The organism is Paenibacillus sp. NPDC058367, assembly GCF_042723305.1.
Classification (GTDB): Bacteria; Bacillota; Bacilli; order Paenibacillales; family Paenibacillaceae; genus Paenibacillus_AQ.
Genome location: NZ_JBHXIZ010000005.1, coordinates 173,015 through 288,357, shown reverse-complemented (window position 1 = coordinate 288,357; position 115,343 = coordinate 173,015). Strand labels below are relative to the sequence as shown.

Annotated in this window: 100 protein-coding genes and 1 riboswitch (2 of these 101 running past the window's edge); of the genes, 28 read left to right on the top strand and 72 right to left on the bottom strand. The window is 44.4% G+C overall.

Annotated elements, in window-relative coordinates; genetic code table 11:
• Nucleotides 1–682, top strand: partial view of a LysR family transcriptional regulator gene (locus ACFWMP_RS24580; protein WP_379424919.1) — the 3' portion only. The gene continues 215 nt to the left of window position 1, outside the view; 682 of the gene's 897 nt are visible here — the last part of the coding sequence; its start codon lies off the left edge, out of view; the stop codon is at nucleotides 680–682.
• 442 nt (nucleotides 683–1,124) lie between these two features.
• Here ACFWMP_RS24580 and ACFWMP_RS24575 read toward each other — a convergent pair whose 3' ends face one another.
• Complete coding sequence (locus tag ACFWMP_RS24575; protein ID WP_379424974.1) at nucleotides 1,125–2,309, bottom strand: MFS transporter; 1,185 nt, start codon at nucleotides 2,307–2,309, stop codon at nucleotides 1,125–1,127.
• Nucleotides 2,310–2,552: 243 nt separating this feature from the next.
• Between ACFWMP_RS24575 and ACFWMP_RS24570 the strand changes: the two genes are divergently transcribed.
• On the top strand, nucleotides 2,553–3,128 hold the full coding sequence (locus tag ACFWMP_RS24570; protein WP_339244459.1) for a TetR/AcrR family transcriptional regulator: 576 nt from the start codon (nucleotides 2,553–2,555) through the stop codon (nucleotides 3,126–3,128).
• A 77-nt stretch (nucleotides 3,129–3,205) separates the two neighbouring features.
• Here ACFWMP_RS24570 and ACFWMP_RS24565 read toward each other — a convergent pair whose 3' ends face one another.
• The 3 genes from ACFWMP_RS24565 to ACFWMP_RS24555 all read right to left on the bottom strand — a co-directional run bounded on the left by ACFWMP_RS24565 (nucleotide 3,206) and on the right by ACFWMP_RS24555 (nucleotide 8,000).
• Nucleotides 3,206–3,688 carry an NUDIX hydrolase gene (locus tag ACFWMP_RS24565; RefSeq protein ID WP_379424918.1) on the bottom strand — a complete coding sequence of 161 codons (483 nt, stop codon included), beginning with the start codon at nucleotides 3,686–3,688 and terminating at the stop codon, nucleotides 3,206–3,208.
• Between the two features lie 33 nt (nucleotides 3,689–3,721).
• Nucleotides 3,722–5,437 carry an ABC transporter ATP-binding protein gene (locus ACFWMP_RS24560; protein ID WP_379424917.1) on the bottom strand — a complete coding sequence of 572 codons (1,716 nt, stop codon included), beginning with the start codon at nucleotides 5,435–5,437 and terminating at the stop codon, nucleotides 3,722–3,724.
• Between the two features lie 310 nt (nucleotides 5,438–5,747).
• A complete protein-coding gene (locus ACFWMP_RS24555) occupies nucleotides 5,748–8,000 on the bottom strand; it encodes a beta-L-arabinofuranosidase domain-containing protein (protein ID WP_379424916.1) in 2,253 nt (750 codons plus the stop codon).
• Between the two features lie 145 nt (nucleotides 8,001–8,145).
• Between ACFWMP_RS24555 and ACFWMP_RS24550 the strand changes: the two genes are divergently transcribed.
• Complete coding sequence (locus ACFWMP_RS24550) at nucleotides 8,146–9,039, top strand: helix-turn-helix transcriptional regulator (RefSeq protein ID WP_379424915.1); 894 nt, start codon at nucleotides 8,146–8,148, stop codon at nucleotides 9,037–9,039.
• A gap of 72 nt (nucleotides 9,040–9,111) precedes the next feature.
• On the opposite strand, the gene ACFWMP_RS24545 is transcribed toward ACFWMP_RS24550, so the two are convergent.
• From ACFWMP_RS24545 to ACFWMP_RS24535, 3 genes are all read right to left on the bottom strand, one after another.
• Nucleotides 9,112–10,668 (bottom strand): sigma-70 family RNA polymerase sigma factor, encoded by a 1,557-nt coding sequence (locus ACFWMP_RS24545; protein ID WP_379424914.1) that lies wholly within the window; start codon nucleotides 10,666–10,668, stop codon nucleotides 9,112–9,114.
• Nucleotides 10,669–10,754: 86 nt separating this feature from the next.
• Nucleotides 10,755–11,084 (bottom strand): carboxymuconolactone decarboxylase family protein, encoded by a 330-nt coding sequence (locus ACFWMP_RS24540; protein WP_379424913.1) that lies wholly within the window; start codon nucleotides 11,082–11,084, stop codon nucleotides 10,755–10,757.
• A gap of 1 nt (nucleotide 11,085) precedes the next feature.
• On the bottom strand, nucleotides 11,086–11,490 hold the full coding sequence (locus ACFWMP_RS24535; protein WP_379424912.1) for a tautomerase family protein: 405 nt from the start codon (nucleotides 11,488–11,490) through the stop codon (nucleotides 11,086–11,088).
• A gap of 110 nt (nucleotides 11,491–11,600) precedes the next feature.
• Here ACFWMP_RS24535 and ACFWMP_RS24530 point away from each other — a divergent pair, with 110 nt between their 5' ends.
• Both ACFWMP_RS24530 and infC read left to right on the top strand, forming a co-directional pair.
• The gene (locus ACFWMP_RS24530; RefSeq protein WP_379424911.1) at nucleotides 11,601–12,506 is read left to right on the top strand and encodes a LysR family transcriptional regulator; all 906 of its coding nucleotides are present in this window, start codon (nucleotides 11,601–11,603) and stop codon (nucleotides 12,504–12,506) included.
• Nucleotides 12,507–12,566: 60 nt separating this feature from the next.
• Nucleotides 12,567–13,085 (top strand): translation initiation factor IF-3, encoded by a 519-nt coding sequence (gene infC, locus ACFWMP_RS24525; protein WP_339244450.1) that lies wholly within the window; start codon nucleotides 12,567–12,569, stop codon nucleotides 13,083–13,085.
• 108 nt (nucleotides 13,086–13,193) lie between these two features.
• On the opposite strand, the gene ACFWMP_RS24520 is transcribed toward infC, so the two are convergent.
• The 9 genes from ACFWMP_RS24520 to ACFWMP_RS24480 all read right to left on the bottom strand — a co-directional run bounded on the left by ACFWMP_RS24520 (nucleotide 13,194) and on the right by ACFWMP_RS24480 (nucleotide 21,398).
• Nucleotides 13,194–13,895, bottom strand: a complete 702-nt coding sequence (locus tag ACFWMP_RS24520) for a histidine phosphatase family protein (protein ID WP_379424910.1) — start codon at nucleotides 13,893–13,895, stop codon at nucleotides 13,194–13,196.
• A gap of 18 nt (nucleotides 13,896–13,913) precedes the next feature.
• Complete coding sequence (locus ACFWMP_RS24515) at nucleotides 13,914–14,516, bottom strand: response regulator transcription factor (RefSeq protein WP_042184310.1); 603 nt, start codon at nucleotides 14,514–14,516, stop codon at nucleotides 13,914–13,916.
• Nucleotides 14,513–15,667, bottom strand: coding sequence for a sensor histidine kinase (locus ACFWMP_RS24510; RefSeq protein WP_379424909.1), 1,155 nt, complete (start codon nucleotides 15,665–15,667; stop codon nucleotides 14,513–14,515). Before ACFWMP_RS24510 ends, ACFWMP_RS24515 begins: the two co-directional genes overlap by 4 nt.
• Before the next feature lie 4 nt (nucleotides 15,668–15,671).
• Nucleotides 15,672–16,406, bottom strand: coding sequence for an ABC transporter permease (locus ACFWMP_RS24505; protein ID WP_379424908.1), 735 nt, complete (start codon nucleotides 16,404–16,406; stop codon nucleotides 15,672–15,674).
• 2 nt (nucleotides 16,407–16,408) lie between these two features.
• Nucleotides 16,409–17,317 carry an ABC transporter ATP-binding protein gene (locus ACFWMP_RS24500; protein ID WP_076285144.1) on the bottom strand — a complete coding sequence of 303 codons (909 nt, stop codon included), beginning with the start codon at nucleotides 17,315–17,317 and terminating at the stop codon, nucleotides 16,409–16,411.
• A 194-nt stretch (nucleotides 17,318–17,511) separates the two neighbouring features.
• Entirely contained in the window at nucleotides 17,512–18,264 is a 753-nt protein-coding gene (gene nfsA, locus ACFWMP_RS24495; RefSeq protein ID WP_379424907.1) for an oxygen-insensitive NADPH nitroreductase, read from the bottom strand.
• A 31-nt stretch (nucleotides 18,265–18,295) separates the two neighbouring features.
• On the bottom strand, nucleotides 18,296–20,758 hold the full coding sequence (locus tag ACFWMP_RS24490; protein ID WP_379424906.1) for a heavy metal translocating P-type ATPase: 2,463 nt from the start codon (nucleotides 20,756–20,758) through the stop codon (nucleotides 18,296–18,298).
• 113 nt (nucleotides 20,759–20,871) lie between these two features.
• Nucleotides 20,872–21,072: a copper chaperone CopZ gene (copZ, locus tag ACFWMP_RS24485; RefSeq protein ID WP_042184300.1), complete on the bottom strand. Its 201-nt coding sequence runs from the start codon at nucleotides 21,070–21,072 to the stop codon at nucleotides 20,872–20,874.
• Between the two features lie 53 nt (nucleotides 21,073–21,125).
• Nucleotides 21,126–21,398 (bottom strand): metal-sensitive transcriptional regulator, encoded by a 273-nt coding sequence (locus ACFWMP_RS24480; RefSeq protein WP_231573462.1) that lies wholly within the window; start codon nucleotides 21,396–21,398, stop codon nucleotides 21,126–21,128.
• Nucleotides 21,399–21,775: 377 nt separating this feature from the next.
• Here ACFWMP_RS24480 and ACFWMP_RS24475 point away from each other — a divergent pair, with 377 nt between their 5' ends.
• The 7 genes from ACFWMP_RS24475 (at nucleotide 21,776) to ACFWMP_RS24445 (ending at nucleotide 28,313) form a co-directional block, all read left to right on the top strand.
• Complete coding sequence (locus ACFWMP_RS24475) at nucleotides 21,776–23,296, top strand: MDR family MFS transporter (RefSeq protein WP_042184296.1); 1,521 nt, start codon at nucleotides 21,776–21,778, stop codon at nucleotides 23,294–23,296.
• A gap of 5 nt (nucleotides 23,297–23,301) precedes the next feature.
• The gene (locus ACFWMP_RS24470) at nucleotides 23,302–23,865 is read left to right on the top strand and encodes a PadR family transcriptional regulator (RefSeq protein WP_042184294.1); all 564 of its coding nucleotides are present in this window, start codon (nucleotides 23,302–23,304) and stop codon (nucleotides 23,863–23,865) included.
• A gap of 120 nt (nucleotides 23,866–23,985) precedes the next feature.
• The gene (locus tag ACFWMP_RS24465; RefSeq protein WP_379424905.1) at nucleotides 23,986–24,963 is read left to right on the top strand and encodes an aldo/keto reductase; all 978 of its coding nucleotides are present in this window, start codon (nucleotides 23,986–23,988) and stop codon (nucleotides 24,961–24,963) included.
• A gap of 379 nt (nucleotides 24,964–25,342) precedes the next feature.
• Nucleotides 25,343–26,527, top strand: coding sequence for a PspC-like choline-binding domain-containing protein (locus ACFWMP_RS24460; protein ID WP_379424904.1), 1,185 nt, complete (start codon nucleotides 25,343–25,345; stop codon nucleotides 26,525–26,527).
• Nucleotide 26,528: 1 nt separating this feature from the next.
• Nucleotides 26,529–27,116 (top strand): signal peptidase I SipW, encoded by a 588-nt coding sequence (sipW, locus tag ACFWMP_RS24455; protein WP_149646254.1) that lies wholly within the window; start codon nucleotides 26,529–26,531, stop codon nucleotides 27,114–27,116.
• A gap of 92 nt (nucleotides 27,117–27,208) precedes the next feature.
• The gene (locus ACFWMP_RS24450) at nucleotides 27,209–27,814 is read left to right on the top strand and encodes a TasA family protein (protein WP_042184288.1); all 606 of its coding nucleotides are present in this window, start codon (nucleotides 27,209–27,211) and stop codon (nucleotides 27,812–27,814) included.
• A 169-nt stretch (nucleotides 27,815–27,983) separates the two neighbouring features.
• Nucleotides 27,984–28,313, top strand: coding sequence for a helix-turn-helix domain-containing protein (locus ACFWMP_RS24445; RefSeq protein ID WP_042131791.1), 330 nt, complete (start codon nucleotides 27,984–27,986; stop codon nucleotides 28,311–28,313).
• Nucleotides 28,314–28,515: 202 nt separating this feature from the next.
• On the opposite strand, the gene ACFWMP_RS24440 is transcribed toward ACFWMP_RS24445, so the two are convergent.
• Nucleotides 28,516–28,671, bottom strand: coding sequence for an anti-repressor SinI family protein (locus ACFWMP_RS24440; RefSeq protein WP_231573373.1), 156 nt, complete (start codon nucleotides 28,669–28,671; stop codon nucleotides 28,516–28,518).
• Nucleotides 28,672–28,698: 27 nt separating this feature from the next.
• Nucleotides 28,699–28,783: riboswitch (cyclic di-GMP riboswitch) on the bottom strand.
• A 471-nt stretch (nucleotides 28,784–29,254) separates the two neighbouring features.
• Between ACFWMP_RS24440 and ACFWMP_RS24435 the strand changes: the two genes are divergently transcribed.
• The gene (locus tag ACFWMP_RS24435; RefSeq protein WP_042184285.1) at nucleotides 29,255–32,122 is read left to right on the top strand and encodes a 2-oxoglutarate dehydrogenase E1 component; all 2,868 of its coding nucleotides are present in this window, start codon (nucleotides 29,255–29,257) and stop codon (nucleotides 32,120–32,122) included.
• A gap of 52 nt (nucleotides 32,123–32,174) precedes the next feature.
• Nucleotides 32,175–33,449: a 2-oxoglutarate dehydrogenase complex dihydrolipoyllysine-residue succinyltransferase gene (gene odhB, locus ACFWMP_RS24430; RefSeq protein WP_042184283.1), complete on the top strand. Its 1,275-nt coding sequence runs from the start codon at nucleotides 32,175–32,177 to the stop codon at nucleotides 33,447–33,449.
• A gap of 403 nt (nucleotides 33,450–33,852) precedes the next feature.
• Here odhB and ACFWMP_RS24425 read toward each other — a convergent pair whose 3' ends face one another.
• From ACFWMP_RS24425 to ACFWMP_RS24415, 3 genes are all read right to left on the bottom strand, one after another.
• The gene (locus ACFWMP_RS24425; protein WP_379424903.1) at nucleotides 33,853–34,821 is read right to left on the bottom strand and encodes a hypothetical protein; all 969 of its coding nucleotides are present in this window, start codon (nucleotides 34,819–34,821) and stop codon (nucleotides 33,853–33,855) included.
• Nucleotides 34,782–35,390, bottom strand: a complete 609-nt coding sequence (locus ACFWMP_RS24420) for an RNA polymerase sigma factor (RefSeq protein WP_379424902.1) — start codon at nucleotides 35,388–35,390, stop codon at nucleotides 34,782–34,784. Before ACFWMP_RS24420 ends, ACFWMP_RS24425 begins: the two co-directional genes overlap by 40 nt.
• 160 nt (nucleotides 35,391–35,550) lie before the next feature.
• Nucleotides 35,551–36,207, bottom strand: coding sequence for a transmembrane-type terpene cyclase (locus ACFWMP_RS24415; RefSeq protein WP_379424901.1), 657 nt, complete (start codon nucleotides 36,205–36,207; stop codon nucleotides 35,551–35,553).
• 122 nt (nucleotides 36,208–36,329) lie between these two features.
• On the opposite strand from ACFWMP_RS24415, the gene ACFWMP_RS24410 reads away from it, so the two are divergent.
• Nucleotides 36,330–36,869: a TetR/AcrR family transcriptional regulator gene (locus ACFWMP_RS24410; protein WP_379424900.1), complete on the top strand. Its 540-nt coding sequence runs from the start codon at nucleotides 36,330–36,332 to the stop codon at nucleotides 36,867–36,869.
• 97 nt (nucleotides 36,870–36,966) lie between these two features.
• Here ACFWMP_RS24410 and ACFWMP_RS24405 read toward each other — a convergent pair whose 3' ends face one another.
• The 3 genes from ACFWMP_RS24405 to ACFWMP_RS24395 all read right to left on the bottom strand — a co-directional run bounded on the left by ACFWMP_RS24405 (nucleotide 36,967) and on the right by ACFWMP_RS24395 (nucleotide 40,673).
• Complete coding sequence (locus ACFWMP_RS24405; RefSeq protein WP_483874828.1) at nucleotides 36,967–38,205, bottom strand: L-lactate MFS transporter; 1,239 nt, start codon at nucleotides 38,203–38,205, stop codon at nucleotides 36,967–36,969.
• Between the two features lie 138 nt (nucleotides 38,206–38,343).
• Nucleotides 38,344–39,072 (bottom strand): LytR/AlgR family response regulator transcription factor, encoded by a 729-nt coding sequence (locus tag ACFWMP_RS24400; RefSeq protein ID WP_042184277.1) that lies wholly within the window; start codon nucleotides 39,070–39,072, stop codon nucleotides 38,344–38,346.
• Nucleotides 39,069–40,673, bottom strand: coding sequence for a sensor histidine kinase (locus ACFWMP_RS24395; RefSeq protein WP_269321837.1), 1,605 nt, complete (start codon nucleotides 40,671–40,673; stop codon nucleotides 39,069–39,071). Before ACFWMP_RS24395 ends, ACFWMP_RS24400 begins: the two co-directional genes overlap by 4 nt.
• 262 nt (nucleotides 40,674–40,935) lie before the next feature.
• Here ACFWMP_RS24395 and ACFWMP_RS24390 point away from each other — a divergent pair, with 262 nt between their 5' ends.
• Entirely contained in the window at nucleotides 40,936–41,451 is a 516-nt protein-coding gene (locus ACFWMP_RS24390) for a nucleotidyltransferase family protein (RefSeq protein WP_042193171.1), read from the top strand.
• A gap of 51 nt (nucleotides 41,452–41,502) precedes the next feature.
• Here the strand turns inward: ACFWMP_RS24390 and ACFWMP_RS24385 are convergent, their stop codons facing one another.
• Entirely contained in the window at nucleotides 41,503–43,020 is a 1,518-nt protein-coding gene (locus ACFWMP_RS24385; protein WP_379424898.1) for a methyl-accepting chemotaxis protein, read from the bottom strand.
• Between the two features lie 244 nt (nucleotides 43,021–43,264).
• Between ACFWMP_RS24385 and ACFWMP_RS24380 the strand changes: the two genes are divergently transcribed.
• A complete protein-coding gene (locus ACFWMP_RS24380) occupies nucleotides 43,265–44,359 on the top strand; it encodes a GGDEF domain-containing protein (RefSeq protein WP_076299893.1) in 1,095 nt (364 codons plus the stop codon).
• Nucleotides 44,360–44,530: 171 nt separating this feature from the next.
• On the opposite strand, the gene ACFWMP_RS24375 is transcribed toward ACFWMP_RS24380, so the two are convergent.
• Entirely contained in the window at nucleotides 44,531–47,653 is a 3,123-nt protein-coding gene (locus tag ACFWMP_RS24375; protein ID WP_379424897.1) for an EAL domain-containing protein, read from the bottom strand.
• 292 nt (nucleotides 47,654–47,945) lie between these two features.
• Here ACFWMP_RS24375 and ACFWMP_RS24370 point away from each other — a divergent pair, with 292 nt between their 5' ends.
• Together ACFWMP_RS24370 and ACFWMP_RS24365 are read left to right on the top strand one after the other, a co-directional pair.
• Entirely contained in the window at nucleotides 47,946–48,089 is a 144-nt protein-coding gene (locus ACFWMP_RS24370; RefSeq protein ID WP_167348483.1) for a hypothetical protein, read from the top strand.
• 171 nt (nucleotides 48,090–48,260) lie between these two features.
• Entirely contained in the window at nucleotides 48,261–50,588 is a 2,328-nt protein-coding gene (locus tag ACFWMP_RS24365) for a septation ring formation regulator EzrA (protein WP_339244432.1), read from the top strand.
• Between the two features lie 100 nt (nucleotides 50,589–50,688).
• Here ACFWMP_RS24365 and ACFWMP_RS24360 read toward each other — a convergent pair whose 3' ends face one another.
• From ACFWMP_RS24360 to ACFWMP_RS24255, 22 genes are all read right to left on the bottom strand, one after another.
• On the bottom strand, nucleotides 50,689–52,320 hold the full coding sequence (locus ACFWMP_RS24360; protein ID WP_339799872.1) for an ATP-binding protein: 1,632 nt from the start codon (nucleotides 52,318–52,320) through the stop codon (nucleotides 50,689–50,691).
• Between the two features lie 150 nt (nucleotides 52,321–52,470).
• Nucleotides 52,471–53,259, bottom strand: coding sequence for a formate/nitrite transporter family protein (locus ACFWMP_RS24355; RefSeq protein ID WP_042184273.1), 789 nt, complete (start codon nucleotides 53,257–53,259; stop codon nucleotides 52,471–52,473).
• Between the two features lie 361 nt (nucleotides 53,260–53,620).
• Entirely contained in the window at nucleotides 53,621–54,721 is a 1,101-nt protein-coding gene (locus ACFWMP_RS24350) for a toxic anion resistance protein (protein WP_042184271.1), read from the bottom strand.
• A gap of 11 nt (nucleotides 54,722–54,732) precedes the next feature.
• The gene (locus tag ACFWMP_RS24345; protein WP_042193161.1) at nucleotides 54,733–55,437 is read right to left on the bottom strand and encodes a hypothetical protein; all 705 of its coding nucleotides are present in this window, start codon (nucleotides 55,435–55,437) and stop codon (nucleotides 54,733–54,735) included.
• 34 nt (nucleotides 55,438–55,471) lie between these two features.
• A complete protein-coding gene (locus ACFWMP_RS24340; protein ID WP_341126407.1) occupies nucleotides 55,472–56,527 on the bottom strand; it encodes an ATP-grasp domain-containing protein in 1,056 nt (351 codons plus the stop codon).
• A complete protein-coding gene (locus ACFWMP_RS24335) occupies nucleotides 56,524–57,357 on the bottom strand; it encodes an HAD family hydrolase (protein ID WP_042184268.1) in 834 nt (277 codons plus the stop codon). Before ACFWMP_RS24335 ends, ACFWMP_RS24340 begins: the two co-directional genes overlap by 4 nt.
• Complete coding sequence (locus ACFWMP_RS24330; protein WP_339244422.1) at nucleotides 57,354–58,505, bottom strand: cysteine protease StiP family protein; 1,152 nt, start codon at nucleotides 58,503–58,505, stop codon at nucleotides 57,354–57,356. The genes ACFWMP_RS24335 and ACFWMP_RS24330 overlap by 4 nt, the downstream gene beginning before the upstream one ends.
• On the bottom strand, nucleotides 58,489–59,799 hold the full coding sequence (locus ACFWMP_RS24325) for a phosphoribosyltransferase family protein (RefSeq protein ID WP_379424973.1): 1,311 nt from the start codon (nucleotides 59,797–59,799) through the stop codon (nucleotides 58,489–58,491). Before ACFWMP_RS24325 ends, ACFWMP_RS24330 begins: the two co-directional genes overlap by 17 nt.
• A 76-nt stretch (nucleotides 59,800–59,875) precedes the next feature.
• The gene (locus ACFWMP_RS24320; RefSeq protein WP_231573371.1) at nucleotides 59,876–61,087 is read right to left on the bottom strand and encodes an HpcH/HpaI aldolase/citrate lyase family protein; all 1,212 of its coding nucleotides are present in this window, start codon (nucleotides 61,085–61,087) and stop codon (nucleotides 59,876–59,878) included.
• A 171-nt stretch (nucleotides 61,088–61,258) separates the two neighbouring features.
• A complete protein-coding gene (locus tag ACFWMP_RS24315; RefSeq protein ID WP_042123539.1) occupies nucleotides 61,259–61,999 on the bottom strand; it encodes a TerC family protein in 741 nt (246 codons plus the stop codon).
• Nucleotides 62,000–62,025: 26 nt separating this feature from the next.
• Entirely contained in the window at nucleotides 62,026–63,327 is a 1,302-nt protein-coding gene (locus ACFWMP_RS24310; RefSeq protein ID WP_149646266.1) for a TerD family protein, read from the bottom strand.
• 231 nt (nucleotides 63,328–63,558) lie between these two features.
• The gene (locus ACFWMP_RS24305) at nucleotides 63,559–64,140 is read right to left on the bottom strand and encodes a TerD family protein (protein ID WP_339244416.1); all 582 of its coding nucleotides are present in this window, start codon (nucleotides 64,138–64,140) and stop codon (nucleotides 63,559–63,561) included.
• Nucleotides 64,141–64,219: 79 nt separating this feature from the next.
• Entirely contained in the window at nucleotides 64,220–64,795 is a 576-nt protein-coding gene (locus ACFWMP_RS24300; protein WP_042184261.1) for a TerD family protein, read from the bottom strand.
• 29 nt (nucleotides 64,796–64,824) lie between these two features.
• On the bottom strand, nucleotides 64,825–65,421 hold the full coding sequence (locus ACFWMP_RS24295) for a TerD family protein (RefSeq protein WP_042184259.1): 597 nt from the start codon (nucleotides 65,419–65,421) through the stop codon (nucleotides 64,825–64,827).
• Between the two features lie 126 nt (nucleotides 65,422–65,547).
• Nucleotides 65,548–65,994 (bottom strand): tellurite resistance TerB family protein, encoded by a 447-nt coding sequence (locus ACFWMP_RS24290; protein ID WP_042184258.1) that lies wholly within the window; start codon nucleotides 65,992–65,994, stop codon nucleotides 65,548–65,550.
• Between the two features lie 327 nt (nucleotides 65,995–66,321).
• Nucleotides 66,322–67,197, bottom strand: coding sequence for an N-carbamoylputrescine amidase (aguB, locus tag ACFWMP_RS24285; protein ID WP_339244415.1), 876 nt, complete (start codon nucleotides 67,195–67,197; stop codon nucleotides 66,322–66,324).
• A 53-nt stretch (nucleotides 67,198–67,250) separates the two neighbouring features.
• On the bottom strand, nucleotides 67,251–68,279 hold the full coding sequence (locus tag ACFWMP_RS24280) for an agmatine deiminase family protein (protein ID WP_042184254.1): 1,029 nt from the start codon (nucleotides 68,277–68,279) through the stop codon (nucleotides 67,251–67,253).
• Between the two features lie 145 nt (nucleotides 68,280–68,424).
• Nucleotides 68,425–68,973 (bottom strand): phosphodiesterase, encoded by a 549-nt coding sequence (gene yfcE / locus ACFWMP_RS24275; protein WP_379424972.1) that lies wholly within the window; start codon nucleotides 68,971–68,973, stop codon nucleotides 68,425–68,427.
• A 126-nt stretch (nucleotides 68,974–69,099) separates the two neighbouring features.
• The gene (locus ACFWMP_RS24270) at nucleotides 69,100–70,587 is read right to left on the bottom strand and encodes a glutamate synthase subunit beta (protein ID WP_379424896.1); all 1,488 of its coding nucleotides are present in this window, start codon (nucleotides 70,585–70,587) and stop codon (nucleotides 69,100–69,102) included.
• A 293-nt stretch (nucleotides 70,588–70,880) separates the two neighbouring features.
• Entirely contained in the window at nucleotides 70,881–72,836 is a 1,956-nt protein-coding gene (pulA, locus tag ACFWMP_RS24265; protein WP_379424895.1) for a type I pullulanase, read from the bottom strand.
• 121 nt (nucleotides 72,837–72,957) lie between these two features.
• Nucleotides 72,958–73,581, bottom strand: a complete 624-nt coding sequence (locus ACFWMP_RS24260; protein WP_052404122.1) for a C39 family peptidase — start codon at nucleotides 73,579–73,581, stop codon at nucleotides 72,958–72,960.
• Nucleotides 73,581–75,782 (bottom strand): PAS domain-containing hybrid sensor histidine kinase/response regulator, encoded by a 2,202-nt coding sequence (locus ACFWMP_RS24255; RefSeq protein WP_052404121.1) that lies wholly within the window; start codon nucleotides 75,780–75,782, stop codon nucleotides 73,581–73,583. The genes ACFWMP_RS24260 and ACFWMP_RS24255 overlap by 1 nt, the downstream gene beginning before the upstream one ends.
• A 280-nt stretch (nucleotides 75,783–76,062) precedes the next feature.
• Here ACFWMP_RS24255 and ACFWMP_RS24250 point away from each other — a divergent pair, with 280 nt between their 5' ends.
• Nucleotides 76,063–76,878, top strand: coding sequence for a hypothetical protein (locus ACFWMP_RS24250; RefSeq protein ID WP_339244406.1), 816 nt, complete (start codon nucleotides 76,063–76,065; stop codon nucleotides 76,876–76,878).
• Here ACFWMP_RS24250 and ACFWMP_RS24245 read toward each other — a convergent pair.
• The gene (locus tag ACFWMP_RS24245) at nucleotides 76,871–77,647 is read right to left on the bottom strand and encodes a YheC/YheD family protein (RefSeq protein WP_231573370.1); all 777 of its coding nucleotides are present in this window, start codon (nucleotides 77,645–77,647) and stop codon (nucleotides 76,871–76,873) included. The two genes, ACFWMP_RS24250 and ACFWMP_RS24245, sit on opposite strands and share 8 nt — an antisense overlap.
• Before the next feature lie 182 nt (nucleotides 77,648–77,829).
• Here ACFWMP_RS24245 and ACFWMP_RS24240 point away from each other — a divergent pair, with 182 nt between their 5' ends.
• Entirely contained in the window at nucleotides 77,830–78,933 is a 1,104-nt protein-coding gene (locus ACFWMP_RS24240; RefSeq protein ID WP_379424894.1) for a glycosyltransferase family 4 protein, read from the top strand.
• A gap of 58 nt (nucleotides 78,934–78,991) precedes the next feature.
• Here ACFWMP_RS24240 and ACFWMP_RS24235 read toward each other — a convergent pair whose 3' ends face one another.
• Entirely contained in the window at nucleotides 78,992–80,233 is a 1,242-nt protein-coding gene (locus tag ACFWMP_RS24235; protein WP_042184242.1) for a DUF445 domain-containing protein, read from the bottom strand.
• 273 nt (nucleotides 80,234–80,506) lie between these two features.
• Here ACFWMP_RS24235 and ACFWMP_RS24230 point away from each other — a divergent pair, with 273 nt between their 5' ends.
• On the top strand, nucleotides 80,507–81,370 hold the full coding sequence (locus ACFWMP_RS24230) for a Cof-type HAD-IIB family hydrolase (RefSeq protein WP_379424893.1): 864 nt from the start codon (nucleotides 80,507–80,509) through the stop codon (nucleotides 81,368–81,370).
• 101 nt (nucleotides 81,371–81,471) lie between these two features.
• Here ACFWMP_RS24230 and ACFWMP_RS24225 read toward each other — a convergent pair whose 3' ends face one another.
• From ACFWMP_RS24225 to ACFWMP_RS24210, 4 genes are all read right to left on the bottom strand, one after another.
• Complete coding sequence (locus tag ACFWMP_RS24225) at nucleotides 81,472–83,700, bottom strand: amylo-alpha-1,6-glucosidase (RefSeq protein WP_379424892.1); 2,229 nt, start codon at nucleotides 83,698–83,700, stop codon at nucleotides 81,472–81,474.
• 64 nt (nucleotides 83,701–83,764) lie between these two features.
• Nucleotides 83,765–84,643 (bottom strand): carbohydrate ABC transporter permease, encoded by an 879-nt coding sequence (locus ACFWMP_RS24220; protein WP_042184238.1) that lies wholly within the window; start codon nucleotides 84,641–84,643, stop codon nucleotides 83,765–83,767.
• Nucleotides 84,644–84,661: 18 nt separating this feature from the next.
• Nucleotides 84,662–85,552 (bottom strand): ABC transporter permease, encoded by an 891-nt coding sequence (locus ACFWMP_RS24215; RefSeq protein WP_042184236.1) that lies wholly within the window; start codon nucleotides 85,550–85,552, stop codon nucleotides 84,662–84,664.
• Between the two features lie 22 nt (nucleotides 85,553–85,574).
• The gene (locus ACFWMP_RS24210) at nucleotides 85,575–87,287 is read right to left on the bottom strand and encodes a type 2 periplasmic-binding domain-containing protein (RefSeq protein ID WP_052404119.1); all 1,713 of its coding nucleotides are present in this window, start codon (nucleotides 87,285–87,287) and stop codon (nucleotides 85,575–85,577) included.
• Between the two features lie 252 nt (nucleotides 87,288–87,539).
• On the opposite strand from ACFWMP_RS24210, the gene ACFWMP_RS24205 reads away from it, so the two are divergent.
• Together ACFWMP_RS24205 and ACFWMP_RS24200 are read left to right on the top strand one after the other, a co-directional pair.
• The gene (locus ACFWMP_RS24205; RefSeq protein WP_042184233.1) at nucleotides 87,540–89,108 is read left to right on the top strand and encodes a response regulator; all 1,569 of its coding nucleotides are present in this window, start codon (nucleotides 87,540–87,542) and stop codon (nucleotides 89,106–89,108) included.
• Nucleotides 89,086–90,807, top strand: a complete 1,722-nt coding sequence (locus ACFWMP_RS24200) for a sensor histidine kinase (RefSeq protein WP_042184231.1) — start codon at nucleotides 89,086–89,088, stop codon at nucleotides 90,805–90,807. Before ACFWMP_RS24205 ends, ACFWMP_RS24200 begins: the two co-directional genes overlap by 23 nt.
• 103 nt (nucleotides 90,808–90,910) lie before the next feature.
• Here ACFWMP_RS24200 and ACFWMP_RS24195 read toward each other — a convergent pair whose 3' ends face one another.
• Entirely contained in the window at nucleotides 90,911–92,272 is a 1,362-nt protein-coding gene (locus ACFWMP_RS24195) for a sugar phosphate nucleotidyltransferase (protein ID WP_231573461.1), read from the bottom strand.
• 11 nt (nucleotides 92,273–92,283) lie between these two features.
• On the bottom strand, nucleotides 92,284–93,120 hold the full coding sequence (locus ACFWMP_RS24190; protein WP_340973795.1) for a DUF6492 family protein: 837 nt from the start codon (nucleotides 93,118–93,120) through the stop codon (nucleotides 92,284–92,286).
• Between the two features lie 530 nt (nucleotides 93,121–93,650).
• On the opposite strand from ACFWMP_RS24190, the gene ACFWMP_RS24185 reads away from it, so the two are divergent.
• Entirely contained in the window at nucleotides 93,651–95,948 is a 2,298-nt protein-coding gene (locus ACFWMP_RS24185) for a UvrD-helicase domain-containing protein (protein WP_379424891.1), read from the top strand.
• Between the two features lie 66 nt (nucleotides 95,949–96,014).
• Here ACFWMP_RS24185 and ACFWMP_RS24180 read toward each other — a convergent pair whose 3' ends face one another.
• The 14 genes from ACFWMP_RS24180 to ACFWMP_RS24115 form a co-directional block, all read right to left on the bottom strand.
• Entirely contained in the window at nucleotides 96,015–96,596 is a 582-nt protein-coding gene (locus ACFWMP_RS24180; protein ID WP_042184221.1) for a 50S ribosomal protein L25, read from the bottom strand.
• A gap of 172 nt (nucleotides 96,597–96,768) precedes the next feature.
• The gene (locus ACFWMP_RS24175; protein ID WP_262495646.1) at nucleotides 96,769–97,041 is read right to left on the bottom strand and encodes a helix-turn-helix domain-containing protein; all 273 of its coding nucleotides are present in this window, start codon (nucleotides 97,039–97,041) and stop codon (nucleotides 96,769–96,771) included.
• A gap of 15 nt (nucleotides 97,042–97,056) precedes the next feature.
• Nucleotides 97,057–97,293, bottom strand: coding sequence for a DUF6953 family protein (locus ACFWMP_RS24170; protein ID WP_042123499.1), 237 nt, complete (start codon nucleotides 97,291–97,293; stop codon nucleotides 97,057–97,059).
• Nucleotides 97,294–97,402: 109 nt separating this feature from the next.
• Complete coding sequence (locus ACFWMP_RS24165; RefSeq protein WP_042184217.1) at nucleotides 97,403–97,720, bottom strand: hypothetical protein; 318 nt, start codon at nucleotides 97,718–97,720, stop codon at nucleotides 97,403–97,405.
• A gap of 93 nt (nucleotides 97,721–97,813) precedes the next feature.
• Nucleotides 97,814–98,689: an alkaline phosphatase family protein gene (locus ACFWMP_RS24160; protein WP_379424890.1), complete on the bottom strand. Its 876-nt coding sequence runs from the start codon at nucleotides 98,687–98,689 to the stop codon at nucleotides 97,814–97,816.
• 5 nt (nucleotides 98,690–98,694) lie between these two features.
• Nucleotides 98,695–99,738 (bottom strand): ABC transporter ATP-binding protein, encoded by a 1,044-nt coding sequence (locus ACFWMP_RS24155; protein ID WP_379424889.1) that lies wholly within the window; start codon nucleotides 99,736–99,738, stop codon nucleotides 98,695–98,697.
• Nucleotides 99,735–100,538 (bottom strand): ABC transporter permease, encoded by an 804-nt coding sequence (locus ACFWMP_RS24150; protein ID WP_042184213.1) that lies wholly within the window; start codon nucleotides 100,536–100,538, stop codon nucleotides 99,735–99,737. Before ACFWMP_RS24150 ends, ACFWMP_RS24155 begins: the two co-directional genes overlap by 4 nt.
• Nucleotides 100,535–101,458, bottom strand: a complete 924-nt coding sequence (locus tag ACFWMP_RS24145) for an ABC transporter permease (protein WP_042184211.1) — start codon at nucleotides 101,456–101,458, stop codon at nucleotides 100,535–100,537. Before ACFWMP_RS24145 ends, ACFWMP_RS24150 begins: the two co-directional genes overlap by 4 nt.
• A gap of 92 nt (nucleotides 101,459–101,550) precedes the next feature.
• Entirely contained in the window at nucleotides 101,551–102,663 is a 1,113-nt protein-coding gene (locus ACFWMP_RS24140) for an ABC transporter substrate-binding protein (protein ID WP_042184209.1), read from the bottom strand.
• 194 nt (nucleotides 102,664–102,857) lie between these two features.
• Nucleotides 102,858–103,634 (bottom strand): ABC transporter permease, encoded by a 777-nt coding sequence (locus ACFWMP_RS24135; RefSeq protein ID WP_042184207.1) that lies wholly within the window; start codon nucleotides 103,632–103,634, stop codon nucleotides 102,858–102,860.
• Between the two features lie 18 nt (nucleotides 103,635–103,652).
• Nucleotides 103,653–104,429: an ABC transporter ATP-binding protein gene (locus ACFWMP_RS24130; protein ID WP_042184205.1), complete on the bottom strand. Its 777-nt coding sequence runs from the start codon at nucleotides 104,427–104,429 to the stop codon at nucleotides 103,653–103,655.
• An 11-nt stretch (nucleotides 104,430–104,440) separates the two neighbouring features.
• Nucleotides 104,441–105,472, bottom strand: coding sequence for an ABC transporter substrate-binding protein (locus tag ACFWMP_RS24125; protein WP_076285212.1), 1,032 nt, complete (start codon nucleotides 105,470–105,472; stop codon nucleotides 104,441–104,443).
• A gap of 22 nt (nucleotides 105,473–105,494) precedes the next feature.
• Nucleotides 105,495–106,949, bottom strand: a complete 1,455-nt coding sequence (locus tag ACFWMP_RS24120) for an aryl-sulfate sulfotransferase (RefSeq protein ID WP_042184203.1) — start codon at nucleotides 106,947–106,949, stop codon at nucleotides 105,495–105,497.
• A gap of 28 nt (nucleotides 106,950–106,977) precedes the next feature.
• Complete coding sequence (locus ACFWMP_RS24115) at nucleotides 106,978–107,523, bottom strand: MarR family winged helix-turn-helix transcriptional regulator (protein ID WP_042193136.1); 546 nt, start codon at nucleotides 107,521–107,523, stop codon at nucleotides 106,978–106,980.
• Nucleotides 107,524–107,929: 406 nt separating this feature from the next.
• Here ACFWMP_RS24115 and ACFWMP_RS24110 point away from each other — a divergent pair, with 406 nt between their 5' ends.
• From ACFWMP_RS24110 to ACFWMP_RS24100, 3 genes are read left to right on the top strand one after another with little or no spacing between them, the layout of a single operon-like run.
• The gene (locus tag ACFWMP_RS24110) at nucleotides 107,930–108,673 is read left to right on the top strand and encodes a metal ABC transporter ATP-binding protein (RefSeq protein WP_379424971.1); all 744 of its coding nucleotides are present in this window, start codon (nucleotides 107,930–107,932) and stop codon (nucleotides 108,671–108,673) included.
• On the top strand, nucleotides 108,666–109,508 hold the full coding sequence (locus tag ACFWMP_RS24105) for a metal ABC transporter permease (protein ID WP_042184200.1): 843 nt from the start codon (nucleotides 108,666–108,668) through the stop codon (nucleotides 109,506–109,508). The genes ACFWMP_RS24110 and ACFWMP_RS24105 overlap by 8 nt, the downstream gene beginning before the upstream one ends.
• On the top strand, nucleotides 109,505–110,425 hold the full coding sequence (locus tag ACFWMP_RS24100) for a metal ABC transporter substrate-binding protein (protein WP_339244380.1): 921 nt from the start codon (nucleotides 109,505–109,507) through the stop codon (nucleotides 110,423–110,425). The genes ACFWMP_RS24105 and ACFWMP_RS24100 overlap by 4 nt, the downstream gene beginning before the upstream one ends.
• A 54-nt stretch (nucleotides 110,426–110,479) precedes the next feature.
• Here the strand turns inward: ACFWMP_RS24100 and ACFWMP_RS24095 are convergent, their stop codons facing one another.
• The 3 genes in view from ACFWMP_RS24095 to ACFWMP_RS24085 are tightly spaced (at most 34 nt apart) and all read right to left on the bottom strand, a layout consistent with a single transcriptional unit that may run on beyond the window.
• Nucleotides 110,480–111,949, bottom strand: coding sequence for a stalk domain-containing protein (locus tag ACFWMP_RS24095; protein ID WP_379424888.1), 1,470 nt, complete (start codon nucleotides 111,947–111,949; stop codon nucleotides 110,480–110,482).
• 34 nt (nucleotides 111,950–111,983) lie between these two features.
• A complete protein-coding gene (locus ACFWMP_RS24090; protein ID WP_379424887.1) occupies nucleotides 111,984–113,705 on the bottom strand; it encodes a FecR family protein in 1,722 nt (573 codons plus the stop codon).
• Nucleotides 113,702–115,343, bottom strand: partial view of a CHASE2 domain-containing protein gene (locus tag ACFWMP_RS24085; protein ID WP_379424886.1) — the 3' portion only. Its footprint extends 119 nt past the window's final position; only the last 1,642 of its 1,761 coding nucleotides appear in the window; its start codon lies beyond the right edge, outside the window; the stop codon is at nucleotides 113,702–113,704. The genes ACFWMP_RS24090 and ACFWMP_RS24085 overlap by 4 nt, the downstream gene beginning before the upstream one ends.

Genomic DNA, 115,343 nt, shown 5'->3' with positions numbered 1-115,343 from the left:
CGCCGTTGAACAGCAGATCGAACAATTTGCTCAAGATTACGTAAACGGCACGAATGGAAGTATTCGTCTAGCCGCGACGTATTTGCCCGCTCATTTCCTTATCCCTACCTGGATCGCAAAGTTCAAGCAACAATATGAGCAAGTGGAAATGGTGATTACTACCACCAATTCAAGCGATGCCCTGAAGCAGCTGTTAAATGTAGACGTGGATATGGCGATTTACGGAGGGATTACCGAGGCCTATCCAGATACGATCCGGACAGAAGAGTTATTTCAGGATGAGTTATGGTTTGTGGTCGCACCCCATCACCCCTATGCACATCAGCGAATTTCTTTATCCGAAATGATGAAGGAGCCCTTTGTCATGCGTGAGGAAGGGAGTTCGACGAGAGAGAGATTATTATCGTTATGCCGTACATATAATACGCCAGCTCCCACGATCTCTTTGCAGTTTAATGGACTTCATGAAGCGATCCAAGCCGTTATCGCCGGGTATGGCGCTAACTTCGTCTCTTCACTCGTTGTTCGCGAATATGTTGAACGTGGAGAGTTATGCCGAGTTTATGTTGAAGGCATACATCTGAAGAACAGCATTGCGATCTGTACGCGAAAAAATGAACCGTTATCCGCCTCGGCGGCAAACCTTATTCAAATGATTCGCCAAAATCCTTATACGATGTAGCATTAATGTTTAGGGAGGCTTATCGGAATCGAGGCAGGAAGGAAGCATCCTGGAGCCTACTTTTCGCTGCATACCTCTCGCTGGATTAGTGAAAACCTGCAATAGTGCAGCTTTTTGTACAGGCATCCTCATCATGCAGACCAAAAACTGCAAATGTACAGGAAATATCCTCACAAACGGCTTGAAAGCTTCTTCTAGCGCAAAAATAACCGCAGATTCGCAGGAATAAGTGCTTCAGCTCTTCAAGTATTATAAAAAGATGTACTTTTGCAGGTTTATCCACCGATATAGTTACTAATTAGTCAATCATCACATTTTGAGCAACACTGTGATGATTATGTCCTCGAGCCATCCTATATTTACGTAAAAAAGACTGCTCTTTAGGCTGACTATATCCAGCCCGGAGAGCAGTCCTTGTAAGTACCGGCTTTATTGGAACGCCTTACGCTTGCTTCTTCTCCGTTAAATAGTACAAGAAGGCCAAGATCGGCAGCGCCAGACCAATCAAGCTGGTCAGACTCCAGCCTCCGTACGCATATGCCCAGCCGCCTAGTGAAGAGCCAACGGCTCCGCCTACAAAAAATATCGCCATAAATAATCCGTTTAAACGTCCTCTCGCCTCGTTGCCAAGGGAATAAATTGCCCTTTGTCCAAGCACCAGATTACCCGATACCCCCATATCCAGCATAATAGCTGCTGCAACCAGCAATCCGAGCGTCACTCTTGAATCATTCTGAAACAAGTAAGCAAGAAGAAAAGCCACAGCTGCCAGCACAAACGCAAGTCCGGTCAACGGCCGGGTCCAGCCCCGGTCAGCCAATCTCCCAGCGATGGGAGAAGCGATAGCCCCAGCCACTCCGGCCAGCGCAAACAAGGCAATGCCTTGCTGACTTAAATGATACGTATCGGCCAGATGCAAAGAGACCGTCGTCCAGAACAGGCTGAAAGCTCCAAACAGGCTAGCCTGATAAATCGCCCGGCGGCGTAACACTGGCGTACTCTTCAGTAAAGTACCTAGAGAACGGATCAATCCGCCATAATTCATTGTAGGCACAGGTTGGCGCTGCGGCAGCACACGGGACAATAGAAGTGTTAATAAGGTAATCACTACGGCGGATATGGCATAAATCGCATGCCAACCCCACAATCCAGAGACAAAGCTGGCCAGTGGCCGGGCGAACATAATACCGAGCAGCAGCCCACTCATTACATTACCGACCACCCGGCCGCGCTGCTCTTCAGCAGCCAGAAAAGACGCATACGGCACAAGAATCTGGGCAGCTACGGAACCGAGACCAATGAACAGGGATGCTCCCAAAAAGATCGCTGCATTCGGAGCTAGTGTGGCTGCTACCAGTGATACCACCACCACAGCCAGCGACACCACTGTCAGGCGGCGATTCTCAATAATATCGCTAAGCGGTACTACGAACAAAAGTCCAAGAACGTATCCTACCTGGGTCAAAGTTACAATCAGACCCGCTGCCCCAGAAGAAAGCTGCGTAGCTTGGGCGATCTGTCCGATCAGGGTTTGGGCGTAATACAGATTGGCCACAATTAGTCCGCAGGAGGCCGCTAAAAGAAATGTAATCCATCCAGGGATCGTCTTTCCTTCCGCATGCTCCATCGCTGAATTCACTGGACTTCCTGAACTTACAGGATTCATTCGTCTTCCTTGATTCATAAGATCTCCACCCTTCGATTATAAATACTGAACGTACCGTTCATTAATTAATTTAAATATATACTGAACGTTCAGTTTTGTAAATAGGCGATTGGCTACTTCACATAACCTTTTGTATAATGAACGTATAGTTTCTTTTTAGATCGCAAGTTAAATAAAGGATAGATTAATCGGGAGGGATCTCTGATGGATAAAAAAAGAGGACGGCCGCGCAATAGCGAAGCCGAGGCTTCTATTCTGGCAGCATCGTATGATCTATTGCTGGAGACCGGATTTGGGGCGGTGACCGTAGAGAAAATTGCCGAACGGGCTAAGGTAAGCAAAGCGACCATTTATAAATGGTGGCCCAACAAAGCAGCTGTGGTCATGGACGGCTACCTCTCTGCAGCATCCGCAAGATTGCCAGTGCCGGACACCGGTTCGGTCATGGACGATATTATGATGCATGCCACAAACCTGGCTAATTTTCTTCGCAGCCGAGAAGGAAAGATCATTACCGAGTTGATCGGCGAAGGTCAATTTGATGCCGGCCTTGCTGAGGCCTATCGTGCGAGGTTTTTCGCTCCCCGCCGCCAAGAGGCACGACAGTTGTTGGAGCGTGGAGTGACCCGGGGCCAATTAAAAGCGGATCTGGATATTGGGATCACGATTGATCTGCTCTATGGACCGATATTTTATCGGCTTTTGATCACAGGGGATGAGCTAGACGAAGCTTTTGTGAAATATATGATCACCTCTGCCTTTGAGGGCATCAAAGCATAAACGCCTTTGGCGCGTGAAACTTATACTTTTATATATTTTAAAAAGCCATCCTTTGCAGGATGGCCTATCACTTATATTTACACAGTTCGATCCAAATTAACTTCAAACGTGTCTCCAGTTACATAATCCATATACCTCGTATTCCCATCGTAATCCAAATAAGCTTGATAGCGGGTACGAATAGCCGGTTGTGTAATCCAATCAAGCACTTTCTCTTTTGCCACCCACATCACTTCAGAGGTTTCCTCCGAGGTACATAATTCCCCACCCACGGGCTTGCAGATAAAATCAAACATGACCTTAGTAGGAACATCGGTTACACCGTCATACCATTTATGAATGCCTGTATTGGAATACACACCAATCAATAGAGATACCGTGACATCTATTCCACTTTCCTCTTTAATCTCTCGAATTAATGCATCCACCAGGTTCTCTCCGACCTCTACTTGTCCACCAGGAAATACCCATCCACCATCATGCGTCTTTACTAAAAGGACATCTCCTTGTTCATTTTCTGCGAATCCACCTGCCGCTACAATATGTGTTGGCCAAGCCATAGACTGCACCTCTTTTTAAAAGAGGTTAACAATTTAATCAGCATTTGTAAACGATATTTTTCTATTCCATAACGCTTTAAAAGCTTCGCAATGCTCTATTAAATCATCAAACTTTCCTTCACCCACGACCGAGCCTTGGTCCACTACCAGTATCTTATCAACGTCTTTTATAAAATTTAGTCGGTGGGCAACAATAACGATGGTTTTATCCTTAAATTCCTGTAAAATCGTCTCCATGAGACTTTGCTCCGTGATATTATCAAGTGCAGAAACAGGTTCATCTAGAATTAGAATGTTTCTTTTCTGAGCAATGATTCTGGCAAAAGCTAATCGCTGTCTCTCCCCGCCTGATAATTTAACCCCTTTTTCACCTACCAAAGTATCTAAACGATCCGGTAATTGGCTTACCTTTTCCTGCAGATGAACCTTTTCCAAAATCTCATACAACTCTTCATCGGACAAGGAATGCTCATCAAATATAATATTGTCCCTAATCGTAGCGTCAAAAATCGGCGTGTCTTGTGATAAGTAAGAGATATGATCATAGTAGCTATCCAGATGGATCTCATCGATATCCTTACCATCCAATAAGAGTTCACCTTTGTCCTTTTTTAATAAGCCTACGATTAACTTAATCAGAGTTGATTTCCCGCCCCCACTTAATCCGACAATAGCAACGGACGTTCCTCGCCCAACGGAAAAACTCAGGTTGTTCAGAATTCCCACATTACCATAGTTAAAAGATACATCCCTAAATTCAATATTACCGTGGATCTCAGTGATAACTTCTCCTCGTTCTAGATTCTTATCTTCTGGGGCATGAATAAACTCTTCAAATCTCTTGTAGGTCACTCTATTCAGTCTGTAATCTACAAAGAGGACATTGAAGATAGCAATCGGCGAATAAATCTTATCAATAAACATAAACAAAGCGACCACAACACCAAGTGACGTCTCACCTGCGACAATGCTTTTCACACCGTAAATTAAAACAACGACTTTAATAATCGTGACAAACAACTCGAATATCGCGAAAAAAGCTTCATGGATCATTTGTAACTGAGCATTTTTTTGAATGATAGTGCGTGCAGTCTGGCTTAATTTATCGATCTCTTTCTCATATCTTTTGTTCGTTCGGAAGACGACTAATTCCATAAATCCACGGATAGAGAATCTGGACATCTTTTCTTGTTCCTGTAGAATGGCCGCCTTCCTCGCATACAGAAATTTCAACAGCAGATTCGTTATCAAAAAGACGACCACATAGCCAGCAGCAATCACTACCATGATCCTTAAATCATAGAAACTGATAAAGATAAGACTGAACAGAAGAGTGGGCAATAACTCATGTAATGTTTTGAGGAAAAAGGAGAAAATCATGCTGTTTCCAGCCGCTGCTCCATTCTCGATCACTTTAATCATCTGACCTGTGCCCATATCCTGATAGGCTTGATAGTCGATTTTGGATATTTTAGATAGTGCAAGTATCTTTAACCTCTCCGTTATACTGTTCGATAAATACACACTAGGGTATTCATCCACATAATTTAGGATCACCACCCCAGCCAGCAAAAGGCCGTACACCAAGATTAAATTAAATAGCTCACCAAAGCTGTTGATCACCGTGACCTTGTCTAATATTTTTTGAAACACTACAATGCCTAAACTACTCAGCAGTTGAATAGTAAAACCCAATAAAATATAACCGCATATCCACCATTTCAGGTGAGCTAGACTCTTTTTCAACATATCGTTAATCCCCTATCTTTTAATTGAATGCAAAAAAGCCAGGCAACCCCACCATCCAACTGTAAAAAACCATCCACAATTAAACGGTTCTCAAAGTTAAATAGGTTAAGTGCCTGGCTCTATACAAAAAGCTGCCTATGGCACCGTTCAAAGCTCTAGTTAATGTAATCAAAAGGGTAGACTCCCCCCTTGATAGCTGGTACGCGTTTGACCCAGCCCGATAACTAGTTACTTCGAACGATACGGAAAGACATCCATTTCACCCCAATTAAAAGAATTGTTCCTATTATAATTCTCTAATCCATATATTTCAAGAATTACGTTTGACGATACGTAGACCTGCCACTTGGCCCACCTTATGTCCTTCATGTGAAGCGAACTTGATCGTAACCGCTGATTTGCTCCTCGTGATCGTCTGCGGAAGCTCGTAACGAATGGTCTCCAGCTTGTTCATCTCTTCAGACTCAAGGACGCCTAGCCCAAGTTGTTCCCCATCTGCCGTAATATCGAAAGCCACCGAAGTATCGTTGGACTTCAAATACGTTACCACCAGATCCACTTGCTCCTCTGGCAAGACTTCCATCGTGAAGGAAAACCAGCCATTGATCCAGCTATCGCGATACTTGCGGTTGTAGATTTTGCCTAAGCCTACATACTCTCCTTCGAAGTTATGGTCACGTTCAGGTTGCATTTCAGCAGGTTGTACCGAATCGACGGTTAGCTGTTCAAGCAGCAAGTTATTCTCCACGGCTTCGCGATATTCAACTTCTATCAGCTTCCATTCCTCCGGCGTAAACAAATCCCAATACACAGAATAACGATGATCATGCATAGGGTAGAATGGACGAAGCTCATGGTCTCCTGCATATCCTAAACCTTTCATCCGGAACACATTTTTGCTAACGTTAGATTGAATCAGGCTGTCCGTTAGCGTCTCGCGATCTCCGATTAATACAGAAGCAAGGGCGCGATCACTGCCTAGCTCAGCATTTATAGGTCCAAAATCACCTGCAAGCACAAGCGGTCCATAGAGGAATGCAATTCGGTTTGGATTATCCGGCATGGACTCGATTCTTACCGACATCGGAATATCATATTCGACAACGTCTCCATCCTGCCATACTCTATCCAAAGCTAGGTAGCTGGATTTGCCCACATTCACTTGAATGTCTTCACCATTTACTTTAACGCTCATGCCTTGCTCTGCCCAGTAAGGGTATCTTAGCTTCAATGTGAATTTAGTTGGTTTCTCCGTGCTGATACATAAGGTGCCTTGTCCCTCCTCAGGGAACTTGGTCTCTTGCTTCAAACTAATACCTTGCTCTTTCCAAGTCACTGTTGAAGGTACGTACTGATTGACATATAGCTCATCTTCACTATGGAAGTATATTGCCGATCCGTACATAGAATGGCTTTCCATACCTGATCCTACACAGCATGTAAAGCTCTCAAACTGGGAGTTGAACGACTTATGCCCACCCATTTCGAGGGATACAAAGTAACACACACGTCCATCTACCGGCTCCTGTGAAGCAAGGATATGGTTATACATCGCACGTTCGTAGTAATCTGCATATGCGGCATAACCATCCCACTGGAACATATGCTTGGTCAGCTTCAGCATGTTGTAGGTGTTACACGTCTCACATGACCCCTCTCCCAATCGGTCGTTCAGCTTATCCGGTTCGCCAAAATGCTCATTATAGCTGTTGCCGCCAATCACGTAAGAATGATGATTCACAACCCGATCCCAGAAGAAGCGAGAGATACCTGCATAATGCTCCTGTCCCGTTACCTCATACTGTCTTGCCGCTCCAATAATCTTCGGAATCTGAGTATTGGCGTGTCTTCCTGCTAATGTGTCTTTTTCTTCGGCAAGATCATTAAGGACTTCTCCATGGTAAAAGCTTTCGGCTAAGGTGAGGAAACGGTCATCGCCAGAATCCTCTGCCAAATCTGTGAGGACTTCATTCATGCCGCCGAATTCACAACGCAGTACCTCTTGGATCTGATCTTTATTCAGTCGTGCAAAAATATCTTCAAGCCACAGCCCAAGCTTCGTTTCAATAACGAGCGCCTTCTGATTTCCGGCCAATCGATAAGCATCACGAAGACCCGCAAACAGCTTATGCATCGTGTACAGCGGTACCCAGCCACCGTTGAGGTCAAAGCCCTGTGAGCGAATGTCGCCTACCTTCACTTCCTCAAAGAGCTCTTTGCCACGAGGAATCCCGGAAATGAAGCCATTACCATGCGCATCCTGACAATCCTCCAATTCGTCTACTACATAATTCACGCGGGTGAGCAGCTCTCCATTCCCTGTCGAGGCATACATTAACGCACATCCAGAGATATAATGGCCTAGCGTATGGCCGCTAATGCCTTGAGATTCCCAGCCTTCATAGTGAGCAGCCTTAGGCTCTAAGCCAGCATATTGGCGAAAACGCGACAGAAGCCGATCTGCCTCAAGCTTGAGTAAATAATCCGTATTTAACTCCATCGCATGGAGAAGTGGACCTGAATCAATGCGTACATTCTGCAAATCAAAAGCTTGCGTCTTCAATGAAATCGCTCCCTCGCAATCTTGTCAGGGTGATATGACAAGTGTATATTTGTATCCATAAGATAACATCGGAACCTTGATTTGTCGGTAGATCAGCCATACAAATGGTGGACAAATCCGACTTATTAATTGCTAGGAGGACCGCATGACCTATTTGAAAATAAATGCAGATATACCTGTTCATTTTACTGCGGCAGGTGAATTCATCTCAGAAACGCCATGGAAGCATGTAGAACGTGCAATGGGCAATTATGAGCTAATCATAGGCGTGAATGAAACGGTTTATTTAAATGAGGAGACCAAAAGCTTCGAAGTAGGCCCTGATGAAGCTCTTTTGCTTATGCCTAATCGCACGCATGTCGGCTATAGAGAATCACGACCCGGGGTTAAGTTTTATTGGTTTCATTTCGAGCTGAAAAGCGAGGGGGTATTGCTGAGTGAGGAGGAAATGAAGCCTGAGGCGGAAAAAATCTTTTCGCGCACACAGCGCTTATGGTCCGTACATGATCTATATCTACCACAGTTCATAAAGATCGAGCACAGTGACCGGATTCATATTCTGGCGAATCAAATCCTCCATGTAGCCAACTCGGGATATTTGACCTATTCCAGTGTTAATTATTTGTTGACCTCACTCTTAATTGAGCTATCTGAGCATGCACTTCAGCCGTTCGCCAGTAAGCTAATCCGTGCGCAGCAAGATGTCACCTTTGTAAAAATAGCCGAGTGGACAAGAATACATGCAAGCGAACCTCTTACGGTGGCAATCATCGCGGAGAAATTCAATTACAACAAGGATTATTTAGCCCGGCTATTTAAACAGCATACCTCGATGGGACCCTTGGAGTATATTCATTCCGTACGTGTGACTAAAGCGAAGGAGCTGCTAACCAGAACCGCCCTCAGCGTGAGGGAAATCGCGACAGAGACGGGGTTCACCGACGATAAATATTTCATGCGCCTCTTCCGAAAATACGAAAACATGACACCGACCCAATATCGTAACGCCTATCATAAGACGTTTATGAATAATGATTGAAGAAAAGAAGCTACCTCTAAGTAGCATTCACTACTTTTGAGACAGCCCCTTCTCTAACTTACAATCTTTATATTATTGAATCGTTTGCGAAGAAGAATTCCATCGCCAGCGTGGAGTTGATCCTTGCAGATGCACCCCTCCATACCATTCATCGATTCCTTTTTTCTGAACCCAGTCTTCATTTCCACCCAATACACTTTTGCCTAGCTCGGTTAATGCAAGCTCGCAGTCTTTGAATGGCATTACTGGATCGTTATAACCAGGAAAATCATTGAACCCATAGGTTTGCAGTAACGGATATGGATCTTGTGCCATCTGTCTTAGAATATGCCAATATTGCAGATCACCCATGCCTAAGATATGAAGTTTATCTCCCACATTTTTGAACAACCCGTAAGGGGAGTTAATTCCAGCATGAATCATCTCCAGAGTCATCTGTTCAACAATACCAAGTCCATTAGAGGTCGATGGGAACCGAGATAAATGCGCTATGAAGGCGTCATATGCAAATGGCAATGCGGACGTATCCTTAGTTAGTAGCTGTTGTAATGATTCTGGATTCGGTGATACATAGGCTTCCCAGAGTTCTTGGCCTACCTTTAGCTCCTTGTCGCCGATTAACTTCCACGTTCCTGATAAAGTCTCCATTTGCTCTACAGATAGTTGTCCAAGTCCTCGAAACAGCTCAATGCCAGGATATTCTCCAATGCACAATAAACTCAGCTTCGTGGATCCCTTCTTCTGCTTCGAGAACCAATGGAGCAAATAGCACAGCATCGTCTGATCGAATAGATCATGCTCGAACCATAATACAACTTCATCATATTTATGAAAATCAGCTAAGATCTTTTCCTGTTCCTTACTACTCTGTATAAATTCCTTCTGCGGAATCCCCATCGTTTGTTCTAAATAATGCGCTCTTACTAAGCGGTTATTCTGTTCCGCAGGCTCTAAAAAGACCGGCCCATGCGAATATACCTCTCTCCACACTAGTACATCACCTTTCACGATTCCTTGCCGCAGCTTCTCTCCCACTACATCTCCATTTACAATGTGAAGCACATCTTTTCCCCCTTCGTACAAATGGTTGAATACGGAAAGAACATCTGCCACAGGCAATGCACCTTTCAGTTTGCGGCGGGCATCAAAGAGTCGTTTCTTCAATACCGGGACTGAAGTCCCCAGAAAGTCAGCAATCTCTTGAAGGGAATATCCCTGAAAATAATATAATTGAACGGCGATCCGCATATTGGATGTCAATGCAGCTATAGACTCGTGAAGCAGTCGCCGCGCTTCTTTTTTCTCAATAATGTCCGCCACACTAAATGAAGATTCTGTCGCTTGCGCAGCTTCATCGTAGGGTAATGCAGGATGCTGCTTTCTTCGCAAGATACGATAACATTGCCGCACCACAATAGCTTTAAACCAGCCCGGGAATGCCTCTACTGCTCGTAATTTATTCAAATGCAAAAAGGCTTCTGTGAAAGCTTCTTGCACAGCATCCTCCGCTAATTGGTAATCGTGGAGCTTTTCATACGCAACTGCATTCGCCATTGGTGTAAAATGCCTAACGATCTGTTCAAAAGCTTGACGATCTCCTCGCCCTGCCTCTTCAATATACTGAAGCATACCTTCGCTCGCTCCCTTCTTCCGTATTATATACAAGTGCCAATGAAGTCCCCAAAGGTTACGGATGTGATTAAAAAAGTCAGATGTTATTTATTTTCCCCTATTACATCCTTTGCAATCTCTAAAGCTGAAGAGGCTCGCGGCCAACCTGCATAAAAAGAAAGGTGAGTGATGGCCTCCACGATTTCTTCAAGTTGTAAGCCGTTCTCTAAAGCCAAGCGCAAATGATAGGGGAGTTGTTCCGTCATGCCCCCCATCACCAAAGCAGAAATCGTAATCATGCTACGATCCCGAAGTGATAATTGCTCCCGTCTCCATAAGTCCCCAAATAACACATTTTCCGAGTAGTCGACGAATGCTGGAGCGAACTCCCCTAACGATTCCCGTACATTTGTGACGATTTTCCGATGCGCCATATTACACCTCCCTAACCGGAGGTTGTAGCATTTGAGCAACACCGTTACCAAACGACCAATCTTCGAATTCCGTATCGACGAGCACAATGAATATATCTTCTTTTCTGATGCTTAGCGTCATCGATAATTCCTCGGCTAACATCGCGTAAAAGCTTGTTTTCTGCTCCGTCGATCTTCCTGATTTTAGCGTAACTTGGATATATATCAGTCCGTCGCTTCGTTCAATATTTAAATAATCTTTACTATAAAAAAATTCCCCCGCTTTATGCGCATGAAAAACCTGAAACAGATCATCCTCCGGTACATGGAAATGCTGAATTAACGCGCTCATAATCGCTCTACATATTCCTTCTAGCTGATGAATGTCATAATGTTGCTCCAGATAACTGACTCTAATGAATGGCATTTTAATTCACTCCTTCTTTGGAATTCTTTTATTGTACTCTCAGTATTTCGATTTATATAATTGAATAAGATAATAATCTTAATCAATTATACCGATAGAGGTGACAGTCGATGGATCTAAAAGAACTGATGGCTTTTAAGACCATTCTTCAAGAAGGCACTTTCTCACGCGCTGCCGAGAAGTTGAATTATGCGCAGTCTACCATTACCAACCAAATTCAACGACTTGAAAAAGAACTGGGCATACAACTCTTTCACAGAGGCTGGGAAGTAGAACTGACAAGTGCTGGGCAAGTTTTTGCAGCGGAAATCGATAACCTTATTCAACATTGGAACTATGTATCAGAACTCACCAAAGCTTTACAGAATGACGAAATTGGCACACTTCATATCGGAGGCATTGAATCCATGATGGAATCCGTCCTACCGAACGCCTTGCGAAAGTTTCAGGAGCAAAAACCAAAAATGGCATGTAACTTCATTCAGGGTAACACTGATTCGCTCTCACAACTTGTTCTACAAAGTGAACTGGATTTCGCCATCTGCGGTGAGCCGTCCGACCTGTCTTTCTTTTATTTCGAACTCCTCTATCACGAGAAAATCGCTTTTATAGTAGATGAAAATCATCCTTTAAGCGGACGAGACGATATTTCATTTCGAGAAATTCTTGAATATCCAATTATAGCTGGAGGACGCACTTGCTTATATTACCTTCGGTTAGCTAAGCAATTTTCGAGATTCGAATCAAAGCCCACTTTATCAACCATAAACCAAATTTCTGCTATTCCTCATTTTGTAAGAAAGAACCCTGGGGTGGGGGTAGTGCTTGATTCGACAGCATTAATGACAGATATCGTAAAAATAGATGTTGAACTAAGCGAGCCGTTCATTCAAGTGGGTATATTACAGCGGCGCAACCGAGAATATCTAGCAACATCATCTAAAAAACTAATCCTACAAATCATAAAAGAAGAAATTGAGAGGATTAGTAACGCTAATCCTACGCTCCACATTTGAACCTCAAGCTAGTTCCATATATGATAGCTATATCATTGTTCTCAGGGAGGATTCACCCAAGTGGCTGTATTAATTAACGAACAAATTAGAGCATCCGAAGTAGTACTTACTGGACTTAGAGGTGAGAAGCTGGGGATTGTGTCCAGAGAAGAGGCGCTGGCCATGGCTCGTTCAGCAGGTGCTGATCTGGTATGTACCTCACTAATGAGCAGCCCACCGCCCTGCAGCCTAACTGCAAAGGGCAAAGCAAAAGCGGCCGCGCAGAAAGAAGCAGCCTCAGCACGCAAGGCTAGTGGTGGCTCAGCAGTAAAGGGCGGCAGCAAGGAGAAGGTCAAAGAGCTCCGCTTCACGGCTCATATTGAAGAGCATGACTACGATACGAAGCTCCGTCAGGCTGAGAAGCATCTCCGCTCCGGCAAGCCGGTGCAATTAGTCGTGAAGGCATCCGGCGCCAAAGAAGCGGCTGCCTCCAAGGCCGTATTGGAGCGACTAGTGACTGACTTGAAGGAAGTTGGAACGAAGGACACTGGCATCCAGACAGGCGGCAAAGGTTCACAGGTGAAATTAAATCCACGGTGAAGAGTGGCCTATTCGCTCCGATCAAATAGAGCTAGTAAAAAGGCCATCCTCTGTGGGATGGCCTTTCACTTCATAGGCAATGTTCTTACTCACTCTTAAGCATTCACTTTAAACATGATTGCCCATTAATCCCCTCGGGCGATAGTTCATGCCGCCAGCATAAAGGTGGGAGACATCTCCTAGTCCAATACATCTAGGAACCGCAAAGTGCTCGCTACGCTCTTCAAACAAGATCGTCGTTACCGAGCTTGGCGCTAACCAAAATACGGACCAAGCCAAAGCTAAAGGAATCTGTAATAAATGAGCTAGCCATGCGAGACCAAAGCCACCATGGCATACTACTCCAATCTTCTTGGTAGAAGGCTCAAGGATCCGATACAGGCCATCTTCTCTTTTATAATGGTGTCGGAGTAAGAATTGATCTGAAGCCGCTTGTAATTCGCTGAACCGCAATCTGTATTCCTCTTGCTTTAACCAATGATCTGTTTCATCAGACCATACTCTCTTTCCACTCGATAGTTCGCTAATATGTTCTCCGGGGCTATCCCAAATAGACGACAATTGCCCATCTAACATAATCTCTGTCCAATCCAGTTCACAAGTCCAAGGTTCTGTCTGAATTACAAGTCCCGTCTCTTTGGCCACATAACTGGCTGTTGTCTGTGCTCTACCCAGTGGTGAAGCATATAGTTCATCCAGACCGATAGATGCCATGCGTTTTCCTAGTGCTGCTGCTTCCTGATGCCCGAATTCTGTTAGACCATCTATGGAATAGTCCGGGTCACCATGACGAATCAGAAATATTTGCATAATAATGCCCTGCTCCCCTCAAATCCAGCCTTTTTCCTCTGCCAGTCTTACCGCCTCAATTCGACTTTTCACTTCCAGCTTATTGAGTATTTCTGAAATATAATTGCGAACAGTTCCATAAGAAAGATGTAGCGAAAAAGCGATCTCCGCCGCCGTTTGCCCTTCACCAGCCAGCTTTAAAATCTCTCGTTCCCGTGCTGTTAGTGGATTCTCTTCCCGCAGGCTACCAAAAACTAACTCGGGGGATACCTCCCGATGTCCAGCCATGACACGGCGAATAGATTCAGCCAGCTTATCTACAGGCTCGTCCTTCAACAAATACCCTTGTATACCAGCCTTCACTCCACGCTCGAAATAGCCCGGACGGGCAAAGGTAGTCAAGATGATAATTCGAGTCGGACAACCTTTACTCCGCAATATTTCTGCAACCTCCAGCCCACTCTTGAACGGCATTTCAATGTCCATGAGACATACATCCGGCTGAAGCCTGTCGATTAAAGCTAACGCCTCAGCTCCATCACAAGCCTCTCCGACGACTTCGATATCATCCTCAAGATCCAGCAGCGATGCCATCGCTCCCCGAAGCAGACGTTGATCCTCCGCTATAACGATGGTTATCATGCACTCTCACCTCCTGTTGCTTCCTTAACGATTAGAGGGATCATAACGATCAGCGTAGTTCCCTGACCTTCTTCTGAGCTTAGCGACAGAGAGCCATCAATCAGGGATAGACGTTCCGCCATCCCCTTCATACCATTTCCATCACTAAGCCCACCATTACATCTCTCACCGTTCTGGAGGCCAATTCCGTTATCTTTAACGGTAACTCGAACTTCTCCGGCGGTCTTTACCACCCCGATGAAGCATTTATCCGCTCTACTATGCTTCACAATGTTAGTCACTGCTTCTTTGATACAGAGGCTGAGAATATTTTGCGTCAGATCGGATACTCCCTCTAGCGAGATATCCCCTTCCACTTCCAAGGCAATCTCCGCCGTGCGCAGCATCTCCCCGGTTTCTGCCAGTTCTTCTGCTACTGAGATCGCACGCATTTCCGACACTAGCTCACGTACCTGTCGGAGCGCAGCCCGCGAAGTACGCTGAATTTCCCGCGCTTCCTCTTGGGCTCGCTCCGTATTTTTGGTCACCAGCTTCTCTACGAGTTGGCTTTTTAATGTAATTAAGGACAGCGTATGCCCGAGGGTATCATGCAAATCACGAGCGATTCTCATGCGTTCCTCACGCTTCACCAACTCTTTAATCACCTCATTAGCTTGATCTAGCTCTTTCTCCAGCTTCTGATGTTGATGCATGGATCTTACGCCGAATGGCATAATCAGCATAATAACGATAAACGGGACTAAGAACATAATACTAACCCATTCCAACTCACGGCCTACTAAGACCAGCACCGAAAGTACCATGACCACAAAAGAAGTAAATGCAATTTTAAACCCTTTATTCTCCGTATAATAAGCTATAAAATTCACGGTGAAAAAGCCCATATACAGATTAAAGGGCGTATAGAACAAGCTAAGCACCACGATGATCACCATTTGAGTCGTTAACCAAACATTAAACACGCCACCCCGAACCCAATACAGCTGGCGATAGCTGATGGCAAACACCGCTATCATAATCCCACCTAGAATGAGCTTCACTCCAGTCTCCCCGCGCAAATTCAGGATGGGCAAAATCAGATATACAGCCCATACATAAGGGAAAAACCCCTGACTTCTCGGAAATAACTGGAACTTTCCACGCTCAGTCATTACTTTACACCGCTTCCTGTTTTTTTCGAATATAAACCGATAGTAACATAAAAACTACCAAATATCCGAGCAAAATCAAGACATTACTCCAATGCGGGGCTGAACCACGTACAATCTCCCACGCCCCATTTCCATAGTTATAAGAAGGTAACCAATGACCAATCTTCTGCATTAAACGTGGTAAAATCTCAATTGGCATCCACATGCCCCCCGCTACAGCAAGCGCCATATAAATCACGTTACTGACTCCACTAGCCGTATCTACCCGTTTCATAGCACCCACAAGCGTACCAATCGCCAAAAATGGAAGGGAACCGATCAGGATCCAAAGCCCACTAAGCACCCATTGACCCGCAGATAAGGAGACACCGTTGATTAAATATCCTGCGGCAAAAATACAAATGACCGAAAACAGATGCATCATCGTTTGCCCGAACATTTTTCCGAAGAAATAGACGGAACCCGGTAGCGGGGTAATCCGAATAAAGGTAGTCCAGCCTTGTGTTCGTTCTTGCACCAAACGAATGCCAAGCGTCATGATCGCAGAGCCCATTACACTAAAGGTTGCCATCGACATTAAGTAGTGAGCGCGCCAAGTCGGGTCATCGTTACCTGTATTAACCACGCGGGTGAAGATGAAGTAGAACATAATGGGCATGAGCAATGACCAGAATACGTAATAAGGATTACGGACGATCCTCAGCATCTCGGCTTTACACTGTACAGTAATTAATCTCATCTTTAGATAGCCTCCTCTTGGTTCATGGTCAATTGTTCAAAAGCGTCATCCAAACGTCCCTGATCTATACGAACATCCTTCACGGGAAGTCCAGTAACAAAAATCGCTCGCAGCGCTTCATCCGTATCGTCTGTCGTCACATGAATTCGGCCCTCTTTTTCATAACAACCCTCAATAGCGGTTAGTTCCAGCAGGCTCCTGCGTAATTTTGATCGATCACCTATTGGCAAAAAGGACAGCGAACGCTTCACAATCCGCGATTTAATCTCATCTGGACTTCCGTCTGCAACTAAATGGCCTTTGCTAAACAACAGAATACGATCCGCAATATCTTCAGCTTCCTGCAAGTAATGTGTCGTGAACACAATCGTCTTGCCCTGCTCCGCAAGTCCACGAACCGTATCCCAGAACCGCCGCCGGGAAGTAATATCAAGTCCAACCGTAGGTTCATCGAAAAAGATCAGCTCTGGATCACCAGCCAGGGCCAGCGCGAAGCCTAGACTACGCTTTTGACCGCCCGAGAGCTTCTCGGCGTATCTATTCAGATCCGCTGGCGCAAGCCCTGTAGCTTTAATTAGAAACTCCATATCCATCGGCTGTGGATAATAGCTACGGATCAGAGCAATGATCTCCCGAACCTTCAGCCGATCCATCACACTGACCTCTTGCAGCATCGCGCCGGTCTTTTCACGTACGATTTTATCTTTTGGATGTTGTCCAAATATTTTCACTGTACCTTCAGTGGGCTCTAATAGCCCCAATAACATTCCCAATGCCGTTGTTTTGCCTGCTCCGTTCGGTCCAAGAATAGCTGTAATCGAACCCTTGGCAATGTTGAAGCTGATATTATCTACTGCTTTCTTATCCTTATATAATTTGCTAACTCCATTCATCTCAATAACACTGTCCATTTCGTAACCCCTCCGATTCCGAATGCGTTTGATCTATTTCAATCATATGGAAAAAAGAGACCTGACATTAGTATGGACTGTCATTTCTTTAAGATGACAACTGTCACCTTCATGCCTCAGGGTACGAAAAAGAGGTTGCCCTATCCGTAGTATTAACTACGAATAGAGCAACCTCTTTAAGCGAAAACGCTAGATTACCTCTTGAAGAATCCTTTTTCGAGCAGGAATTCCTTCATATGCATTCGCGCTGGCTGTGCCAGCCGTTCTGCCATAATCACCGACCAAGGTGTATCCTTGGCACCATGAGTCCGCTCACGCATATAGTCTGAAGAGACTTTATCGTAAGTCTTGACCTGCTCCACTGTGGTTTCGGCATTGTAGCGATTGCGATGTAGAACAGCCTCTAATGGCAGACGCGGACGCAGGCTTGAGGCTCCATCAGGGTAGCCCACACACATTCCAAATATCGGGTAAACCAGCTCGGGCAGTCCAAGCAGCTCAGAAACCTCCGCAATCCGGTTACGGATTCCGCCGATATAAACAATCCCGAGCCCGAGTGATTCCGCAGCCACAGCAGCATTCTGAGCAGCAAGCGCAACATCAACGGTAGCTACAATAAGGTTCTCCGTAGAATCTTCATACGATGTCTCTCCCTGCAAATGAGGTTTTGTCACCTCACGCAACCGATACAGATCCGCGCACCAGACCAAGAAGACTGGGCATTGTTCTATATAAGCCTGATTACCCGCTAATCCGGCAAGCTCTGCTTTTAGAGCCGGGTCAGTCACTGCAATAACACTATAGGCTTGTACACTGCTGGAAGTCGAAGCCATTTGGCCTGCTTCAATAATAGCTGCAAGCTGCTCTTCACTTACTGGCTTATCCTGATACTTGCGGACAGATGCATGGTTCATTAATAGAGATATTGTCTCATTGTTTTCTTGCACAGCGGCCACTCCTTACATAGTTAGGTTTCTCTTACAGCTTTACCCGCTGCAAACGAAGTGCATTCAAGACGACGGACACAGAACTGAATGCCATCGCAGCTCCAGCTAGCCATGGAGCCAGAAATCCGAGTGCAGCAATCGGTATACCTATTGTATTGTATGCAAGTGCCCAGAACAAATTCTGCTTAATATTACTCATCGTTTTACGGCTCATCATAATGGCATCGGGTATGCTCTTCAGATCTCCCCGCATCAGTGTAATATCTGCAGCCTCCATTGCTACATCCGTCCCTGTACCAATCGCCATGCCCGTATCTGCGGTAGCCAGTGCAGGAGCATCATTGATGCCATCCCCAACCATAGCTACCTTTGTCCCATTCCGCTGCAGCTTACGAACTTCCTCCGCTTTGCCTTCTGGTAGAACCTCTGCTAACACTTTTCGAATACCTGCTTGCTTCGCAATAGCTTCTGCGGTGATTTTATTGTCACCTGTAATCATAATGACCTCTATGCCCATCGCATGAAGCGCAGCTACAGCTGCTTTTGAGGTTGGCTTAATCGTATCCGCCACAGCGACAATCCCGGCAATCTCATCGTCCACCGCTACAAGCATAGCTGTCTTTCCTGCCTCTTCCAGTCTCTTCATGACTGGGGTCCACTCTGTGATGTCCAATTGATGATCTTCCATCATACGCCGTGTACCCACCCTAACTTGTTGATCGGAGACAACAGCCATAATTCCCCGTCCAGGTACATTATCAAACTGTTCAGCGGTGGGTAAGATCAAACCTCTGTCAGCGGCTCCTGCTACGATTGCTTCCGCAAGCGGATGTTCTGATAATTTCTCGGCTGCCGCAGTTAAAGCTAATAGACGATTCTCTGCACTTTCTTTACCATAAGCGGCAATTCCAGTGGTAGTCACGATATCAGTCAGCACGGGCTTACCATTTGTAACCGTACCTGTCTTATCCAAAACAACGATCTTAATCCCTTGTGCGCCTTCTAAATGCTCACCACCCTTGAACAGAATACCCAGCTCCGCAGCGCGGCCCGATCCCGCCATAATGGAGGTCGGTGTTGCAAGACCTAACGCACATGGACAGGCGATTACGAGCACCGCAATAGCTTTTTCAAGGGCATCGGCAAATTGACCAGGTGCTGCCCAGAAGTACCAGACCAAGAAAGTGATCATCGCAATGCCTACAACAATCGGTACAAAAATACCTGAGATGACATCCGCGATCCGCTGGATCGGCGCTTTGGAGCCTTGGGCCTCCTCCACTACTCTAATGATTTGAGCGAGTGCAGTGTCTCTTCCTACTTTGTTGGCTTTGATTCTTAAGATCCCATTCTTATTTAATGTAGCACCGATAACGGTATCTCCAGGTTTTTTCTCTACAGGAATACTTTCTCCGGTCAACATAGACTCGTCCACAGAAGAGGAACCCTCTACTACCTCGCCATCCACCGGCACCTTTGTTCCGGGCTTCACCAATACAATATCACCAGGAATCACTTCATCTGTAGAGATATTCATTTCCTTGCCATCGCGGATCACGAGAGCCGTCTTTGCCTGAAGCCCCATTAAGCTCTTAATGGCGTCAGAGGAACGTCCTTTTGCTAGCGCCTCGAACCATTTACCAACGAGGATGAGCGTGATGAGTACAGCACTCGTCTCATAATACATTGGGGCGGTATGATTCATTCCCTTCATACTTAATGAATCAATCGTCAGATAAAGACTGTAGAAATACGCTGCTGATGTCCCCAGTACGACCAACACATCCATATTGGCACTTCCGTTACGAAGTGCTTTATACGCGCCTACGTAGAACTGCCAACCGATGATAAACTGTACGGGGGTCGCCAGAACAAGCTGAAACCAAGGATTCATAAATAACTCCGGTGTTGGAATCCAGCTTGTGAATGAGAAATGACCTGCCATCGCCCATAACAATGGGAAAGAAAGAATAGCAGAAATGATCCACTTCCACTTCTTATGCTGAATTTCCTGTACACGACGATCCACATGATCCTTGCGGTCTTCTTTAAGAGTAGCTTTATATCCGATATTGCTTACCTTCTCCATGATCTCTCTTGGACTAATATTACCGGGAGTATATTCTACATGTGCCGTTTCCAGCGCTAAATTCACATTCACTGCTGCGATCCCCGGCGTACGACTCAACACTTTTTCGATCCGCGCCGAGCATGCAGCGCAGGTCATGCCTGATATATCAAAATCCGCGGTCTCTTTGACGGTATCATAACCAAGAGCGCGGATTTTATCTTCAATTTGTGGTAACCCTGATACAGAAGGATCGAATCCGACAGTGGCTTGTTCCAAGGCTAAATTTACATTTGCGCGAGAAACACCCTCCATCCGGGACAAACCTTTCTCAATTCGAGCTGCACAAGCAGAACAGGTCATGCCTGTAATCTGTACGGTCGCTTGCTGTTCATTGGGTGAAGCTGTTATTTTTAACTTATCCATGATTCCAAAGCCTCCTCATACCCCTATAGAGTATGATAATTTCTATAAAAAGAAAAGGCATTGGAGCTTATGGCATTCCCATACAGCTCCAAGCCTTATTACTTTGCTTCAAATTAAACTACATCATACCCTTGCTCTTCAATAGCTTCTTTAATAGCTCCAAGGCTCACCTTGTTCTCATCATACTCAACGGAAACTTTTTTAGCAGCAAGATCAACTTTAGCAGTAGCTCCAAGATTACCTACAGCCTTCTCTACAGAGTTGACACAGTGACCACAAGACATTCCTTCAACGTTTAATGTAGCGTTCGACATTATAATTACCTCCAGTAAATGTTATGAAGCCATGCTCAAGGAGCATTAGCTTATTATTTCATTAATTTGTTAACCGTAATTAGCAGCTCATCGATAACCTCATGTTCACCGGCTTCGATTCGTTCAATAATACAACTCTTCATATGCCCTTCCAGCAGCATCTTACCAACACCGTTTAGTGCCGCTTGAACCGCTGCGAGCTGATTGAGCACATCGTCACAATAAGTATCCCGCTCTATCATACCCTTTATCCCGCGGATCTGGCCTTCAATCCGGTTGAGGCGAGTATTCAAACCATTTTTGAAATCTGTCGAATGATGACTCATTCGTTCTCCAGATGCTGAAGAATGACAGTCAGCTTCGCAGGATTTCTCAGTTTGTTCTTGCTTACTAGTAGACATAAGAATCAACCTCCTTGCCAATAATATAATATACCCCCGTAGGGTATGTCAAGAGGCGTTCTTTATTTCCTTTCCCCCAAATCCCATTTTTTCAAGCTTAAACGCCTGCGGTGTCCTTATAAGGACGGTAAGCGTTTAAGCGAGAAATATAAGACATATAGTATTGTGTGAAACTTATACTTCTTATATTTGAAAAAAACTATTGCTACCCTATTCAAATTTGAATATAATAAATTCTGCTTCTAACCTATGAACATTTATTGAACGGATTTATCACTATTAGAAAAAGGAGCCTGCGAAGCATGCATACTAAAGAAAGTAATCTTAAACTCGTAGTTATCGGCCTGCTGCTCGGTATTCTGATGTCCGCGATGGACAATACCATTGTAGCTTCAGCTATGGGAACCATTGTTTCCGACCTTGGCGGTCTGGACAAAATCGTATGGGTCACTTCGGCCTATATGGTCATGGTAATGGCTGGGACCCCTATCTTCGGCAAGCTCTCGGATATGTATGGACGTAAACGTTTCTTCATGTTCGGGCTGATTGTATTCCTGATTGGCTCAGCACTGTGCGGTACTGCAACCAGTATTACACAACTAAGTATTTACCGGGCAATTCAAGGAATCGGCGGCGGTGCACTAATGCCTATCGCCTTCACCATCGTTTTCGACATTTTCCCTCCTGAAAAAAGAGGAAAGCTGACCGGCCTTTTCGGTGCGGTCTTCGGAATCTCCAGTGTACTCGGACCATTATTGGGTGCATATATTACCGACTATGTAGGCTGGCAATGGGTATTCTACATTAACCTGCCGCTCGGAATTATTGCACTTTTTCTGATTGCAACTTCTTACAAAGAATCGATCTCTCACGCTAAACAGCGCATCGACTGGGGCGGAGCCTTCACTCTCGTCGGCGCCATTATCTGCCTAATGTTTGCGCTAGAACTGGGAGGCAATCAATACGCTTGGGATTCCAGTGTCATTCTCGGCTTATTCGCCGGCTTCGCTGTACTCTTGCTGGCATTCATCCTCATTGAGAGAGTGGCGGCTGAACCTGTTATCTCGTTCGCGATGTTCAGTAAACGGTTGTTTGCAACAAGTAGTGTGACAGCCTTGTTCTATGGCTCTGCCTTTATCGTAGCCACCATCTACATTCCTATCTTTGTACAGGGCGTATTTGGCGGCTCCGCTACGAACTCTGGACTGATCCTCATGCCGATGATGATCGGTACGGTCGTGGGCAGTCAGACCGGTGGACTACTTACAACTAAAACCAGCTTCCGCAACATTATGATCCTATCCGCAGTCTGTTTTGTAGCAGGTGTCTACAGTCTAAGCACTTTATCACCAGATACCTCCCGTCTCATGCTTAATGTATTCATGGCCTTAACTGGATTCGGCGTGGGCTTCTCCTTCTCCGTGCTAAGCATGGCAGCTATCCATAATTTCGATATGCGCCAACGCGGTTCGGCAACTTCAACAAGTACCTTTATGCGCTCGCTTGGGATGACGTTGGGGATTACGATCTTCGGTATTATTCAGCGTAACAACTTCACTAGCAGCATTAGCGAAGCTTTTGGCGGAAGTGAGCAGTCAGCAGCCTTCGGCGATCCACGGGCAGCCCTGACACCTGAAGCAAGAGCCAAGATTCCACCTGAAATTTTAGAGAAAATATCTAGTGCATTGTCCTCTTCAATCGCACATACCTTTATGTGGGCCATGATTCCTGCCGTCCTTGGTTTAGTCTTTGTGCTGCTTATGCCAAAAGACCGCCTCACCATTCCGAGTAAAACTGCTCAGGCGTCCGAGGGTAAAAGGTAACGATTATGTCGATGAAATTGGCTATTCTCGGACTATTGCTTGAACGAAATATGCACCCCTATGAAATTACACTAGTCATGAAAGAGCGCTCCATGGACCGGATTACAAAGCTCCAGCTTGGGTCTCTCTACTATGCTGTCGATAAACTTGCACAAGATGGTTATATCGAAGCTTTAGAAGTGATTAGCAGCAGTGATCGCCCAGACAAAACCATTTACGGTATTACTGAGCAAGGTAAAAATTTATTCGAGCAGTTAATTCTACAGCAAATTAAAAAGAATGAGCCCTTCTATCATCCGATGTATATGGCTCTAGCCATGTCCCGTCATGTTGATCAAAACAAGGTGGAGAAGCTGCTCGAAGAACGTATTCGGGAAACCGAACATCAGGTGAATCTGGCTTATCAGGTATATGAAGAACATATTCCTATTGTTCCTCGTTCCGCCCTTCATCTCATGTACGGCACCTATGAACACACCCTTATTGAACTAAAATGGCTACAACGTCTCTATGATGATGTTGTAGCACGCAAGTTGAATGACATTGGAACACCACTTAATACAGAGTAGAGTCCTTAGGACCTCTACTCTTTTTTTTTCGCTTTTGCAGAGACAATAAATACCACACTAGAATCTAAGCGTGTACAATATGTACGTGTACGCAATCATATTTTCCTAGGAGGAATCACAATGTTGAGAACGCTGCCTTTAAACAAGCGCGGTATACCAGCCAGCCGTATTGCTCTAGGTTGTATGGGATTTGGTGGAGGCTGGGATCATGAACCGATTACCGCCGAGAATGTTAAGCAAGGACATGCAGCCGTCGACGCAGCACTATCTATTGGTATCAATATGTTTGATCACGCAGATATTTATACCCGTGGTAAAGCCGAGAAGGTATTCGGTCAAATCTTTAAAGAACGCCCAGGACTCCGCAAAGAAATCATTATTCAATCGAAGTGCGGTATTAAGCTAATGGAGCCTGGAGACAGCTCTAATGTCTTTGACTTCTCAAGCCAGCATATTCTAAGCAGTGTAGATGGAATATTGTCGCGACTAGGAACGGAATATATTGATATTCTGCTGCTCCATCGGCCTGACCCCCTAATGGATCCAGAGGAAGTAGCTTCTGCTTTGCATCAATTAAAGGCAACAGGTAAAGTTCGTCATTTCGGCGTCTCCAATATGAGCGCAGCGCAGATCAAAATGCTGCAAGCCTATTGCGATGAACCTTTTATCGTAAACCAGCTACACATGAGCCTAGCCAAGCTCAGCTGGGTCGATGCTGGAATCAGTGTAAACCGTGAACCTTGGAAGGATATTACCTTTCCCGAAGGAACCCTTGAACATTGTCGAATGGAGAACATTCAGCTTCAAGCTTGGGGCCCACTCGCACAAGGCTTATTTAGTGGACGTTCATTAGAGGATCAACCAGAGAATATCGTCCAGACAGCTGCCATGGTTAAACAACTTGCAGATGAAAAAGGAACAACACCCGAAGCCATAGTGCTATCCTGGCTAATGACACATCCGGCAGCTATTCAGCCTGTGATTGGGACTGTGAATCCGCAGCGCATCGTTGCCTGCGCCGATGCGGACAAGCTGGAGCTTACTCGAAAAGAATGGTATGACCTATATGTTAGTTCACGTGGTACTCGCCTTCCCTAACTGAGCCCACAATTAAACTCGCAAGAATTCTTAATAGCCTAATCGTGCCTCTCGCATGATTAGGCTATTTTTAATACATTCCCCTCCTATGTATCGTTCTTTATTGCGAATAAAAATAGATATCAAGCGATAAACCGAGATAAATAGAGATAAATTAACATTTTTGTTCTTTATAGAGCACAAACGAGACTTATTGACAGTTTTCTTTTCAATTTATTCCATGTATTATTCATTACAGAAGTTGTTCTCAATAAAGAACAACAATAACGAACCAAAGTAACTCAAGACATTGAGGGGAGGTATTCCTCTGAGACCCAGATCAGCAAAAAGAAGACCTAAACGAAAGAAACAAATCGGATTACGTGTTCTGCAATCAGGAATGGCTGTCTCCGTCTTGTTTCTGACTACCTCGCAGCAAGTGGGTAGTACCTATGGTGGTTTTGGAGCTACTACGCAAACCACTAGCACAATTAGCTTTTGCGAAGTATTTCCAAACTCGATCAAGGGGCTTCTAACAGAACTCAAAGATCATATCGAAAGAGCTACTGCTTTAAAAGGATCGCTGCAAAGCTATACCCCTTCAGGCAGTCTCTCAGACGTTTCGGGAATAGAAGGCATGACGCTGGATGAGCTTGATGTCGCAGCGCAAGAGATTTCCACACAAATCTCCGCGCTTCAATCTCAAATCGATGGCGTGAATGAGCAACTGGCCACCAACAGCCAAATTTGGAACGAAATCAATGGAGAGCTGAACGCAGCAGCAGCCGTCCTATTCCAGATTGGAGGATATATGACCTCTCTAGATTCAAACTGTCTAGAAATCAAGGATGAACAATTCTTCAGAGAGCTGCAAAGCAGCCTGAATCAAAGCGGTGTAATCTCTGAATCCCTGAATGCTTCCTTAAAGGGAGTCATCCAATATCTAAACTCCATACACGACATCGGGCTTCCATTTGCTTCGGTAGTGACCAGTGATGTATATGGACAACCCGAGTTACGCAACGAGGCGTTTCAGCAGCCGTTACCTTTCCTGATTCCTTTTAGTCAGCCGGCCGGCAATATCTCTAGCGAACTTACCTCCACTTATGAAAATCTCAATACTGAAATGAATGGTCTTAAAGAATCGGCTACTTCAGGAATCAGCAATCTTCAGAGTCAGCTCCAATTGATCAGTCAAACCCGTGAACAACAATTGGAAGCACTTGAGAAAGCCCGACTAGAGGCGCTGGAACAAACGAAGAAAGAAGAAGAACGTTTGGCACTTGAGAAAAAAGAAAAGCAAGAAGCCGAGGACAAAGCGAAAGCTGAAGCTGAGGAGAAAGCAAAATCGGAAGTGACTCCACCGACAGGTGAAGCTGCTCCAGAGAACATAAATAAAGAACAGCCTGAAGCCCCAGCCACTAACCCGGTCGTTCCGGAAATTGGTGAAGAGCTAACGATTCCAAAAGATGTACCACAGCAAGCGGTTCCTCAGGAGGCGCCAAAAGCGGAAGATACAACCACTTCCCCACCGGTAGCAACACCAGCCCCTTCGGACCCTCAACAAGTTAAGGGTGGCGAATAATATGCGGATTAAAAAAATGATCAACAATACATTATCGAGCATCATGCTTGTGATATTCATTCTGCTGGTGGTAGCCGTAGTTTTATCAAAGGCCTCCGGCGGTGAACCTGCCTTCTTCGGATACCAGATCAAATCGGTACTCTCAGGTTCGATGGAACCAGGGATTCAAACCGGATCGATTGTCGCTTTAAAACCCGGAGGAGATATGAATCGCTTCAAAAAAGGCGATGTGATCACCTTTAGAAATGAAGAAAACCTGCTCATTACTCACCGTGTTGTAGAAGCAACAATGAACAACGCTACTGGTGAAGCCATGTATCGCACGAAAGGCGATAACAATGATGCGCCTGATATGAACCCTACCAGTTCCACGAATGTTGTAGCTGAGTATACCGGGGTCACCGTACCTTACGTAGGTTACGCTATGAATTTCGCAGTTTCCAAAGCTGGAAGTGTCATGCTCATGATCGTACCAGGCTTGATGCTCCTGCTCTATGCTCTGTATTCGTCATGGAAGGCTGTAGCTGCACTCGAAAAGAAAAATGCTGCTATACTGCCCGCCTCTCCACCCCCAACTGAAATACAGTAATTCGTTGATTGTCCGCTTCCGCTTACGAACCGGAAGTTACAATATATAACTTTTATAAAAAAAACCACAAAAACCGAGGAGGAATTTTAATTATGGGTATCAAAAAAACATTGGGTCTTGGCGTAGCATCAGCAGCACTGGGTTTATCATTGATTGGTGGAGGAACCTTCGCTTACTTTAGTGACACTGCACAAAGCACTGCTACATTTGCTGCAGGTACACTCGATTTGAACTCCGACCCTTCAGTTATCGTAAATATTCCAAACCTAAAACCAGGTGATACTGTAACCAAATCCTTCAAATTGAAAAACGATGGTTCGCTCGATATCGGATCTATTATTCTGAACACTTCCACTCAAATTACGGATGCTAAAGGTGACAACTACCTGGATTTAGCCCAATTCATTAAGGTCAAATTCCTTAGAAATAACGATAAAGGAACCGTCGTTTCTCCTGAAGATGTAGTCTATCAAACTACGCTTGCTGATTTAAAATCTCAACATCCGGATCTCGTAAAAAATACTGGTTGGGATCAACTCTTCACCGAAGCATCTGGTATTAAAGCCGGCACCAATGACAGCTTCTCCGTCCAATTTGAATTTGTGGAAAATAACCAAGATCAAAATATTTTCCAAGGCGATAGCATAACCCTGACATGGGATTTCGTAGCTAAACAAGGTGCTAAAAAAGATTACTAAGATTAATAGAATAATTTAATATAATACTCGAAGAGCAGCAGATCCTGATTCCGGAAAGCGGATAAGTAGATGCTGCTCTTCTCTTTACAATAAACTTTGTCGAATTTAATGATATTTGCTATACTAATAACAAAAATTACGGAGGGGCGTCAGCATAGTGTCACAAAATATGGGCCAACGTATCCAGCATCTCCGCCTAGAAAAGGGATTGTCCCTATCTGAGCTTGCGGACAGAGCGGATGTTGCTAAGTCGTATCTTAGCAATGTGGAGAGAAACATCCAATCCAATCCTTCAATCCAGTTTATCGAAAAGATCGCCGATGCGCTTCAGGTATCCATCCACGCTTTGCTCTATGGAGAACCTAATGATGCTGAGGAGTCACCTTTAGATTCGGAATGGTTCCGATTGGTGCAGGAAGCTATGGCCTCAGGCATAAGCAAACGCGAATTCAAGGAGTTTCTGGACTACCAGAAATGGCGCCTTGATCAGAAGGATTAATATTCCACCTGACCTGATAAGATCCTCTTCTACTCATACTATTAAACATAAGCGCCCTCGCCCTCCTAACATGGACCGCGAAGGCGTTTTATATTCTAGTAAAATATAAGGACTATTTATCTTGTATACTTTCTTATATTTTGAAAAAGGGCCCAGCGAGTTATCGCTGGGCCCTTTTTCAAAATATAACGCACTAAATGTATTACTGCACGGCTTGCACAGTCTTCTCATGAAAGAATCGACGAATTTCATCTGCCTTTATGCCAGCCTTCTTAGCTGCTAATAATAAATGTACCCACTCAACGTCTAGATCAATGACCTGCTGTTCTCTGTTGCTTCCCTGGTTGGACTTGTCCAAAAAATCTCCTCCTAAGATTTTACGTCCCCAGGCAATCCGGCTGTCATAGTATTTCTACCTTAGACCCGCGACTTTGTGCCCCTGTCTTTCGGCAGGTTTACCTTTTACTGGACCCTTTACACGAAAGGATCTACTTTGAAATATATGAAAATCGCTAACTGCAATAACATTATACTATACTAAAGTGGAAAAGTGTGTCGATTTCTGATTAGTTTTTCCATTAAAAAACAAAAAATAGAAGCGCTTTTGTGCGATATCTTGTCCTATTAACACGATACTCGTCCCATTCATAAAATTAATTAAGCCAATATAATGATACTTCCTTCCCTATTAGTTAAAAATAAGGATATTAGAATCATTTTAGTGGGCCTTAGGAATGGGTAATGAGAAGAAACAGCGTTCTTTTCATTAGAACAAGCTAACCCATACCATTTTGCGAACGTATTGGACGAAAGAATGAATTGATTACACGTGTGGAAAGTAGCACAATAAGATGAGAAATGAAACCGCAATCATCACAGCTCCAGTAAGCGTTGACACAAAATGTCACGTATGGAGTTCATCCGTTAAGGAGGATGTATTCATGGCAGCCAAAGAGCCCTATAACGAATCCATTTGGAGTAAGTATTACGGACCCAATTTAGGCTACATTCAAGAAAGATATGAACAGTTTGTGAAAGATCCTTCCACCGTAGAGAATAATTATCGCGAGCTTTTTACAAATTCGGGTCCCCCACCCCTAACACCGGATAGCGAACCGGCTCCACAGCCTCGCATTTCGGGAGACACCGAATGGCTTAGAAAGGCAGTAAGAGCTTCCAAGCTAATCGCTAATATTCGTATATATGGCCATATGGCCGCTGATATTGATCCGCTTGAGCGCGATCACAATCCCATGGCTAAATATCTTGAACTCGAAACCTATGAGCTGACTCGTGAGGATCTGCTCGCACTACCTGCCACGCTCATTTGGGAGAATGCGCCGAATGATGTGCATACCGGATGGGATGCAGTTCAGCGTATGCGTCAGGCTTACACCAAGACAATCGCCTATGAATTCGGGCATGTGCATGAAGAACAAGAACTGAAATGGTTGAACAGACAGGCAGAATCCACAAGCTCACCAGCGCCTTTAAATAATGCAGAACGTAAAGAGCTGCTAAACCGCCTGATCCAAGTAGAGCAATTTGAAACCTTCCTTCACAAAACCTTTGTGGGTCAGAAGCGTTTCAGCTTGGAAGGCAATGACGCACTCGTACCGATGCTGGATGAAATCGTACGCGCTGCTGCGCATGACGGCGCAGAGCATATTCTGATGGGCATGGCGCATCGTGGTCGCCTCAACGTTCTTGCACATATTTTGGGCAAACCTTATGACATTATATTTTCAGAGTTTCATCATTCTCCGAACAAGGAGCTTTTCCCTTCCGAAGGCTCTACAGGCATTAACTATGGCTGGACGGGTGATGTGAAATACCATCTGGGTGCAGATCGCGCTGTCCGTGAAGGAGAAACCGTACGCACAAGAATAACACTAGCGAATAACCCAAGTCACTTGGAATTCGTCAATCCTGTCGTGGAAGGCTTCACTCGTGCTGCTCAAGAAGATCGGAGCACAGCCGGATTGCCGAAGATTGATACCAGTAAAGCTATGGCGGTACTGATGCATGGCGATGCTGCTTTTCCAGGTGAAGGGATTGTTGCAGAAACACTTAATATTGGCAAACTTCAAGGTTATCAGAATGGCGGGACGATCCATATCATTGTTAATAACCGGATCGGCTTTACGACAGAAAGCGAAGACTCCCGTTCAACGCATTATGCGAGTGACATCGCCAAAGGATATGAAATTCCAATTATCCATGTCAATGCTGATGATCCTGAGGCCTGTATATCAGCCGTTCGTTTAGCTAGTGCATATCGCAATCAATTCAAAAAGGATTTCGTTATTGATCTCATCGGCTATCGTCGTCATGGACATAACGAAATGGATGATCCTGAAACTACACAACCTATCGTGTATGGTAAGGTACGCAATCATCCAACCGTTTACAAGGTGTATGCGGAGCGGCTACAGCGTGAAAAAATTCTTACAGCTGAAGATGTACAAAAGATGCACGTTGAAACAGAAGGCGTATTGCAACGTGCGTACGATAGTATGAAGGAAGGCAATCATAAGAAAAAAGAACCAAAGGCCTTCATTCCTCTTCATACAGATCGCTCAGCGGCAGGCACTACAGCCGTACCGATCTCCAGTCTGCAAGAGATTAATCGTGAGCTACTGAGCGTACCTGATGGATTCCAAGTCTATCCGAAACTGGAGCGAATTCTGCAGCGTCGCAAGGACGCGCTGAATGAGGGTGAAAAGGTCGACTGGGCACTCGCTGAGTCCCTCGCCTTCGCAACCATCCTGAAGGATGGAACGCCAATTCGACTTAGCGGTCAGGATGCACAGCGCGGCACCTTCGCACACCGCCATCTGGTGCTGCACGACAGCAAGACAGGAGAATTATTCTCTCCGCTTCATCAGCTAAGTAATTCTCGCGCTTCCTTTGGCGTATATAACAGTCCGCTATCTGAAGCTTCTGTGTTAGGCTTTGAGTATGGTTATAATGTGTTCGCACCAGAAACCTTCGTCATCTGGGAAGCACAATATGGCGACTTCGCCAATGCAGGTCAGGTTATATTTGATCAGTTCATTGCCGCTGGACGTGCGAAATGGACGCAGCGCAGCAATCTCGTCGTCATGTTACCGCATGGCTACGAGGGACAGGGACCCGAGCATTCCAGTGGTAGATTGGAACGCTTCCTACAGTTATCCGCGGAAGAGAACTGGACCGTTGCTAACTTGACCACTGCTTCTCAATATTTCCATGTCTTGCGACGCCAAGCTGCTTTATGTGGACAGGAAGACGCTAAACCACTGGTGATTATGACACCGAAGAGTCTCATTCGTAATCCGCGCAGCACATCTGCCGGAACTGAGCTCGCCTCCGGACAATTCCAGCCTGTGTTAGCAGAGCCCCTGCTAGGCCAGAAGCCAGGTGAGGTCAAACGTCTAGTAGTCTGCAGCGGTAAAGTAGCTATCGACATCCAAACAGAGCTAGAAGCTGCTTCAGACAAAGATTGGTCATGGCTACATGTACTGCGCCTTGAGCAACTCTATCCGTTCCCAGAACATGAACTGAGTGCTCACTTAAGCTCCTTCACATCCCTTCAGGAAATTGTCTGGGTGCAAGAAGAGCCGAAGAATATGGGCGGGTGGAGTTATACCGAACCACGGTTACGGGCCATCGCACCGCAAAACACTAGCGTGAGATATATCGGACGTCCTGAACGTTCCAGCCCTGCGAGTGGTTATGCAGATGTTCATAGCTTTGAACAGCGTAGAATTGTTTCAGAGGCCCTAAAAGCAAATTCACAAGTACAAACAGCTGTACCGTCCTCTTAAGAGGACGGTATCACAATAGCGTAAACCATTATGTTTGGGGAGGTAACGGCCTGTGTCAGAAATCTTAGTACCCGATCTGGGAGAATCTATATCCGAAGGAACCATCTACAAATGGCTGGTTAAAGAAGGCGACACGGTAGGTCAAGGTGATGTGCTTGCTGAGTTAGAGACGGATAAAGTCAATTTAGAAATTAGTGCGGAGGTGGAGGGTGTCATCTCCTCCATCCTACGTCAAGCGGGCGAGAACGTAGCCGTTGGCGAAGCCATCGGCATCATTGGAGCCGCTAGCGGTAGTACGCCGCAGGCCGCTGAGAGCAAAGCGCCTGAAGCGGCACCGGCAAGCGGCAGCGCAGCAGCCGCACCTGTAGCAGCGCCCGAAGTCGCTGTAGCGGGTGGCGAAAGCCCCGCTGCACTGGCATCGCCGGGCGCACGCAAGCTGGCACGGGAGCGCGGCATCGACCTCGGCGATGTTAGCGCCCGTGATCCTATCGGCCGGATTGGTCAGGCCGATGTGTCGGGTCATGGTGCAGCAGCGCCACAGGCCGCTGCACCGGTAGCTCCGGCGGCACAAGCCAAGCCGGAGCCAGCGAAGCCGGCAGCGAGCAAAGCCGCGCCGGAGGATGGCAAGAACGTGGAGCGCAAGCGCATGTCGCGCAGACGGCTCACGATTGCCAGCCGCTTGGTAGAAGCGCAGCAGACCGCGGCCATGCTGACCACCTTCAACGAGGTGGACATGACAGCGATCCTCGACATCCGCAAGCGCCGCAAGGATGCTTTTAAAGAGAAGCATGAAGTAGGACTAGGCTTCATGTCCTTCTTCACCAAAGCCGTGATCGGTGCGCTGAAGACCTACCCTCTGCTGAACGCAGAGATTGACGGTGAAGATCTGATCGTTAAGAAATTCTACGATATCGGTATTGCCGTTGCAGCTAAGGAAGGTCTGGTGGTTCCGGTTGTCCGTGACGCAGATCGCCTCAGCTTCCCGGAAATCGAACGTCAGATTGGCGAACTCGCTTCCAAGGCACGCGCTAATACACTTAGTCTCTCCGAGCTTCAAGGCGGTACGTTCACTATCACCAACGGCGGTGTATTCGGTTCCCTATTATCTACCCCGATTCTGAATACCCCTCAAGTAGGTATTCTAGGGATGCATAAGATTCAATTGCGTCCAATTGCGCTGGACGAAGAAAGAACCGTTAACCGTCCAATGATGTATATCGCCCTTTCCTACGATCACCGGATCGTTGACGGCTCTGAAGCGGTTAGCTTCCTCGTCAAAGTGAAGGAATTGCTGGAAGATCCAGAAGCCCTGCTGCTGGAAGGCTAACCCTGATCGATCTTTCGACTTAAGAATATAAAGAAGGTATCCCTAAAGCTTCGCATTAGGGATACCTTCTTTTATATCTGAATCAACTTTTGAGATGAAGTATTTCATAAGTACAAGGTGAATCATGAATCCCTAGGTTAGAAAGTCCGGCGTTGTCGGGGATGCTTCCTACCTTGCATATGATCTAACTGTATTTTATACACTTATTTATTTCTGATCTCCCATATCCTCTTCCTTAATTGCATTCTCTACAACTAAAATCCGTAAAAACGTTTATTTCCACTAATCTAACCAGTAATAGCTGTATTAAATACAACTACAGGGCTTATATAAAGGTATTAGTTAACTTTAATTGTATATAGTACAACTAACTTAGCGCATGCAACTACAAGACTATAAGAATCTACTTCAACAGCTCCCCAGCCAACTGTAAAAATTGCTCCTTACTCAAAATCTTATCTCCGTAGCTGCTGAGTGTATAATACGCATCCTGCTTCTCGTTATACCAATTCAGATAATCGTAGCTGACCTCTTCCTTCACTACTTTGTTATAGATCACTTCTGTGCCAGCCACTATAATCTTATCCGCTTGATTCTCCGGTTCTTGCTCCACAAACATTTTGCCACCATGCATGATCGATGCAGAGATACCTATATAAGCGTTATCCTTGGAATAAGTAGCGCTTATCCAACCGGGCTCCGACCACGGTATAGCCATCATGAATAACTTACCGCTCCCCTTCTCTTTGTTTGCTTGGGCAGTAAGATCTTGTAACGTCTCCTGATATAGAGAACTGTTCTTCTCCGCATCCGTAGTCGGATGATTAGGGTTTATAACCCCATATTCAAAAGCATACCCTGATGCCAATGCAGGGAGTGTCGGCGCCCCTGTCCGCTTGATTTCCTTCAAGAAATCAGAATATTCGCCTATCCGCTGCTCTTTATACTTAAAAGACAATTCTGTTGCCAAGCCTGCTGCGCCTGCATTATTGTTCACAAGATAGGCGATCAATTCTCCCGGTTTAGCGAAAGCATCTACTTTCTGTGCATACTTATCATAGGAAGCTACTCCTGCAGATTCATTCGGCGCAACATGCTGAACCTTTACTACGCCTTCACTATTGCGGATCTGTATATATTCCGATGCAGCATACGCTGTCACTGAGATCATCAGGAACAAAGCTAACATACTGGCAACTGCCGTTGTTTTATTCATCGTCTTCAGCGAGAGCGAGAACGATCGCTTTCGATCTGATATGCCGCGGATATGTCCCATAACCTTCTCTTCTACATCGATCTCACCCAGAAGTTCATTCCCGGCTGAGGCATAAATTATATTTTGGTATTCATCGCTGATTGTGGTTCGTTCCATCTGATCTCCTCCTCCAATTTCATATCTTCCTGCACCTTCCGCTTGATCCGGTTCATTCTCTTCGTCAGTGCATTGGGACTGACCCCAAGAATTTCGCTTATCTCCGCATAAGTTTTTTCCTCGAACACCCGCAGAATAAGCATATTCCTCTCTTCCAGCGACAACTGTGCTAAAGCGGCTGACAATGAGGGATTAAACAACCGATCATCCAGCTCTTGTTCAGGACTTGCAGACATAAAATCAGGCTTGAAGATACTCATGACTCGCTTTTGCAAACGCCGTCTGCGTAGCAGGTTTAAGCAATGATGATACGCGATTCGATAGAGCCATGCCGAGAAATGCATCTGCGGCTTGTATTGATGGATAGATTGATAGCCTTTTACCAAAATATCCTGAACTGCGTCCTCCGCATCCTGCTTGTTTTCTAACAAACGATAGCAATAGCGGTAGATTGGCGTTTGGAAAGCTCTAACGATAAAAGCATACCGTTCGATATTCCCCTTTTGAATACTAATGATTAACTCTTCCAGCTCCTTTGGGTCTAGCGAATCCTGTGGCGATGTAAGCACCTCCTTAACCTTTATATCTTCTATAACACTTGGGCAGCGAAAAAAGTGCCTGCTCGAAGTTTTTTTAACGTTGCGATACAAAAAAAGAAAAGGCATCTGATAATGATCAGATGCCTTTTCAGTATATCTATGAAATGCTACGATTTCAGCTACAACTTTTTCATCGCGATGCTCGCATAGGGTGATAACCCCCTATATTTTTCCTGGTACGTGTAAGTAATACAATATATATAACATCGAATATGGTACAGAAAATACCACATACAAGAACCAAGGGATTATAGTTTATAACTCCCATTAAAATTGTAGGAGCAAGAGTACCAATCCATTTTGCGTATGCTAGCAGTAATGACTGTCCTTCCATACTACCTCGTTTAACGAACATCCCGATAAACATAATGGACATCAAAAGATTTTGTAAAAATGCGGAATACTGAGCTCCCATTACGAATCCAAATTCTTCTATGAACACCAACTGTAACGCAAAGCAGCACACTAAAACCAATAGCAGCCATGGTGCAAATAACTTTTTGCTTAGTGCTTGTGGCCATTCTTTCTTTCCATACTTGTAAAAGGTAACGAGAATAATAATATCTAGAAAAGCCCATGATGCATTAACGTATGCTTGAATCCCGGGATTAGGGCCATGTGCCTCTAAAAATAGATCCGAGTATCCATAAATGGCTTCCCATGCAAAGTTAAGCCCCAAGGCAAAAAGTGGCATAGCGTATGATTTATGCTTAAAGCCAAGTCGTATACATTCTTCGTATACGATAATCCATCCTATCCCACTTAATAACGTTAAGAATAATTCCATCAGAATTGCTTCCTCCTTTATCTAATTAGCATTGACAGGTGTCAACGTTAATTTATAATAGAGATAGCCTTTACACCTGTCAATGTTATTCGAATAAGTTAGACATAAAGGAGAATCTGTCAATGTATACAAGAAACAATCCGATTGCCTTACAGTCCCAAAAAATGATTACGGACGCGCTCCTCTTACTCATGGAGAATAAAGAATTTTCCAAAATAAATATTAAAGAACTATGCGATAAGGCACTTGTTTCAAGACAAACCTTTTATTCATTGTTTAAATCGAAGGAACAGGTTATTGAATTATATTTTGACAAGCTGTTTGCTGACTATGTACAACCATTCGAAGAAACAAAAGAAACCACTGTCAGCGAGGTATGTAATTCAGCTATTTCCTATCTTATTAGTAAAAAGAATTTTATTAGTTTACTTGTAAGAAATAATCTGAACTATATTATGATCCATAAATTTGAGCAGTATCTGATTCAATTTGGAAACATCATAAATGCACCACAGCGCGAAGATCAAGAATATGCTATGGCCTTTATATCAGGTGCACTAGTTGAAGTGATTGCTCGCTATATCAAAAATAACGCCTCTGACAGTCCTACAGAAATTTCAATGCTAGTGGAGCAAATTATTACAGGAAGATACTTCAGATAATCTTAATAGTCAGCTCAAAAAATGCACCCCTTAGAATGACATTAGATTTACCCGGAGGCTGTTCCAATGTCTATTCTAAGAGGTGCACTTGATAAGGTTAAGCCGTCCGTTCTGTAGCTTTGAGCCGAAGCGCTTTCTTCTCTTTCGCTTTCTCCACCGGCGGTTTTAGCGAAATTGCGATGATACAGGCCAGCAGACACAGGAGACCAAAGATCACGAAAGTAGGTTTAAACCCGCCCAGGAAGACGGCGATGAACGAACCTGAAAGGGCTCCAATACCGAAACCTTGATATACGATTCCATAGTTCTTACTATGATTCTTAAGACCAAAGAAGTCACTGACAATCGCCGGGAACACTGTAATGTTACCCCCGAAGCAGAATGCAATGGCAGCTACACAAGTGAAGAACAGTCCGAAATTAAGCGTCGCATAGCTAAGGGTCAACATAGCGGCTGCCGTTACTGCAAGCGAAGCGCCTACCAGCTTCAAACGGCTCATTTTGTCAGACAAGGCACCCAAGATCAAACGTCCTGCTGTATTAAAAATTGCGATCATCGCTACGGCATTAGCTGCCGTCTGTACATCAAGTCCAGCCAGCTGCACACCGATGTCTTTTACAATACCGATCAAATACAAACCACACATACAAGCGGTAAAGAAAATAATGAACAACAGATAAGCTTCTTTCGTGCGTAGCATTTCTTTTACCGTGTAGTCTTTTGGTTTAGCGATAGTCGATGTTGCTGCTGCATCCAGTGATGCCGCTTGTACTGGAGCTTCTCTGACGAGTAAGGAACCGATTACAATCATCACCATAACAATCATGCCCCAATACATAAACGTATTAGACACACCCACCGAGTCGATCAAACTACCATTGATATATTTAAAAATCAAGCTCCCCGTTCCGTAAGCACCCACGGACACACCGGAGATTAAGCCTTTATTATTCGGAAACCATTTAATTAAGTTAGATAATGAAGTGATATAAGCTGTTCCGTCTGCAAAACCAACGATTACACCAGCCAATACATAGAACATTAGAAGCGAATTCGCCTGAGAGCTAAGAATCAATCCTAGACCAAGCACAATCCCTGCGGCGGCAGTTAACCGGCGAAGACCAAAACGATCCTGCAATTTCCCTGCGAACAAAGTCGCAAAAGCGAGTGCAAAGCTCGTGATCGAAAACGTAATCGAAACAGAATTAAGCTCCCAGCCGAATTTTGTTACCAGATGTGCATTGAACAAGCTCCATGTATAAATGGTACCTAGACCCATTTGCATAATTACTGTTCCTAATACGATAAGCCACCGTTTGGCGTTTTTGTTGTCCATCGTCGAAGTCATGGTCTATTCCTTCTTTCCCTCTCGTGATCTGCTACAAGAGCTTCTATTGCCTCTTTATTGTAGCTAAACCAGCGGATGTTGAGAGAAATCTGGCATGAGATGACGAAAATGAAGAATGAACTGCATTTATAGGCGCATGATCTGCCTGAATTCCTTTACCTTGCTTCGACTTACCGGCACCTCAAACTCCAAATCATGCAGGCGCAGCAAGTATGTATTGTTGAACCAAGGGATGATTTCCTTGATTTTGGACAGGTTAACGATATAGGAACGATGGCAGCGGAAAAAACGATCCTCCGGCAGTCGATTATAAAAATCGCTGATGCTGAGCGCCATACTATATTCCTCACCTTTAGTTATTACGCTCGTACTTTTCTCTTGTGCGGAGGCGTAATAAATATCATCAGCATTCACTACGATAATCTTCTCATTTTTCCACAGATTCACCTTATCACTTACTGGATTACGTTCCTCTTCCCCCTGTCTTCCGCGAGCAGCGAACGCCCCCTCTAGCTTGTGCAGCATAGCCTTAATGCGAACCTCGCTGTAAGGTTTAAGAATATAGTCAAACGCTTCAATCTCAAACGCCTCAGCGGCATGCTCCTTATACGCAGTAATAAACACTATATAAGGTTTTACCGAGAATCTGCTAATATTCTGAGCCAGCAGGACTCCGTCAATCGAGGGAATGTTAATGTCCAGGAAAATCACATCTACCGTCTCAACCTGTAAAAATTTTAGTGCATCCAGCCCATCTTCAAATTGTGCAGCAATGTCGATTCCACTGTGAGTCTCTATTAAATAAGCCAGTTCCTGTCTCGCTAGCTCTTCATCCTCCACGATAATTGCTCTCATAGGCCCTCCTTTTTGACATCAAAATAAATGTTCGTCCCTTTATCGAGCCTCTGAATCGTAAGACCAGTTCCATAGATGAGCTTGACCCGTTGATGTACATTAAACAGTCCGATCTTATTCTCCGGCATATCGCCAGCATAGACCTTCTCTATGGTTTCTTCGCTGATGCCAGCTCCGGTATCCCGAATGCCAACTCGCACATTATCGCCTTGATCTTTTACAGAAATCGTTACGGTTCCCGTCCCTCGTACCTTCAGTATGCCATGTATGATCGCATTCTCTACAAGCGGCTGAATGATTAGACTCGGAATCCGAACCTGAACCTCATCAATATCATAGAGGACATTAAGCCGGCTTCCGAAGCGCGCTTTTTCAATCTCTACGTATTGTTGAACCTGTTGTAGCTCGCGCTTAATATCAATGAATTCATCCGTCAGCTCCAGATTGTATCTCATATAACCGGACAGATTCACGATCAGCTCGCGCGCCTTATCCGGGTTAATCCGAATCGAGGACGCAATCGCGTTCAGCGCATTGAACAGAAAGTGTGGGTTAATGCTTGTCTGCAGCGCCTTTAGCTCCGCTTTGTTCGCCATTTCTTTAATGCCCTCAACCCGCGATACTTCCATTAGTGTAGAGATCATTTGCGACAAACCTACAGCCATAGCTTGTAGAGAATAAGTGATCTTGTGGGCTCTGGTGTAATAGATTTTGAGCGCTCCCGTCACTTCACCTTTTTCCTTCAATGGAATAATAATCAGCGATTTAATCTCCGGATTCACATAATCACTATCGTCGTTACGGATCGTAATTTCACCACTGGACAACGTCACTTTAGTTTCTTCACTTATAATTTCATTGGTCGTAGTATAATCCTCTTCTCCAACACCAACGTAAGCGAGAATGAGTCTTGTATCCGAAATAGCTACAGCATCTGCACCGATATCTTCTTTGATAATTTGGCAGATGGTACGAAGCGACTCGGGATTAATATTGCGAAAATAAGGCAAGGTCTTATTGGCAATATCCAGTGCCAGCTTGGACTGCTTCGCCGCAATCCGTTCCTTTTCACCTTCCACACTCTGCACTAGCATGACAATCAGACCCACACTAATCTGGCTCATAATCATCGGAAAAGCAATTTTGGACACGATATCCACACCCAGTGACGACGGTTCGGCCATCACTAGAATGAGCAGCATCGTCAGGGCTTCACAGGCCATCCCAGCCAAAATACCGGCCATCCAGCGACGTTCACCAGAAGTGCGGCGGTATATTACCCCTGACACAATCCCTGCGGTAATACTCGTAATCAGACAAGGAAGAGAGGTTACCCCTCCGATGTCAATTAAAAAACGGTGAACCCCTGAGATGATGCCTGTTATGAGTCCTACCCATGGCCCGAACAAAATCCCACCAGACACGATGGCGATAATTCGCACATTCACAAGCGAGCCTTCCACATTAATGCCACTATAGGTACCGAAGATGGCAAATAAACTGAATATCGTCGTCGCTATGGCAAGCTCCTGCGGGGCGTATGTTCCTTTTTGAAAAATCTCTTTAAACCGCGGCAGACGAGTCAGCACGAACAGACACATCAGCAGTAGTGCAGCTCTTTCGAATAATTGCAGTAAAATCGTAAACGTATATTGCACGGTCTCCGCCTCCAAAGGACTAGATGTCGACTTATTATAAAGATAGTTCATGCCTCTGTCCATTCAGCCTATCCTTTAATACCTCTATTGAAACTCTTGTTGTATGATATGAACAGAATAAAAGCATACATATACGGAGGTGGGCGGTTTGCAAAAATTAGAACACGAGGCAGATATCATACAGCTTGTACAAAATGATCCCTGGATGATGGATATATTAGAAAATGCTAGATCGCTGCAGTTACCTGACTGGTGGGTTTGCGCTGGCTTTGTGCGTGCAAAAATTTGGGACACCCTTCATGGCTTCGAAGAACGGACACCTTTGCCAGATGTTGATGTTATTTATTATGACGACAGCAATCTTCAAGAGGAAGTGGAGAAGGATTGGGAGGCGAAGCTAAGAGATTTAAACCCCAATGTTCCCTGGTCTGTTAAAAATGAAGCAAGAATGCATACCGTCAATCAACTTCCACCTTATACATCAGCTGTTGATGCGATATCCAAGTTTCCGGAAACCGCCACAGCACTTGGACTCTCCTTAGATCCAACAGGTAAAATCATCCTAGTCGCTCCACACGGAATTTCCGATGTTATTCATGTAGTATTACGACCTACCCCACATTTTACTGAAAACCCAAGCTTACTCCCTATTTATGAACAACGCGTTATTAAAAAGAACTGGCAGGCGACGTGGAAACAGTTGCAGATCAGCACTACCTAAAATAACAAAAAGCAAGCCCCCAATATAGCAGGGCTTGCTTTTCTGGTTTTTTTACACCGCCAAATCGATACCTACTACACCAACGACATCTCCCTGACGATTCTTAATCGCTCTGGATAATGTAACACAAGAACGCTTCGTAATCGCTGATACATAAGGATTCGAGACATATTGACCTTCATTTATGGCCCCATTCCACCAATCACGTCGCTTGGCATTCAAGAGGCCAGCCGCTGGCTCGGAATAGATAAAGGTCCCATCCGTCCGATTGGACCAAATGGCTTCTACATCCGGAATTTTTTTAATGTAAGAGGTCAAAACACCTTGATGAACTTCAGTATCCGGGTCGTACAGTTCTTCCTTAGCTGAAATTGTCTCCAAGAGACTCTGCATTTCTTGAAGCCGGGCTGCATATTGGCTCATCTCGATTTCTTCTCGGGCTGCTATGCTGGTAACCGATTGCTGCAACGATTGCGACTCCGCTAACAGATTAGCGCTGACTTCGTTCAGCTGCCCGATCTGGCTCCGCTGCCGTGTCACCTGTTCCAGCGTAAGATCGACATTGGCAATCGTCTCATTCACGATAGCCACTGCCCCACTCAGCTCCGTCGTCACTTCAACAATCAGCTTGCTCTGCTTCGCGGCAGCATCGATGGTTTCTGTTACGGCGCTGCCTACCTCATCGACTCTCGTCGCGATATCATCGAGTCGAAGCTTCACAGTGCCGACCTCGTTCACCCCACGTTCTACTGAAGCTTGCTCTTTCGTCACGGATTCCAGCACCTGCTGTACTCCGTTATTAATGTCGAGCAAGATGCCAGAGGAACGGTCTACCGAGCTCTTGCTTTGATCAGCCAGCTGCCGAATCCGGCTGGCCACCACCGCAAATCCACGGCCCTGTTCCCCCGCCCGGGCCGCTTCTATGGAAGCATTAAGCGCTAGCAGTGAGGTCTCATTCACAATTCCGTTAATAAGCGTATTGATCTCTTCTACCATCGCAATATGATTACTCAAGATAGTAAACTTAGCTAACATGTCCCCGCTCTGCATCTGTAAATCCTTCATCACAGCATCTGCGATGCTCAAGGAATCAACCATAGTTGTCATTCCTTGACGAGCATATTTCATATTTGACCCCAGTCTCTCCGTCAACTCTTCGATATGTGCGGTAACGGATGCTACTCCGCCCATTGTCTGATAAGCACCTTCAATATTAGCTTTAGCTTCGTTACTGCGAATCCGCAAATCCATCTCGTATTCATGTGAATAATCTGCTGTCTGCTGCAGCTCTTCTGTATGACGACTGATTTCTTCGAGTGCACCATGCAGTCGGTCCGAAGTAACTACAATCTCATTGCCAAGCAGCTCAACTTTATTCTGCGACTCCTTCAGCAGCGCTTCTTTGCGGTAACCGTAGCGGGACAAATTCAGTGAGACCCAGCCTAGAGAAGCCATAAGCAGGATGATTACCAGCTTATGAATCCAGAACATGTCTATCAACAAACTGTAAACACTGACAAGGAGCAACAGGACGACTACAAAAATCTGGCTAGGGCGAATCTGCATCATTATTCCCACTCCACTCGATTGATGTTATGTATTCTAACATTATATCAGCAGAGTTAATTAAAGGAAATACTTTCTATACTATTCCTTTTCGATCAGTCTTTTCACACGCAAATCCATATCCCTGGAGGACCTACACCAACGTTACCGTAATATACGAATATATTTGGAGATAATTGGTCGAGAGGGAATCCGTAATTATTGTCGAATATATAAGCAAATTGCCACTGGAAAAGAGGAACACATTATGCATACTACATCTCAAACTCCTCGTCAGACCCATTGGAATCGCGTGCTGCTTAATGCATTCTGGATCATCCTGATTGTGGATTTAAGTATTCATATGTTTGTTTCTCAATGCCTATGGGGCCAACATTCGGATACCCTAACCATGGGAGAGTTTATTACTCAGTCGCTGATTCCTGATTCCATCATATTGACTTTGATCATTATTCTGGAATTTATCTATAGATGGAAACCCTTATGGTCCGAGCTAGCTATTACAGTAGCGAGCCATTTATTTGCGCTTCTGATTATCATCAATCTCAATGATGAACTGTATGTAATGTCATTAATTATGCTGCTGCCGCTGCTTGTATCCATGATCTATATGAAGTCTAGTTATATGATAGCCTCTTCTGCTGTTTGTCTACTGTACACGATCATTTTATTCATCAAGGCATCTAATCACGGATACGTCCCCATCACCCAAACTATCATTATTGTTCTTATTTTTGCCGCTACTGCTTTAGCAGGCTTTGCAGTCATCGGTCGTGGGCGTGATTTGATGAGATCACTGGAGAACTCCGTAAAGTCAGAACAGGAATTACGCATTCAGAATATAATCATGGATCGGCTATCCAAGATCGATCCTCTGACGGACCTTTATAATCATAAGACGTTTCATGAATACTTAGGATGGCTGATCGATCATCAGCAGAGTAATCCATTTCCCATGCAGCTAGCCGTTATGGACATCGACAACTTCAAAAAAGTAAATGATTCCTATGGGCATTCCGTTGGAGATATCGTATTACAAAAGGTTGCAGCGATCCTCCTCGAGCATGTCGGTCCTGATGATTTCGCGGCTCGCTTTGGCGGGGAAGAATTTGTCGTCATTCTGACTTCTAAAACCCTTGATCATTCTCATGAGATTATGAAGCATATTCTAACGTCCATCTCCGATACCCCCTTTGCGGAAATGAACGATAAAAACGTAACCGTTAGTATCGGTATGCACGATTTTATAGGAACAGATTCCAAAAACTCTACATTTCAAAAAGCAGACGATGCACTTTACGAGGCTAAGAACACCGGGAAGAACAAAATCGTAATCAGCTAAAGACCGAACACAAGCAAAAACACCTTCGACGTCCCTAATGGACGGTAAGCGTTTATGCGAGAAATATAAGGATAATATATAGCGTGAGACTTATAAATTCTTATATTTGAACAAATAAGCCCACGGATCTTTTCACGGGCTTGTTTGTGTTCATCTGTTTGAATCTGACTGCTAAATCCCATAGCGCCTCTGTGTTTCCAAAAGCTCTACGACTGCCTGCTTCGGCACAGGTCTGCTAATCAGGTAGCCTTGAACCTTGTCGCAGCCTAATTGCTTGAGCAAATCCATCTGAATAACCTCTTCTACACCCTCTGCTACAACTTTGAGTCCCATATTATGCCCCAACTGTATAATGGACTGCACAAAAGACTGGCTGTTAGCTTTTTCTGAGAGTGAATCAATAAAGGTTTTATCCATCTTGAGCGTTGAAATCGGCAATTGCTGCAAATAGCTAAGTGATGAGTAACCCGTTCCGAAATCATCCAAGGCGATACTAATGCCCTTAGATTTAAGAAACTGCAGCTTACCCAGAATACTCTCAAATGATTTCATAAAAATAGACTCCGTGATTTCCAGCTCAAGACAGCTTGGATTTAGGCCACTTACTGCCAGACTATCCTGTACCATCTCGATAAAATCGTTCTGGAATAGCTGAATAATCGAAATATTGACCGATATTTTATAAGGAATACCTGTACGATCTTGAATACCTTTCATAAAGATGCAAGATTCACGAAGCACCCATTCACCAATATCGATGATCAGTCTGGAATCCTCAGCAATTTTTATAAACGAAAGTGGAGATACAGAACCAAGCGATGGGCTGTTCCAACGAATTAATGCTTCAAAGCCTGAGATGAATCCGGATTCGATATCCATCTGGGGCTGATAGTTCAGTTCAAATTCATTATTGTTCATTGCACTGCGCAAATGTTTCTCTATATTCATTCGTTCATTAAACGCTGTATGCATCGATTTGTTATAGACTACATAAGTTCCCTTGCCATCCTCTTTAGCACGGTACATCGCCACATCCGCATTACTCAAAATTTGCTCGGCCGTCTCTCCATCCTCTGGATAAAAGGAAATCCCGATGCTTAGCGAGACGTACAGATTACTCTCTCCTATTAAAAAGGACTGCCTGAACGCTCTCATTATACGCTCTGCCAGATTCAATACAGCCTCACGGTCCTCTGTATCCTTAATAAAAATAACAAATTCATCTCCACCTAGCCGTGAGAGCATATCTCCTTCCCGCATCAGTGACTGCAATCTCTCACTTGCCTTCCGGATGAGTACATCCCCGGATTTATGACCTAAGGTATCGTTGATGTATTTGAAATTATCTGAATCTAAAAACAGTAGTGCAAATTTCCCTCCCGGATGCTTTAGATACTTCTCCATGGTCTCCAGCAGACATAAACGGTTAGGTAAGTTACTAAGCGCATCCACATAAGCCAGACGATGCATATGTTTCTGATTGTCTAGAAGCATATTATATTGTACCAGAAGCTCCTGTTGAGTGGTCGTGAGCTGCTCATAGGTCGCCCCAAGTTCTTGGTAGCTGTTGCTCAAATTAAGCTCCGCTTGCTTCCGCTCGCTGATATCAATCAAGGAGCCCATAAATAATAGAACTTCATCCTTTGGATTAACGGTAGCCTTACCCCTAACTTCAAACCACACGATTTGATTGTCTTTGGTAATCATGCGGAACTCCGTTTCGAAAATAGGTGTAACACCCTCCAGGTGATCATGTTTAAGCTTACGGGTTGAAGCTATGTCATCGGGATGAACAATACTAAAAGCTCCCTCTTCAAACGAGTTGATTTCATCCTTCGTGTAACCTATGAGGTCATACCATCGGTCTGATAAATGAAATCGTCTCGCCTCCAAATCAAACTCCCACATATATGCACCAGAACCTTCTGTGGTGAGCCGGAAACGTCGTTCACTGATTTGAAGCCTATTAAATTGTTCCTGTAGATCGACCTCTGTCGCTGAGAGCTCTTCGTATGTAGCTTCCAATTCCTTATAACTTAGCTGTAGCCTCAGCTCATTTTGTTTACGATTATCGATATCCACACCTACAAGTACAAAGATATCGGCTGCTTGCTTATCAAGTCCTTTTAATAAGGCTGTCCGGAATGAGAAATATCGCGCTTCAGATGACTGGTCTGGGAGCTTAATTTCTACGTTGTTAACATATTCATTCCGTATTGCCCGCATCAAAAGATCACGGATTGCAGCCGTACTACCTTTTAGACCATCGATATCCTCAATATTTACTCCCAGCACCTCTTTTTCGCTTAAACCCGTCATCCGCTCAGCAAACTTGTTAAACCGCACTACCTTTTTATCTGCCTGCACCGCCCAAACTACCATACCACTATGCTCTATAACATCCTCAAAAAATTGATGCTCTGAATAAACAGCACGCCGTAAACGATTAATATTCATTTTAAGCAGGACTCCACCCAGCATAAGAAGACAGAATAGAAGGATTGCTCCGTAAACCCATCTTTTGTGGATCATGCCTTTATAATAATCAGAATGAACGAAGAAATAGTTCTGGTACAATTCTTCAAAAGCACCCGAATGCTGTAATTCCACCAATCTCTCGTTAACATAAGAAACTAACTCCGGTGTAGACCTATTGATTGCAAAAGCCACATCCCTGGGATAAAGATCATTCATTTTCTTAATAATACTGTCCGTCTTCCCCTGTTCAACGAGCAGATAATCGACCACCTCCTGATTCTCAAATAGAAGGTCAATCTCCCCTTTTTCTAAAGCCTCCAAGGCTTCAGGAATCGTTGCATATTCTACGTAATCATTAATTCCCAGTTTCCCGTTCAGTACTGTTTCAGAATACTGCCCGTTTCCTAGACCTATCTTATAACCTCCAAGCTTATTTAAATCGACCTCACCCTTAAGCCCTCGCCTTGCGTAGATTGAAATATAGCTTTTGAAAACAGGTTCCGAAAATAACAACTCTTGTTTTCGTCCTTCCGTTACTGCCATTAGACCCGCTGTTTCGATATCTCCCTGAACGAGCCGATTATATACATCAGGCCACTTCCCTGTACTGTAGTGGACATCGTAATCCTGCTTCTCAAAGATCATATTACTCAATTCAATATCAAAACCGGTCATGTACCCATCTTTTATATATTTATAAGGTGGATATTCCAGCTCTACTTGATATTCGATCTCCTTTCTTTCGGCGTGAATGGCAGTAGGAGGTAAGAGCATAAATAGAATGCTAATCAGAAGCAACAGTCTGCACTGCTTCATCGCTCATCCCCCCCTTTTTACTGAATTTACAGTAATATCCTAAATGTTATTCGACAAAATATGGCAATACCCCTGCTTTTTCTTTCCTCGTCACATAATATACGCAAATCCCAGCAATGAACCCTTCCCTTTGTAAATTATATAAAATTACGGATGCTACATTTTTATATTGCTTTTTAGATGGAAAATGTGGATAATAGCAATAATGATACAAGTTGATAATGATTATCATTATTAAATAAGTTATTGATTTCACTTTACAATATTTAAGTTAAAAGGAGACTGATCACCCATGAACGTTACCTCTACCCGAACAACACTACAGGTTGACGATTATCTGGATCTGCTCAATCTTGCCGTTAAAGTTGGAGATTTAAAATGGCAAAAAGAAATTAAATCCAGATTGCAATACATTCTTTGTCTGCCGACAAGATAATCTTTCTGAATATTCGCCGCATTCCTTTAGGGAATGCGGCTTTTTTTGCTTGTATGATTGGCAGCCATGTAAGAATAAGAGTATCCCCGCGTCACGTGAGGGTTAATGATATAGTATAATTATCAGCATAATATATTGAATACAAAGTCCTTCAGATTGGAGCGTGTCAGCTTGAAAAAGTATTTAGCTTTATTCTTATTGATCAGCGTGTTATGGATACCCGTTGCATACGCCGCCGAAATCCCTGCTCAACAGGGATTAGTAACCGATAAAGCTGGAATGTTTAGTTCCGCAGAAGCGACGTCCATTTCTGCTGCTGCCACTGGAGATCTCGTTACTATGCATGTACTCACCGTAGATTCCTTAAACGGTACTCCGGCCGATAGATACGCCGAGGATACTTACGCCTCATGGGGACTGTCCACTCGCGATATTCTCTTGCTGATCTCTGCTGGCGATCAGTCCATTGAACTTAATTTTAACAATCCTGGCTTTCAAACCTCGTTAAATGCCTGGTCCCAAAATCAGGGAGGGAAATCAGGAAGTGCTGCCATTACAGCGCTGCTTGATACTTATTTCATCCCTTATGCCAGAGAAGGAGACTTCGCTGGAGGGACAAAGGCTTTAATTAAAGCGGTCCATTCCATCGGGGAGAGTACCGGAAATGCTGGAGGAAGTGCAGGAAGCGGTAGCGCAGTTGGCAGTACGAATAGCGGTTCAGGGAACGGAACCTCCGGTAAACCTGGGAATTCGGTCAGTACAGGAAGCAGCTCCAGTAGCTCCATGTTTACGATTGCCGCCATTCTAATCGGAATCGTACTAATACTACTTGTGCTATTTATTGTGATCACAGGTCTACGTCGACGCAAACAGCTAAACGCACAACAAGAGCAGTTATCCGATTTGCTAGTACGGGCGAATCGAGCATTGGAGTCATTAAAGCCATTTCAAGGGATCGTTCAGGGAAAAACCGAGGTACTGGTAGAAGGCATTTCAAAACGACTCTCTGCAAAGCTCGTTGAAATCTCTTCACTGCAAAATGATGGGCAAGGTGTACAGCCACCCTTTTATCGTTTGACTGCCCTTAAGGCAGCCGTGGAACAATTACAGCAGACAGAGGACTCCTTCCGCGCAGCGCTTGAGGAGGAAGAGAAGAACATTGCTGTCATCAGTGAAGCTGATCGCAATGTTAAACAACGAATTACAGAGCTGAAAGAGGATGCACCAGAGCTTGAAGAGCAGCTACAAGGTGCGGTTAAAGAAACTGGCTATGCACTTCAAGAAATTGTAGAAGAGCTCAAGGAGCTTGCCGAGGAGACCTCAAAGGCAGATCAATTGGAGCTTTTTGACCCTATCGCCGCACAAGAAATTACCGAGAATGCACAAGATCGCCAAGAAAAGATTGAACAAGACCTGAAGGATGTCGATCTCTACGATGATAAGCTAAACCAGTTCCCTACGGTATTAGCTGCAGCCCGTACCAAAATCACAAACATCATCGAGCAGAATTCACTTCACAACATGAAGGTAAAACCATTTGACCGTCTGGAGCAGGCCCGCACAGAATCGCTGACGCTTGAAGCGCCGCTGCGTGTTGGAGATATGGATGAGGTGCGCAAGATTGGCGCCACTCTTGACCTTCTCCTGGATGAGGCTGTTGCTATGACAGAACAACAAGCACTCCTTCGGCAGAACAACCGCAGAGATTTAGAGACATTCCGCACCGAATGGAGCCAATTAAAACAGCGGCGAGACGGACTGCAAAGCCAGATTACCGAAGCACGTATGTATTTTGAAGAACAACATGTATCAACTGTGGAGAACATCCTTACAGAGTGGAGTACACGCCTTCGGGAAGGTGCTAGTGAAGTAGCGCAGATTGAGAATTGGACCAGTGATGAGCGCGGCGAATATGATAAGGCCCACAATGCGCTAGAACAGTTGCTATCCCTCCTAGATGAAGCTGCAAGGCAGTTCGATGGTGTCTCAGAAAGTCTAAATGCACTTCATGAAAGACTGGATAAGGTCACTCGCCTCTTTTCCGAAGGGCAAAGCCGGGTGGAAACGACCCAACGAATGCTGCATAGCAGAGGGTTATCTTCTAGAATTCACTTCGAGCTATCCTTACTGCCGGAATACAGTGCACTGGATCATCGCCTGGCATCCCGGCCTTATAATCTTGAGGAACTGGAGTCCCTTGGCCGTTCTTATGATTCACAGATCACTTCCTTTGTGAATGAAGCGAACCGACTCGTTCGTCAGAAGGAAGAAGAAGAACGATTAGCTCAATTAGCTATGATGAGAGAACAGCAACGTCGCGCGCAGGCTCGCAAGCGAATGTCCTCTGGCCCACCTTCATCAGGTGGATTCGGTGGAGGACGCTCCTCCGGTGGCTCCTCCTGGGGTGGCGGCGGCAGCGGTGGCAGATCCTCCGGCGGATCTTCTTGGGGCGGCGGAGGGAAGTCCGGCCGAAATTCATCAGGCGGATCCAAGTGGTAGACTATCTCCAAACAAAAGACTCTTCCAGCCTGCTTGGGCGGAAGAGTCTTTTATTATGAATTACTGCTTGCATGACGAAGAAATAACCAAGACAAGCCCTTTATTTTATTGGCAGATAAATCGTAACGGCCGTACCTACGCCCACTTCACTCGCTATGGCCACTCGCCCTCTATGTGCAGATACTATCTTTTTAACAATCATGATTCCCAGTCCATTACCATCACCTCTGGTCGTGTGAAAAGGCTGGCCTAATTTCTCCAGTACTTCCTGGTTCATACCCTCTCCGTTGTCTGTGAAGGTAATCTTCTGGAAGCCATTCTCCACATCTAGGGCAACTGTAATGCTTCCGCCAAAGGGTAAGGCTTCCATTGAGTTTCTTAGGATGTTTAGGAAGACCTGCTTGATATGATTGCGATCACACAAGATATTCGCATCAAAATGGAATTGCGTGTTCAATGATATATTATTCATCTCCACTTGAATCGCAAAGATGCTGAGCACTTCCTGCAGAATCGTGCTACATTGTTCTACCCTATAATGCGCGGCCTGCGGTTTACCTAGTATGAGGAACTCACTCACAATGAGGTTCATTCTTTCTACTTCTGACATAATAAGATCATAATGTAGCAGTTGCGAATCTTTATTGGCCAGTTGAAGCATTCCTTTGACTGTAGTTAGCGGATTGCGAATCTCATGTGCAATACTCATGGCTAGTTGTCCAGCAACCACTAGCTTCTCTGTATTGCGCAGCACTTCTTCCGTTTTTTTCATCTCTGTGATATTACGAAGACTCCCAATCACACGAGCTAAACATGCATTCGAATCATAAACCGGAAGCACATCCAGCATATAATGTTCAAACAAACCGTTGCTCTCCTGAATCACTTCCAGCCCAGCACATGCCTCTTGCTGAAGAATGACATGCTGAAAATAAGAGCCAACATTTCGAATTTCGAAGACACTGGCACCGATAACAGATTCTTGATGTTCACCATCCAAATGAAGCATGTTTAAGCAGTTCTCATTTATATTGACGATCGTTCCGAGTTCATCCGTTATAATAACACCCAAATAATTGGTATCCAATAGGATTCGATTTAAAAGCTGAAGCTCAGCATTCCCTCTACGCAGCAAAATCTCGCGTTCGATGGAGTCAGCCATGGTACAGAGCAATGGCAATAAGTGGGGATGCGCCACATCTATATCCGCCATAAATGATATCGTCCCCAATATTTCAAGCCCATCCTCTTTATAAAAAGGAGCCGTGCAGCACACTAAACGATGAAGAATTTGATGATAATGGTCTTGTCCCTTCAACTGAAAAGGCCGATGGTGTTCGAGACACAACGCAATTGAATTTGTACCCACTTCTTTATTTAGTTGCACACCTTCTTTGATGCCAACCTGCCCTACGAGATCAATAATCGTCGGATCCCCTTTGAACGCCAATAGATAACCTGCATCATCCGATATGGTAACAAGGATCGGATTACCTTTTACTGAAGAAAGAAACTTGTTTACGAAAAAATCAATAACCTCAATCACTTCACTATATACACGGAGTTGCGACCCCAGTTCATCTGCAGCATAACATTTTGGAAAAATAGGAGGCTGCTCAGGGTCTATTCCTTGATCAATGCAATGCTGATTGGAAGCCTTAATGATAGTCTCATCCGTCAGTACCCCTGTTGTCTTTTCCAAAGCCTTACCCCATTCTGTATGAATCTTCAATTTTGTAATACTAATATGTATTCTACTTCTTTCCCCCTAATCCTTTTGAACCCTAAAAAATCAAAATATCCCAATGCGAATAAATTTCTTGCAGCACAAAAAAACTCCGCCCTTTTAAAGAGCGAAGTTGCGGATTCACATTATTTCTTCTTAATGTTTCGGATCATCCAGAAAAGGTTTGTTCACATAATAATACATAACCCCCATCAGAACTCCACCACCAATTAGATTTCCGATTGTAACGGGCACAAGATTATGTACCACACCGCCCCACGAAACCGTTCCGGGATGGTCAAGGACTAATGCAATTGCAAAGGTACACATATTGGCAATACTATGCTCATAACCAGAGATGAAAAAACAGAATACGAATAAGACCATTGCGAACATTTTGGCCCCATCGCCCTTTATATTCATCGGGATGAAAAAAGCCATACAAACGAGCCAGTTACAGAGGATAGCACGGAAAAAAAGCTGACCTGCCGGAGCCTCCATTTTATGCTCAACCACATATAGTAAAAAACCATTTACATCAGAACTGTAAAACAGGCCTGTTAAAAAAATCAACAGTGCAAATGCAGCAGCACCAAGAATGTTACCTATATAACTCATGATCCACATGCGTACAACCTCGGACCATTTCATTTTGCGTCTCAAAGCAGTGTACGTGTAGTAGAAAGTATCTCCGGTAAATAAGTCCCCTCCCCCGTATGAGATTAGGATGATCGCTGCTCCAAAAGTAATCGCAGCCATTGGATACGCAAATGGTGAATGCTCCATATAGAAGTAGTTGCCTGTCTTGAATGCTACAATTACGCCGAACCCGATAAACATACTGGCCAGCATGGCTCTGGCAATATAGCGCAATATACTTTGCCGATAGATCTTTTGTTTCTTAAGTGCTAATTGTTCAACCTGTAGCAGCGCCTCGTTCTCCATGTGACCTCCTTAGGAATTTGGGTTTTCCAGCTAGTTATGGGCTAATCGTGCAATCTTGCGTTATTATACCCAATAACCAGCTGGAAATTACTTGAACCAAATCATGGTAAAAATCCTAAGTGTCCTCATTCATTTTTGCAATCGCTTCTGCTCTTTCACTACTGGCTACGATGATAAGCACGAGTATCAAGCACCCTAAGATCATATGCCTATCCTCACTTCCTCCACATGTAGTCTTGTGACAACTTATGTGTGAAGATAGGGCTTTATGATTGAGTATTGGCGTTTAAAAAAGCCTGTTGAATGAATTCAACAGGCTTCTCAATCTATTCTCTGTATTTTTATTATTGTCAGAAACAATTTAGTTCAAGAAACTGCTCAGTTGACTCTCAGCCTCTCCTTGCTTCAGTGCCTGAGGCTTGTCCGCCTCATTTAGTCCTAAACGATTGCCCAGTTGAGTATTGATTGCTGTCATTTTAGACGTATAATCCTGGCAGCTCTCAATAATGCGACGGTTGGACTGTTCTGAAGTGTCTAATGCGCTAAGCAGATCACCGATCGCTTGATTCACAGCTTCCATAGACATAGAAGGCTTAGACAGCAACTCGGTGGTTTTCTCTGTTGTGGTACGCAGCAGACGTGCATTTTCTTTAAATTGATCTTCAATCGTCTTATTCGTCGCTTCTACAGCATTGATGACGTTCTCCTGATCCGCTAAAGACATCGCAATCATTGCCGACACCGTGATCAGATTAGAGGTCTTATCAATAGCGTTATTCACGGAATCAATCAGCTTGTCATTATTGTCATTAATAATATCTGTAGCAGCAATTGCTTGATTGTACAGCAGAATCATTTCTGTCATCGACTGAATTCGAACCATCACTTTACGCAAACCGCGCTCCAGATAAGCTTTACGGTACTCATTCTCAGGCTTCGCGATCTCTACCTCGAACAACTCTTTCAACTTAGTGCCGAAAGCAATTTTGGTCTGTAGGTTATAGATCTCTTCCATGGAAGTACGTTTCAGCTGACGCATATTTACAATGCTCTCTTCGAGGGTATCTCTACCATCGCGAAGCCCTGTAACAATGGCATCAATGTTCGTGCGGACCGACTGATATTTGTACACATAGTTCTTCATCGGACTCTTGCGTAGCATCTTGCCAAAGAAGCTCACATTCTTACTTTGCTGCAGATTCTCACACTCATTCCGCAGCTTCATAATCATATTAGGCACTTCAACGCGTTTACCTGACATCAGGTCATTCACCGGGCGATCCAGCAGCTTCAAGGTTTGTCCTGCTTTTTCCTGCGTCTTAACCCCAAGCTTACCGATATCATCCATCAAGGAATCCAGTGTAACAGTATCCGTTTGGGATACCTTCTCAATTAATTGTGCCGCTTCCTCGACAACCTTTTGTTCATCTTCTTTTTTTAATTGGATCAACTGCGTGGACATGGGATTCCCTCCTATAGTTCGGAACTGCTGTACCGCTGATGAATCAGTTCCGCCTTCGTCTGAAGTTCCATCAGGTCTTTATGTTCGATCGTGGACGCAATATCCGATATTTTGGAATCGACATCTCTTAGACCGTTCAGCAGCATTCTCCGATTCTTCGTCTTTGCTTCACCGCCTAGGCGTAAGAACGGGTTGATTACACCATTCAAATCCTTCAGAATCAATCTGCGGACCGTATGATTAATCTCGCCGTTATTCAGCTCCTGCAGCAGTGGAATTACACGTTGAAGCCTCGCGAAGAGCGCCAATGATTTCTCGACAATTTCATTGTCCAGCGTATCCTTCTGCCCTTCTGAGATAATCATATCTTCCAGAATGCTAAGATACTCCACAACCGGAGCGAACTCCGGTCCAATCTTCACCGCGCTCTCAGTCCTACCGTCATAGCTGTGATTACCTGATGTAGTATCATTTGTCGTGTTGCTTAATTGAGGAGCACTCGCAGCGGGTGCCTTAGCAATAGGTGTCGTCACAGGGCCTGCTGGCAACACCTCCGCTGGGAGATTGGTTCTTGGACTTCTCGTTACCAGAGCACCTATCCCCGCACCCGCTAAAGGCAACAGCAGAGAAATGAATTCGGGAAGAAAAGAACTCGTTAATACAGCAACAACGTAGCCGATACCGGCGTAAAGCAATACTTTCGATTTAAACTGAATTGTTCTCACCTCTTGTGAGCGACTTTATGAACGCTCAATTCACGGCATCCGGAATGACAGATTGGCCGTTTATTTTCATAATCATCGGTTGCTCCAGATGGCTAGCCAATACATCACCTTCAAAATTCATAGGCTGAACCTCGCCACCGAGTGCGCTTTTGACGGCTAAATAAGGAAAATTAATCCCTGACAGACATGACATATGCAGTCCACCGGACATTCGTGGGTTAATTTCCAACAGCTTTGGAATATCTCCATTGTATTTCATTTGAATATTGAAATTGAAGGGGATCTTATAAACTTCTGCAACTCTAGCTGCAATCTCCTCCAGTTCAGGGATATGCTCCATCAATCGCAGACGACCACCCACTTTTCGACGTGGCACAGCTACTAACAGCTTACCGTTCTCATCTGCCAGACAATCTATACTATACTCGTAACCCTCCAGTAATTCCATCACCATCAAATCAGGGAAGGTCTCTTTGCTTGCAAGAATACGATAGGCATCATCAAACGTAATCAATGGAGTTACATACCCAAAAAGCTCTTGAAGAGGATCGCGGGTATTGTCGATAATACGGAATCCTAACCCGCCTTCTGTTTCAGTAGGCTTAAAGCAAACACGATGTCCCTTGGCAACAAGGTCCTCGTATGCCTCTTTAAACTGCTCCGCTGTACTAACCACATGATAATCTGGGATACTCATAATGCCTTGCTCACTAACATTCTCGTAAAATTTACCTTTGTCCATAATGGACTCCAGCAAATCAAGATCTCTACATACCAGAACCTTTGTACCAATCGCATCAAACATTGCCGCATGGAGAGCAATATCAAGCATATGCAACCGTGGAATAAAAACATCGATCTCATTACGCCGACAGAAATCAACGCAAAACTGAACATATTCTATTCCCTTCAGCGCCGGCTCGGTTTCAGCAAAGTCAGCACCTTGTAGCGACATGTGGCGGATATCCGGGTGTGTCGCAAAGATTTGAACCGGTATACCATCCTCGTTATTGCGGAGGAGATTCATATAATGGTAAGCCACGGAAAACCAACGATTGAAATAAATATTTACCTTTTTCATAGTGGCCCCACTCCCAATGCAGTTAGATTATTATAGATCATATTTACATACTGCAAAATCTCATCTCCAGCAAATACACCTGATTCTTTCGTAAATGGATATCTTGATTTTACAAGACCACTCTGTTGCTCTGCAAATATTTCACCATGGCAAGGGGCAATAGCATAGTCGGCACTCTCAAGCAGACTCTTATCTAGCAGTGAGTCCCCGGAGGCCACCATTGGTTCAGAGCGAACGGTGCGCCGCAAATGGAGTATAGCATCGCTTTTGTTCACGGCAGCCGGCACAGCGTACAGCTTGCGGCCTTGTAAAGAAACTCTCCAGCCGAGATTATAGAGCCGATCTGATAAATTAGTGATTTCATCTAAAGGCAACTGATCCCGATAAACCATGAAGGAATAGAATAGATCATCACAATAATTCTCACTAATGATCCAATCCTCACGTACAACCGCTTTGATATATGATCTAACCTCTTCAGCCCCAGCAGAGTGACGAGCTACCAATCTACCGATTGATTCTCTCCATTCCTTATCGACAACTCCACCGATTAGGATATTTCCCCCATTGCTTGTAACCGCATAGTCAGGTATGACCGTCTCTTGAAACAGATTAATACGCTTATATTGTTGTATCGTACGCGTAGTAACCGGGATGAAAATAATCCGCGTGTTCAGATCCATCAGCTGATTTAATGCTTGCTGCGAAATATAGGATCTCGTCTTTCCCTCTATTATTTCCGCCGGAATTAAACCTGGAGTATTCTCCGGCACACCTATGGCACCTAAAGAATAGATCAAAGTACGATCTAGATCACTAGCATATATCATTCTGTCTCCCCCTTCAGCGGTTTAATTATTCCGCAGCAGGAGTACGTCATCCCAGGAAAGATCTCAACAGGAACGCCCCGGTCCTTCGCTAAGAGAAGAATATGCTTTAGATTCGGATTATCCATAGTATCGACAAGAATTTTCCAAGGTACTCTGCGCAGTAATACGCGGGTTGTTTCGCCGACTCCCGGCTTTATCAGATTAATGTTATCTATACCGAAAGTCTCCTGAATACTCTGAATATCACGAAGACCCTGCCAAGTGATTTCTGGCGGATGCTCCAGCATCTGTCCAGCAATATTCTTCGCTTCTGCTACTATAGAAGGAAAATACGGGCAAATCGTATCAATAAATACATTGGACTCGTCCGCATCCAGCCACTCCTTATAAAACTTTGAACCATGAAATTCCTCAGGACCAATGAGATCAGCGTGTAACACCGTTCGGCTCATCAGCCCTGAAACGGTGGAGTTTAAGCAGGCGCTAGGAATGAGATAGTCTTCTCTAGTCCCAAACATGCCTGCACAGTTTCCAGGGTCAGCCAATACGGCAAGATCATCATTTAAGCGAATACCATACTTCTCATAGAGGGTGTTGCAAGAATCAATCAGCACCCCACGGATAGCCCCTTTTCCTGTCCACCCATCCACAAACTGCAAATCAGCATCAAGTCCATGCTTCTGCAGAATGTAAAGTATCGCATTCTCATCTATACCTTTTCCTCGAATAATAGAAATACTATAATGCGGCAAGTCTACCTTGTATCTCTCAGCTATATAACGCTTAATCAGTATACCAATGGGTGTTCCTGCTCTAGCTAAAGAGACAAGCACCGTACTTAGTCCTCTTCTTGAGACAATCATCTCAGAAACAATGGCAACAGCTAAAGCAACCTTCTTAGCTGATTGCTGCAGCGTCTCATGAAACAAGTCGATATACTGCTCGGTAGGCTGATATTCAACGGGCAACATCTCAGAATAATGGACACCGGATTGAATAGCTTCCTCCCTTTCCTCTGTCGCCAGCTCCAGCGAAACGTCACTAAGATCCTTGAGCAGAAACGTAACATCTGACGGTGGATAGCTACCTAGCGGAACCGGTTCTGCTATTTTTTTGTCCATGACTTTATGATTACTTGTTCCCTTCATACTGGAGGCCTCCACTTCTTCCTTCAGGAGTCAGTACAATAAGATGCACTTTATGGCGGGCAAGTGTCTTCAGTATATCAAGCATGGGTTTCATTCGTTCATGCGGTACATCACGCTCAATCAGCACGAATATATCATCATACTGATCAGAATCCACATTATAAATAAAGTTTGTAATTTCCGGATCGCTAGCTGAAGGATATGCGGCAGCACTATGCACTCCGTAATCTGGTCGACGTTCAGGGTGGATTGGACTGCGAGTAGAGGACTGATATGAAATGCCTTCCCCCATCTCAGCCGCTATCCGCATAGGAAGGTACATAAATTCCCCTACACCCATCACTAGAGTCTTAGAATCTCCCCCTCGTAGTTCTCTTAGCTGTGCGGCTATCCGGGTTACTCCTACATCAAGATCATCATTATTCAGCGACTCCAGTCCGAAACGTCCACTGTATTTCACATAAGGAGACGAGTTGGTGTCACCATATGAATCTACGGATGTTGCCTGCAGACGTTCTAAACCGTCCACTACATAAGTGGTCACTACTTCGGATTCCACTGAAGACGATAACAAATCTTTGTCATTCCTAGCATTTAGCAAAGGCGTGCCTTTTACTTCAATACTACCTTGAAGCAAACACAAGGACTTAATCCGAATCCCCAGTTCCTGTTCTAATTCGCTATAGGTATGAAGATTGTTACCGCTCCTCCAATCCAAAATAGAAACGACTACGTATTCCTCCCGAGGGAATTTGGACTGAATATCACGGATCGTATTAATTGCTGTATTCCCTGTTGTAATCTCATCATCCACCAAAATAATCGGCTCAGTCCCTGATAATAGCTTAGTATTCAAGGCGTAACATAGATGGTCAACCGCATGTGAATGCTCTTCTTCAAAGCTAACAATGGACTCCAAATCGATGATATGTTCACGGGTAGTATGAATATATGATGCTGCATCGGCAAACATGTTGTACACACTGTGACCCAGCGCAGTTGCAGTCTCAGCAAAACCAATAAAGACAACAGGCCTAGGAAGAACTAATCTTGCAGCTAATAAATGCTCATAGGCTTCCTTGGCAGACTCAGGGTGCATCAGTCCGTGTACAGCTTTATCTAATAAATCTTCCATCCTATCATTATCCGCAGTATTACCGTTCATCTCCTGATATAACAGCAGCGCTAATGCAGCACCACTTAGCAGAGAGGTGTACGGATTAACAGGAATATGTTTACCAAGTACCTTGCTGACGAACAAAAAGGAACGTTTCTTATTAATCCGGGCTGCCATGGAGAATAAAGTATCCACAGGCAAATGAAAGGGATTAGATGTTTCGGTAACCGTAACCTGCAGGTTCTCGACTATGTTATACGTGTGTAAATTCGTTTTCGGGTAATAATCCGACAAAATGCTGTTGTTCATGTAACACCCCGTATATTTGTGATCGTAGTAAAATCCGTTTTGCCCAGTTCAAATGCGGCTTAATCTCGTTCATCTTATTAGAATATTGACTCTTGAAGACTCCTAGGCTACCATCGTTACTCTCTACGATACTGCAGGCGTCAACATATTCCTCGTGCATTACCGTGTACATGGCCTGAACAGGTCTGAGGTGTGAGGGATGTATAATTGTCTTGCCCAAGATCCCATTTTCTTTATCTAAAATCACTTCACGAATAAGCCCATCCATGCTGCTAGAAATGTAACTATTTCGCATGTCGCGGCCGTTTTTACCATAGGTGTCCTCAAACGGAGTCTGCCGTAGCTGTGGTCTGAGCACCCGATGCCCTTTATTCGCAAAATATTCCCAGACTGGTCCGGAAATTACATACCCTTCTTCCACTCTGCCAAAAATATTAATAATATCCGATATGCAGTCTCGAATAGGGGTAAGATCATAAATGCTAATATCAGGACTACGGCGCAGTCCGAATAAACTTGAGAAATCTGTTGCTCCAATTCTAACGTTCAACACATATTCGCGGTAGTTGCCTAGCAAATTACGAATAGATAAAAGACTATCTACCCGGCTCTCCCGGTAAATAATAGGCGCACTTTCCAGGATTGGCATGCCATAAAGCACTGGATCTGAGTAACTGCGCGTTCTATTGTAATCGGCTATCGCCTCGAAATATTGGATTCCGTTGTCGACCGAAAACTTAGGGAAAACAAACCCTGTTAACATCGTAACCAAAGATCCTAACCGAAAAATCAGCTGCCGCAGCTGCTCCGGGTTACGAACTCGGATGAAGAGGAGCGGAAGACTATCACTCCCGCTTGGCTCGTTCTCCTCATATGCGGCAAGAAAAATAAGATGCTGAATGAGAGACTCCTCTGCATGGTCAACCTCGTTATCTCCGATCGCATCCTCCAGATCAATAATAACGGTTACAAGTCCTGCACTTTTAAGCTTCAAAATATCTTCGGGAACACTAGCACGAGTTGCTGGCATATAAAGAGCAGCTCCAACAGCATGAGCCAGCAAATCTTTACTCGTAGTATTATGGTTAAATGAAATCGGCGGATTATAAAATAAGGCTATTTCTTGTTCTTTCGTCAGGTAATCGAAGTATCTCAAGATGGTTCCCCCTTATAGTTTTGCGAAGCCAAGCAAAACAAGCGCAGGCCTCTCCTATAGAGAGTGGCAGAACCAGCTATACCCTATCCGGTTCTCTCATATATAAGTGAAGGCCTACGCTATAAACATATACGATTACCTGAAAGCAGCAGTGTTCAACTAGCTTTGAAATCAAGCATTTCTATGGGCTTCTTTTTTCTTACGCAGTACGCTGTAAAGGATCGTACCACCGAATACAAGAATAATGATTGAAAAGAATAATACATGTGGCATTTCGTACCCAAAAGCGCCCGCGAGCATTTTTCCAGCAATAATGGCAATAAGCGCAAAAGCGGCACGCTCGAGTTCCGGAATTTTATCAATAAGCTTTAAGAATAATTGCGCTACTCCCCGCATCATCAGAACGCCTATGATTCCGCCCATAAAGAGCACCCAAACCTGGTTACTAACACCAAATGCAGCAATAACACTATCAATACTAAAAGCAATATCCATTAATTCAACAAGGAGAACCGTCTTCCAAAAAGAGAACCCCTTATTCTCGATCTTCTCATCGCCACCGCCCTTAAATAACCCGCCATAAGCGATATAAAAGAGATAGGCTGCACCAAGAACCTTAACCAACATGAATTTAATAAGAAATGTCCCTAGACCGATAGCCAAAAATCTGAATACATAAGCTCCTATAATACCGTAAAAGAGCGCCTTCTTCTGTTGTTCTTTAGGTAAATGCTTAACCATGACGGCGAGAACAAGCGCATTATCTGCAGAGAGCAGCCCTTCTAGTAGCACTAAGCTACCAATAATGCCCCAGCTAACCGGGTCTGAGAGCGTACCTACCACATCGCTCCATGAGAAAAAATGACCGTAGTTCTCACTAATATTCCTGAAAAAATCAGCGAACCAATCCATTACACTTGCGCCTCCGAAAAAATCGTCTATTTACTGCCAGCAACCCAGCGCAGTCCCCAACCATATGCCTCATCAATCTCCCGATGACCACTGTAATATTGGACCAGCCGTTCAACACTGAATGTCTCGTTATTCACATTCCGAAATAACGCGATGGCACACATGCCTTTGCGGTTGTTATGCTCGTCCAAATTGACAATAATATCGGGGCCACCACTCTGGGTAATCGTGACAACACCGTCAGCTTCTGACCAATTGGTAACACCTTTATAAATAAAAGAAAAAATTAGAATCCGTTCAATATCAGCAATTTTGCTGCCATTAATCCGCAGATTCTCACCGGTTGTTACAGAGCCTGTCCGGTCATCTCCATCAAGCATGACATAAGGAGGTTGGTTCAATGAGCCAAAAGCATTGCCCAGCGCCTGAACTACTCCCTTACTGCCATTCTTCAACTCATATAGACAAGCAAGGTCTAAATCCACACCATTTTTACGATTAAATAGCCCTCCACCCTGCTTCTGATTCCAGTTGAGGTTAATTAGCAATTCGCCCAAACCACCAGCTGATTTCTTCAGGTTGATCGAATCACCTTTTTTCTTCAGTTCGATCTTCTTCAGGTTGAGATTGACCGGAGGGGGTGTTACAGGTGAAGGCGCAGCTGCAGGAGGAGGTGGAATCTGAATCTTAGGCTCCGCTACCGGCGCTGATTGACGTTTAAGCTCTGGCTGCGGTGGAGCAGCAGGCTTAGGCACTGGTATTGGTGTCGGTGCCGGTTCATCGTTCGCTTCTATCCCAAAGTTCCTACACAGTTCCTGTAGACCACCAGCAAAACCCGCGGCAATGGCGCTGAATTTCCATTCACCGTTATATCTATATAATTCTCCTACCACAACAGCCGTTTCCACGGAGAAATGATTTTCAAGATCACATCGGAGAAGCTCCGCACCTGTTACTTGATTCAGAATCCGAAAATAGGCCTGATTTACCTGCCTAAAGCTTTGACCCCGCTTCTCGCCATCATAAATGGTAAGTGTAAACGCGAGTTTCATCACATCAGAAGGAACTTTGTTTAGTTCCACGTCAAATTGCTTGAGGCTGTTTGATGTAGGCATTTCCTTATATCTGATATAAGGTGTAGACGGATTATTATAAAATATCAAATCCTCATCTTTGCTTACTTTACCTTGCGCTCCAAGCAGAAAAGCAGAAGTATCAATCTCAAGTGAAGAAGGCGATTGCCAGCCAATCTCTACGATAAGAGAATCAAGTCCAGGATTCCCTTTAGTTAAATCAACCTTTTGTCCTTTGACAACTGTAATACCCATTCTTACACCACCTTTATAAATGGAGCAATCATAACGCCTTCGGCGTCCTTATAAGGACGGCAAGCGTTTAAGCGAGAAATATAAGACATAATGTATCGTGTGAAACTTATATTTTTAAATAACCCCACAAAGTGGAGTTTATACTTCGAGACCCATTCCATTTCCTTTGTGAGGCAATCCATAAAGAATTAAAAAAAGGGCAGGATCGGTGATGACCCCGCCCGGAAGATGCTATTGCGCGTCCAGCCCATAATTTTTACACAATGCACTAAGACCGCCGCCAAAACCACTACCGATTGCCTGGAATTTCCAATCCGCACCATTGCGGTAGAATTCGCAGAATACAACTGCCGTCTCTGTTGAGAAATCTTCACCCAGGTCGAAACGGAGTACTTCGCGATCTGTGGAAGCATCGACCACACGTACGAAAGCATTGGAGACTTGTCCAAAGTTCTGTGCACGAGTTTCGTAATCATAAATCGTTACGGTGATACCAATACGCTGAATATGGGCAGGGACTTTGCTAAAATCAACGATAATTTGCTCGTCATCTCCGTCGCCTTCTCCTGTACGGTTATCTCCCGTGTAGACTACAGAGCCTGCGCCACCATTTGGGTTGTTATAGAATACAAAATCATCTGTACCTTTAGCTTTGCCGTCTTCATGAAGCAGAAACGCTGAAGCATCGAGGTCAAAATCTTGACCTCCACTATACTTATTAGTGTCCCAGCCCAATCCAACTACTACCTTTGTCAGACCTGGATTAGTCTTGGTAAGATCAATCCGCTGTCCTTTGGAAAGACTGATCGTCACTGACATAACCTTCTTTCGTGAGTGGATTCAATTCACTGTGTACTACAAGATTTATACTACAAGATTTATACTTCAAGATTTATTGCAAGCCGTAATCGCGAGTCAAACCGCTCAAGCCGTCTTTGTAGCCGCTACCGATTGCATTGAACTTCCACTCTGCACCATGACGGTACAATTCACCGACAACAACGCCAGTTTCAATAGAGAAGTCTTCACCCAAATCAAAACGGATTAGTTCTTCATTGTTCAAATCATTTACGATACGTACATAAGAACGAGAAACTTGACCGAAGTTTTGGCTTCTTGTTTCAGCTTCATAAATTGTAATAGTAAAAGCTACCTTTTCTACATCCGCTGGGATACTCAGAAGATCCACTTGAATCTGCTCATCATCACCATCGCCGTCACCCGTACGGTTATCACCTGTATGAACAACAGAAGCGTTCTCGTTCTGTTTATTATTGAAGTAAATGAAGTTGGTTTCTTTTTCAACTTTGCTGTTCGCATTAGTCAAGAATACGGAAACGTCCAAGTCGAAATCTTTACCGCCGTCATATTTATTAGTGTCCCAACCAAGACCTACTGTGATTTTGGATAGACCTGGATTTGTTTTTGTTAAATCGATCTTTTGACCTTTGGATAGATTAATTGCCATGATAACATTCCTCTTTTCTTTTATTTGGATTATACGTAGCGTTCTGCCAGTTGATTGATATGTGCCGCGTGACTACCCTCACCAATTGCAGCGAACTTCCACTCTCCACCTTGACGGTAAAGTTCCCCACAAATAAGCGCCGTATAGCCATTGTAATTATCAGATAGGTTGAAACGGATTAGCTCATTGTTACCTACAGCGTTTATCACACGGATATAAGCTGACTTAATCAATCCGAAATCCTGTTTACGGTTCGTGGCATCATAAATATTCACAACTACCAGAACCTTGTGTACATCGGAAGGAATGGCATTCAGGTTAACCATGATTTGCTCATCATCTCCGTCACCATCACCCGTGAGATTGTCTCCGGAGTGAATGACAGAGTTACAAGGACTTTGCTTGTTATGGAAGCACACCAGGTTACCCTTCTTAACTAGCTTACCATTCTCGTTCAACATCAGTGCTGAAGCGTCACAGTCCACGTTGGCCTGTTTCTTCACACCGAAGAATCCTCGAGCTGGCTCAGCCGGATCCCAACCTAAACCTACAATTACGTTAGATAAGCCTGCATTACCTTTTGTGAGATCAATCTTCTGACCTTTTACCAGATTAATTCCAGCCAACTTTACGTACCTCCATTCCCTAAAAAGAATCACCATCTATTAGTCTAGCTTTTGGATGTTATATGAGTGATACGCTAAAGAACTAAATACGTTTCATCCGAACTCATGTATATGGTATTACATCATTTATAAACTGAATTCACCAGGGTTTAATCCCAAGACACCGCAAATATGCCGCACAACTGCTTTTTCATTGTCATCAAAATCACCATCAGCTGATCCAATAGCTGAGCACACACCCACAATTACACGTCCCACATCTGGTTTACCGGTAAACTTACCGATTGCTTTCAGTGCTTCCTGCTTACCGATTTCTGGTGAGAACTCAAAGTTACTTACATAAAAGTTGAACTGGGTAATGACATCTCTCATGTCAAACACCTTAAGCTCATTACTCATATTCATGTAACCAGCCATTTTATTCTTTTCAGCTTCTTCTATTTTACCGTCGGCAGCAGCAACCAAGGCGCAGCCCGCAACTACCGCATTCATGAAATCTTTATTTTTGAATTTCTTTACTTGTTCTGTTAGTCCGTTTTTGGTTGTGTTCAACCAGTTTTTAAATGTGCTCATCGTTTTCTCCTTCTATCACTGCAAGATTATGATAACAAAAGATATCCCAGAGCCTCCTCTCCACGTATCCGACAGAATTTTCATAGTAGATCCCTGAATCACGGTTTACTCTTCTAATATACCTGATAAAATATCAATATTCTACTTTTCCAGACTTTTACAGCACTTTTGATAGAAAAGATTGTGTCCGATCTTGCACAGGATTTCCGAACAATTGCTCCTCTGTTCAAAGAACCCCCGTATTTCTCGTTGAAACACCAAAAAAGGCACTGCCAGAGATTCTATCCTCTCTAGCAATGCCTTTAGCACATTTAACTGTGAATTCTTTTAAAGAATGATGTCCCCATCATAAGAACCAATCATTTTGTACAGCTCAGGCCGGCGATCACGGAAGACGCCCCACTCGATCCGTCCGACTTCCAAAGCATCCAGATCAAATTCGCTCACTATTACAGCTTGCTCGCCTCGGCCTGCTTCAACAATTTTATTGCCTTGCGGTCCCGCAATGAACGAAGAGCCGTAGAAATTAATGCTAGAATCTTCATCAATTTCTTCACCGATACGGTTGGAGGCAACGACTGGAATAAGGTTAGCCGCTGCATGCCCAAGCATACAAGTCTGCCAATGATCCTTAGAGTCGATCGATCCATCCTGTGGTTCTGATCCGATAGCGGTTGGATAGAACAGAATTTCTGCTCCCATCAGGCTCATCACTCTAGCCGCTTCCGGGTACCACTGATCCCAGCAAATCCCTACACCAATCTTGGCATAGCGAGTGTTCCATACTTTAAAGCCAGTATCTCCCGGATTGAAGTAGAATTTCTCTTCATATCCTGGGCCATCTGGAATATGGCTCTTGCGGTATTTGCCCAGTATCGTTCCATCGGCATCGATTACAGCTAGTGAATTGTAACGTGCGTAGTTCTTTTTCTCATAAAAACTGATTGGCAGTACCACTTGCAGTTCCTTGGCTATTGCTGTGAAATGATTAATCGCTTTGTTATGCTCAAGCTCTGTTGCATATGCGTAATAATCAGCCTTCTCTTTCTGGCAGAAATACGGAGTCTCGAACAGCTCCTGCAGCAAAATAATTTGTGCTCCCTGTGCCGCCGCTTCTCTGACCAATGTTTCGGCTTTGCTGATATTCTCATCAATATTGCTGGAACAGCTCATTTGCGTCGCAGCTACTTTTACATTTCTCAAGAATCTGTCCTCCTTATATATAAATGTCCCTTTGGACGTTTAGTTTCCTTCAATTATTGCTGAGCAGGCATTTGCTGCGTAGTGCAGTGAACGTTCCCGCCCTCGGTGATGACCGCCATACCGTTAACTGTACGAATCTTACGTTCCGGGAACAAACCAGCCAGTACTTCCTCGGCAAGTTTATCTGTTTCCACCGCCGTACCGCCAAACACAGGCAATATAATTCCACCATTTACGAAATAGAAGTTCAAATAACTGAGCGTCAGACGGCTGCCATCATGATCCACCCGTGGTGGTTGCTGAATCTTGATGATCTCCAGCTTACGCCCTTTGGCATCTATGGCATTCTCCAAAATACGAAGATTCTCCTGTGTAATCTCAAAATTCTCATCCTGCGGATCCTCACAGACCTGAATAATGACTTTACCTGGAGCAGCGAAGCAAGCGATATTATCCACATGACCATCGGTTTCATCACCACTTAGACCACGCTTAAGCCAGATAATAGTTTCTGTACCTGTATAATTGCGCACGTACTCTTCAATATTCTCGCGCTTCAAATCCGGGTTGCGGTTCGTATTGAGCAGACATTCTTCTGTAGTAATCAAGGTGCCTTCTCCATCCGTATGAATCGAGCCGCCTTCCATCACAAGCGGCGCATCAAAGCGTGTCACTTGTGTGTGTTCGAGAATCTGTGGAGCTACCTCATCATCCAGATCCCAAGGTGAATATTTACCGCCCCAGGCATTAAACTTCCAGTTCACGCCTGCTAGAACGCCGTCTTTATTAACAACAAAGGTAGGCCCGTTATCACGCAACCAAGCATCGCTATGCTTTATAGGTAGTAGCGTTACATTCGGTCCGCTGACCAGACGTTCTACCTTTTCCACGTCCTCCGGGTTAACGATGACCGTAATCGGTTCAAACTCGGCAATAGCTGTAATAATGTCAGCATAACCTTGGCATACCGACTCGTGGTTGTCCGGGAAACACATAGATTCCTGCACCGGCCAGGAGATAAAAGTACGTTCATGCTTGCCCCATTCCGGTGGCATTGTATAGTTCAAATCTTTAGGATTCATGTGTTAACTACCTTTACTATTATATTTGGAGCCAGCCCTGCCCTAAAACTCCTACCTCATCATACAATAATATGTTCTAGTGCTCAATTCCCTAGAACACTAATAATGTTGGAAGGAATTCGGGTCACATGTGATCTGACTGAGCTTATAGTGTAATCCTTTTTACCACATCGCCCTCAAAATCCTTAACGATGAATTCTCCACCCTCAAGGATACCATAGGAATTCGGGTTATTCTCTTTAGGCAGCGATATCGAACCGGGATTCAGCACGTATACACCCTCTTTTACATCCGCAACCGGAAGATGGGTATGCCCCTGAATAAAGATATCCTTCTCAGATAGTGCCGGTAAATTCTCAATACTAAAGCCATGACCGTGTGTAACATAGATTCGTCTGCCTTCATGCAGGAGCATCACATAATCGCCCATCATCTGAAACTGCAGCAGCATCTGGTCTACCTCAGCATCGCAGTTACCACGTACTGCCGTTATAGGCTTCTTTTTGTTATATTCATTCAGTTTATTAGCAACTCCCTGCGGGTCATAACCCTTCGGCAGTGGATTTCTGGGACCGTGATATAAAAAGTCTCCTACGATTACAAGACTGTCTGGCTGTTCTTCCTCTACCTTTTCCAAAGCCCGTTCTAACCAGAATAAAGAACCGTGAATATCGGAAATAAACATTAGCTTCATCATGTATTCTCCTTTTCGACTTAAATAGATCTTGTGCTTAGGTTTCAATTTTAACCTTGAATAGGCAAACAACGCAAAAGCGGACGTTCCTCCAAAAGGAACGCCCTGCCCTATATGCCTCTATTCTCACGGCAAATTCGATGATCCCATCAAGAATCGGTCCACTTCGCGGGCTGTCTGACGCCCCTCATCAATGGCCCAAACTACAAGGCTTTGTCCGCGGCGCATATCACCTGCTGTGAATACCGCCTCTACATTGGTCGCTTGTGCTCCGAACTCTGCCTTGGCATTTCCCCGCTCATCACGTTCCACCCCAAGCTCACCTAGCACAGACTCTTCGGGCCCTGTGAATCCTAATGCGAGTAGTACCAGCTGTGCCTTTAGAACTTCTTCACTGCCTGGTACTTCAACCGGAACTATCCGTCCCTGTTCATTGCGAGTCCACTCAATGCGCACAGTATGCAGCTCCTGCACATGTCCACCATCGTCACCAACAAAACGTTTCGTCGAAACAAGATAACGACGTGGATCTTCCTTATACAGTGAAGCCGCTTCTTTTTGGCCATAGTCCACCTTAAGAACCTTTGGCCATTCTGGCCACGGATTGCTAGGCTGACGGGTCAGCGGAGCAATCCGTGGCATAATCTCAAGCTGGATTACACTACGACAGCCGTGGCGGATCGACGTAGCTACACAGTCTGTGCCAGTATCCCCACCACCGACTACAACTACATCCTTATCTGCCGCAGACAAGTATTCACCATCAGCAAGCTCTGAGTCCAGTAAGCTCTTAGTATTCAGTGTCAGAAACTCCATCGCCTGATGAATGCCCCGCAGCTCACGACCCTCTATAGGAAGCTCTCGTGCCTGCGTAGACCCGCCACACAAGACAACAGCATCGTGCTCCGCCTTGAGTTGTGACGCCGAGATATCTCTCCCAATCTCTGTACGAGTTACGAATGTAATGCCTTCAGCCGTCAGCAGGTCTACTCGGCGCTGAACCGTCTTCTTATCCAGCTTCATGTTCGGAATACCATACGTCAACAAACCACCAATCCGATCTGCCCGTTCATACACGGTCACCGAATGCCCTGCCTTGTTAAGCTGAGCTGCACAGGCAAGACCTGCTGGACCCGAGCCCACTACAGCTACCTTTTTACCTGTGCGAGTAAGCGGGGGCTCAGGAACAATCCAACCTTCTTCAAAACCTCTATCTACAATCGACTTTTCAATCGACTTTATCGTTACGGGCTTGCCGTTCATCCCTACTGTACAAGAACCTTCACAAGGTGCCGGACACACACGTCCAGTAAATTCAGGGAAGTTATTGGTCTTATGCAGACGTTTCAGTGCAACCTCCCAGTTCCCACGATAAACCATATCATTCCATTCAGGAATCAAGTTGTGTAGAGGGCAGCCGGAAGCCATACCAGACAACAGACGTCCTACATGACAAAATGGCGTACCACAGTCCATACAACGCGCGCCTTGCTCGCGCAGATTCTCTTCATCCATAGGAATCGAGAATTCATCCCAATTCTTAATCCGCTCAAGCGCCTCACACTCCGAAGGCGTCTGCCGTTCAAATTCCAAAAATCCGGTTGCTTTCCCCATCTCTCTCATCCTCTCTAAATATCCCCACAGATATATACTTCCTAAACCGTTAAAAAAGAAAAGTACGCGCTATGTTTGTCTGCTGCCAAGCCTATGCCACTCTAAAGCGCCAAAGTAAATGCCTTCATATTAACATCCAATATCATCATCGAAAATGAGTAATGTCACCTTTTTATGTAAAATGAAACAATCAAATTAAGAAAATGGAAAACAAAAAAAGCACACAGTGTACTGTACCTGATTAAAGTACGTTACTCCGCATGCTTTTAAATAATGATCTTGTAAAAGACTATTTATTTCGCCGTCAGGACTACTGTCCCAATCCCATTTACAGTCAGCTTATTTCCAGTCAGCTCCTGCGTAAGATCAGCCCCGAAGATGGTCTTCCATGCTCCAAGCTGCGGCAGAACCACAGTGGTCTGTTCAGCATTCGCATTAAAAAGAACATAAATATGCTTCGCTGCATCTCCTCCAGCATGGCCACGTAGCGTGTAAGCTACTGCACTTGCCGGTGCTTTTTCAAAAACCAAATGGTTCTGAATGTCCGCTGCTGTTCGCATACGGAAGGCCGGGTGAGCTTTACGCAGTAAGATTAACTGTTTCATATACGCCACATCTTCCTGATGCGCGGCGCACAATTCCCAGTCCATACGATTGATCTCGACCGAAGATTTATAGCTGTTCTCCACCCCGTCCTTCGTACGCATAAACTCCTGTCCTGCATGGATAAAAGGAATCCCCTGACTCATGAACACTATCGCAGAAGCTAGTCTGTGCATGGAACGGCGCTGAGTAACCGTCTCACCCTCGGTGGACAATACGATTTTATCCCATAAGGTATGATTATCATGACACTCCACATAATTAACGTTTTGCTGAGGCTCCTCGGCAAATTGCTTAATTCCTGGGCTGAAGTCAATCCCTCCCGCAATCCCCGCCTTGATCGCAGGCTCCAGACCCATCATTCCACTGATGAAGCCCGGCTGATCGTACAAAAAGATATTTCCTTTAATAGCATCCCTGAAATCATCATTAAAATGTCCGATTCCCGGCATAAGGGAGGCATTCTTCTGATGAGCGAGCCGTTCCATCGGTAGCTCAGTCCCCATCATCCAGCCTTCACCGATAGTCATGATAGACGGATCTATTCCATCCAGACGCCGCCGGGTTTCCCGCATCGTATCGACATCCATCAAGCCCATCAAATCAAAGCGGAAGCCGTCGATATGGTATTCTTTAGCCCAATAGACCACGGACTCCACAATGAAGCGGGACATCATCAAGCGTTCTGTAGCCACGTCATTCCCACAGCCCGAGCCATTCGACAGGCTTCCGTCTTGTTTATAACGCAAATAATAGCCAGGAACCAGTTTAGTGAAATTCACGCGATATCCGTCGTACACATGGTTGTAAACAACATCCATAATGACGCGGAGTCCACGATCATGAAGCGCTTGAATCATTGTTTTTAGTTCTTGAATACGTAGTCCGGGCACATAAGGATCCGTAGCATAGGAGCCTTCAGGAGCATTGTAGTTCTTTGGATCATAACCCCAGTTAAAATGAGGCTCATCCAGCTTCGTCTCATCTACACTCTCTGTAGAATAATCATAAATAGGCAATAGCTGCACGTGGGTTACACCGAGATCTGCGATATGATCGAGTCCGGTGAGAATGCCCTCTGGTCCGCGGGTTCCTTCTTCCGCCAAAGCGAGATATTGACCCTTATGAGCCATACCGCTGGCTGGATGAATGGATAAGTCACGCAAATGAAGCTCATAAATAATAGCGTCTACAGGATCCTCAAACGACGGCTTATCTTCCGTCCACCGCTCAGGGTCCGTCTTGCGCAAATCTAGAATAGCACCTCTGTCCCCATTCACGCCGACAGCACGCGCGTAAGGATCTGCTGCTTCATTCCACTGTTCACCTAGATGTACTCGGTAGGTATAGAACTTGCCATCTAGATCACCGTCAACCGTAGCTCTCCACGTTCCCCGAATATCGCGAATCATAGCATATTTAGACCCCGCAGCTCCCTGCCATGAATCATAAATTACTAGCTCTGCCTCCTGAGCCGTAGGGGCCCACAAGCAAAATGATGAACAGGCCGATGAATATGTAAGTCCGAGATCATCCCCGTCATAACTAAACAACTGATCAAACTCCTGAGCGAATACGGAAATCCCTCTAGTAGTCGCAGGATCACCATAATAAATCGGTTCCTTCATTTCCTTTTGTACGGACAAAGCACCTATCCCCTTTTCCAGTTATTAACTGGATTATAGTATGATCCTCGAATTTGTGCAAACGTTTGGACTCAAAATAACCAGATCATTTTTCCAGGGTAATTGCATAGCTAAATCACGATTAACTAGGCGTTTCTATGATATTCATTCCCACCATTGTAATGATGTCTTTATTTGCATAATATGGGATGCGGCGTTCTTTACAAAGAGCAATCCTTCCATCCTTATACCTCACACCATTATCCTGAACGATGAGGATTGGAAGATCCCCGTTATCAGGTACTTCATATCCTATTCCTAATACCCAATGGTAATCGTAAGCAAAATTCCCTCTCCACCGAAAATTAAACCATTTATCAAATTTAACAGCTACTGGCCGACCTGCATCAATCTCCACTTTATACACATCAAAATCGTTAAAAGTAGAGACAGAAAGCTTATGTCCCCCTTTTGGCGAGATTGAAGAGTGGATATAAGCTGTGATTCCCTTTACAAAACTACGTGTACTCATCCCCAAAGGGGTACCTCCGTGATGACTGTATATGTAATTAATATGAGCTGCTTTAGAGTGAAAATGACCTTTGCCACGAATAAAGTCCATTCCTAGCTGGGTATTCCAATACTCGGTTAAAGCTGCCAGCGTAGCTGGTCCACATGCAGAAGACGGGGATGAAACCCCAGCCTCCCACTGTGTGTATGGATCTACCGATAGTTTGTTACTAAGACTGGAGTTTCTATGTCTCATCAGGATGGTTCTCCCTTTGAAGAGTTCGGCTTAGAAGCTGAAAGGGCAGGGCCTTCCGGAAGTAAAATCACATTTTCACCAACATCCATAGATCCCTCTGAATTAGATCGTGATTCCATTTCCTGTGCAGGCTTCTGCTCTGCCTGAGCAATATCTTCCTCTTCGCCCTCATATTTGTTTTCAGGATTAATCTGTAGTGTGAAATAGAAATTAGAGCCGTTTCCTTCGCTACTCTCCACCGCAATGGCTCCGCCCATCAGCTCGACAAGCTTCTTGCAAATGGCTAGTCCTAACCCCGTCCCGGCATACTTACGATTAAACGAGGAGTGCAGCTGGTAGAATGATTGAAACAGCTGATGCTGCTTTTCTAAAGGAATACCTATCCCCGTGTCTCTGACATTAAACTTCAAAGTAGATTTCTTTGAAACCACGGACAATTTTTGCTCCACATAAATACAGACTTTACCTCGGTCAGTAAATTTAATCGCATTGCTGACCAGATTAACCAATACCTGACGTAATCGTCCTGCATCTCCCATAATGAACGTAGGAACTCCTGGTGCCATGCTGTAAGACAGCTCAAGATTTTTTTCCAAAGCCTTAGCCATAAACAGATCCGTTACACTGTCCAGTACCTCTCGAAGATGTACGGGCTCATGTACGATCATCATTTTTCCGGCCTCAATTTTACTGTAATCGAGAATTTCATTCAGAATATATAGAAGAGAGCTACTGCTCTCCTTAATAATATTTGTGTACTCACGTTGTTCTTCATCTAGTTCCGTCTCGGCAAGCAGATCAGTCATCCCTACAATGCCGTTCATAGGCGTGCGTATTTCATGGCTCATAATGGCTAGAAACTCTGATTTAGCCTGGTCCGCTTTTTCCGCAGATTCCTTCGCCCGAATGATCTCCTTCTCATCTGTAATATCCCTGAACACGACTACAACACCCTTAGGTTCACCTTTATCAAAAAGAGGGGTTACTTGGTACTCCGCAAGAAAACTTGTACCATCTTTACGCCATAAAACTGCATCCTTGCTCTGGTAAGATCCCCCTGACCTAATGGCTTTGATAAGTGGCGACTCCTCTGGCCGATAATGGATCCCGTCAAGCGCTGTCTGCTGAATATGATCTAGATAGGTATGACCCATGATCTCATCATGTTCATAGCCGAGCATATGCAAACCTGCAGGGTTGATGAAGGTCACCTTCTCCTCCATATCGAGTCCAAAAATACCCTCAGATACTGCATTTAATATAAGAGTGTACTCATTGCTTAGCTTCTCAATTTGTTCTGTATATCTTATACGTTCCGTAATGTCACGGGAAATACCATATACACCAACCACTTGATCGTCTACAATGATCGGAATATTAGTGGTATTAATCTCTACAAGATGGCCTTCTTTATGAATAAGCGTCAGATCATAGCTTTGGGGATAGCCCTTAGCAGCTAAGTTAAAATGATACAGCGTCTTCTCCATATCCTTCTCATGCACAACGGGACCAAAGTACATTCCGATCAGTTCTTCCAGCGAATACCCGGTCAGCTTCTCCAGATTCGCATTGGCTGTTAAATAATCGCCTTGCAAATTCATTGAGTACACAGCAGAGGGATTATATTCAAATAAGGATTTATAGCGCTGTTCATTCTCCTGAAGCTTGAATTCGAACTGTTTGCGCTCTTCAACTGCATGACGCGAGATTAAATCCAGCGAATTCTCGGAAATCAATCTATAATTACGTTCACTTTGATAAATCTGTTCCTCTAGATCTCGTTGATCTGCCATTTGTTGGTCTGCAATCTTTCGGTCTGTAATATCTTCGGCGTACACAATAATACACGAAGGGGCTTGTCCTGCTGTTCCAAATCCTGAGAATGTCAGGGAAAGCCATACCGGTTGATCCCCTTTGTGAAAACATTCTTCCTTCTTCCAGCTCCCTGCTGGAGAATTCTGAAGCTCGTCCATCACCAATCTATAGGAAAGCTCTTTCGAAGACGTCTGTCTATTTTCCATTTCTGCAAAAATAGCCCCAGCAAGAAACTCAGCTTCCGTAAAGCCAAGTAAATTGCAAAAAGCCGGATTGACCTTCAGCCAGTTGCCCTTACCATCGTTTAAAGACAGTACGGCTATTCCCTCTGGGGACCACATAAATGCATGTTCCAACATTGTGCTATATTCTACCGCGTTATCCATCTACGCCAGACCTCCTTTGTTGCGAACGTTGCATCCTTTATTCCATCCTAAGTTCAGTATACGATAAGAGAAGTGAGTATAGAAATGCCCTCCGTATCATTTTGAATTGTGAATAGCTTAATTTTAAATATTGACTGGATGGCCTGGGGCAAACTATTATTAAACATAATAATATCGTTCGTGACCTATTACGCTGGAAGCACCCGTAATAAAGGCTTTTGCCTTTGCTACGGGTGCTTTTTTTTGTTGCCATTAGGTAACGACAATAGGAGGAGAATAAATGAAAATATTTAAGCCAGTGCCCTTACTACTGCTTACGATCCTGCTACTGCTAAGCACATCATCAGGAGCTATTGCTGCATCTACAACAGAATTAACCCCTTCTATAAAAGCAGCTTTTGATCTGACGGCCGCAACGGCAGAAGGTCCTGCCAGGGTTAAGCTGACTTCTCTTTACAATGATTTATCCACCTTAAAGCTGCAGTATGATCAGCGCGAGGAGCAAATCCGAATCCTTCACTACAATAATGAGCAATCGCTAGTTGTGGTTCGTCAACAAATTAAAGGAATTGATCTTGAAACAGTGACCCGATTGGAAGCCTCCGTTAAGAGTAGCAAGCAGCGCTATCAGCCCTTATTTGACCAGTATAGTGCACTTAACAAGCGAATTAGTATCGCCAAGTCACTTAAGGACAAGACCTTGAATACCGTACTGCGTGCCCAAGGTGATGCTATGAAGATCTTGGTTCAGTTGGCACGCCAAGAGATCAGTGACAAGCAGAATCAGCTGAACGCCGCGAAAAAGAAACGTTCCCAAAAGATAGCCGAAGCGCGTAAAACCTTGTCTGGCATTGAAAGTCCTCAAATCACGATCAAATCTAACAAGAGCGTGATCACCTCGTTAAACAAACGTGTCTCAGCAGATTGGACTGACTTTAAAGCAGCGATTCGCAAACAAAACCTTACCCTAACCAACCAGTCCTTAGCTGCACTGGTCTCCGGTTACCGTCAGATCGCAACCCATAAGCAAAAAATAATTGAGCTCGAACAAAAGGTTTCCCTTGTTATTGCGAATACGAAGAAGCAAATCAGTTAGCGGACTTCTTCTTCTCATTTGCTCTGCGGTAAGCCATCACTTTGCGGTACATGCTTTTATTAGAAAGATGTTTGAAAATATATGGATCTGGACTCGTATTCACTTCAATAATCCAAGGCGTCATGTGCTTATCTAATCCTACATCTACACCAATCTGTTTAAAGCCAGGATATTTCTTATGGTAGAAACGTCCGGTATCCTCACCTAGCTTTCGCAATATTTTAAGCATCTGAGCTTGCTGAGCATCGTTCAAATAAGGCGACAGCAGCTTCTCCATAGACATTAGCGTACCACCGTTATGATAATTGGTAACAATCTTGCCCTTCTCAGCTACTCGGCCAATCAATCCGGTAGTTTCCCATTTGCCACGCGGACTGAGCTGGACCATCACACGGATATCAAAACGATGCTTTCCGTGCTTTAGCAAAACAATCCCTCTCTGAATCAAGTAACTGCGTCCGCGTGTTGCTTTCTTAAGGGATGAATAAAAGGTGTCATAGGCTCCAAAGGTTTTTATCTTTGTTCCACTTTGGTATTTATATTCTGTTCCATGAGAATCCTTACTCTGTTCAACCTTCATTACACCGTTACCATAGGTGCCATGTTCCGGCTTAACGTAAATCATCCCATATTTCAAGAGCATCGTTCTTAAGTTTGCTTTACTAAACTTCACTGTTTCTGGAATGAGCGGTGAAATCTCGGAACTTTGCATGAGCACCTTGGTTTTAATCCATTTGCTGGTCAACGCAGACTTTAACTTTGTTCCCAATTGCCCTCTCCCCTGTCACTCAAATAATGATCACAGCCTTGCTTAACCTTAGTATTTTATGCTCCGACTATATGAATGGAATGGGTTGAACGCCCTCTCCGCTCTCAGATGTATCTCCAGATACTCAAGCTGCATATGGTGGGAAGAGGATAACCATTAGCGGATCAGAGGAGGCATGAACCATGCATATTTGTATTATTGCGCCGGAACGTCTCCCGGTTCCGGGAGACGGGTCAGTAGAAATCTGCATTTGGGCCATTGCCAGAAAGCTGGCTGAGAAACATAAGGTTACCATTGTGAGCCGCAAAGTGCTGGGACTGCCCGATGCTTCCATATTGGAACGGGTCAGAATCATTCGGTTGCCCGCAAGTACTCCCGTTCATTATCGTACTTCGGTATTAGACTACATTCAGAATGAGTCATTTGATATAGTTCAGGTCGATAATCGCCCCCATCTTATGTCTGCTGTAAAGAAACGGCTCCCTCATCTTCCGGTATTTCTATTTCTGCATTCTCTTACATTCACACCGGACACAGTTAAGACTGCTAGAGCCTTGGCTAGAGCAGATCTGATTATTGTGAACAGCCACTCTCTACAGCGAAGACTAACCCGTCGCTTCCCTCAATTAAACAATGAAATCCGTATTGTCCTGCTCGGAGCAGATCTTGATCGATTCACTCCTGTAGCGCTACAGGAAAAATACCATCTTCGCAAACTTTACAGACTCCCGAGGGTCTTTACCGTCTTATTCGTCGGTCGAGTCATTCCCCGCAAAGGGGTGCCCGTATTGATACGTGCTATGTACCATTTAAATAAGCACCTTCCTGCTCATCTTGTAATTGCAGGCAAAGGGAAACCGTCATATTTGCGACAGCTAAAGCTGCTTGCACAGCGACTAGGCGTATCCGTTTCCTTCCTTGGAAATGTAGCTCATGAGGATATCCATACCCTTTATCAAGCAGCCGACTGCTTCGTATGTCCTTCTCAGAATCATGAATCCTTTGGGCTTGTTAATGTAGAGGCCATGGCCTCGGGACTACCGGTCATCGCTTCTAGCAATGGCGGTATCCGTGAGATTATCGACTCCGGCCATAACGGATATCTGGTGGAACGATATCGCGAGGCCTTGCCCTTTGCTAGAGATTTGCTGCGACTAGGCCGGAATCCGGAGGTAGCAGCAACCATTGGGAAACAAGGACGATCGGATGCGCTTGAAGCCTTCAATTGGCAACGTACAGCAACTGATTTGGAACGGCTTTATCAAGCTGCCTTAGTACAGCAATAGATCCTATAAACATAAAAAAGTAGTCCGCCTCCATTCACTGGAGACGGACTACTTTGATTTAAATAAATTGAACAACTGTAAGTACAAGCCCTACAACAAAACCGCATAAGGCACCGTTCACACGAATCCACTGAAGATCTTTACCTACTTTATCCTCTAGCATATTCACTAGACTAGCATCGTCCATGCTATCCAGATTCTCCTTCACCAAAAGACCGATTCGGAAGTGGTTAGCCTCTACAAATGCAATCAATGAAGCGCGAATCCGCTCCTCCCAGCTACCGATCCACTCTTGTTCCTTACTAATACGGCGCATAAGAAGGGTGTATAGTGCAAATAGTTTTCTTCCGCCAGCTGCCCGGTCCTCTTCTAATAAGGAGAGTGCCTTACTACGTACGTTCTCCAATTGAGTATGCAGAAAAGCAGTTACTGCTTCTCCCTCAAGCTCTTGTAGTGCCCATTCTTTCACAGAAGTCATTCTAGCCTCATCATTAACAATCTGGAACAACGCCACCCGGATTTCCCGGATGATCTCTTCACGATAAGGGCTATCCTCTTCACGAAAATCGCGAATACCGGACTGCAGCATGCCTTGCAGCATTTCACCAAGCATATCCGCATCCATGAATCCAACGAAAGCCTGAAAAGCCATCCCTTTCAGTCCACCGAGCTTTACTTCAGCCAGTTTCTCGCTGGCGATCTTACCCAGCATAGCTTTCGTTTCAGGACGACCGCTCCAGTTAGATACCCCTTCCAGCGCATAATCCAGAGCCGCTACATCTTTTCCGTCGTTCATTAATTTAGTGACAATCTTATCAGCCGCAACTCCAAGCTCCGCTTCACGAATATAGTCAGAGGCTGCCCTTTGAAGAAAAGGTACAGCTTTCTCTACCGGAAGACGTGACACGAATTCGCTAAGTTGCTCTAGGATCTGGGCTCTCGCCTTCTTCTTGCTAAAGAACTTCGTCAGCAGCTTGGAACTCATAGACATAATGCCAAACTTGCGCAGCTTGTTCTCAATACTCTCTTTGTTCAGCAGCTCAGTCTCCATAGCGGTAATTAACGACTGAATAATCTTATCCCGATTCTTGAGCAGCAGTGAGGTATGTGGAATACGCAGCCCGAGCGGATGGCGGAATAACGCGGTTACCGCGAACCAGTCGGCAATCCCCCCAACCAGCCCAGCCTCAAAGCCACCTCTTAGTAGAATTACAGCGAGATTTTCAGGTAGAAATAGTGTAATCAGAAACCCACATGCCATAAAAGCTAGTGACATGGTGGCCAAGTTTTTGGATCTCACGATTAGTCCCCCTTACATACACAGCTGCCGATGTCCTTACGCAGGAAAAATACCGACGGATCACGTCCCACGAACATGAACTGACGATAAACTCGGCTAGTCGATTAGTTTAACAACTATTGTACCACGACTGAACTATATTCTAAAAATATACGATTAGACTAGGAATGAAAAGGTGTTTTTGGTTTTCAGAATATTAATGATAAGATACAATTAACGTTCTCACTAGCCCGCGAAGGGGACAACTATGACTGGATAAGGAGATCTTACATTATGCTGATTGCTTTAGATATGGATGGAACATTGCTGAACGAAGAAGGACAAATTAGCCCAAAGAACCGCGAGGCGATTATAAAGGCTCAAAATTTAGGTCATATCGTAATTATTGCTACGGGACGCTCTTTTATGGATGCGGAACGACAACTGCGGCTGGCAGATCTGGAATGCCCTGTAGTCAGTCTGAATGGCGCAGTGGTTACATTGTCTGACCACACGCTGGCAGCAAGTAAACCGCTGAAGAAGGAAGACATCATTCCTGCATTACGCTGGATGAACGAAATTCCGGATTTGTATTACGAGGTATACACAGAGGACAACGTATATGTGGAGCTCAATAAACGGGTACGATTAGAGAAACTATCTGCACTAAGTGAAGAAGAAGTACCTGAGGAAGTCAGCTGGCTGCTAAAAGCAATGATCGATCAGCAGTTTCAACAAGCGGCTGTAACTTACGTCGAAAGTATGGAAGAGATCTGGAGTAAAGAAGAAAACGTCATTTATAAAACATTAGCCTTTTCTCTAGAACGGGAACTGCTCAAAGAAGCCTCCACCCGCTTCGCCGCGATCCCTGGCCTTATTATTACAGCCTCCCATGTCAATAATATCGAAATTAACCATGAGGACGCCAACAAAGGCTCCGGTGTAGCTATGCTCGCCGCCCACTATGGCATCCCGCTAACAGATGTAGCCGTAATGGGTGACAGCTATAATGATCAACCGATGTTCGAGGTGGCAGGCTACCGGATTGCCATGGCTAACGCAGCACCGATTCTAAAGGAAATGGCTGAATTTGTTACAGTCAGTAATGCCGAAGATGGAGTGGCGACAGGACTTGAGCATCTTATGGCTAAATTCTGAACCAACATGCCTGGCTTAAATCATAAACTGCCAAAAAAACCTCTAACATCATCCTGAGGATGGGTTAGAGGTTTTTTTAAGATTGTCTTAACTAGTTATAGCTACAGCTTTATACAAGGATGATTGTCCAAGCTCAATGGCTTGGCAAACTCAACGTCTTTTAATAACTCGTTATTCCGCTTATTGTGCATAACACGTGATTCGGATAGCCCTGACTGAATCTCCTTGAGCATTTGACGATTCTCGTCATATAAGGTAACTGCCAGTGTATGATCATCTTGTCTTACAACCAGCTCCATATTGGGCTTAACTTCAAGCGATACCGTTTCGAAAGGAGACATATCGATGATAACTTCCAGTCCCACATTCTTGAATGTATAGGCGTAAGTGATTTCAAGTCCACGGTTATACGTGGCTTCGATCTGTCCCTTTCCTATGTTCACATTATAAGCCAAGGATTCAAGCTCTTGCGGAATTCTTGGAGCAATTGTCAGTGTATTGTTAATCAGGTCTGGACGGATACCTAAGAAATATTGGTACCACACACGCAGGTGCTCAGCATTGGACCAAGCTTGCAGGTATGCACCCGTCAACTTCGCCCATTTCTCATCTTCCTCAGGATAAGCATCCATATTCTCACAAAGTCCACCAACAACACCTAAATTCAAGGCCTGCCAGTTCATATTCTTGAATAGCTGATAGGCCGTTTCTTCCTGCCCTGCTTCAATCATACGCTGCATCGCAATACCATTAAGCCAAATCCAAACCGCACCGTTATGGTAAGCCTCGTCTTTCGGATAATGAGATGTTAAATGAAACGGACGAAACAATGGATGATGTCTATCTAGCGAAGCAACACCCCATGGATAGACCAACTCTTCCCACGCGGTACGAATCGCTCTAGCCTTAAAATCGTTATCATCAAACATTTCAAAAGCAAATAACTGGTTTGGGCGCAGGGAGAATTCCGGCTTATCTTCTGCATCCAGTCTGTCTGCTAAATAAGGATGCGCTTGATCAATGAAATCAACCTCAAAATGGCGCTTCAAGGTTTCAGCAATGCCCTTCCATTTATCTGCATTCACCTTGTCATTCATATATTCAGCAAAGTAAACACCAGCAAGCAATTGGTTATACCAGAGTGCTTGAATATCATTGGCACGGGTATCCCGAGGAGAATATGACTCCAAATTGCCATCCCGGGCATCCATCCAAGTTTCATTATCTGCGTGCTTTAAGTACCCTTTATCATCTACCCAATATTTTATGGAACCTTCAATACTATATTGTACATTGTGATAAAGCTCTTTAATGATCGCTGTATCTCCTGAATACTTAACGTAATCCTGCAACTGGATAATGAATCGCGGCGTACCATCCGTTGTATGGTAATCCACTTTTCCAGGAGACAAGATATTTGGAATTCTACCAAAGTATTTAGAATCTTCGTCCGTATTCTGAAACTCTGCGAATGATAGCAAGATATTTCTAGCCGTTTCGAATTGCCCTGTAACGAGCACGGCGCCTGGAAGAGCTATGAATTGATCCCGTCCCCAATATTCGTTAAACCATGGCAGCCCTGCATAGATACCATCACCCTGCTGTCTAGTAACCAACTGATCCATTGTGATGTTCAACCAATTCATGGCTAAAGTAAACGTATCATCACTGCTGGTTAGATGGGCATTATGGTGTAAGAAATCTTCCATCCGCTTAACACGTTCATCTTTCAAAGTGCTAATATCTTGTCTAGCTTTAAGGATTAAGCTTGCTGCTTCTTCGGATGTCTTACCTGCAGCGATATAATAACCCCCAGCGTTTGCACCGGCAATTAGAACTTCATTATCCATATGCAAAGGTGAAAGGATGATAGCACTAACTGCAATCACCCAATCTCCCTCGATAGCGCTAAAGAACGCGATATGATCCTGTTGGTTTATATAGCTAACATTCTCTCCCCTTAAAACGATGCCCATGTCTTCCTTAGCATTAGCGAGACTAATTTCTAATAGATTATGATAATCCAACAACCACAGCTCTTCTGTAAGATCGGCGTGCTTACGCACCATTTTATAAGGATAGGCCCAAACTTCAGATTGTCGATTGTCTAGCTTCTGTTCACCTACGAATAAGGTGTATCCACCGAAAATTCTATTCTTAGCAATATTAAGTCCCTCAAAAAATGCATGTTCCACATGATCCGTATGATGGGATTGCGTAAAATAAAATGCTGCCTCTTTATTCGTAAATGAAATACTCCGATTGGCTTCTTGAGAGACAAATGTCTTCATGTCATCCAGAATTGATGTATGAACTTGATTACTATTCATTGTAAGCCTCCTACTTGAAAATAGTAGGCCGCTATGAAGCTTCATAGCGGCTGTCTACTAATATTTATTCTTTAACCGAACCAACGACAATCCCTGATACGAAATACTTTTGCATAAACGGATAAATCAACAACAATGGTAGCGTAGAAACTACGATTTTAGCAGCGTTCAAAGTCTTATTCGAAACTTTTGCTAATTCCAATAATTTTTCAGGATCTGTAATGTTCTGAACCTCAACGCTAAGCTGTTGGATATAGGTTTGCAATGGATAATTCGCCGTTTTATTAATATATACCAGGGCACCAAAGTAATCATTCCAATGGCCCACAATAGTAAAGAGCGTAACGGTGGCAAGTGTAGGCAATACTATCGGAAGATAGATTGTTCCTAATATTCTCCACTGTGAAGCTCCATCTATATTTGCAGCTTCCTCTAGAGATTTCGGTACAGCCCGGAATGCATTCATCAGCAAGATAACATTCCCTATCGGTACTGCACCCGGCAAGATCAATGACCAGATGGAGTCTAAAAGATTAAGCTCTTTGACTACCATAAAGGTTGGAATCAATCCGCCTGAGAATAACATCGCGAAGATAACGAGATTCATATAAACCTTCTGACCCGTGAATACTCGTGAACTTTTAGACAATGGATAGGCTGTAAGAATCATCAATACCATATTCACAAGCAGACCTAACACTACCCGTTCTACAGAGATCATGAATGAACGCCAAAACTGGCTGTCAGACAATAATTTTTCATAGGAGCTAAACGTCGGATTAACCGGGAATATACTTACTAGATTTGCGGAAGCCGCCGCATTATCACTGAAAGAGATGGCTACTAAATTGACTAACGGTATGAGACAGGACAAGGCGAACGCTAGAACAAATACCCAGATAATAACATCTGCAATACGACCCTTGATGTTAGATGCGTAAATGGGAGAACCCCCCTTTCTTTAGAAAATACGATAATCCGTAAGTTTTTGGGCCAATTTATTCGCAGAAAGAATCAGTACGATACCAACGACCGACCGTAATAGGCCAACTGCTGTACCTAAGCTGTATTGTCTTTCTACCAGACCCACCCGATAAACGTAGGTATCAATAATATCCGAAGATTCATACACCAAAGGATTATACAGATTGAAGATCTGATCAAAACCAGCATTCAATACATTCGGCAAGTTCAAGGTTGTAACCAGCAAAATAGTTGGCATTAAGCCTGGCAACGTGATGTGCCACAGTTTCTTAAACCGGTTGGCTCCATCAATGGAGCCCGCCTCATAAAGTCCGGGATCAATGGATGTCAGGGAAGCTAGGTAGATGATTGAACCGTACCCAAAACCCTTCCAGACATCTGTTAATACTAGCATCGGTCTAAACCAAGTATTGCTGGCCATAAACAAGACCGGGTCAATCCCAAACCAACTTAACATGGCATTAACAGGACCTTCATAAGAGAAGATATTCATGACTACAGTAGCTAAGATCGCCCATGACAAGAAGTTCGGCAGATAAACAACCGTCTGTATGAATCGCTTAGCAAACTTTACCCGAATTTCATTTAATAACAGGGCAAACACGATGGATGTAAAAGTACCCACGATAATTTTCCATAACGCGATAACGATCGTATTACTGAAAATCTGTTTGCTGTCAGGAATTTGGAGCATAAATTTGAAATTATCAAGACCTACCCAGGATGAACCACTCATTCCCTTAGCCGGAACATAATTTTGAAAAGCCATTATAATACCGAACATTGGAATAAACGAAAAGATAATTAGGAAAATCATTCCTGGCGCCATCATGAGATGGAATGCTGTCTGATCTTTTTTATTTTTCATTTACGGATCATCTCTTTCAACATCATTTGGTTGCTATCGCTTCGTTAACTTCCTTAGTAATTACTTCGCCGCCAGTTTTATTCCAGCTTTCTACAAACTTATCAAATGCGTCAGGTGTTTGCTCACCTGTAATGATCTTCAAGTACATTTCAAGTTCCATTTTAGTAAGTGTCGGCCATTTCAACGTCATGGATGATGTACTTCCAAAGAATAATGGATTCACTTCTTTAATATTAGAGGCTTTCACCAAACTAGCTGTCGTAATACTGGAAGTATATCCAGCCCATGCATTGGAGTCTGGTGTTTCTCCATTCTTCTTACTATCAAGAAATTTCTTATAGGAGTTATAAGCCGTTAAATCCTCATTGCTAGTTAATTTACTTGTATCGCCTGTTTCTAATGCTTCTTTCATGATGTCAACGTTACGATAGAAAGCGTCATAATAATCGATATTAATAGCGAGCGGAGATCCGCCAACATTCATACTCTTATAATCTTCAAATTCTTTCAAAGCTTTTTCATCTTTTTCTTGGTAACGCTGATAGTCATATTGAACACTCACAAGCTTGGCTGCAAGTTCAGGATGTTCAAAGCCTTTGCGAACAACCAAATAACTGCTGGAAGGATTTCCAGTGAACATTGTAAGCGAGCCATCCTCTGATTGTGGGGCAACATAAGATACCCATTCCGCTTCTGGATTCAGCTTAAGCGTGTCAGCCACAGTCCAGCTTCCCCACCAGTTATCCATGAACGACCCACTTTTTCCGCTTGTAAGTAGCGCCTTGCGGTCATCACCAGTACGTACTGCAAACTGACGATCTATCAAGTTATTCTTGTACATTTCAGACAACTTGGTCAGTGCTGGCTTCATCTCTGGTTGAACAGATCCGTATACAGCCTTTCCACTTCCATCATCAATCCACTGTTTTGGATACGCACCATATAGTGAAAAGATATTATTAAATGAGAATTGTCCACCAGAGACACCGGCAACGTTTTCATTATCGACAACAAGACCTAGCGTTTTACCCGCTCCGTTACCACCTGGATCTTTTTCTACAAATTGCTTAATAATGTTCTCGACATCAGCCATTGATTTCGGCTCAGCAAGTCCCAATTTGTCCATCCAGTCTTTGCGAAGCCAGAGGATACCAGGACCATGTGAGATTTCAGTAGTTGGTATGGCCATCAGCTTGCCATCGAACTTTGCGCTATCCAGAACACGACCACCGTAGGAATCATAAATTTCCTTAATTCGATCGCTGGCAGTATTTTCATAAACCTCGGTCAGATCTGCAATCAGATCGTTCTCATAAAGCTGTTGCAATGTCGCGTAGTCAGGAACCACCATTAGATCAGGGATTTCACCGCTTACAATCGCCATCGAAACTTTCTGACTATAGTCTGTACCATCATTGGACTCAAACGAGGTCGTATTTTGAATGTTCAGCTTATCCTTGAAATATCTTGTCCACACATTGTTTGTGGCATTATCTTTCTCATAAGGCGTTCCTGCAAGTGCTGAATAGCTCGTTGCCACTTGTCCAACAGAATAAGTAACTGTTTCAGGATAGGCGCCAAATGGAGTCGTCTGTGCTTCTTTCCATGCAGGATCACTCGCATCTGTCTTTGGGGTAGATGCTGAAGAATTATTAGAACTTGAACAACCTACCATAGCAACAGCTAATAGTGATGCTAATACTATGGAGCTTGATTTTCTCAATTTATGTTTCATTATAAGAGCCTCCCTTTTTCTATAAAAAAACTCGTATTAGAAAACGATTTCAAAGCGCCGGCCAGCTTCAAAAAAATTTATATTGTTACTTCCTTAAGTTTATAGATTATTGCTATCCATCGTAAACGCAAAAAAATTATGTTTTACACAAATAAATACTCATCATTAACGATAATATCGAGGAATAATTGCTACGGTCGAAGATCTTATACTACAATATCAATGTCACTACATGTCGAAAGGTGGTAAATAATGTTATCCATATTGGTGGTAGATGATCATAAGGAGGAGCGAGAGGGGATTGCTTTCCTCATTAAGGAGCTTGGCTTCCCCCTCCAATTGCATGTTGCAGAAAACGGTCGTAAAGCACTTGAATATGTAAGCGCACACTCTGTCGATATTCTATTTACCGATGTGCGGATGCCTATAATGGATGGATTACAGCTAACAAAGGAAGCATTAAAGTTGCACCCCAAATTAAAGGTGATTTTGTTCAGTGGATTCGCTGAATTTGAGTATGCCAAAACAGCCCTTTCCCTGGGCGTATCCGAGTATCTTTTGAAACCGGTTAACATTGAAGCATTCCAAACTACTTTAGAAAAAGTTATTCAGGAATTAAAGAACCAGCAACAAAAAGAAGAAGCGTCACAAAGAAAGCTAAGCTATGTGAGAAAACATCTACTCTTCTCTCTAGTCAATGGCATCGGAAGCCCGCCGCCTCTTCAAGAGCTGTCTATTGAATTACCCAGCCATTACAATAAAATGCTTTTGTTAGAATTCGATAAGCCATTTTTTGAATCTGTGGATTCGGAGTTCGAAGAGTTTGTTCTTGGTTTAGTAGACACATCTGCTGATTACTTAAATCTAAACGGATGTCAGAGTCTACTACTGTTTCCCGAGCAAGAGTCCCCTTCTTCCCAGTTTGATAATAATTCAGCGATGCACCTGCATAATTGCATCTTTGATAAATATAAAGTAAATTGTTATCTCGCTATGAAAGAGGAAGTAACCTCAATACTAGATTTAGGTTCACTTTTGACTTCATTAGAAGAATTGATGGAATATCGTTTTTTTCTCCCAGATACCTTTGTGTTTAATACACAAAATGACTTACATTTCTCTGAGGGCTTGTATCCAGACCTTACAGATAGCCATCTACTAGATCAGATTCGAAATAATCTGAAGGATCAAGATATTTTTAGCTTACGAGCAAATACTGAGATTTTATATCAAAAATACGTACATCAAGTACAGTATTCACATTTATATGTAAAGTATATGTTCTCCACAATCTATCAAGAGATCATGACACAAGCTGCACCTATATCAGAAATGGAGCTGCAGACTGCCGTCGAGATCATATATGGATCTGAAGATTTGCGGGATATCAAAGATATCATATTTGAAGGTATCGCTCGGATTGATCAGAACTCTACTAACCATGAGCCTACTCAGAACCGTGATGTCGATGCCGTCAAACAATATATTGAACAATATTATGCAGATGATCTCAGTCTGGAAATGCTTGCTGCTAAAGTGTATTTGTCTCCACATTATCTTAGCTCCATATTCAAGAAGCAGACAGGCTGTGGGCTTAATAAATATATTAAGAATGTCCGCATGCAAAACGCAAAAGAGTTGTTAACAAATACGCATCAAAAAATATCAAATATTTGCACCGCAGTGGGCTATCGCAATATTTCATACTTCTGCCAAAATTTCAGGGATTTCTATGGGTACACACCAGAAAAATATAGACAGTATAATCAGAAGTCCTCTGTATATCGGGAGGAGCATCATGCAACTTTGGCGGACACTTAAGCAAAATATTCGCGACTTGAAGTTTCAAACCAAGATCATGCTTTCATTTATGTTAATCAGTATGATTCCTGTGATTATATTGGGCAGCTTCTGCTATCAAGAAGCCAAATCATCCCTCATTAAGCAATCCAAATCTGATTTGAAAGCAGCCTTAAATCAAGGGGCTTTAGCTTTAAATAGTCATCTGGATGTCTACAATAAACTCATGAATTTCTTGAGTTTTAATCAGGAAATTATTAATTCAGCTAATCATACCTACACAAGTATGTATGAAATGTATGATCAGTTAACCCATGTGATTGACCAAAATTTCAATACGGCACGGTATCTAAATACAGGTGTAGAACAAATCACTCTGTATACAGGAACCAATCTTTTGGCACATGGCAATACTGTCCGAGCCCTAAATGATATTAAACAGAAACATTGGTACCCGACGTTGATGAAGTCAGTCGATGTCCTGTGGTTTACGGATAATAAGGAGATTTTTGCTGTTCGACGCATTATTAATACGAAACAGAAAGATCCAAAAGAAAATGTGCTGTATGCACGTGTGAATTACGATTCGTTATTCACACCTTTTGACTCCCTACTCTCTCAAGGTTCAGAGATTCTCGTCAAAGATGCTTATGGAAAGTCGATCTATGCCTCGCCTGGTATAGAAGGATATATTCCTTCCAATAGCACAAACAACTTAGATACGCTGCAATGGAAAAATACAAAGTACACTGTATTGCAATCTGAAGTTCCTATATCAGGATGGACAGTGATGTTATGCAAACCTACGAAGATGATTACGAATTCTGCTTGGAAAATCCTTTCGACAGTTGGGCTTGTTATTGTTGCCTGTATTGCTGCCGTTGCTATAACCGCCAATCTATTTTCTCGAAAGTTCAATTCACAAATTAAGCGTCTGCGCAATAATATGCGCACCGTAGAAGAGGGATCCCTGGAAGTCACCGTCACCAGCACATCCAAAGATGAAATTGGGGATCTAATTAGAGGCTTTGGCAATATGGTTGACAAAACAAAAGTGTTAATCGATAAAGTCTACATTGAGGAAATTTCACGAAAAGAATATGAAATGAAAGCCCTACAGGCTCAGATTAATCCTCATTTTCTATATAATGCTCTTTCGCTCATCAATTGGAGAGCCATCCGAATCCATGCAACAGATATAAGTGAAATGGCGCAGCTTCTATCCACGTTCTATCGGACTACGCTGAATAAAGGGAATAATATTATTTCGGTTTCAGATGAACTATTGAATGTACAATCTTATATACAGATTCAGCTTAACATGCATAGCAATAGCTTTGAGATAGAATATCAGATCGACGAGGCTATTCTCTCTTATTACATGCCTAACCTGATGCTTCAGCCTCTAATTGAGAATGCTATTATTCATGGTATTGAGAATAGAGAAGAAGAAGGAAGCAAAATTATTCTATCCGGAGAAATGGTGGAGGAGTGTATCATCTTCAAAGTAAAGGATAATGGCGTTGGCATCCCACAAGAACGACTCAATCTTCTGCTTAAATCCCAGTCTATAGGCTATGGGCTCAAAAATGTAAATGACCGGGCTATGCTAATGTACGGACCAGAGTACGGCTTGTCCATTACCAGTATTCTAGGACTGGGAACGGAGGTCACATTTCGATTTCCATCCAAAAGATACGAAGGTGGCTCAAATCTATAACTCTTTTAAATGCAGTGATGTTAACTAGTTACACTCTAAAATTAAATTCAACCGGGACATGTACGCTGGATTAAACCCGGTTGATTTTTTTCAATCTATTGAATTACAAATGATCAGGAGCGCTTTCCTCCCCCACCCATTCAGCAGAAACACGTACATAATCCCCCACATCAGAAGATGTCACCAGTTCAATAATGATCAATTCGAGTGGCGTAATCGCCCGCAAACCATGTCTCGCACCGGCAGGTACTATAACTGTGTCTCCGGCTGCAACTGCATGAAGAACGCCGTTCATACGGTACTCTCCATTGCCCGAAAGAAAAGACCATATTTCTTTGGTATGCCTGTGAAAATGATAGCTGGTGTGCTTCCCTGCCAACATCGTGATTTTGGAAGTCGTAACCTCAACTCCTGCTGCTGTTCGTGAGAAATCCAGAATGCGTGAGCTCCCCCACCGCTTTTCTTCAATCATCGGCTTCGCGGCATGACCCTCCAGCTTCTGCTTAATCCGTTTCGCCTGCTCGATCCCAGCAACTAAAATACCATCCGCACCCGCCGCCACAATCAAGCCTGGGGCACCGATGACATGTACGGGACAAGAGAGTTCGTTCACTAAATAGGTTCCTTTTGAATCCTCAGAAATGCTCCCCCTGCCAATTACCTTTTCCTGCAAATGAGGGGTAAGCGCATCCCAACTACCAATATCCGCCCAAACTCCGGTGTAAGGAATAACTACCGCTCGCTGCGTATGCTCAAGCACTTCATAGTCAAAACTTCGTTCTGGCAATTCGTCATAACGCTCCACTAGCTCCATGTAATCTGCTGAAAGATTCCGTTCCACCATAGTTGAGAGCAAGTATCCTAATGTGCAGGAGAACACCCCACAGTTCCATAGTCCTCCACAGGAAATGAACTCGGCCGCCGCTAGTTCGTCTGGTTTCTCTGCAAATTGCTTCACATTTAGAAAAGACGTCCCTTCTGAACCTTCACTCGGCAATATATACCCGAACTGTGTGGATGGGAATTCAGGCGTAACACCGATCAGGGCAATATCCGCTTGTGATTCGGACAGCACGCTGGGAAACTGCCGAAGCTGACTGAAAAAAGAAGCCTCCACATAAGAATCCACCGGAATGACCACAACGATCTCTTCTAAGTCTATTTTCTTCACGGAATGCAAATAGCTCGCCGCCAATGCAACTGCAGTAAAAGTTCCCCGCTTCTGTGGCTCCGCCAGTAAAGCAACCTGATTGCCAACAGATTTGCGGGTAATTTCCACCTGACTGCGATGGGTTACAATGCAGCTTGAATCTAACAATCCTGCCTCATCCAGCCCTCTGCATACTCGCTCGATCATCGACTCCATGCCGCCATTTTCTGTTGGGAGAAGTCTTAAAAATGCCTTTGACCTGATCTCATTCGACAGCGGCCACAGCCTCTTCCCCGATCCCCCTGAAAGGAGCACGATCTGCAACGCTATCGCCCCCCTGCGCTGGACTTACTACTCGGTGTTCTCACATACCCCTTCCGTTTATGAAAAGACAATGATCTATACTTTTCCGCCAGCTCATTCAGCTTCTGCTTGGACAGCTGACCTGCATTCATATGGAGGCCTTTATTGCGTGCTTTTTGGATCTTCATGCCCCCACGATCCTTCGAATACAGGTAATTCCCATAAGTTTCGAATTCAGAAAAAGCAAATTGCTTAGTTCGGTTCATACTGTGTATAATCGCCGAATACCAAGGCTTCTGATGCTTTGCTTCAATCTCTCTTTTCATCTGAGTCAATTGGCTGCGTTCAAACAGCATATAATGCGTCACAAAAGAAGAAGCAGATGCCGCCTTCTTACCCATTAGCTTCCTATAGGTTGTAAAGTACTGAGGCTGACTCCAATTACGACTGTAAAAAATCGTCTTTCCCTTCTCACGGAATCGATGAGGAGCGATTAAGACCGTATCTGCATCGATGACTAAAAAATAGTCAGCCGTACACAGCTTGTCACCATTCAGCTTCAACAATTGCTGGAACAACCAACCGGATCTTTCCCATTTCCGTGAACGGTAATGGATATCTTTTTTTGTAATCGGAAGGACTGTATTCTCATCGACAAAGGTACAGCCCTTTTTTCGGCAGAAATCCAGTATACGAGTCTTTTTTGGAGCAACAATCAATATACGACCTATCGGATGCTTAACATGTGTTCGGACAGCGTCAATAACATAGGGGAGTGTAGCCAAATCTTTCTCGATAGCCGGAATCAGTACATCTATGGTAACGGCATGTCTTATGCGGACCTTATTGGGCGAGGGCATATGGTCATCTCCATATCATGATTTTGCTTTAGGATATGAGGATAATAAGGAAAGGGAATGGGCTTTAATGTAAACTTAAGAGAGGACAAGGGGGGGATTTATACCCTTCTTTTTGCCCGCGGAGACCGATTCCAGCCTTTCTACGGGATTTATACCGTACATCCCGCCACTTGAGCCCAATTCCAGCTTTTCTACGGGATTTATACCGTACATTTCACTCACCGAGCCCATTTCCCATATTTCTACGGGATTTATCCCGTACATCCCGCCACTCGAGCCCTATTCCAGCTTTTCTACGGGATTTATACCGTACATCTTGCCCACCAATCCCCATTCACACAATCAAGCTCCACACTCCCCCATACTATATCCAGCATTTTTTTCTGTGCAGCAAAAAGGCTGGGATGGTATATTGTAGATTGGCTAAATTTTCGGCGTATTTTAATCGGCACATTTTAAGATGAACTCAACCATTCTCCAACTAGTTTTGTTGAGCTCACTCTATACAGAAATATATGAAGGTGAATCTATTGAATAAGCTCTTATTTCATAATATCCCGCTGGGAGCAACCGGCGAACGCATCCCGCAAGCGGCAGTAGCTTCAGCCCAGACTAGCAAGGAGCTAGTGAAGCGGGAGGAGGGGGACTCCGCTTATTTCCGCAGGCTCGAGGAAGGCGGCATCCTGCTCAACCGCCCGCAGATTGCTGCGGTGCGGCATCATAAAGGGCCGCTGCTGACACTGGCCGGTGCAGGCTCCGGCAAAACCTCGGTTCTGATCTGCAGAACCGGTTATTTGTTGTCCGTGCGCGGCGTCTCGCCGAGTCAGCTGCTATTGCTGACTTTTTCGAGTAAAGCCGCGGCAGAAATGCGCGAACGAATCGCCCTGCTCCCGGGAGTTAGCACAGCGGACGTTGCAAGACTTCAGGCCCGTACGTTCCATTCTTTTTTCTTATTTTTCTTGCGCAGACAAGGATTGCAACAGGAAATTTTCAGTGAGACACGGCGCCAGCACATCCTATTGAAGCAGATCATGCGTGAGCTCGGACTGCCGAAGGATGCTTATCCACCGGAAACCGTACTCTCTCTGCTCTCTTCCTGCAAAATGAACATGGGCACCGTGGAAGATCTACCAGAAGGCACCACCGCCGAAAAAGAAATGAAGTCCATTCTGGAAATATACGAACAATGGAAGCTAGACAATTTCAAAATCGATTTCGACGATGTCCTCTTAATTGCTTATCGGATGCTGAAGGAGCGTCCGGAGCTTTTGCAAGAGTTGCAGATGAGATATCTGTACGTGATGGTGGATGAGTTCCAGGATACAAACGCCTTGCAGTACGAACTTGTCAAAATGGTCGCTCACCCACAGCATAATCTAATGGTGGTTGGTGATGATGACCAAACGATTTATTCCTTCAACGGAGCGCGCAGTGAGTTCATTCTAGAGTTCGAGAAGCTCTATCCGGGAGCAAGGGTTATTACGCTCGATATTAATTACCGCTCAGGCCCAGCTATCGTTGGACTTGGCAACGGCATTATCAAGCACAATACACGTCGGCGTTCCAAAACCCTGCAAGCCGCAAAAGGTAGTGGAAGTCAGCCACGATATATGCGTCCGCAAACTGCAGATGAAGAAGCCGAGCAGATGATCGAGCATATTTTAAACGAGGTCTCTAGCGGCAAAAGAGAATATAGCGACTTCGCCATGTTGTACCGGGCCTCGAGCAGCAATCGGGCCGTTCTCGAACTGCTCCTTTTACGCGATATTCCCTATATTGATTACGGAGAAGGGCAATTATTGTACGAGCACTGGCTGATCTCTCCGGTAGTGGATCATTTGCGACTCTCCTTGAATCGGCGAAATTTTGCAGCGATGGAGAATATCCTGCCGACACTATATATGAACCGTGAAAAAGGTATGAATCATATCCGCCAGATGGAAGCTAGACAGCCCAAGCAAGGACCGTTAATCCACCTATTGTCTATGCCTGGCATGGAAGACTTCAAAGGGACTAAACTAAGAGATCGACTCGATCTAATCCGAAATATACGCGAACTGACCCCAATACAAGCAATCCGGCAGATTCGTACCCAATTCTATGATTATTTCATCGAAGCGAATGAACGGCATCAAGCGACGCTGCATCGAGAGACGTTAAAAGAAATGCTAGATGAGCTAGAATCCTCCGCGGCGCGTTTCGACAGCATCCCTGCCTTTCTTGATTTCATAGATAATGTCACGGAGCGTAACGAGCATAATCGCCAACCAGGCACTAAAGAGCAAGGCAATCGGATTGCATTAATGACCATTCATAAATCAAAGGGGCTAGAGTTTCCTGTAGTCTTTTTAATTGGAGCGTCTGAGGGAATTCTTCCGCATAGCTCTGCACTGGAGGGCGACCGGTTAAAAGACCGCAAGCTTGCTGCCGGAAGCAGCGGAGCCTCAAGCTTAGCAGCACTGGAGGAGGAACGGAGACTGGCGTACGTGGCCGTTACGAGAGCCCGAGAGGAGCTATTCATCAGCTCACCTGCACAGCATCGGGGTAAAAAAGCGGAGGTCTCCCGCTTCATGTTATCCGCCTTCCGTTCAGCGGTTTCTTCCACAGCAGCAACTACGGTGAGTAGAACCGTGACAACAAGATCCTTGCCGACCAGCCGAACAGCCGCTACAAAAACCCATGTCGTTCCGGTATGGAACTGCACGGGCAGCAGTTGTCCTGGTTGGACACGCATGAAAGCTGGCGGAGCTGAGGATCATCTAACCTCAAAGCCCTGCCCCTTATGCAGCTCACCTATGGCAAAGGATCAGCGAGAAGTTCCCGTATGATTTACACGCAAAAAAAGCAAGTTTCCTCTTCCCTGGAAACTTGCTTTTTTTAATATAAATATATATTTAAGCTGTAGTTACTACTGCTTCTTCAACTTCTTCATGCACAGTCTTAATCTGAATCATTACTGCATTCGGATCGGTCAGCACTTCGATTCCATCTTGGAAAATCAGGTCAGAAACTAGCAGCTGATCGCCAATATCAAGTTTACTAATATCTACTTCCATAGAAGTAGGCAAAACGCCCGGCATACAACGAACCTCTACTTCATACAATTCCACTTGCAATACGCCACCGGCTTTCACGCCGATTGCTTCCCCTGCAAAATGAATCGTAACTTTACTATCCATATTTACAGACATGTTCACATGCTGGAAATCAATATGCAAGATCTTACCTGACAGAGAATCCTTTTGAATATGCTGAACAATGATCGGCATTGCTTCATCGTCCGTTGTTTTTGCTTGCAGAATAGCCCGTGGATTTTTTTTCAAAGTACCCAACAGCTCTTTTTCATCCACTTCTACGTTCAGAGTATCTTTACCCACTCCATACAATACAGCCGGGATACGTCCCTGTTTTCTCGCTAATTTCTTTTGGGACTTTGTTTCGCCAGTACGCTTGTTTAATTGAATAAATTTACTCATTTTTTATTTCCTGCTCTCTTTGACCATAAATTCTTGTCAGTCTAAGTATAACATGACCATATAATCTAGTCAAATTTAGCAGAAATCTCCCCTTTTCCATACAAAAAAGAAGACTTGAGTGAATTCAACTTCCCATTCCTCAACTCTTCCCAACTGCACTTTCTCAATTTATTTAACGCTTACTTAAACCATGTTCACCTATCACTTCTTCTATTGTACAATCACTTTCATTCAACTCTTCGATTCCAATGAGTTCCCCAGGCTGTACATTAAAATATAAACAAAGCTTTAAGAGCAAGTCTCTGGGATACTGTACCATCTCATCCTTATACATACGGCGAACCGAATCAAAGTGATAATTAATATCCTTAGCAAGCTTTCGTATAGAGAGTTTGGGATCATGATTCTCCATGACCACACTTAATTTACTTCGGATAACCGGCATATATTCACCTCCAGCTTAAGTCCACGCCCACAAAAATCCATCGCGATCCCACGCGATTTTGCCGCCGTGCAGCTTCCGGAAAGCTTTCTTTACTTCCTTGGACAGTGAGGCATTGCCATTCTCATTCACAAATACAAATTGTTCCCCAAAATTCTCTTTCACATATTCAATCGCCGCGGTCTGATACAAGGTACCCGTAAACCGAATTTCCTTAACCATCCATTCCGCTACATCTTGTGCTGTTACTTCCATATGGATGTGCCTCCTTTCATGTACTTCATGCTAAAATGTGCCCTCATTATAACATGAATACAGCCCGACCGGACAAACGTCCGAATCGGGCTGTATTAGGATGTCTGAATTAATGTGGATATGTATGATTCGAAGAATGACGAGTCTTCTGTCCACCGCTTACCATCAACAAAATCCCTGTGATCAAGTGTAGTACCCATCCCACGAATGGAATCCAAGCGAGTAAAGAAGTTACAATTCCGAGTACTGAACCATAAATAGATTCTTGGTTCTTTGAAGATAAAATCAAAGTAACCAGGTGAAGAATAAACATCAATCCCAGTGCGGAGTACCCAGTGCCAATTACAATAGCAGCACCCAGAATTGGAATTGCTAAAATAATTTCAAATGAGCCTGTAATCCATTTCAAAGCTCTAGAAGCGCTCAAAAGACAACCTCCCAATAGGTAAAATATACTATTTATTATACAAAAAACCATCGTTCCCGTATATGATTTTTATCGTGATTTACTATTTTATTTTCATCCTAAAATCACAGGTTCATTCACCTCATGAAGTGGTTGATTTTGCACAAAAGGAGGCAGTCCTTCCTTGCTCATTGCAGCCGAAGGTGCAAGCCCTAAGCAATGGCACATTAGCGGAGCTAGCCGTAACTGGGGAATTGCTTGATCCTCTTTTTCTAGTGGTAATACATCTACTCCGAACGTATATAACGGCACATCCCGCTCGGAAGAGGTTACCCCACCATGGTACCCATTTGCGTTCATTCCATGATCTGCCGTAATCAGAATCTTATACCCCTGCTCCATCCAAATAGGCAAAACAGTGGCTAGCAGACCGTCAGCATTACGCACGGAAAGCTCATATTCCTTACTCTCCCCCCCATAATGATGCCCGGCGTCATCTATATTCATGGAGTGAATGTATAAAAAATGCGGATCATAGGCACTTCGTAAATACACGGCATCGGCAAATACATGGCTGTCAGGATAGTGATCCTCGAAATAAAAGCTGCCATGCTGAATTGGCTTCATCACATTATGCTGATGGCGATCAGCCAGTGGATCAAAGGGTGCAGAATTATAAAGCTCACTGACCCAATGATAGGCGACAGCAGCTGTACGCAAATTAGCGGCTACTACCAAATGAAATACACTTTCTTCATGGCTAGGTCTCACAATATGGTTAGCCGTAACTCCATTTTTGGACACGGGTGTACCCGTCAAAAGTACTTCATAAAGCGGGCGCGACAGACTGGGTAATTCCGACTGTACTCGATAACAAGATAAGGATCCTTGCTCCACAAGATGCTCCAGATACCCCATGTATTTGCGAGCAGCATCATATCTAAGTCCGTCCAAGACAACCACAATGAGTTTATTGGTCATTTCCGTCATTCTACTCACGCTCCTTCTCGCTCTAAATGTAAAAGCTCGGAAGGGTTCAGCGCCAATGTGACTTTGTCCCCTTCTCTAGCCCCTAGCCAGCGTCCATCATTTAAAAGATCAACCGTTAAGCGGATTCCTTCAGCCTCAACCGTACATCGAATAATATTGCCTAGCACAGACACCGATTTAATCATTCCATTCACCAGTTGTGCTCCGGCAGCAGCCTCCTGCTGACCCGCCCCATCATGCAGTAACGTTACGGCTTCAGGACGAATAGCAAAGCTGTCCATCCCACTATCTATTCCGTGGAACAGCGCCATCACCTCTGGCCGAGTCAATACGTTATAACTGCCCATGAACCGGGCAACGAACTCTGTGCGCGGCGCGGTGTACAGTCCTTCCGGTGTTCCATCTTGGACGATGCGTCCACCATTCATAATGCAGATGCGGTCGGATAGAATCAGCGCTTCTTCCTGATCATGCGTAACGAATAGGGTCGTCATGTTAAAGCGCTTCTGAATATCACGAATTTCGGCACGTAGATTCTTACGAATCTTGGCATCAAGTGCACTCAGGGGCTCATCCAGCAGTAATACTTTGGGCTGCACGGCTAGAGAACGGGCCAGCGCTACCCGCTGCTGCTGTCCACCGGAGAGTGACTGCGGGTAGACATCCCGCTTCTCCTCTAGATCGACTAAAACCAGCAGTTCCTCGCAGCGGCTACGTCGGGCGGCTTTGGACAAACCACGCATCTTCATTCCATACTCAATATTTTGGCTCACCGTCAGATTAGGGAATAGAGCATAAGACTGGAACACCATCCCCACCTCGCGTTTACGGGGCGGCAGATTTGCCAGATCTTTATTCTCTAGAAGGATTCTGCCGCCATCCAGCTCCGAAAGGCCAGCTATGCAGCGAAGTAACGTACTTTTCCCGCAACCGGAAGGTCCTAGCAGCGTCACAAGCTCCCCTTCACGAATCTCCAAATCTATATTGTCTAGCACACAGGTCTCACCAAACATTTTGAGTATTCCCTGCAGCTTCAGATAATCGTTCATCCCTTAACGCCTCCTCCCATCTTTTTGCCAAGCTTCATTAGTACCATCGAAAGGACTAGAATAAACAGAAAATACGAGATGGCAATCGCACTGGCTAAATGTCCGCTTTCGCCCATTCTTTGATATAGATACACCTGAATCGTCTGAATATGCCCGCCAACTAGCATGTTTGTAAGGACAAATTCACCGAACAGAACGGAAAATGATAATAAGGTAGAGACGATAACGCCAGGCCAGATATTTGGCAAAATCACATTCATAAAAGCCGTTCTGCGGCGGGCTCCAAGCAATTCTGCGGCATGCAGCAGTTCTACGGCGTTAACGGTCAACAGACTATTGCGAATGCCCTGATACATATAGGGAAGAATGACCACAAAATACGCCCCCACCAATAAATAAGCTGTTCCAGCGATATCAAAGAGGCCAGAGGAATAGGTACGAATAAGTCCCACCGCAGCCACTACACCAGGCACCGCATAAGGCAGAACAACAATCACTTTCATAAAGCTCTCCCAGCGCGGAAAATAAATAGTGATGACAAAAACAGCTGGCAGCATCACGGCCAGACTCAGCACCACGCTAATCAGGCATAAATACAGCGAAGTCCAAAGCGCCTCCAAAAAACGAATATCCTTAAACATTTCTCCGAACCAATTCAGTGTCCAAGCTTGAGGCAATAAGGTATTTTGCCAGTCCTGCGCGAAGGCATAAATACCGGTTGCTAGCAGTGGAAGTAATAAATACACCATGAGCATTAGCATGAAAGTACGCGGAGCGAAGCCTGCTTTACGTATATTCATTGCCCCACCTCCTCACTAGCTGCCGTCCACAAGCGCCGAGAAGATTTGGTTTTCACATCCGGTTTACTGAGCGCTTTAGCTCCAAATCTCTCCGTTCGCCGAACCATCAGATGATTCAAATAGACGGCCAAAATCGTAGTCAGACCCAGCAGAACAGCAAGCGTACTCCCCATTTCTGGCTGAGTAACCACATCTCCAGCAACCAGTGAACCGATACGTACCGCCAGCAGATTATAATTCCCGCCAACCAAAGCATATGCCGTTGCATAAGCACCCATCGCATTGGCAAACAGTATTCCCAGTGTGCCGAAGATCGCCGGAGTTAGAATTGGCAGCCCAATCGTCTTCCAGAACTGCCACGGTCCTGCTCCCAGCAAGGACGCCGCCTCTCTCCACTGCTCACGAATTCCGTAAAAGGATGGATACAAGAGCAGTAAGGCTAATGGAACCTGAAAATAGACATACACCAGAATCAGACCAGACCAGCTATATAAATCAAAATCGGTAAAAACACTCCAGCCCCACTGTTTGAATAAGAGCGTAAACACTCCATTGTTACCAAGCAAAATAATATACGCAAAAGCTAGCGGAACTCCTGCGAAGTTAGAGGTCATATTCGACAGCATTAAGAGTCTGTCCCTTACCCTCGGAGTGAACCGAGTAATACAATATGCACAAAAAAGTCCGACAATGATCCCTATCAGACTTGAGGTTAAAGAGATCAGCAAGCTGTTCTTGATTGCCTGCATGTAATAGGCACTTTGCAGTGCATGCAGGTAATTGCCTAGCGTAAGTCCAGTTCCATCGGCCTTTTGGAAACTTCCCGTCAGCATGGACAATACAGGCACCAGCTGAAATGCCAACACCATCAGTGCAAACGGAATGAGTGCCAGGATCACACCGCGGCTTTTCTGTTTCAACTTCCTCACTCCTTGTCGCGGGAATAGAACAAGGGCACCTTACGGCATCGTAACGAAGGCGCCCTGTTTCTTTTTTTGGGGGAAGAACAATTCTAGTTCAAATGCACAAGCACACGTTCCTGCCATAACTGTGGAATGGTCTTCGCTGTTTCTTCCCATACCTTGTAATCGCCAACAGGCTTAGCGTTAACATACTCCTCTTTTGGCAGCAGCTTAGCCGCAACATCATCCGGCAGTATTACACTGTCACGGATCGGACGAGCGTACCCTTTGGCAAGATTAATCTGTCCTTCATCACTAAGGATGTATTGACGTGTCAGCTTCGCAGCGTTAGGATGCGGCGCATATTTGTTGATGATCGTTGCATAACCGCTCACCACACTGCCTTCCTTCGGAATGGCTACCGCGAAGCCATCTTTGTTGATCTGATCTCTATAGTTCAAAGCGTTGAAATCCCACAGCAGGGTAACTTCTACTTCCCCTTTTTCAATGTTAGCAAGAGAAGCTTCTGCATTGGAGAGACGTCCTTTTTTAGCTAAATCTTCGAAAAAAGCAATCCCCGGTTCAATGTTCGACTCATCGCCACCAAAAGCAATCGCCGCGGCCAATACAGCCATCTGCGCTTGAGCAGCTTTGGTTACATCACCTACGATGATTTTGTAATTTCCGTTCTTCAGATCTTCCCAGCTCTTCGGTGGATTAGCCACGAGCTTGGTGTTTGTCAGAAACGAAATCGTCCCTTGATAGCCGACAATCCAATTCCCGTCCTTATCCTTAGCCCAATTAGGGATCTCATCCCAGTAGGTCGTTTTATAAGGCTGTGTTACTCCTTTATCCACGGCAACCGATCCAAAAGCGATCCCTACATCTCCGATGTCAGCCGTTGGTTTATCTTTTTCCGCATCAAACTTGGCAATTTCCTCCGCACTCGACATATCCGTATCTGAATGTGTAAGACCATACTTACTACTCATATCACTCCATGTATCCTTCCAGTTCGCCCAGGAATCCGGCATTCCCACGCTGATAACACTGCCCTCTTCTTTAGCTTTACTCTCGATCTCGGTCAGACTTAATTCTTTGGTGCCAGCATTTCCATTCGTTGATTCGTCAGCCTTAGCCGAATTTCCACAAGCAGCAAGCAACAGGACGAGCAAGGATAACATTAGACCCATCGATAATTGATTTTTGATCCCTTTTTTCATGATTTCCCCTTCACTCCTATTTCTTATTTGCGGGCTTCTCTATGCTCCAACTGTTAGGCGCCCAATTGCAGTATAGGTGTGTACTATTTTCGCGGCATTAAGGAGGATAGGAATATTTGTAAATAAAAAGTAAGACATACCAAAAAACCACCTGATTCACTCAGGCGGTTCTCGTGTTTATGCTTAAAGCTATACTACCTTCTACGCGCCGCCACACTTACCACGCCGTATCTATAGAGCACTTTCTTGCCGAACCATCCAAATAACCGATCCGTGAAAAAGCCCATAAAGCCAAGACAGAATAACCCTACAAAGATCCAATCTGTCCGGAAAAACAATCTGGAATTCCAAATCAGATAACCTACACCTTCGTTCGAAGCAATCATTTCCGCACCGATAATCGCCATATACGAGGTTCCCATCGCTAACCGGATGCCTGTAAAAATATACGGTATCGTCGCCGGGACGATCACATGAATCAGAATTTGCCACTCACTGGCGCCCATACTACGGGCTGAGCGGATTTTATCCTCCTCTACGGACATCACACCGGTCAAGGTATTCAGCACCACAATAAAAAAGGTAGCGTACATAATCAACGCAATCTTCGACTGCTCCCCAATGCCAAACCACACTAGAAACAATGTAATGAATGCAATCGGCGGGATAAAACGAATAAAGTTCAGAAAAGGCTCTGCAAAGATACGAATCACATTCACCTTTCCAATAATCAGACCTACGGGAATCGCCATTAAACTGCCGAGTACCCAGCCAATTAGCACCCGGTAAAAGCTAATCCCTATATATTGCATCAAAGTTCCGTCTTCCAGAAGTTCCCGTCCACCCTTAAGCGTACTCCACGGTCCAGGGATCACATCAGGACCGTAGATCACTGCCCCAAGCTGCCAGACGCAAAGTGCGGCAATCCATAGTATGGATACAGAAACCCATTTCTTTTCCACCCATTTCATCATCTGTCCCACCCTATCCTATTCTTCGAAATGGCTCTGAATCTGGTTGTATAGCGAATAAAATTCCGCTGAGGCTACGTCCCGTGGATAAGGCAGCGTATTGTCATAAATGTCCGTGATGTTAGAGGAAGGGCCTACAGACATAATGCCGATCCGTTCCCCCAATAGCAAGGCTTCCTGAATATCATGGGTTACAAAAATCACCGTCTTATGCGTCTGTTGCCAGATGTTGACCAGTTCTTTCTGCATCGTCCTCCGGGTCATCGCATCAAGCGCACCAAAGGGTTCATCCATCAGCAGGATCGCTGGATCATTGGCAAGCACCCGTGCCAGCTGAACACGCTGCTTCATGCCTCCCGATAACTCCTTCGGGAACTTCTCCTCATGCCCGTTCAGTCCTACAAGTCCGATGAACCTATCCGATATCGTGCGCCGTTCAGCCTTTGCGATTTTCTTCATTCGCAGTCCAAACTCCACATTCTCTCGAACCGTTAGCCAAGGGAATAAAGAGGAATCTGCTTGCTGAAATACAACAGCCCGATCTCTGCCAGGCTTATTCACCTCTTCGTTATCCACCCGAAGGTTACCGCCAGATTTGGAAACAAATCCGGCGATCATATTCAGCAGCGTCGACTTTCCGCAGCCACTTGGACCGAGTAGAACGAAGAACTCTCCGCCTTTGATTACGAGATCCACATCTTTAATAATATAATGAACATCTCCAGCGGCTGACTCACTGTAGCTCTTGCGAAGCTGCTCAATATGAATGGTGTGCTGCTTAGCAGGTGATGACATGCTGAACCCTCCTATTTCTTATACGTGACTTTTTCCGGCAAAGCTTTGGTTAGCGGTTCAAGATTCAGCTTGCTATCCAGATCGAAATCCTTCTCGATGATTCCATTGTCGACCATATATTTCTTCTGCTTCGTCAGACTGTCATAAGCCGCCTGCGTGAATCCGAGCGCCCATGGATTGTTCGGAAGATCTTTGATCGTCGATTCCTTAGGCTGCTTCACTTCCTCGTACATCAAATCAGCAACCTCATCTGGATGAGCCTGGGCATAGCCCCCTGCTTCATCTACTGCTGCGAGAAAGTTCGCGATCCCCTCTGGATTTTTCGTTACAAAATCATTCCCTGCTACAATGCCCATCCCTAACCTCACGGTTGTTTTGGACATATCCGTCAGCTCATGTACGCCTGCAAGGGCACCCAGCTTATCATTAAGAACTGAACCATAGAACCATGCACCATCCACAGCCCCTTGCTTCAAAGCGATATAAGATTCGTCAAAGGCTCCCTGCCCTATCAATTCCACATCACTGAGCGCGATGTTATGCTCTTTTAAATATTCATCCCAAAGGTACGGAATGAAGGTTCCACGAATAAAGCTCAGCTTCTTGCTTTTCAATTCCTCAGCTGTCTTGATATCATCCTGTACGAACAGCTTCCATTCTGTAGAAGCTTCATCTGTCGCCAGACCCGCAGAGGCGATGATAGCGTAATCTCCTTTCGACACTGCGTTCAACAAGGGAAAATCGGCCCCGAAAGCAACATCTACCTGTTTAATGAAGAGTGCATTTACACCTTCTGCCGGGGAACCAAAGTTGACTAGTTCGGCGTCTATCCCGTGTTTGGCGAAGATACCTTTATCTAATGCCACACGAAAGGTTGGATTCGTATTGATGTCAGCGATTTTAATCTTCAATGTCTCTTTTTTGCCGTTCAATGCTCCATCTTTAGAGGACGACGCATCACCTTTGGAGCTGCAACCTGATAATAGGATAACAACGGATAAGGATAAGAGCAGAAAGCTTGAGCTGATCCATGACTTTTTCACAACGACATCCCCCTCAAATGTATTAGTTGGCTTTGCGGCTACTACCTTCATCAGTCGTCGCCACACAAGCAGCCCCCTCAACAAACGGCAGGGTTGTTGCCACGTTCACTACCGAATCCGATCCCTTAGGTGCAGCTCCTGGTACTCTGAACTGCGTGACATCTATCGGCTCAATCGCTTGTTCTTCCGGCTTCTCCAGCTGTGGTACCCACGCATAAGGCACACGATAGGAACGGTAAACCATGTTTGTATTTCTGGAATCGTTATACGGTGAGATATATTCCCAGACCAGTTCATGCTCTGGCGTAACCTCGAAAAGTCTACCGTTAGATCCTTCCGTTATTAAGGTGTTGCCATTCGGAAGCCGCTGTGCTGAGCTGATATAAGGACTGTAGAATTTGTAGGAATCCGTCGGAACGGAGAAGCCTGCTTCTGCCGCGGTATACTGCCATTCAATTTCGAGTGTCACTGGATTAATCTCTAGAATTCGAGAGTAGTCGCGAAGTGCATTTTTTTGCCCAAAGGGTGAAGATGGATTGGGAAGACCATAACCGCCCCAACCTCCGTTATCAAATACGAGTAGGTTTCCTTCTCCCGGCAAGCCCTTCGGAATGATGTGCGCATGATGCTGGCCAATGATCCAATCGATATGCTTCAATTCTGGCAGTGAGTAGTCTGGACCGATTCTCCACACGATAGCCCCGGTACGCTTATCTGTAATTGCGATAATATTCGCTTCCCGTGCATCCCAGATCACGTTATCTGGATGGAAACGCTCATCGCCTGCATCGTAAAACTTATTAGGTCCTACATACGAAGCTGAATTGATATGCAACCAGTCACCCACACCGCCCCCCAGATTCCCGAAGGAGCGTGAGTTAGGATCACGGAATAAGACGTTTTTCGCCGCTTCATCAAAGCCTAGCTCTGCAAAATGTTCATTCGGAGCCCACTCCCAAACGATATTCCCTTCCCAATCCACTTCGATAATCGTGTCATCCAGCAGCTGCTTGTCGGAGATTTGGTGGTTGTAGATATTTTTGTGAGCGAGGATTAGGGTTTTGCCACCGTCAACCTTAGGCTCTAGCCCTGGTGCAAAATAACCTACTGGATTGCCCTCGCGCTGATAGTCATGATGCTGGCGGGCATACCAGAGCGGTTCATAACCCGGATCTTCTATATGTTCATAGCTGTTATATTTCCATACGATGTTACCGTCCCAATCGACCTGCACCAGATCTACATTATCCTGAATGCCAAATTTGGGATCTCTCCTTCCTGTACTGCCTAGCACATAACCACCAGGGAAGATTTTAGCCGGAAACCCGAGCAGCCCCTTCCACAGATGCACTTCTTTACCGTTCATATCAATCAGTACAACACCTTCTTCACCCGCTTGAAATACGGTATAGCCACTCCACGCTTTGCTCGGATTATATACGGTTGCTCCAGTTGGAAATATGGTTGAATGTCCCATCGTTCATCTCTCCTACATTTAATTTATTTTAATAGCTAAGATAATTACTTTTCTTTGTGACTGCTCGTGGCTTCTGTTCAAGGTTTGGAGAAGCTTCAGCCTCAGCATTCTCCTTCACCAGCTTCAGCAAGATGTCTGAGAATCCTTCGAGATTACTAATGATCCGCTGATAAAAGTGACTTTGCTGCACCAATTCCTCTTCCGTGAACCCCTCAAACAGAAGCGAAATACATCGTTCCCCAATGTTGCTGTTAAGCTCTGCCATCTTCCGGCCTTTGTCTGTGATGTCCAGCATCACCGTCCTGCGGTCCCCTTCCTTACGTCTGCGTACAGTAAATCCGCCTGCCTCAAGCTTATCGCTCAAAGCTGTGATCGCACCTGACGTAAAGTCCAGTTCATCTGCTAAATCCCCAAGCCGCTGTTCACCCTCGCGAATGATTTTATGTAGAATCAGCATGCCGGGTAAAGAGATGCCTGCTACTGCAACCTTATCCCGTTCCTTTACAAATCTGCGGACCATCTTGCGGAATACCCAGTCCGTCTCCTCCAGCTGTCTCCAATACGTATCGCTCATTCTTACCTCATCTCTCTCCATAGCCAACAAAAAAAGACTCCCAGCACATATCCCAGGCAAGGGAAAAGTGCGGGAGCCTTTGGCGGTCCAATCGGCTCAGATAAATTATTTCACTGTTCATTTAATTAGTGTTTAAGTATTGCTGATATCATATAACCCTTTATTCCTACCTGTCAAGTATGTATTTTTAATTCTAAAAAAATTACCCCGATACCGGTGCAGATCGCATGCTTGTACTAATTCAAAATCAAATAAATTTTAAGCTTTTTCATTGACATTTTGCCCATTGTTAAATATATTGTACCTAAGAATAAATGTTTACCTAGGGAAACAAATTAGATAATTAAAATAAATGTTTCCAATAGGAAACAAATCAATAAATTTCAAGACGAGGAGCTTTTTAATGATTGAAATTAGAAACCTAAACGTGGATTATTTCGGTAATTCAGCGCTAGAAAATGTAAATATCGACATTCCCTTTGGGTATACCATCGGAATTATCGGGCCAAATGGTGCAGGAAAATCGACATTCATTAAGTCATTGTTAGAAGTAATCAAGAAAAGAAGCGGAACGGTGAGGGTAGAGGGAAAAGACATTTCTGAGTATAAACGGAAGATCGCATATGTACCGCAAAAAAATGATATTGACCTTACTTTTCCAATCACAGTGAACGATACAGTGCTAACTGGAACCTATCCAAACTTAAGAATCTTCCAGCGCCCCGGGAAAAAAGAGCGGCAACGCGTCGAGGAATGTATGGCCATGGTAGATATAAGTGATCTTGCAAATAAACAAATTAGTAATTTGTCTGGAGGACAACTACAAAGAGTTTTTATTGCCAGAGCGCTTGCCCAAAAAGCGGATGTATTTTTTTTAGACGAACCTTTTGTCGGCATAGATCTAGTCAGTGAAAAAATCATTGTAAAACTGCTTAAACAGCTTCGCGAAGAAGGGAAAACCATATTGATCGTTCATCATGATTTACATGAAGTCGAAGAATATTTTGACAAAGTCATCATTCTCAATAAAAAGCTGATTGCTTTTGGTGACGTTAAAGACACGTTTACTCCGGAGAATATCCTCAGTGCCTATGGTGCCTCCTTAGGTAATCTGGTGATCAAAGGGATGGGAGGCGCCGATAATGATTGATTATTTCTCATCGTTATTAAACATTCCCATCTATGCACTTAACGCCGGATTGTCTGCTATCATTCTTGGCATTGTTTCAGGGGTTTTAGGAAGTTTTATTGTACTCAGAAAAATGTCATTAATGGGAGATGCTTTGTCTCATGCTGTATTACCGGGTGTGGCGTTATCTTATATTTTAGGGATCAACATTCTTGTGGGAGCTTCATTGTTTGGACTTTTAGCAGCCATCCTCATTCAATTCATAACAAGTCGCAGCAATATCAAAAGTGATACCTCGATCGGAATTATTCTCAGCTCATTTTTCGCTCTAGGAATTGTCTTAATCACTTTCGCCAAGAGCGGGCTTGATCTAACTCATATTTTATTCGGTAACATCTTAGCCGTCCCGCAGTCCGAGTTAATGCAATCATTTATTATCATGCTTGTTGTTATTGCCATCATTTCATTGTTGTATAAAGAGCTGTTAATTAGCTCGTTTGATCCTGTCGTCTCTAAGGCATTTGGTTTAAAAACGGGATTCTATCATTATTTATTGATGATGCTGTTATCCGTGGTTACTGTGTCCTCATTATCTCAAGTTGGAATTGTGCTTGTGATTGCAATGCTAGTTATTCCAGCAGCTACATCATATCTTTGGACAAATAAGCTGATCCATATGATTATCCTGGCTTCCACCATCGGCGCTGTATCTGGAATTATAGGTGTGATCATTAGCTTCAGATTCAATTTACCTACAAGTGCCACCATTGTTCTAGTAGGGGTAAGTTTGTTTGCTATATCATTTATTATCTCGCCCAAAAATAATTTTCTAAGAAAAGGGGTTAAACAAGGATGAAAAAAACAATAAAGATGCTCTCTTTGACAATGTTCATCTTGCTATTTACCGCATGTTCAAACGTTAGTGAGGGAGAAGCAGACCATGACAAGTTGAAGATTGTTGCAACCTACTCCATTATCGCGGATATGACCGAAAACATTGTAGGGGAAAAAGCTGAGGTCTATAGCATGGTTCCCATCGGAACAGACCCGCATATGTACGATCCATTACCTAAGGATACAAGTAAAGTATCTAGTGCAGATTTAGTTTTTTATAACGGATTGAACCTGGAAACAGGTAAGGGGTGGTTCCAAGACCTTCTTGATGTCACTAATAAAAAGGATGTCGCTTTTGCCGTCTCAGATGAAGTAACTCCAATGTACCTAACAGAAAAAGGCAAAGAAACTCAAGAAGATCCTCATGCCTGGCTTGATGTTCAGAATGCTATTAAATATGTAGATATCATCACTAAACATGTAATCGAAAAAGATCCGGACAACAAAGAATTTTATCTGAATAACCAATCAGAATATGTTAAGAAACTTAATGAATTGGATCAATATGCAAAAGAAGCGGTAGAAAAAGTCCCGCAGGAGAAACGTATTTTGGTTACAAGCGAAGGGGCATTTAAATATTTTTCAAAAGCCTACGGATTTGAATCCGCATTTATTTGGGAAATCAATACCGATAGTCAAGGAACGCCAGAACAAATGAAAAATATAATTAAAATCATTGATGAAAATCAAGTGCCGGCTTTATTTTTGGAAACGAGCGTTAATCCGAAAACAATGGAAACCATCTCCAATGAAACGGGTGTACCGATACATTCTAAGATTTTCACCGATTCTTTAGCTAAGAAAGGCGAAGAAGGCGACACATACATTAAGATGATTAAATGGAATATTGATAAAGTCGTTGAAGGATTGTCGTCATAAAAAAAGGCTGTCGAGATTTTTCTCGACAGCCTTAACTTTTATAATAACGAACCATTATTGGCCACTTTCCAGCACAATTGCGTGATTGTCCTCATCATAAACCTGCATAAAAGCTGAAACCGTCGGCAAATATTCAGCTGCCACATATAAAGTGCCCTTTATGTTTTGCACATTAAGGCTTGCATCTGGCTTTAGGGAAAGTGTCCACTCCCCTTTGCTAATCATCGTCTCTTTGCTTGCCGAATCCCAACGAATGTCCGCTCCCCATGCGCTAAATAGCGCTCTAACCGGTAAATAAATTTTGCCGGATTGCTCAAGTGGTAGATTGTTAGTATTCAATTTCACCTGTACTCCGTCCAACCATACTTGCATGTCCTTACCCACTGGTAGTAACGAGACTGCATCGAGCAGATCACCCTCGCTACGCAGTGGCTTAAGGGCTTGCAAATCGAGACTCAATACCTTCAGCTTGTTATTCAGCGTATCCGTCACATACAATTTCCCGGAAGCAAACGCAACACCGGAAGGCTGATTAAACATCACTTTATCCAATGCTCCAACTTGATCTCCCAAGGTGCCTTGCCCTGCAACTGTGATGACTCTTCCATCTTTCTGAATGGCCCGAACCCTATGGTTCAGACTATCAGCAATCAGCAAGACTCCATCGGCATAGGCGAGTCCACGAGGACGATTGAACAGCGCAGACAGACGATCTCCATTGCGGAACCCTCCAGCCATATATCCAGTCACTGGATCAACTGTCGTTGCTTTGCCCGCAAAGGTCTCAACCATATTGCCTTTAATCAATCGAATCATCTGATTCCCACTGTCAGCCACATAGAGATTACCGGTTTCATCGAACACAAGACCCACGGGCTCATTAAATTTGGCCGAAGCTACCGAACCATCTAAATAAGCACCAATATTACCCTGCTGACCTGCAAAAGTAGTCACAATACCTTCCGGTGTAACTTTGCGAATCACATGATTCAGCGTATCGGCTACATATACATTGTCATTATTGTCTATTGCCAATCCACCCGGCGCGTTAAACTGCGCGGTATTGGGTTGTCCATCTTTATAGCCAGCCGCTCCCGTTCCTGCGAAGGTATATACTTCTCCATTCTTAATTTTACGGATGACATGATTGTCGGTATCACTGATATAGATAATGCCTTTACTGTCAGCAGCGGTATACGTCGGATGATTAAACAAGGCCTTTGCACTATTCGCATCGATATATCCTTCTGCACCTTGTCCAGCCACTGTCTGCAGCTCACCATTACTCCACTTGCTGATAGTACCGCTTCCGGACTGTACGATAATGAGATCATTGCTGCCAGATACAGCAGTCAATCCCCATGGCTGTTTAAGAGAGAGTACAGCGTTAGAAGAGATATTCTGATTTATACTCCCTTGAACGTTGCCGCTTACGGGTTGTACTGCCTCTGCGGTAACGATGCTAGATGGCACTGCGCTTATGAGCATAAATCCACAAACGATGGAGATGAGTTCCTTTTTCATTATGTTTGTTCTCCTCTCGAAGGTTATTGCGCCTTTAAAATAACAAAGATAATCTAATCTGGAGGTTGTCTACTACTACCTCAACAGGGCCGTTTTCTGTATCTTCATTCCTCACGAGAGGAATCGTAACGATATAAGGTTCGGGAAATAATCCATTCAAGAACTCCGGAGTAAGTTTAAGCACAAAGGTATTCTCACCGTTCCGCTCCAGTACATAATCTGTATCTTCTAGTGAAGATGGATCTCCCTCAGAATATTCATAATGATATCTAATCTCCCCTACATCATAACCCAGCGAATGGATGATAAATTCTGGTGCTTCACCTTCACCTATAGGGCCAGTATGGTTAAAATAACTCGGAGTGATCATTCCCTTATAGGTAAAACCGCCATCTGCTATCAGTTGATCCTCTTCCTGTACTTCACCCCCGGAAAGGGCATTCTTTAACAAACCGCCGTTCACCTTGATTTGAACGAAAAAGCTATAAGGAAGTGATTCACGCAGCTGAATGTGAAGCTTATTCTCTCGAATATATACCTCACCTAAATCGAGCTTGTCCTCACTTTGATTCAAAGTAACACTCACCCCATCCCTCGCAGCATTAGGATTAGAGTCATCTGTGATATTAAAGACTAATGGTGCAGTAAACGGCAAAACAATCTCATTATCACGGACGAGATAGTCATAGATATGTTCTCTAAATTCCTGCTGGTCTAACTCAGGCGCACCTAGTGGATTTGGTGTTGGCTCCGGTGTTGGTACCGGCGATGGTGTTGGTGTTGGCGTTGCCGTTGGTGTCGGCGTTGGTGTTGGTGTTGGTTCCAGCGTCGGCGTTGCTGTTGGCTCCGGCGTCGGTGTTGACGTCGGTTCCGGTGTCGGCGTTGGTGTAGGTCTCGCCGGCGGTGTTGGTCTCGTCATATCTAAGAGAGCTGAACTAGATAGATCATAGTTAATCTGAGGTGGAATTGTTGGAATAGGCGGACTTGAGTGAACGGGCATAGTGGCTTTGATTTGCTCGAGTAGTTGCTCGATTTTTTTCTTAGCCGATTCGAATTCCAATACCTCTTCTTCGTTCAGATATTTCAAATGCTGCTCTAGCGCAAATTGTGGTAATGCATTTAGGGACAACTGCGACTCTATCCATTGTTGATTCTCCATAATTAACTGCTGGGAGGCTGTTATCATACGCTCAATTAGCGTGGGATCAATAGTCGAAACTACATGAACTGTTCCTTCCAGAACTCCCAGATAATCGCCGTTATTCCCTATCCCATTATTAAGGACTACGTTACCTTGGCTATTAACGCTAACAAAAAACTCTGTACCCATAACGCCCATAATAGCCGTTGGTGTCTCAATCTCAAAGCGAGAATCGCCATCCAGTTTCTTTTTCACCTTGATCAGGACTTGCCCGTTTTGCAGCTTCAGGCTTGTTTTCCCACCCAATGCCTTTGCGCTTTCTACTAATTGGCTAATGGTAAGCGTAGTGCTAGCTCCGATCGTAACTTCTTTGTTAGCATCAAGATCGAGGCTAATTTGCCCATCATTGCCTGTTATAATCGTATCACCTTGGGTAATCGCCATTCCTTTAAAAGCGTTGAATTTCTTCGTTCCACCGCTCTTTTTCACTTCAGACTTGCCTGAGACCGCAGTTATTTTCCCAACTTTGACGCTATCCTTCGCCTCTGTGACAACTGCTGGCCAAAGAATACTGAACAACAGCATAAACGACAGTGTAAGCTTTAACGACCTCATCTCAATCCCTCCAGTTCATAGACACTGATTCCTTGTTCCTTGCCCTTTACCTTGATCTCTCCTAATGAAACGGCTGATACTCTATCTTTTACAAAAGCATAGGTAGCCTCACTGATGAGGATTTGTCCAGGCTTCGCATTGCTTTCCAGACGGGCTGCCGTGTTGACGGTGTCGCCAATCGCTGTATAATCCATCCGGGTCTTGGAGCCGATATTCCCGAATACAGCTGGACCAGTATGCACCCCGATACCGAATTTCACTACAAGACCAAACCGTTCGAACAGCTTTTGTTCCACCGCAGCCGAGCCTTCCTTCATCGCCCACGCCGCCTTCACCGCTTGCATTGGATGATCCTCCAGCAGCAATGGAGCATTAAAGATCGCCATCGTGGCATCCCCGATAAACTTGTCCAGAGTGCCATCATACTTAAAAATACAACCCGCAGTCAGATCCAGATACTCATTCAGAATCTCAACAATCTCCTCTGGTTCAGCAGCCTCCGACAACGGAGTGAACCCGCGAATATCAACGAATAACAATGTTAGCTCTCTGCGGCTTCCTCCCAGCTTCAGCCCTTCTTTACCGTTCTTGAGAATTTGATCGACAACCTGCGGGGCAACATATCGACCAAAAATATCCGTAACTCTACGTTTCTCCATCAGTTCTTCTAAATATTGAAAAGCTATTACGATAATACAACTAACGATTAGAAAGGGAATCACATAACCCAGTGAAATTACTATCCCTTGGTCATAGAAAAAACGACCTGCAAAGATAAGAAGGGCAATGATGACCACAATGACCACATAGGAATATAGCATCTTCACTTTACGGAATAGTAGATAGGCTAGGAGCGCAACAAAAAGCAACACTACCTCGTTCCACTTCCAATCCAGTACCCGCTTATAATTATCGTCCAGTAGAGATTGAATGATATTTGCATGAATTTCCACACCATATAACGTATTTTTTCCGCTAATTGGTGTTAGGAAGTCATCCTTAAACCCTGTAGCATAGGGCCCTATAAGCACAATTCTATTCTCAAAATAAGATGGTGGAACCTCTCCGCTAAGAACCGCCGAATAAGGAATCTCCTCAAAGTCGCCATTGCCACCTGAATAAGGGATATAAAAGCGCCCAAAGTCATCCAGTGGGAGTTTCTGCGGATCAGCAGTGCCCCCCATCGCCTCTCGATATTTCTGGTAGACCGTCCATGACAAGCTGTGAATAGACTCCCCTTCATAGTCAAAAGAATAAAGAGCCTTACGCACCACTCGATCAGTATCCGTAATAGTATTGATATGGGCGGTTGCAGCCGCAGCCTTCCGCAAAGCCTCAAACGGCTGGGATAGCTCCAGCGCTTCGATCTTTCCCTGCTCGGTATTTGGCGCAAATGTGCCATATACCGGCAAAACTACATTCCCCGCACGGGCCACAGCCGCAGCGAATTCTGTATCCGCCTCCGGGTCCTCCGAGCCTACAGGGAACGTAAGGTCAAAACCGATCACTGCTGGATGTCCCTCGGAGAGCGTATCTAACAGCTGTGCATGAACATTTCTGCTCCACGGCCAGCTGCCAAAGTCCTCCAAGCTCTGATCGTCTATCCCGATGATAGCAATCGTAGTATCCACAGACCGC

What these genes read in the sequence shown, in the direction of transcription:
- ACFWMP_RS24575 (WP_379424974.1), bottom strand. Translation starts at nt 2,309, where the DNA reads ATGGAGCATGCGGAAGGAAAGACGATCCCTGGATGGATTACATTTCTT.
- ACFWMP_RS24570 (WP_339244459.1), top strand. Translation starts at nt 2,553, where the DNA reads ATGGATAAAAAAAGAGGACGGCCGCGCAATAGCGAAGCCGAGGCTTCT.
- ACFWMP_RS24565 (WP_379424918.1), bottom strand. Translation starts at nt 3,688, where the DNA reads ATGGCTTGGCCAACACATATTGTAGCGGCAGGTGGATTCGCAGAAAAT.
- ACFWMP_RS24560 (WP_379424917.1), bottom strand. Translation starts at nt 5,437, where the DNA reads ATGTTGAAAAAGAGTCTAGCTCACCTGAAATGGTGGATATGCGGTTAT.
- ACFWMP_RS24550 (WP_379424915.1), top strand. Translation starts at nt 8,146, where the DNA reads ATGACCTATTTGAAAATAAATGCAGATATACCTGTTCATTTTACTGCG.
- ACFWMP_RS24545 (WP_379424914.1), bottom strand. Translation starts at nt 10,668, where the DNA reads ATGCTTCAGTATATTGAAGAGGCAGGGCGAGGAGATCGTCAAGCTTTT.
- ACFWMP_RS24540 (WP_379424913.1), bottom strand. Translation starts at nt 11,084, where the DNA reads ATGGCGCATCGGAAAATCGTCACAAATGTACGGGAATCGTTAGGGGAG.
- ACFWMP_RS24535 (WP_379424912.1), bottom strand. Translation starts at nt 11,490, where the DNA reads ATGCCATTCATTAGAGTCAGTTATCTGGAGCAACATTATGACATTCAT.
- ACFWMP_RS24530 (WP_379424911.1), top strand. Translation starts at nt 11,601, where the DNA reads ATGGATCTAAAAGAACTGATGGCTTTTAAGACCATTCTTCAAGAAGGC.
- ACFWMP_RS24520 (WP_379424910.1), bottom strand. Translation starts at nt 13,895, where the DNA reads ATGCAAATATTTCTGATTCGTCATGGTGACCCGGACTATTCCATAGAT.
- ACFWMP_RS24515 (WP_042184310.1), bottom strand. Translation starts at nt 14,516, where the DNA reads ATGATAACCATCGTTATAGCGGAGGATCAACGTCTGCTTCGGGGAGCG.
- ACFWMP_RS24510 (WP_379424909.1), bottom strand. Translation starts at nt 15,667, where the DNA reads ATGACTGAGCGTGGAAAGTTCCAGTTATTTCCGAGAAGTCAGGGGTTT.
- ACFWMP_RS24505 (WP_379424908.1), bottom strand. Translation starts at nt 16,406, where the DNA reads ATGAGATTAATTACTGTACAGTGTAAAGCCGAGATGCTGAGGATCGTC.
- ACFWMP_RS24500 (WP_076285144.1), bottom strand. Translation starts at nt 17,317, where the DNA reads ATGGACAGTGTTATTGAGATGAATGGAGTTAGCAAATTATATAAGGAT.
- ACFWMP_RS24490 (WP_379424906.1), bottom strand. Translation starts at nt 20,758, where the DNA reads ATGGATAAGTTAAAAATAACAGCTTCACCCAATGAACAGCAAGCGACC.
- copZ (WP_042184300.1), bottom strand. Translation starts at nt 21,072, where the DNA reads ATGTCGAACGCTACATTAAACGTTGAAGGAATGTCTTGTGGTCACTGT.
- ACFWMP_RS24480 (WP_231573462.1), bottom strand. Translation starts at nt 21,398, where the DNA reads ATGAGTCATCATTCGACAGATTTCAAAAATGGTTTGAATACTCGCCTC.
- ACFWMP_RS24475 (WP_042184296.1), top strand. Translation starts at nt 21,776, where the DNA reads ATGCATACTAAAGAAAGTAATCTTAAACTCGTAGTTATCGGCCTGCTG.
- ACFWMP_RS24470 (WP_042184294.1), top strand. Translation starts at nt 23,302, where the DNA reads ATGTCGATGAAATTGGCTATTCTCGGACTATTGCTTGAACGAAATATG.
- ACFWMP_RS24465 (WP_379424905.1), top strand. Translation starts at nt 23,986, where the DNA reads ATGTTGAGAACGCTGCCTTTAAACAAGCGCGGTATACCAGCCAGCCGT.
- ACFWMP_RS24460 (WP_379424904.1), top strand. Translation starts at nt 25,343, where the DNA reads ATGGCTGTCTCCGTCTTGTTTCTGACTACCTCGCAGCAAGTGGGTAGT.
- sipW (WP_149646254.1), top strand. Translation starts at nt 26,529, where the DNA reads ATGCGGATTAAAAAAATGATCAACAATACATTATCGAGCATCATGCTT.
- ACFWMP_RS24450 (WP_042184288.1), top strand. Translation starts at nt 27,209, where the DNA reads ATGGGTATCAAAAAAACATTGGGTCTTGGCGTAGCATCAGCAGCACTG.
- ACFWMP_RS24445 (WP_042131791.1), top strand. Translation starts at nt 27,984, where the DNA reads ATGGGCCAACGTATCCAGCATCTCCGCCTAGAAAAGGGATTGTCCCTA.
- ACFWMP_RS24435 (WP_042184285.1), top strand. Translation starts at nt 29,255, where the DNA reads ATGGCAGCCAAAGAGCCCTATAACGAATCCATTTGGAGTAAGTATTAC.
- ACFWMP_RS24425 (WP_379424903.1), bottom strand. Translation starts at nt 34,821, where the DNA reads ATGGAACGAACCACAATCAGCGATGAATACCAAAATATAATTTATGCC.
- ACFWMP_RS24415 (WP_379424901.1), bottom strand. Translation starts at nt 36,207, where the DNA reads ATGGAATTATTCTTAACGTTATTAAGTGGGATAGGATGGATTATCGTA.
- ACFWMP_RS24410 (WP_379424900.1), top strand. Translation starts at nt 36,330, where the DNA reads ATGTATACAAGAAACAATCCGATTGCCTTACAGTCCCAAAAAATGATT.
- ACFWMP_RS24405 (WP_483874828.1), bottom strand. Translation starts at nt 38,205, where the DNA reads ATGGACAACAAAAACGCCAAACGGTGGCTTATCGTATTAGGAACAGTA.
- ACFWMP_RS24400 (WP_042184277.1), bottom strand. Translation starts at nt 39,072, where the DNA reads ATGAGAGCAATTATCGTGGAGGATGAAGAGCTAGCGAGACAGGAACTG.
- ACFWMP_RS24395 (WP_269321837.1), bottom strand. Translation starts at nt 40,673, where the DNA reads ATGTGTCTGTTCGTGCTGACTCGTCTGCCGCGGTTTAAAGAGATTTTT.
- ACFWMP_RS24390 (WP_042193171.1), top strand. Translation starts at nt 40,936, where the DNA reads ATGATGGATATATTAGAAAATGCTAGATCGCTGCAGTTACCTGACTGG.
- ACFWMP_RS24385 (WP_379424898.1), bottom strand. Translation starts at nt 43,020, where the DNA reads ATGATGCAGATTCGCCCTAGCCAGATTTTTGTAGTCGTCCTGTTGCTC.
- ACFWMP_RS24380 (WP_076299893.1), top strand. Translation starts at nt 43,265, where the DNA reads ATGCATACTACATCTCAAACTCCTCGTCAGACCCATTGGAATCGCGTG.
- ACFWMP_RS24375 (WP_379424897.1), bottom strand. Translation starts at nt 47,653, where the DNA reads ATGAAGCAGTGCAGACTGTTGCTTCTGATTAGCATTCTATTTATGCTC.
- ACFWMP_RS24370 (WP_167348483.1), top strand. Translation starts at nt 47,946, where the DNA reads ATGAACGTTACCTCTACCCGAACAACACTACAGGTTGACGATTATCTG.
- ACFWMP_RS24355 (WP_042184273.1), bottom strand. Translation starts at nt 53,259, where the DNA reads ATGGAGAACGAGGCGCTGCTACAGGTTGAACAATTAGCACTTAAGAAA.
- ACFWMP_RS24350 (WP_042184271.1), bottom strand. Translation starts at nt 54,721, where the DNA reads ATGTCCACGCAGTTGATCCAATTAAAAAAAGAAGATGAACAAAAGGTT.
- ACFWMP_RS24340 (WP_341126407.1), bottom strand. Translation starts at nt 56,527, where the DNA reads ATGAAAAAGGTAAATATTTATTTCAATCGTTGGTTTTCCGTGGCTTAC.
- ACFWMP_RS24335 (WP_042184268.1), bottom strand. Translation starts at nt 57,357, where the DNA reads ATGATATATGCTAGTGATCTAGATCGTACTTTGATCTATTCTTTAGGT.
- ACFWMP_RS24330 (WP_339244422.1), bottom strand. Translation starts at nt 58,505, where the DNA reads ATGAAGGGAACAAGTAATCATAAAGTCATGGACAAAAAAATAGCAGAA.
- ACFWMP_RS24325 (WP_379424973.1), bottom strand. Translation starts at nt 59,799, where the DNA reads ATGGCAGCCCGGATTAATAAGAAACGTTCCTTTTTGTTCGTCAGCAAG.
- ACFWMP_RS24315 (WP_042123539.1), bottom strand. Translation starts at nt 61,999, where the DNA reads ATGGATTGGTTCGCTGATTTTTTCAGGAATATTAGTGAGAACTACGGT.
- ACFWMP_RS24310 (WP_149646266.1), bottom strand. Translation starts at nt 63,327, where the DNA reads ATGGGTATTACAGTTGTCAAAGGACAAAAGGTTGATTTAACTAAAGGG.
- ACFWMP_RS24300 (WP_042184261.1), bottom strand. Translation starts at nt 64,795, where the DNA reads ATGGCAATTAATCTATCCAAAGGTCAAAAGATCGATTTAACAAAAACA.
- ACFWMP_RS24290 (WP_042184258.1), bottom strand. Translation starts at nt 65,994, where the DNA reads ATGAGCACATTTAAAAACTGGTTGAACACAACCAAAAACGGACTAACA.
- ACFWMP_RS24280 (WP_042184254.1), bottom strand. Translation starts at nt 68,279, where the DNA reads ATGAATCCTAAAGATTTGAACTATACAATGCCACCGGAATGGGGCAAG.
- yfcE (WP_379424972.1), bottom strand. Translation starts at nt 68,973, where the DNA reads ATGAAGCTAATGTTTATTTCCGATATTCACGGTTCTTTATTCTGGTTA.
- ACFWMP_RS24270 (WP_379424896.1), bottom strand. Translation starts at nt 70,587, where the DNA reads ATGGGGAAAGCAACCGGATTTTTGGAATTTGAACGGCAGACGCCTTCG.
- ACFWMP_RS24260 (WP_052404122.1), bottom strand. Translation starts at nt 73,581, where the DNA reads ATGAGACATAGAAACTCCAGTCTTAGTAACAAACTATCGGTAGATCCA.
- ACFWMP_RS24255 (WP_052404121.1), bottom strand. Translation starts at nt 75,782, where the DNA reads ATGGATAACGCGGTAGAATATAGCACAATGTTGGAACATGCATTTATG.
- ACFWMP_RS24250 (WP_339244406.1), top strand. Translation starts at nt 76,063, where the DNA reads ATGAAAATATTTAAGCCAGTGCCCTTACTACTGCTTACGATCCTGCTA.
- ACFWMP_RS24240 (WP_379424894.1), top strand. Translation starts at nt 77,830, where the DNA reads ATGCATATTTGTATTATTGCGCCGGAACGTCTCCCGGTTCCGGGAGAC.
- ACFWMP_RS24230 (WP_379424893.1), top strand. Translation starts at nt 80,507, where the DNA reads ATGCTGATTGCTTTAGATATGGATGGAACATTGCTGAACGAAGAAGGA.
- ACFWMP_RS24225 (WP_379424892.1), bottom strand. Translation starts at nt 83,700, where the DNA reads ATGAATAGTAATCAAGTTCATACATCAATTCTGGATGACATGAAGACA.
- ACFWMP_RS24215 (WP_042184236.1), bottom strand. Translation starts at nt 85,552, where the DNA reads ATGAAAAATAAAAAAGATCAGACAGCATTCCATCTCATGATGGCGCCA.
- ACFWMP_RS24210 (WP_052404119.1), bottom strand. Translation starts at nt 87,287, where the DNA reads ATGAAACATAAATTGAGAAAATCAAGCTCCATAGTATTAGCATCACTA.
- ACFWMP_RS24205 (WP_042184233.1), top strand. Translation starts at nt 87,540, where the DNA reads ATGTTATCCATATTGGTGGTAGATGATCATAAGGAGGAGCGAGAGGGG.
- ACFWMP_RS24200 (WP_042184231.1), top strand. Translation starts at nt 89,086, where the DNA reads ATGCAACTTTGGCGGACACTTAAGCAAAATATTCGCGACTTGAAGTTT.
- ACFWMP_RS24190 (WP_340973795.1), bottom strand. Translation starts at nt 93,120, where the DNA reads ATGCCCTCGCCCAATAAGGTCCGCATAAGACATGCCGTTACCATAGAT.
- ACFWMP_RS24180 (WP_042184221.1), bottom strand. Translation starts at nt 96,596, where the DNA reads ATGAGTAAATTTATTCAATTAAACAAGCGTACTGGCGAAACAAAGTCC.
- ACFWMP_RS24175 (WP_262495646.1), bottom strand. Translation starts at nt 97,041, where the DNA reads ATGCCGGTTATCCGAAGTAAATTAAGTGTGGTCATGGAGAATCATGAT.
- ACFWMP_RS24170 (WP_042123499.1), bottom strand. Translation starts at nt 97,293, where the DNA reads ATGGAAGTAACAGCACAAGATGTAGCGGAATGGATGGTTAAGGAAATT.
- ACFWMP_RS24160 (WP_379424890.1), bottom strand. Translation starts at nt 98,689, where the DNA reads ATGACGGAAATGACCAATAAACTCATTGTGGTTGTCTTGGACGGACTT.
- ACFWMP_RS24155 (WP_379424889.1), bottom strand. Translation starts at nt 99,738, where the DNA reads ATGAACGATTATCTGAAGCTGCAGGGAATACTCAAAATGTTTGGTGAG.
- ACFWMP_RS24150 (WP_042184213.1), bottom strand. Translation starts at nt 100,538, where the DNA reads ATGAATATACGTAAAGCAGGCTTCGCTCCGCGTACTTTCATGCTAATG.
- ACFWMP_RS24140 (WP_042184209.1), bottom strand. Translation starts at nt 102,663, where the DNA reads ATGAAAAAAGGGATCAAAAATCAATTATCGATGGGTCTAATGTTATCC.
- ACFWMP_RS24135 (WP_042184207.1), bottom strand. Translation starts at nt 103,634, where the DNA reads ATGAAATGGGTGGAAAAGAAATGGGTTTCTGTATCCATACTATGGATT.
- ACFWMP_RS24130 (WP_042184205.1), bottom strand. Translation starts at nt 104,429, where the DNA reads ATGTCATCACCTGCTAAGCAGCACACCATTCATATTGAGCAGCTTCGC.
- ACFWMP_RS24120 (WP_042184203.1), bottom strand. Translation starts at nt 106,949, where the DNA reads ATGGGACATTCAACCATATTTCCAACTGGAGCAACCGTATATAATCCG.
- ACFWMP_RS24115 (WP_042193136.1), bottom strand. Translation starts at nt 107,523, where the DNA reads ATGAGCGATACGTATTGGAGACAGCTGGAGGAGACGGACTGGGTATTC.
- ACFWMP_RS24105 (WP_042184200.1), top strand. Translation starts at nt 108,666, where the DNA reads ATGATTGATTATTTCTCATCGTTATTAAACATTCCCATCTATGCACTT.
- ACFWMP_RS24100 (WP_339244380.1), top strand. Translation starts at nt 109,505, where the DNA reads ATGAAAAAAACAATAAAGATGCTCTCTTTGACAATGTTCATCTTGCTA.
- ACFWMP_RS24095 (WP_379424888.1), bottom strand. Translation starts at nt 111,949, where the DNA reads ATGAAAAAGGAACTCATCTCCATCGTTTGTGGATTTATGCTCATAAGC.
- ACFWMP_RS24090 (WP_379424887.1), bottom strand. Translation starts at nt 113,705, where the DNA reads ATGAGGTCGTTAAAGCTTACACTGTCGTTTATGCTGTTGTTCAGTATT.